The sequence below is a fragment of the Streptomyces sp. NPDC002176 genome, from assembly GCF_044903645.1.
Classification (GTDB): Bacteria; Actinomycetota; Actinomycetes; order Streptomycetales; family Streptomycetaceae; genus Streptomyces.
Map to the genome: position 1 here is coordinate 1,521,824 of NZ_JBJDQW010000001.1, position 115,343 is coordinate 1,637,166.

Here is a 115,343-nt window from a genome sequence, read left to right on the forward strand (position 1 = left end):
CGGCCCTGGAGGAGCTGCTGGTCCGGATGCCGGTCTACCGGCCGTACACCTCCCAGGACGCCGCGGGCATCGTCACCGCGGAGGCCGCGACGGAGGCCCGGCAGGCGTTCGCGGTGGCGGAGGAGGCCGACGCGGTCGACCTGGTGCGCGGGCTGCTGATCGGCCCGGACGACGGAACCGTGCCCGAACTCACCGAGTTCCGCGCCCGGTTCGCGCAGACCGCCTCCGCGCTGCGGGCCAAGTCGGTGGAGGACACGGCGTTCTACCGCTACGTCCCGCTGCTCTCGGCGACCGAGGTGGGCGGCGATCCGGGCCGGATGGGGGTCTCCCCGGCGGAGTTCCACGCTTACTGCGCCCGGCTGGCCCGCTACTGGCCGGACACCGGCACGGTGGTCACCACGCACGACACCAAGCGCAGCGCGGACGTCCGGGCGGCGCTGAACGTGCTCACCGAGTGCCCCGGCCGCTGGGCCAAGCTGCTCGCCGAGGTGAGCCGGGAACCGGAGGTGGTCCCCGACGGCCAACTCGCCTGGGCCGCCTGGCAGACGGTGTTCGGGCTCGGCCCGGCCGAGGAGGAGCGGGTCCGCGAGGCCCTGCTGAAGCACGTCCGCGAGGCGGGCATGTACACGAGCTGGACCGAGCAGGAGCCGCCGTACGAGGACGCGGTGACGGCGTTCATCGCGGCCGGGCCCTGCGGACCGCCCGGTGAGCGGGTGGCCGCCTTCCGCAAGGCGCTGGAGCCGCACATCCGGGCCAACGTGCTGGGCACCGCGCTGGTCCACCTGACGATGCCGGGCGTGCCGGACGTGTACCAGGGCACGGAGAGCGAGTACCGGGCGCTGGTGGACCCCGACAACCGCAGGCCGGTCCCCTTCCCGCCGACCGCGCCGGGTGAGAAGGAGGCGCTGACCAAGGCGGCGCTCCAGCTCCGGGCGCGCCGTCCGGAGGTCTTCGGCACGACGGGGACGTACGCCCCGCTCCTGGCGGAGGGTCCGGCGGCCGAGCATGTGCTGGCGTTCTCCCGCTCCGGGGACGTGATCACGGCGGTGACCCGGCTCTCCGTCCACCTCGACGAGGCGGGCGGCTGGCACGACACCCACCTCGCGCTGCCGCCCGGCCGCTGGCGTGATGTGCTCGCGCCGGACCGCGCGTTCAGCGAGGAGGTGCGCGCGGAGGACCTCTTCTCGGCGCTGCCGGTCGGGCTGCTGGAGCGGGTGGACGAATCGGCCGACGTGGTCTGAGCGAGTGGGGCGGGCCGGGTGGCGAGGGAACGGCCACCCGGCCTCGCGTTCAGCCCTCCAGGGCGAACACGTCACCCGTCTCGGCGCGCAGCTGGCAGGCGTTGCCGAACGTCCGCTCGTAATCGATCTGCTTGCCGTGCCAGAGGCCCTGGGCGCGGGCGCGGACCGGGGCGTAGATCAGCGGGCAGAGCATGTCCGGGTCGCCCAGGCGGCTGAAGTCGCCTTCGGCGGTGGCGAGTTCCGCGCACGCCTCGGCGGCCTTCGGGTGGCCCTGCGGCGGGTCGCAGAGCAGGAGGGCGGCGCGGGTGCCGCCGCCGGTGGTGCCGGGCCGGGTGACGGCGAGGGAGAGCCAGTCACCGGACGCCGCGTGGGCCGTGGGGCCGGGGGCGAGCAGACAGGTGGCCATGAGGGCGGCGGCGAGCGCCGCCGTACGTGCCGGACGGTTCATGTTCAGACGGTTCATGTACGGTGCATCGGCACGACGGCCGAGCCGCGCCAGCCCGACTCACCCGAACGGGCAGCAAGGACGTCGGCCGCAGCACACCAGTTCGGGTCCGGTTCGTCAGTCGGCCGAGAGCCGGTAGGAGACCGTGCCGAAGCCGACGAGGTCCCCCTCGCGCACCGCCACGGCGCCCAGCACCCGGCGCCCGTTGACGGTGGTGCCGTTGGTGGAGCCGAGGTCCCGCAGCACCCACATGCCGCCCTCGTGGCGGAGTTCGGCGTGCACGCGGGAGACGGTCTCGTGGTTCAGGCGCAGCCCGCTGGCGGGGTCGCGGCCGATGCGCAGCGGGTGGCCGTGCGTCGGGTGGGGCAGCAGCAGCTTGGGCAGCCGCTCCGCGTGCCAGGCCCGGCGCAGCCGGACACCGAAGCCCGACACGGCCCCGACGGTGCCGAACAGGGCGCGGCTCAGCCGGTTGCCGTCCCGCAGATCGGCGGTGAGCACGGCGAGTTCGCGGGGACTGCGCGCGGCGAGCGCCAGTTCCATCCGGTGCACGAACGTGTCGTGCGACAGCTTGCCCAGGGCGACGCCGTCCCGCAGTACCCGCAGCGCCTTGTCGCGTTCCGCGTCGGAGACCCGGGCGGGATACACGGGGAATTCGAAGGACGACGTCACATTCGTGATTGTCGGGCAGCGCACCCCGAGGTGTCCAGAAGAGACAACCGCCGCCCGCGACCGCCCACTTCCGCGACACCCGGCCGGAAAGCCCGGATTCGAAAGCGGATTGATCGAATTCGCGGCACGATGGACTGGCTACATCACGGTGAGCAGACGAAGGGGAACCGTCCGTGAAGTTCGAGGTGTGGGCACCACAGGCAGACCGGGTCGCGCTCCATTGCGAGGGCGCCACCCGGGCGATGGAACCCGATCCGCAGCGGACGGGCTGGTGGACGGCGGAGGCGGACGCGGCGGACGGCGCGCGGTACGGCTTCGCGCTGGACGGCGGGCCCGTCCTGCCCGACCCGCGCTCGCGCCGCCTGCCGGACGGCCCGGACGGCCTGAGCGCGGTCGTCGACCAGGACCGGTACGCGTGGCGGGCCGACTGGCCGGGGCGCGGGCTGCCGGGCGCGGTGCTGTACGAGCTGCACGTGGGCACGTACACCCCCGAGGGCACCCTGGACGCGGCCGCCGACCGGCTCGGCCACCTCAGGGAACTGGGCATCACTCACGTCGAGTTGATGCCGCTGTGCTCCTTCCCCGGGCGGCACGGCTGGGGGTACGACGGAGTGGCGCCGTGGGCGGTGCACGAGCCGTACGGCGGGCCGGAGGCGCTGAAGCGGTTCGTGGACCGGGCGCATGAGTTGGGTCTCGGTGTCGTACTGGACGTGGTCCACAACCACCTGGGCCCTTCCGGCAACCAACTCCCGTCTTTCGGACCGTACTTCACGGACACGCACCAGACCCCGTGGGGCGCCGCGGTGAACCTGGACGCGCCCGGCTCGGACGAGGTGCGCGCCTACTTCCGGGGCAGCGCCCTGGCCTGGCTGCGGGACTACCGCCTCGACGGGCTCCGGCTGGACGCGGTGCACGCCCTGTACGACGACCGCGCCCTGCACTTCCTGGAGGAGCTGTCGGCGGCCGTGGACGCCCTGGGCGAGGAGGTGGGCCGCCCGCTGTTCCTGATCGCGGAGTCCGACCTCAACGACCCTCGGATGATCACCCCGCGCACGGAGCACGGCCTCGGTCTGCACGCCCAGTGGAACGACGACTTCCACCACGCCCTGCACACCGCCCTGACCGGCGAGTCCCAGGGCTACTACGCCGACTTCGCCGAGGCTCCGCTCGCCGCGCTCGCCAAGACCCTCACCGGCGGCTACTTCCACGACGGCAGCTACTCCAGCTTCCGGGGCCGGGTCCACGGCCGCCCGCTGGACCGGGCCCGGCTGAGCGGGCACCGGCTGCTCGGCTACAGCCAGACCCACGACCAGATCGGCAACCGCGCCCAGGGCGACCGTCTCGCCGCCACCCTCTCCCCCGGCCTGCTGGCCTGCGCGGCCACACTCACCCTGACCTCGCCGCTCACGCCGATGCTGTTCATGGGCGAGGAGTGGGGGGCGTCCACCCCCTGGCAGTACTTCACCGACCACACCGACCCCGAGCTGGCCGAGGCCGTACGGCGGGGCAGGCGGCGGGAGTTCGCGGCCCACGGCTGGGCCGAGGAGGACGTCCCCGACCCGCAGGACCCGGCCACCCGCGACCGCTCCTGCCTGGACTGGTCCGAGCCCGACCGCGACCCCCACGCCCGCCTCCTCGCCTGGTACCGCCGCCTCATCACCCTCCGCCACGAACGCCCCGACCTCACCGTGCCCGACCTCGCGGACACCAAGGTCGCCCACGACGAGTCCGCCCACTGGCTGGCCTTCCGCCGGGGCGACATCCGCGTCGCGGTCAACCTGGGCAAGGAACCGGCCGCCATCCCCCTGGGCACGGGCCACCTGGAGATCCTGGCCGCGTGGGACGAGTCGGTGGAGCCGCCGGGGCCGGACGGGCTGCTTCAGGTGCCCGGGGAGTCGTGCGTGGTGCTGTCGCAGCCGTAGGACCAGCGCCGGGCTCGGGGCTATTCGTCGTCCTTGAGCTCGGTGACCCGCTCCAGCATGATCGGCTCCCATGCCCTGAGCAAGGCGGACCGCAGCGGCCCCGCGGCCGGGGTGTCGAGGTGTTCGGTCAGGGCGATCACCGTGTCGCAGCGGGCGAGCCAGAGGCCGCGCAGACAGGGGCGGGGGCCGTAGCCCGCGAGGGTCGCGGCGCGGACGGCGGCGGGGGCGCCGACCGAGGTGGCGAGGGCGGCGATGTCCTCCGCCGGGTCGCCCAGGGACGCGCCGGTCCAGTCGAGGACGGCGCGGACCCGGCCGTCGGCGCTGATCAGCACATGGTCGTCGGTGAGCCGGTGGTGGGTGAGGACGGCCGAGCCGGGCTGCGCGGCGAGCTGCGTGGCCCCGGACGGCGTGAGCTGGCGCAGCTGCCCGGCGTCGAACTCGTCGGCGGCGGCGAGCCGTTCGGCCGCGTGCGCGGCGATACGGCGCAGCGCGCCCAGGGACCGGGCCGCCACCTTCGGCACACCGAGCGTCTCGGCCTGCCGCACCGGGACCGCGCGGAGTCCGGTGAGCAGCCCGGCGAGGTCGGCCTCGCCGAGCGCGGACACCTCGTGCCCGCCGCCGAAGTCGCCAGGCAGCCGGGCGTCGAGCGTGCAGGCGAGACCGGGCGTCCAGTCGCCGTACGCCACCCCGGCCGGGACGGCGACGGGCAGGTGCGGCCGCACCAGGTCGCGCAGCCGCGCCTCCCGCCGCAGCCGCACGGACGCCTCGCGGTCGGGCGCGAGCCGCAGCACATGCCGGGAGCCGACCCACCAGGTGTACGGCCGACCTTCCACGACCGGCCGCACCTGGACCCCCTCCGCCGTACCGCTCCTGAGCAGGGAGCGGACCAGTGCGCGCACGGTGTCCGGGGTGGGGGTCGGTGGCCGGGTCATGGGTCGTGTCTCGCCGTTCCGCAGGGTCGTCGGGAATGTCCGCTGGTCAGTCCACCACGACCATCTCACGGGTGGTGTCGTTCAGGCGGCGTCCGCCGTCCTCCGTCACCGTCACGATGTCCTCGATCCGGACCCCGAACCGGCCGGGCAGGTAGATGCCGGGCTCGATCGAGAAGCACATGCCGGGCACGAGCGGCTGCTCCTCGCCCTCGATCATGTACGGCGGCTCGTGCGTGGTGACGCCGATGCCGTGCCCGGTGCGGTGGATGAAGTACGGCCCGTACCCCGCGTCCTCGATCACCGCGCGGGCGGCGCGGTCGACGTCCTGGCAGGTGGCGCCCGGCCGGACGGCCCGGAACCCGGCCTCCTGCGCGGCCCGCACCACGTCGTGGACCCGGCGCTCCTCCTCGGTCGGCTCGCCCACGTGGACCGTGCGCGTGGTGTCGGAGCCGTAGCCGTCCTTGAGGCCGCCGAAGTCGAGGACGACCATGTCGCCGCGCTGGATGACCCGGTCGCCGACCTCGTGGTGCGGGTTGGCGCCGTTGGGCCCGGAGCCGACGATGGTGAAGTCGACCTGGGAGTGCCCGAACCGGCGCAGCAGTTCGGCGAGGTCGCGGCCCACCTCGTCCTCGCGGCGCCCGGCGAAGGGCAGCGTGCGGATCTCCTCGAAGGCGGCGTCGGCCGCGGCCCCGGCGGCGGCCAGGAGCTCCAGCTCGGCCGCGTCCTTCACGGCGCGCAGCATGGGCAGGGCGTCGGTGAGGGCGGCGCAGGTGAGGTCCGGCAGGGCGCGCTGGAGGGCGAGCAGGTGCAGCGCCCACGCGTTGTCGCTGACGCCGACGGTGCCCTTGGGGTCGAGGAGGTCGGCGGTGCGGGCGTGCGGGTCCTCGCCGTCGGTCCACCTGAGCAGGGTGAGCCCGGGGGCGCCCGCGGCCTTCTCGGCGTCGAGCGCCTCCAGCGCGGGCACCACGAGCACGGGCTCGCGGCCGGGCACGAGGACCAGCAGCGTGAGCCGCTCGGTCACCGGGGGCGCGTACCCGGTGAGCCACACCAGATCCGGCCCCGGCGCCACCAGCAGCGCCCCGAGCCCCGCCTCGGCGGCGGCATCGGCCGCGCGCGCCATGCGGGCGCGGTAGTCGTCGGCGGTGAAGAGCGCGGGCGTACTGCCGGTCATCCGGGCCTCCGGGTGTGGTCGTGCTGACGGGGCGTACGGCCATCATGACGCGCGGGGTATACGGCGACCACCGGGTTCCCGGTGGCCGCCGGGGGCGATGGGGGCGCCGTCAGCCGATCAGCTGGAGCCGGGTCGGGCCCTGGCCGGGTACGAAGCCGTGGGCCCGGCTGGCCAGCCACTCGGCCTTGTAGCGGTCGACCTCGCGGTGCCAGTTGAGGATGCCCGCGAGCCAGTTCTGGAGGTCGAGGACATAGTTGCCCATCGCGGCACGCGCCTCCTCGGACAGCTGGAAGTCGTCGTACAGCACGGGCAGTTCATGGGCGGCGACGTGCTCGAACTGCCGCATGCGCTGGGTCATCAGGTCGTGGACGACGGCGAGCGCGGCCGGGTAGTCGATGCCGAAGAAGTTCTGTACGACGAGGATCGCGTTGTGGATCTCACCCTCGTACTCGATCTCCTTCTGGTACGAGAAGACGTCGTTGAGCAGGCAGGCGTAGTCGATGGCCGCGTTCTCCAGGGAGCGCACCGGCCCGCTGCGGTACACCTCGGGCGGGATGGCGGGGCCCTGGCCCATCCGGCACATGCTCAGGGTGAGGTCGGAGCCGAAGGTGGCGCGGCGCATCTCCAGATAGTCGACCGGGTCGGGGACGCGCTGTTGCAGCTGGTTGGACAGCTCCCACACCCAGCTCTCGGTCATCACGTCGACGGCGGCCTTCAGGGTGTGCCGCTGCTCGACGCTCATCGGCGCGGTAGTACGCGTCCACAGGTCGACGAGCCCGCGTTCCATGGCGTTGGCGGGGACCACGGCCGGTTCGCCGTCCACGGACATGCACTGGGAGAGCCGGGCCGTGGTGAGGCGGGCGGCGGCCAGGTCGCGGCGGTGGCCGTAGACGAGGGGGTAGTAGTCGTCGCCGTACGTCCCCCAGGCCAGCCATCGCGCGCTCAGGTCGAGGGCCTCGGGCGTGGCGTCGGGGTCGAGTCCGGCGGAGCACAGCGCGAGGTCGTACGCGGCGAGTTTGTCCTCGTCCCAGACGCCCTCGCTCAGGATGCCCATGTCCTGGCACCAGGTGACGAGGTTCCGGCGGGAGGCGTCGACGTGCGGGCTCAGCGCCAGCGGGAACGGCATGTGGAAGTCGGGCAGGAGCGACGGGCCGACCTTCTGGTACGGCACATGCGTGTACGCGCGCAGCCGTTCGGCGCCCGCCGAGGCCAGCAGGGCGCGGACGTCGGCGGCCGAGGTGCCGGGGCCGCTCGGCACCCGCCAGGGCGTCTCGGAGCGCGCGCCCTGGTTCATGTACCGGCTGGAGCGAAGGTGCCACTCGTGGCCGCCGGACTGCCAGTCCTGGAGCCCCTTGGTGTAGGCGGCCACCGCCGCGACCTCGTCCGGGCGCAGGCCGTTCTCCAGCGCCACGGCGGGTACCTCGGTGAGCGCGGTGTGCTCGAACTGGTGCAGCCGTGAGGTGAGGACGTCGTTGACGGTCTCGGCGGCCTCCTGGGTGGTGCAGCCGAAGAACTTCTCCAGTACCAGCACGCCGTTGCTGTTCTCGCCCTCCTCCTCCACCTCCCGCTGGTAGGAGAACAGGTCGTTGCGCAGATGGACGCCGTCGGAGAAGGTCTCCATCAGCACCCTGAGCGGGCGGGACTCCGCGACTGCGGCGGGCACCTCGGCGGTCGCGTACTCCACGAGCCCCGCCGACCAGGGCGCGCCACCCACCTTGCGGCGCATCTCGATGTACTCGACCGGGTTGGCGATCCGCCCCTCGTTGATGTTGGACAGCTCCCACATCGACTCGTTGAGCAGGTGTTCGGTCGCCACGGCGAACCGGCGCCGCCAGTCCGCGGACATCGCGGGGACCGTACGCGCCCACAGGTCGGCGAGGCCCGCCTCCACCGGGTTCTCCGGCTCGGGGACGGGGGTGGCGGGGTCGAGCGGCATGAACAGGGGCAGCCGGTCCAGATGGGCCTTGCCTGCCGCCCGGTCCTGGGTGCGCTTGAACATGTCGAGGAAGTGGTCGTCGAAGAAGAACACCCACACATACCAGTCGGTGATCAACGAGAGCGCCGGACCGTCACAGTCGGGGTGGGTGTAGGCGCACAGCAGGCCGTAGTCGTGCGCCTCCAGGTCGGCCTGGTCCCAGACCCCGGAGCCTTCCAGCATGCCCATCTCGCGCGCCCACTCGGTGGAGTGGGCACGGGCCTCGTCGAGATGCGGGTTGAGCCGCGCGGGATACGGCATGTAGAAGTGCGGGAGTTCGAACGGCTGCGTCATGGCGGGGGGCTACCCGCCGGGCAAATGGGTCATCCGCCGCGACATGGATGATCACACCATCGCGTGAACCGGCACCGAAACCGGGAACTCGCACCGCTCAGTGTGGCGTTGACCGTCACAGCCACACCTGTGTCCAGGGCCCGTTTTCCGGCCCTGCCGTCGACATCCGGCCAGCCCTCCGCCGGAGGCCGTCACTCCCCTTGCCCGCCCCCCGGGCCGGGGCCACGGTATGGGCCATGATCCCCTCCCCGCCTCCCCGGCACCGATTACCGCACGCCTTGGGCCCGGTGGTCTGGCAGGACGAACCCGGCACGGCGGACCGCCCGCCCGGCCCCGGCTTCTGGGCGGTGACCCGGCACGCCGACGCCCGCCACGTACTCCAGGACCCGGCGACGTACTCCTCCCTCCCCGGACCCGGCGAACTCCCGCTCCTGAGACGGCTGCTGTCCCACCAGGACCCGCCCCAGCACACCCGGCTCAGAGACCACGCGGCCCGCGCCCTCACCCCCGAGCGCGTCGAACGCTTCACCAGAACCGCCCGCGAGCGCGCCCGCACCCTGCTCGCCCACGCCCTGTCCAAGGCCCGCTCCACCGACGGCGTCCTCGACCTCGCCGCCACCGTGTCCGACCCGTACACCTCGCTCAACCTGGCCGACCTGCTGGGCCTCCCGCACGCCGACCGGCGCCGCCTGCCCCGCTGGACCGGGCCGACCGGGCCGCACGCGCTGGAGGACATGACCGGCTACGCCCGCGAGCTCATCGTCCACCGGCGCCGCTACCCCGACGACGACCTCACCACCATGCTCGCCCACAACGCCCGACTCACCTCCGCCGAGCTGGAGATGCTCGTCCCCCTCCTCCTGACCACCGGCCTCGCCCCCATGCGCGACGCGGCGGCGGGCGGCCTGCTGACCCTGGCCGAACACCCCGAGGCGTACCGGAGGCTGCGCGAGGAGGCAGAAGAACTCGACTCCGCTGTAGAGGAGTTGCTCCGTTGGCATCCGCCGATCCTCACGATCCGCCGTACCGCCGCCACGGACACCGAACTCTCCGGCCGACACGTCCGGCGCGATGACAAGGTCGTCGTCTCCCTCGCGGCCGCCAACCACGACGAGCAGGTCTTCGCCGCCCCCGACCGGCTGGACCTGGCCCGCACGCCCAACCCGCACCTCTCGCTCGGCGCGGGCCCGCACCTGTGTCTGGGCGCCGACTTCGCCCGGCTGCAACTGCGCGTCCTCTACGAGGAGGTGCTGCGCGCCCTGCCGATCCTGCGGCTCGCCGGGCCGGTGCCGCCGTCCGGCTCCGGCGTCACCAATGGGGTCGCGTCACTGCCCGTCCGGGCCGTGTGACGGGTTGACCTGGATCAGGGCGTGGGTGCCGCCGGTGAGCCACTTCCGCCCCTCCGCCTCGACCAGCTCGGCTTCGGTGGACGGGGAAAGCCCGGTGATGACCTCGGACTTGAGGGTGCGCAGCGCGGCCACCGGGCCGGGGAAGTAGGCGGTCACCTCGTCGAAGGGCGTGGTGGGCGGCCAGTACCGGTCGCCCACCAGGCGGCGGTAGTTGAGGTCGCCCTTGAACACGGTGAGGGTGGCCGCGGTGAAGTCGGCGCGCAGGTCGTCCGGCATGTCGGTGTAGGGCAGCGGCGAGCAGGAGAAGGGGTGGGCGCGGATGGTGAGGCGGCCGTCGCCCAGGGCCGACCAGAGCGTGTCGCCGTACTCCCCCGCCAGTCCGGTGGCGGAACGCAGGCGGCGCAGCGCGTCGATCACGTCGGCGGTGGTGGCGTCGGAGACGTAGTACGGGTCCGGCTTGACGTGCAGGACCGCCCGGCCGATGCGGGGCTCGGTGAGGAGCGCGGCGATGAGCAGCAGGTCGGGAACGAGTTCGCGGCCTGCGTTGTCCGCGACCAGGCAGAGGGTGCCCGTACCGTCGGGCGGGAGGAGGGACCAGAGGAGGCCGCTGTCGTCGGCGACCAGGCCGGGGGCCGCTTCGCGCCGCTCCCCGCCCTCCGAGGACAGCTGGAAGCTGAGGTCGGCGCGGTTGCCCCACAGGGAGCCGCTCAGCAGGGCCCGGGCGCGGTCCTCGGCGGGGCGGTCCCGCAGTGCGTCGAGTGCGGACAGCTCGGCGTCGGTCTCGGCGGAGTGGAGTTCGCCGGTCTTGGACGGGCGGAACGGGTCGATGCCGCGCCAGGCGCCGGGGCCGAAGTAGCCGACGGCGCCGAGCAGCCGTCGGTAGAAGTAGCTCTCGGACCACAGCCACGGCACGTCGAACCAGGACCGGCCCGCGTAGGTGTCCATGCCCCAGCTCACCCAGCGCGCGCGGTCGGGCGCGTCGGTGGGGAGGGGTTCGATGACGCCCTCGGTGCAGTTCTTCAGCAGGGCGTCCAGCGCGCGCCGCTGCGGGGGCTCGTAGGGGAGGGCGTCGCGGACCTGGCGGATGATCGCGGGGTGGCGTTCGGCGAGCGTGCTGTGCGGGAAGGAGCCCGGTTCGTCGGCGCGGATGACGGGCGCGGTGGGGGCGGCGTCGGACATGCCGTCACCGTACCGCGCTAGTCAGCCGATCCTGGTCTCCCGCTCCAGCTGTGCCGCGAGGGCCAGATAGCGGGGGCGGCGGTGCACCGGGACCAGGCTGCGGAGCATGAGGTACCACATCTCGGCGACCCTGCGGGGCAGTCGCGCGGGCGGTTCCAGGGTGCGTCCGGCGACGCGGGTGCCGACGAAGAAACAGACCAGGGAGTGGGCGACGATCCCGGCGTCCAGATCGGCGTGCACATCGCAGTCCCGGACCGCGCCGTGGAGCTTGCGGGAGGTGAACTCCAGCCACTCGGTGAAGGGGTGCCGCAGCGGTGGCCGCATGGACAGGTTGGTGGTGACCAGGCGGAGTCCGGCGCGGGGCACCGGGTCGTGCACGGCGAGGCGGGCAAGGGCGAACGTGGCCCGCATCAGCGCCTCCAGCGAGGAGCAGCCCCGGCTCTCGACCTCGGCCACCACCTGGCGGGCGGCCGCCGACTGGAGTTCGAGGATGGCGTGGGCCAGATCCTCCTTGGCGGCGAAGTGGAAGTACAGGGCGCCCTTGGTGACGTTCGCATGTCCGACGATGTCACTCAGACTGGTGGATTCATACCCTTGCCGGTCGAACAGGTCGGCTGCGGCCGTGATGATCGTCGTCCGGGTCTGTTCAGCGCGCAACTGCCTCGCCATCGGCCGACCCCTCTCCTGCACGAACGGGACACGCGGTTTGTTTTGAAGCCTCGCATACGATAACTCACCGAGCGGCAACGGGAGTCACGCGGGACGCACCGGGATTCCGCACTCTTCCACACTTCCTCCCCTGCTCCACCGGGGTGAACTGGGCCTTCCGCTTTTATCCGGCTCCGGGGGCTTCCGGGTGCACTGCGTCGCTTACGCGAAGATTCACGGGCGACGGAGGATGCTTCAGAAACAGCCGAAGCGGTCTGTGAATTGACTTCTTCGGCTCACCGGGGGCGTGAACACCCCGGCTCCGTGGCTCGTATTGGGGGTCGCGAACCCCTTGAGCCGAACCCCTTCAGTCGAACCCCTTCACCCGCCCCGCCGAGGAGACGTCCCGGATGACTCGGATGACCGCCCGCCTGAGCACTCTGGCGGCCGCCGCCGCGACCCCGCTCCTGCTGCTGCCGTGGACGGCGGGACCGGCCCAGGCGCACGGCGCCCCGACCGATCCGGTCAGCCGGGTCTACGCCTGTTCGCCCCAGGGCGGCAGCGCCAACCGGTCGGCCGCCTGCCGGGCCGCGATCGCGGCGAACGGCGCCCCCTTCACCGCGTGGGACAACCTCCGGGTGCCGGGCGTCAACGGCCGTGACCGGCAGGTGATTCCGGACGGCAAGCTGTGCAGCGGGAACCTTGCCGCCTACCGCGGTCTCGACCTGGCCCGCACCGACTGGCCCGCCACCCGGCTGACCCCGGGCGCCCGGATGACGCTGACGTACGCCTCCACGATCGCCCACGAGGGCACGTTCCGGCTGTACTTGACCAAGCCCGGCTACGACCCGGCGAAGCCGCTGAAGTGGTCGGACCTGCCGGAGCGCCCGTTCGCGGAGATCAAGAACCCGTCGCTGAGCAACGGGGCGTACCACCTCACGGCGACGCTGCCCGCGGACCGGACGGGACGTCAGATGCTGTACACGATCTGGCAGAACACCAGCACCCCCGACACCTATTACTCGTGCTCCGACGTGGTACTCGCGAAGAAGAGCACGGCTTCGGGCGGCGGTTCGGTCACCACCCGGCCCGCGCCCAACAAGAGGCCGGCCTCGAAGGCGGCGACGCCCTCCGCACATGCCTCGCACCCGGCGTCCGCGTCCCCCTCGGCGGAAGCGTCGACCGCCGAACCGCGCAAGGACCCCTCGTACGCGGCCGTGCCGGACGACGGCAAGCCGGTGGCCGAGGCGACCCGCGCGAAGTCGGGTCCCTCGGCTCCGTTGCTGGCGGGCGGCGCGGCCGCGGTGCTGGTGGTCACCGCGGCCGCCGCCCTCCTCCCGCGCCTGCGTCGGCGCTGAACGAGGTTCGAGAAGCGATCAGTTGACGAAAACCGGGGCGCCCGCGTCGGTGACCGGGGCGTACTTGGCGGTGAAGTAGCCGCTGGCGAAGCACAGCGACGAGCCGGACACCTTCGTGAACTGCTGGTTGGTGAAGGTGATGCTGTTGTCGGCGTTGTCCGCCTTCCCGGTCAGACTCGGCGCCTGATAGACGCAGTTGATCGAGCCGAGCAGGGTGCGCAGCTTGACCGTGGTCTGGATGGTCGAGCCGCTCGCCGGGGCGACGGAGAGGGTGCCGTCGGAGGCGACGGACGCGGTGTAGGGCAGGTGGTCGACGGTGATGCCGCTGACGCCGAGGACGCCGGTGACGTTGCTGGTACAGCTGGAGCTGTCGAAGGTGTGGCCGGTGACCGACTCGGTGGCGGCGCCGGGTGCGTCCGGGTTGCCGGTGACCTCGGCCGTGAACTGGGACGCCGTGCACTTGACTCCGCTGGTGCCGGTCGCGCTGGAGTACAGGGTGGCGGAGGTGCCGGTGGCGAGCGGCGCGGTGAGGGTGTCGCCGACGGCGACGGCGGTGCCGCCGACACCGCCCGTGGTCAGCACGGCGCCGCCGTCGGCGGCGGCGGGGACGGCCGCGGCCAGGGTGAGCGCGGTGACGGTTCCGGCGAGAGCGAGGAGGGTGCGCATGCGGGTGCCTCTCTTCCGAGGTGGGGGACGGAGAGCAGGGTGTGCCGTGATGCGATGCGGGATGCGGTGCGGGTTCGCGCATACGGGACGGCCGCCCGGAGAAGCCGGGAAACGGGCGCGTGCCGTTCGTCGGGCCCGGCGCCACGGTCCCGAGGAGATCAGGCAGAGTTGTAGACCGGATATGGGGTCAACGTCAATACGGAGCAAGGGAGTTGGGGCCGCCGTCGGCCGTTCGCGCGGGGCCGGGACCTGCTTTTCACCACTCCCTTGACCCTCCATGTAACCGGCGGTAACTTCCGAGCAGGCTACCGCCGCGTAACCGGCGGTCGCCCTTGTCCGCGCCAGGACAACGCGCCACCTGAAACCCGCATGGTTCCACCTCCATGGGAGCAGACATGGCCTCGTCCCCGGACCTCTCGTCCACCGACCCCACCCCCTCCCCCGAGCCCGGCCCGGCCGACGGCGAACGGCGCGGACGCGTCCGGTACCGCCGGGCCGCCGTACTGGCGATCCCCGCCACCCTGGTCGCCGCGGGTCTGGCGATCCTGACCGCCGAGGGCGCGCTGGGTGTGCAGTTCGCCATCTCCGGCATGCCGTTCACGGTCACCGCGACCGAGCTGAACGGCACCGGCTTCGAGCAGTTCGGCGGGCTCGACAACATGGCGGACGGCAGCCCGAACGCGGGTGACACCGGCGGGCAGGTCCTTGTCGTCACCTCCGCGATCAAGAGCGCCACCCTCACCAAGCTCTGCCAGAGCGTCGACCTGGGCGGCACCAACCTGCTGATCAAGGCGGGCCAGGGCGAGAAGAAGGTGACGGCGACCGATCTGACCACCGACTCCACCGAGCTGTCGGGTGACGCCTCCTTCGACAACATCGAGATCGGCAACGACGCCAGCACCCTGAACAAGGCCAACGCCAAGGGCCCGATCGGCGTCTTCTCCCAGCAGGCCGACACCGTGCACATCGCCAACCTGCGCCAGACCAACTACGCCACCACGGCGGCCGTGTTCAAGCTGCCCGGTCTGAAGCTGGGCTTCAGCGACTCGGGCTGCTGAGCCGGTGCCGGAGCGTGCGCGCCGGGGTGCGCGGGCGGCCTTCCGTGACTGGCGGGGGCGTCGGCCGTTCTGGGGCGGGCTGCTGCTCGCGCTGGGCGGGGCCGAGATCCTGCTCACCGAGAAGGCGTCGCTGAAGGTCGTCCTGCACATCGGCATGCAGGGGCTGGCGGGCTATCTGCTGCCGACCCTGATGGTGCTGCTGGGACTGCTGATCCTCTTCAACCCGGCCCAGCGGCTGTTCTACTCGCTCGCCGGTGTGCTGATCACCCTGGGCACCTGGCTCACGTCCAACCTGGGCGGCTTCTTCATCGGCCTGCTCCTCGGCGTCGTCGGCAGCTGCCTCACCTTCGGCTGGCTGCCCGACCAGGAGGCACGCGTGTCCCGACGGCAGCGCCGCCGGGAGCGGGTCCGCGCCTGAACAGCGGTTTCCCCGGGACCCGGCGGCACCCTGCCGCCGGGTCCTCCCTCTTTCAGGTGATACGGGAACTTCTCCCCCGGTGTGCCGAGTTCACCGGACAGCGGGGTCGGCCGGTGTGGGGGCGGCGGGAGCGGCACTCTCGTCCTTCATCGCCTTCGCCTCGCTCTTGAGGATGCGCAGGGACCGGCCCAGCGAGCGTGCGGTGTCCGGCAGCTTCTTGGAGCCGAACAGCACGATGAAGACGATCGCCACGACCAGCAGATGCCAGGGTTCCAGTCCGTTGCGGAGCATGGCCGCCCTCCCTTTTCTCACGCGATTCCTGACGGCCAGGGGCTCCCGCGCCTCCGGCCCGTTCAGCGATGATTGCTACATTGCGCAACTGTACAACCCAGGGAGAGGCACAAGAGGGCGGCGGATGAGCATCACGAGCAGCCGGGGAACGGCACCGTCACGGCGACGCGGCGGCGGGCGGGGCACCCCGGAGGGCGAGAGCGGTCCCGGCGACGGGGGCCGCGGCACCCGGTCCGGCGCACGGGACCAGCGGCGCCGCCGTGCGCGCAGAGCACGGGTGGCCCTCCTCGTCTGCCTGTCGCTGGTGGTCCTCGGCGGCGCGGGCGCGGGCTGGGTGTATCTGAAGCTCAACGGCAACATCCAGACCTTCGACGCGGGCGGCCTCTCCGACAACCGCCCGGCGGGCTCGTCCAAGGGTGAGAACGTCCTGCTGATCGGCTCGGACGCGCGCACCGACGGCAACGCGGCGCTGGGCGGCGGCGACAAGGACGGCATCGGCCGCTCCGACACCACGCTGCTGCTGCACATATACGCCGACCACAAGCACGCGCTGGCCGTGTCCATACCGCGCGACACCCTGGTGAACATCCCGCCCTGCAAGCTGCCCACCGGTGGCTGGACCCAGGCCCAGCCCAACACCATGTTCAACGCGGCCTTCTCCGTCGGCGAGACCGACAAGGGCAACCCGGCCTGCACCCAGAACACGGTGGAGCAGCTGACGGGGCTGCGGGTGGACCACACGGTGGTGGTGGACTTCAAGGGCTTCGCCGCGCTCACCCAGGTCGTCGGCGGGGTGAAGGTGTGCCTGCCCAACGACGTCTACCAGAAGGACCTGAACCCCAACCGGGCCACCCAGGGCGCGCTGCTCTTCCGGCAGGGCGAGCAGACGGTCGCGGGACGGCAGGCGCTGGACTACGTCCGCCTCCGGCACGGCATCGGCGACGGCTCCGACATAGGCCGGATCAAGCGGCAGCAGGCGTTCGTGGGCAGCCTGCTGAAGGAGGTCAAGGACAAGGGGTTCACCCCGACCAAGCTGCTGCCCCTGGCCGACGCCGCGACCCGGTCGATGACCGTCGACCCGGGGCTGGGCAGCGCCGACAAGCTGCTGTCGTTCGCCATGTCGCTGAAGGACGTCGACCTGCACAACACCAAGTTCGTCACCGTGCCCTGGCGGTACGCGGGTTCGCGGGTGGCGGTCGTGGAGCCGGACGCCGGTGAGCTGTGGGCCGCGCTGAAGGCGGACCGTACGATCGACGGCGCCGACGCCAGCGGCGGGAAGGGCAAGGCGACGAAGAAGCCGAGCCCGGCCCCGCACTCCCCCGCCCCGGTCTCCGGCAAGGGCATCGCCGTGGCGGTCTACAACGGCACCACGGTGACCGGGCTCGCCGCCAAGGGCTCGGCCACGCTCACCGCGTCCGGCTTCACCGTCACCGGTACGGCCACCGCGCTCTCCCAGAACCACCTGGCGACCGTCGTCCAGTACGGCCCCGGCATGGCGGACCGCGCCCGGACCGTGGCCAAGGTCTTCCCCGGCGCCCAGCTGGAGCAGATCGGCGCGCCCCGGATCAACGTGGTCCTCGGCCAGGCGTACGCGACGGACCCGACGCCGTCCTCGACATCGGCCTCGGTGCCCAGCGAGGTGGCCAACGGGGCGCGTTCGGCGGACGACAACCCCTGCGCGAACCTCACCTACGGCTGACGCCGGTCGTGGCGCACCCGCGCCACGGTCAGCGCGAGCGCGTACGGCACGAGGACGACGGCCAGCAGCAGATAGCGGTCGGCGGGCAGGGCGGTCAGGCCGAGGAGCGCGCCGAGCGGGGTGGCGGGCAGCAGCAGTCCGGCACCGGCCAGCGCGGCCGAGGCCCAGCCGACCGGGCCGGGCCGGGGCCCGGCGAGGTGCCGTCCCGAGCGGAGCAGCAGCATCGCCAGCGCCTGGGTGAGCAGGTTCTCGGTGAACCAGGCCGAGTGGAACAGCGCCTGGTCGGCCAGGACGGCACCGCCGTGCGGGGCGAGCGTGAGCACGGCGAAGGTGGCGAGGTCCGCGACCGCGTTGAGCAGGCCGAAGCCGGTGAGGAAGCGCAGGAAGGCGGGTGGCCGCAGCCGGGTCGGGCGGCGCAGCGCCCCGGGGTCGGGGCGGTCGTCGGCGAAGGCGAGCTGCGAGGCATCGAAGCAGAGGTTCTGCGCGAGCACCTGGACGGGGAGCATCGGCAGGAACGGCAGCAGCAGTCCGGCGGCGAGCATGGCGAGGACGTTGCCGAGGTTGGACGAGAGCGTGACGCGCAGGTAGGAGGCGATGTTGGCGCTGCTGTGCCGTCCGGCGAGCACGGCGTGCCCGAGGGCGCGGAGGTCCTTCTCGCCGAGCACCACGTCCGCGCTCTCACGGGCCACGTCGACGGCACCGCGCGGCGCGACGCCCACGTCGGCGGCGAGCATCGCGGGCACGTCGTTGACACCGTCCCCGAGGAACCCGACCGTGTGCCCGGCCGCCCGTAGTCCGGCCACGACCCGCGCCTTGTCGTCGGCGGTGCACCGGGCCACCACGGTGACACCGCCCGGTGTCCCGGCCGTCTCCGGGGAGGAGCCCGTGCGCACCTCCCCCACCGTCAGCCCCAGGTCCCGGCAGGCGCGTACCGCGGTGGCGGGGTGGTCGCCGGTCAGGACGCGGACCTCGATGCCGAGGCCGGTCAGGGTGCGCAGGGCCTCGGCGGCGCCGGGGGCCAGGTCGTCGCGGAAGGTGAGCAGGCCGTTGAAGGTGAGGCCGCGGGCGTCCTCGGCGCGGTAGGGCCGGGTGCGGGCGGGGAGTTCGGCGGTGGCGACGGCGAGGACGCGCAGCCCGGACCCGGCCTGCCGCGCGGCGAGGGCGAGCAGCCGGTGGCGCTCGGCGTCGGTCAGCTCGCACCGGTCGAGCACGTCCTCGGCGGCGCCCTTGGTGATCAGCACATGTCGCCCGAGGGCGCCGGTGACCACGGCGGTGGCCAGCCGGTGGGCGGGGTCGAAGGGGAGCGCGGCGACCCCGTCGTACTCCTCGCCGACCGGTCCGGCGGCGGTGAGCAGGGCCTCGTCCAGGGCGTCCGGGGCGGGGAGTTCGGACAGGGCGAGGCCCCACCAGGCGGCGACGGCGGCCCAGTGCAGTACCTCGGGGTCGTCCCGGCCGTCCGGCCCGAGCGCGGCCGCGAGGACGGGCCGGTCCCGGGTGAGGGTGCCGGTCTTGTCCAGGCACAGCACGTCGACCGCGCCGAGGTCGTGCAGCGCGGGCAGCCGCCGTACGACGACCCGGTGGGCGTCGGCCAGCCGGGCCGCGCCGCGGGCCAGACAGGTGGTGACGATCACCGGGAGCATCTCGGGGGTGAGCCCGACGGCCACCGCGACGGCGAACGGCAGCGTCTGCAGCATCCGGCCGTGCAGGGCGGCGCTCGCCATGAGGACGAGCGGCGGGGTGAGCAGCGCGAACCGGACCAGCACCCAGGAGATGCCGTGCACGGACCGGTCGAAGGCGCTCGGACCGCGCGTGACGGGGGCTCCCTGGGTGGCGGCGAACCGGGTGCGCGCCCCGGTCGCCACCACCACGGCGGTCGCGCTGCCCGCGACGACATGGCTGCCCTGGAAGCAGAGATGGGACTCGGCGAACCGGCGCGGCGCGTCCACGGCCTCCTTGGCGACGGGCGCGGACTCACCGGTGAGCGTGTCCTGCCGGACGGTCAGCCCCCGGGCGCGCAGCAGCCGTACGTCGGCCGGTACGAGGTCGCCGGGGCCGAGCCGGACGATGTCGCCGGGCACCAGGTCGGCGACCGGGACCTCGCGGGCCCGCGGCTCGTCGGCCCGGTCGGCGCGGCGCAGCACGGTCGCGGTGCCGGTGACCAGGTCGCGCAGCGCGGCCAGGGAGCGGTCGGCGCGGCGTTCCCCGGCGGCGCGCAGCGCGCAGCTGACGGCGACCAGGGTGAGGATCACGGCGGCGGTGCCCCAGGAGGCGACGAACGCGGAGACCAGGCCGAGGGTGAGCAGTACGGCGGTGAACGGGTCGCGCAGGGCCCGCGCGCACCGGCGCGGCCAGGACGGCTCGGGCGGGGTGGCGGCCGGGGTGTTCGCACCGTACTCGGCCGACCGGGCGTCCGCCTCGGTGTCGGTCAGTCCGCGCGGGCCGGTGTCCAGGCGCCGCAGCAGTCGCAGCGAGGTGTCCGGCACTTCGGTCACAGTCCGCGCAGGCGGCGGGCCGGGGCGGCGGGAGTGGTCTGTTCGGTGAGGCGGCCGACGAGGAGGTGGACGACGTCCACGAGCGCGGCCTGTTCGTCGGCGTCGACGAAGTAGACCTGGCGGCGGCCCTCGCGGCGGGAGCGGACCAGTCCGGCGAGTTTGAGCTTGGTGAGGTGCTGGCTGACGGCGGGCAGCGCGCCGCCGACCCGTTCGGCGAGCCCGGTGACATCGCTCTCGCCCTGGGCGAGCGCCCAGACGAGGTGCAGCCGTGCCGGGGAGGCGAGCAGTCCGAAGGCGGCGGCGGCCTCGGTGAGGACCTGCGGGGAGGGGTCGCCGGGCCGTGTCGCCACTGCTCTCCTCCTCGCGCGGTCTCGGCTGTTCGGTCGCTGTCCGACCAGTCAGTCTAGGTGCCGTGCGGGTACACGCGGACCGCCCGGCGACGGGGTTGCGTCGGCCGGGCGGTCCGGGTGGTGCGGTGCGGGTCAGCCGAGGCCGTTGGCCTTCAGCCACTCCTTGGCCACGTCCAGCGGGTCCTTGTGCTGGACCTGCACCTGGGTGTCCAGGTCGAGCAGGGTCTTGGTGTCCAGCTTGGCGGAGACCGCGTTGAGCGCGTCCACACCCTTCTGCGGCACCGCGTCCTTGCGCACGAGGGGCTGCACGTTCTGGAAGCCGAAGAGGTTCTTCGGGTCGCTCAGGACGACGAACTTCTCCTTGGCGATCACCGGGTCGGTGGTGAAGAGGTCCGCGGCCTGCACGGAGTCCTTCTTCAGCGCCGCCTGGGTGAGCGGGCCGCCCGCGTCCAGGGACTTGAAGGACTTGAACTCCAGGCCGTACAGCTCCTTCAGGCCGCTCAGACCCTGGTGGCGGGTCTGGAACTCCGGGGAGCCGCCGATGACCAGGTCCTTGGCGATGCCCTTGAGGTCGCCGATGGAGGACTTGGCGGTCAGATTGTACTTCTTGGCGGTGGCCGCGTTGACCGTGACCGAGTCCTTGTCCTCCGCCGGGGAGGGGTTCAGCAGGGTCAGCTTGGAGTCCAGCTTGGCCTCGATGGCCTTGGTGGTCTCGCCGGTCGACTTCGGCGCCGCCTTCTGGTTGAGGTAGGCCAGCAGCGCGCCGTTGTACTCGGGCAGCAGCGTCACGGAGCCGTTCTTCAGCAGGCCGTAGGTGGTCTCGCGGCTGCCGATGTTGGGCTGGTACTTGACCTCGACGCCCTTGGCCTTGAGGGCCTCGCCGTAGAGGTCGGCGAGCAGGATGCTCTCGGCGAAGTTGTTGGAGCCGACGACGACGGTGTCCCCGCTCGCCCCGCCTCCGGCCAGCGGGTTGTCGGACTTGCCGTCGGAGGAGCCACAGCCCGCAAGCAGCGTCGTCGCCGCCGCGAGGGCGACCAGCGCCGCCCCTCGGTTCCCCCGGATGGACTTGCTGATGCGGTTGTTGTAAGTCACCTGTTGATCCAAGCCAGTTCGTGATTTGTCAGTCAAGGGAAGTGAGGTCACCGATTGGCCTCGATCGCGCCTGTTTGTGTCGGCTGTATGAACGCGCCGGTGAAGGGGTCAGCCACTGCGCCGGACCCCCGGCGACACGGTGAGCTTCGACAGCGCCCAGAACACCAGGAGCGTCACCAGGGCGAGTCCGGCGACCAGCGTGGCGCCGCCGACCACCTTCTCGTAGTCCTTCTGGTAGAGCCCGTCGATGATGTACCGGCCGAGCCCGCCGAAGCTGACGTACGCGGCGATGGTCGCCGTGGAGACGATCTGGACGGCCGCGGTGCGCAGTCCGCCGAGGATCACCGGGAGCGCGACCGGGAGTTCGACCTGGAACAGGATGCGCGGCTCGGTCATGCCCATCCCGCGCGCCGCGTCCACCGGGGACGGGTCGACGGTCTGGATCGCCTCGTAGGTGGTGACGAGGATCGGCGGTACGGCGAGCACGACGAGCGGCACCATCACGGGCAGCGTGCCGAAGCCGAACCAGATGAACAGCAGCACCAGCAGACCGAAACTGGGCAGTGCCCGGCCGGCCGTGGCGACCATCGACAGGGCGTTGCCGCCGCGCCTCAGATGCCCGGCGATCAGGCCCACCGGCAGCGCGATGAGCGCGGCGACGGCGAGGGCCTCCAGGGAGTAACCCACGTGCTCCAGCAGGCGGGTGGGGACACCGTCGTAGCCGCGCCAGCGGGCCGGGTCGGCGAAGAAGGAGTGCGCGAAGTCCAGGACGTTCACCGGGCGGCACCCTTCTTCGGCATCCACGGGGTCAGCAGGGTGCGGGTGAGCACCAGCGCCGCGTCGACGAGGATCGCCAACAGGGCGGTCGTCACCACGGAGTTCACCGCGAGTTCGGGGCGGTGGTAGAGGTTGGCGTCGTTCAGCATGTTGCCGAGCGCGCCCTGGTTGCCGATGAGCATGCCGACGCTGACCAGCGAGATGCTGGACACGGTGGCGACCCTCAGGCCCGCGATGATGGCGGGCACGGCGATGGGCAACTGCACCTGGAGATAACGCCGTACCGCGCCGAGCCCCATCGCCTCGGCGGCGGCCAGGGTCTCCGGGGGCACCGAGCGGACGCCGTCCACGATGGCGGGGACGAGCACGACCAGGCTGTACACGGCGAGCGGGATCATCACCGTCAGCTCGCTCTGCCCGGTGTAGTCGATGAGGATCACGAAGAACGCCAGCGACGGGATCGCGTAGAGCACGGTGGTGACGCCGAGGACCGGCGGGTACAGCCAGCGGAAGCGGGCGCAGAGCTGGGCGATGGGCAGCGACAGCAGGAGTCCGGCGAGCACCGGCAGCAGCGCTTCGCGCAGATGCAGGCCGATCAGGCCGAAGTAGCTGTGCTGGAGGTCGCTGGGGAGGTCGAAGAAGCCGTTCATCCGGCCGCCGTCACCTCCGGACGGTCCTCGGTGTGGGCGGTGCGGATGGCCTCGCCGATGGTCGCCTGCGAGACCACGCCGACCGCGCGTCCCTCACCGTCGACGGCCACGGCCCAGCCGGTCGGTGACAGCACGGCGCCGTCGAGGGCGGTGCGCAGCGAGTCGGTGCCGGGCCGGAACGGCCGCCCGTGCGACAGGAGGCGGGCCGGGTCGATGGCACCGGCCGTGAGTGCGGCGGGTTCGCCCCAGCCGAGCGGGCGGCCGTCGGCGTCGGTGACGAGCAGGTACGGGGCGCTGCCGCGCGGGGTGAGCCGGGTGGCGTCGGCGTCGAGGGGGACGACCGGCTCGGTGTCCAGCTCCAGCCCGTCGGACGGGAAGAAGGACAGGCGGCGGATGCCCCGGTCGGCGCCGAGGAAGTCCTCCACGAAGGGGTCGGCGGGCGCGGTGAGCAGTTCGGAGGGCGGGGCGAACTGGGCGAGCCGTCCGCCGGTGCGCAGCACGGCGACCATGGTTCCCAGCTTCACGGCCTCGTCGATGTCATGGGTGACGAAGACAATGGTCTTGCCCAACTCATCCTGGATGCGCAGCAGTTCGTCCTGGAGTCCCTTGCGGACCACCGGGTCGACGGCGGAGAACGGCTCGTCCATCAGCAGCACCGGCGGGTCGGCGGCGAGCGCCCGCGCCACGCCGACGCGCTGCTGCTGACCGCCGGAGAGCTGGTACGGGTAACGCTTGGCGAGCGAGCTGTCCAGCCCGACCCGCTCCATCAGTTCGGCCGCGCGCTCACGGGCCTTGCCCTTGCTCCAGCCGAGGAGGCGGGGCACGGTGGTGATGTTGTCCAGGATGGTGCGGTGCTGGAAGAGCCCGGCGTTCTGGATGACGTAACCCATGGACCGGCGCAGGGAGTTGACGGGCTGCTGCCGGATGTCGGCGCCGTCGAGGAGGATGCTGCCCTCGCTGGGGTCCACCATCCGGTTGATCATCCTGAGGGTGGTCGTCTTGCCGCAGCCGGAGGGGCCGACGAGGACGGTGATCGCGCGGTCCGGTATGTCCAGCGACAGCCGGTCGACCGCGACCGTGCCGTCCGGGTATCGCTTGGTGACTGAATCTATCCGTATCAAAACGCCGCGCGCCCTTCGGTTGGCAGGAGTGCCTGGACCAGTGCCGGCCGAGTCTAGACGGCACGAGCCACGCCACCCGGAGAGCGCGAAAGGGCGACCGGACCGGGTGCGGGCGCGCGCACCCGTGGTCGTGCCACGGCCGGACGGTCCCATGAATCGGGAGGCTGCTACCCAGTTCCGGGCGCCCCACTCCTCCGATCATGTGACGATGCCCACCTCCCGTTTCCGGCAGGTGGGCATCGGCGGGGTCGGCGTCAGCCCGCTTCGGGCGTGAGGCGCAGCGAGATGCTGTTGATGCAGTACCGCTGGTCGGTGGGCGTCGGATAGCCCTCGCCCTCGAAGACGTGCCCGAGGTGGGAGCCGCAGTTGGAGCAGCGGACCTCGGTGCGGACCATCCCGTGCGAGCGGTCCTCGATCAGCTCGACCGCGTCACTGTCCTTCGGGTCGAAGAACGACGGCCAGCCGCAGTGCGAGGCGAACTTGGTGCCGGAGGTGAACAGGTCGGCGCCACAGGCCCGGCAGGAGTAGACACCCTCGGTCTTGGTGTCCGTGTACTCACCGGTGAAGGCCGGTTCGGTACCCGCCTGGCGCAGCACCGTGTACTCGGCCGGGCTCAGCTCCGCCCGCCACTGCTCGTCCGGCTTCTCGACGTCGTACGCCATGAGGATCAGCCCCTTCTACTTCTGCGACAGGCGGTCCAGGATCAGCGGGCCCAGGTCGGTGACGTCGCCCGCGCCCATGGTGAGAACGAGATCACCGGGCTTGGTCATTCCCGCGACGACCTCGGGGATGTCCGCCTTGTCGTGCACGGCGGTGACATCGGCACCGGCCGCGCGGGCGGCCTCGATGATCAGCGCGCTGGTGATGCCGGGGATCGGGTCCTCGCGGGCCGGGTAGATGTCGAGCACCACGGAGGCGTCGGCGAGGGTGAGCGCCTGGCCCATCTCCTTGCCCAGCTCCTGGGTGCGGGAGAACAGGTGCGGCTGGAAGACGACGAGGATGCGGCGGTCGTCCCCGGCGGCGCCGCGCATGGCCTCCAGGTCGGCGGTCATCTCGGTGGGGTGGTGCGCGTAGGAGTCGATCACCTGCACGCCCGCCTCCTCGCCCTTGAGCTGGAGGCGCCGCTTGACGCCGGTGTACGCGGCGAGGGCGGGGGCCAGCTCGTCGGCGGGGATGCCGAGGGCGGCACCGGCGGCGAGCGCGGCGACGGCGTTGAGGGCGTAGTGGCGGCCGGGCACGGAGACGGCGAAGGTCAGCTCACGGCCGTCCAGCACCACGGTGACCTGGCTCTTGAGCCCCTGGGGCACGATCTTCAGCACCCGTACGTCGGCGTCCTCGGCCTCGCCGTAGGTCACCGTCTTCACCCCGGACACCCGGCGGGTCAGCTCGCGGGCGCCCTCGTGGTCGGCGGAGATCACCAGGGTGCCGCCGGGCACGATCTTCTGGGCGAAGGTCTCGAAGGACTCGTAGATCTCGTCCATCGAGGCGTAGTTGGCGTGGTGGTCCAGCTCGACGTTGAGGACGATGGCGACCTCGGGGGCGTACTTGTGGAAGCTGCGGTCGCTTTCGTCCGCCTCGGCCACGAAGATCTCGCCCTCACCGTGCAGGGCGTTGGAGCCGGGCGCGTCCAGGTCGCCGCCGATGGCGTACGACGGGCGGGCGCCCAGCTCGGTCAACGAGACGGCGAGCATCGAGGTGGTGGTGGTCTTGCCGTGCGTACCGGCGACGGCGATCGGCCGCAGGCCCTCCATCAGGGCGGCGAGCGCGTCGGAGCGGTGCACCACGGGGATGCCCAGCTCGGCGGCGCGGGCCAGCTCGGGGTTGTCCTGCCGGATCGCGGAGGAGACGACGACACAGCTGGCGTCGTCGGCGAGGTGCCCCGCCGCGTGCCCGATGTGCACGGTGGCCCCGTGCGCCCGCAGCGCCTCGGCGGTCGCGGACTCCTTGGCGTCACTGCCCGCCACCCGGGCACCACGCTGGGCGAGGATCTTCGCGATCCCCGACATCCCGGCGCCCCCGATGCCGATGAAGTGCGGTCGGTCCATGGCGGTAGGAAGGCCGGGTGCCATGCGATGTTCTCCCAGATACGAGCGGGCCAGAGGGTATCCACCCTATGCGTTGATCCCGCGCCCCCGGCACTCCGACCGGGGGCGCGCCGGTGGGCGGGCGTACGGGGGCACCGAGTACCCCCGCCGCGTACCCGGTGCCCGATCAGCCGCCGTAGCCCCGCGGGGCTACGCCTTGCTGTGCGAGAACAGCTTCAGGACCGGTACACCCACCTTGTGGCGGGCGCGGGAGGCCCAGTCGCGGTGGAAGAACTCCTCCACGTAGTGCGGGTCGGTCAGCACGATCACCTCGTCGGCGTGCACCTCGGCGACCAGCGCCTTGAGCGCGTCCAGCGGGTGGTTCTCCACGAGCCTGCCCTCGGCCCGGCTCCCGGCGGCGCGCAGGGCCTGCAGGGACACCTCCAGTGCCTTCTCCGCCATGCTCCTGGCGTCCGAACCCTCGGGCGTCTCACCCTCGTGCACGGCCTCGTCCAGTTCGCCGAGCGCGATGTCGTCGATGGCCCGCAGCAGGCGGTCGGCCTGATCGCCGCGCGGCTGCAGCAGCACATAGAAGAAGACCGGCTCGTCGCCGTGCAAGGTCGTGACGAACTCCACGTCGGCCGACGTCAGGGCTTTCTCGATCATCAGAACGCTTGTGAACACCAGCCGCCTCTTCTCCTTCGAGGGCCCTGGTGACCCTCTGTCCCTCCGTTGGCCCGAACAGGCCCTGCGGAAACCATCCTGCCCCGTTACCGCACGGGGAGCCGGGACTAAGTGTGCCCCCCGGAAGCTAAACGGAACGGTAGATTCCGCTGTTTCAGGGACGGCGGTACCGTCCGAACAGAAATCCGTCCTCCTCCAGCAGGGACGCCAGCGCGAACCGGCGCGGCACCGACACACCGGGACCGCCCGCGATGCGCTGCGCGTCACCCGCCGTGAGCATGGGCGACAGCGTCAGGCACAGCTCGTCCAGCACGTCGGCGGCGACCAGTTGACCGAGCAGCCGTGGTCCGCCCTCGGTGAGCTGCCGGGTGTACCCGAGCCCGGTGAGCGCGCGCACGGCGCGTACCGGGTCGACCCGCCGCCCCTCCCCCGCGACGATCACCCGCGCCCCGGCCCGCTCGGCGGCGGCCACCCGGTCGGCGGGCGCGTCCGTACCGGTGAGGACGACCGTCGGGACCAGCGGCGAGGTGTACAGCGGGAGCGAGAAGTCCAGGTCGAGGCTGCCGGAGACGACGGCGACGGCCGGGGCCGGACTTTGCCCGGCGGCCTCCCGTGCCCGCGCGAACTCGGCTCGGGCGCGAGCGGGCCGGTAGCCCTCCTGCCGAACCGTTTCCGCACCGACCAGCACGACATCGGCGAGGGCCCGCAGGGTGCCGAAGACGCGCATGTCGGCGGCGCAGGAGATGGGCTGGGAGCGGCCGTCGTGCTGGGCGGCGCCGTCGAGGGTGGAGACCATGTTGGCCCGCAGCCAGGTGCGGGGTCCGCCGTCGTCGGAGGTGGGGTAGGCGTAGGCGGCGGCCAGTTCGGCGAGACTCCACTCACCGGTCCCGTCCGGTGCCGCGCCCTCCTGGTCAGGGGCCCGAGCTGCTGTTTCGTCGGTCACAGGGAACAGGCGTCGCATTCGTGCAGTGTGACATGGCGATTAGCATGGGTAATCGTGTCCTCCACCGCAGCCTCCGGCTCCAGCCCGCTGACCGAAGCGGGTCCGCTGTCCCTGTGCGCGCGCGAGCCGCATGTCCCGGCCGACCGTCTGGTCGCCGAGATGGTGCCGCCGCCCCGCTTCGACTCGGTGCGCTTCGCCACCTACATCCCGGACCCGAACCAGCCCAGCCAGACCGACGCCGTGGGCGTGCTGGAGGGCTTCGCGGCGGGACTCGGCGGGGCCCGGCCCGGCGAGGCCAAGCGGGGCCTGTTCGGCTTCGGCCGCGCGAAGGCCAAGACCCCGGCCGGTCCGCGCGGTGTCTACCTGGACGGCGGCTACGGCGTCGGCAAGACCCACCTGCTCGCCTCGCTCTGGCACGCCACCCCGGCCGAGCCCTCCCGCAAGGCGTTCGGCACCTTCGTGGAGCTGACCAACCTGGTGGGCGCCCTCGGCTTCCAGCAGACGGTGCGGACCCTGTCCGGCCACGCCCTGCTGTGCATCGACGAGTTCGAGCTGGACGACCCCGGTGACACCGTCCTCGTCTCCAGCCTGCTCGGCAAGCTGGTCGAGGCGGGCGTGGCGCTGGCCGCCACCTCCAACACGCTGCCCGGCAAGCTGGGCGAGGGCCGGTTCGCGGCGGCCGACTTCCTGCGCGAGATCCAGGGCCTGTCCGCACACTTCCGCGCCCTGCGCATCGACGGCGAGGACTACCGCCACCGCGGTCTGCCCGAGGCTCCGGCACCGTACTCCGACGAGCAGGTGACGAAGGCGGCTTACCGCGCCGAGGGCGCCTCGCTGGACGCCTTCCCGCGACTGCTGGAGCACCTGGCCAAGGTGCACCCGAGCCGGTACGGCGCGCTGACCGACGACCTGCGCGCGGTGTGCCTCACCGATGTGCGGCCGGTGCCGGACCAGTCGACGGCGCTGCGACTGGTGGTGCTGGCCGACCGGCTCTACGACCGCGAGGTCCCGGTGCTGGCCTCGGGGCTGCCCTTCGACCAGCTGTTCAGCGAGGAGATGCTGAACGGCGGTTACCGCAAGAAGTACTTCCGCGCGATCTCCCGGCTCACCGCGCTGGCACGCGACGCCAAGGCCCTGGTGACGGAGTAACAGACCGGCCGTCCTGTTTCTAATATCCCATCAACTTATGCGGGTCAAGCGCTGATTTCAGCCACTTGACCCGCTTTTTTCACTCTTCCTGCCGCATGTAACCCCCCGTTAACCCTGCAAAGCAGCTCGCCGGGTTAACGTGTTTCTTGACCATCCATTGACCAATGCTTGGCGTGTACAAGAGACGCGGGTTTCCGCAGGGGGGTGCGCATGTCCCGAGGCAGGACGCTTGGCGCGGTGCTCGCCCTGTTCGCCGTCGCGCTGCTCTCCCTCCAGCTCTTCGCGCCCGCCGGACCCTTCGCCACCGCACATACGCTCGGTGAGGCAGGGGCCAACGACGCGCCGGGGATCACCCTCGTCGCCCCGCGCGCGGGCGAAGGCGCGGACACCGTCCGCGAACCCCGCCGCCCCAAGACACCGCCCGCCGCCGCCCATGCCGACCGGCACCGCCAGCGCGGTACCGCGCCCACCCCGGCGCTGGAGCGCCCCCTCATATCCCGGCGCCCGGCCGAGCCCGCGGCACCCTCGCGTTCCGGCTCCCCCGGCGCCCACGTCACGAGATCCTCCGGAGTCCATTCCCCGGCAGTCCTGCAGGTCTTCCGCTGCTGAGGGGCGGGCTCGCTCCCCCCACCACAGTCGTGCAAGTCCGACGCGCCATCGAGGCGCGCCAGGAGGAATCCAGACATCATGCAGCCCCTCATCGACTACGCCCGCACGTTCGGCCGGCGCCCTGAGGAGTTCGCCCGCCTCGCCGAGGGCCAGTCCCCCCAGGTCCTGTTCATCACCTGCTCCGACTCACGGGTCGTCCCGGCCCTGATCACGGGCGCCCGCCCCGGCGAGCTGTTCGAGCTGCGCACCGCGGGCAACATCGTCCCGCCCCACGACTCCCAGCACCCCACCAGCGAGGCCGCCACCATCGAGTACGCCATCGAGGTGCTCGGCGTCCGCGACATCGTCGTCTGCGGTCACTCGCACTGCGGGGCGGTCGGCGCGCTGGTGCGCGGCGACGACCTCACCGCCGTACCGGCCGTGCGCGACTGGCTGGCCGGAGCCCCGCGTCCGGTCGGGGCCGCGGAGGACCCGGAGGTCGCCGAGGGTGTGCAGTGCCACGCGTTGACCCAGCTGCTGCGCCTGCGCTCGTACCCCTGCGTCGAGCGCAGGACGGCGGAGGGCACGCTCGGCCTGCACGCCTGGTACTACGAGGTGCACACCGGGGCCGTGCGTACGCACCGCTCCGAGACCGACACCTTCGAAGCCCTGTGAGCGCGCCGATGACCAGGCGTGAGCTCATATCCCGCGCGCCGCATCTGCGGCAGGACTTCGCCGCCTCCCTCGTCGTCTTCCTGGTCGCGCTCCCGCTGTGCGTGGGCGTGGCCGTCGCCTCCGGGGTCCCGGCCGAACTCGGGCTCGTCACCGGCATCGTCGGCGGTCTGGTCACCGGGGTGATGCGCGGCAGCAGCCTCCAGGTGTCCGGCCCGGCGGCCGGGATGACCGTGCTCGTCTTCGAGGCGGTCAAGGAGTTCGGGCTGCCGGTGCTGGGCGCGATCGTGCTCGCCACCGGTCTGCTCCAGGTCGCGATGGGCGCGCTGCGGCTCGGGCGGTACTTCCGGGCCATATCGCTGGCGGTCGTGGAGGGGATGCTGGCCGGAATCGGTCTGGTCCTGGTGGCCGGTCAGCTATATCCGGCCATGGCGGCCAAGGCTCCGGACGCCGGGCTGGACAAGATGCTCGGTCTGCCGCGCGGTCTGGCGGGCGCGTTCGGGGACGGCCGGGCGCTCGCCTCGCTGGCGCTGTGCGCGGGCACCATCGCCGTCATGGTGCTGTGGAAGCACCTCCCGGCGAAGGTGCGTACGGTGCCCGGACCGCTGGCCGCGGTGGGGCTCGCCACGCTGGCGGCGCTGGTGTTCGGCATGCCGGTGGCGATGGTGGAGGTGCAGGGGCTGCTGGGTGCCGTCCAGCCGCCGCCGCTGAGCGCGTTCGCCGAGTTCGGCGATCTCGCGGTGCTGGGCACGATCGTCGCGTTCACCCTGATCGCGTCGGCCGAGTCGCTGTTCAGCGCGGCGGCCGTGGACCGGCTGCACAAGGGTCCGCGTACCGAGTACGACCGCGAGCTGACCGCCCAGGGCGTCGGCAACACGGTGTGCGGGCTGCTGGGCGCGCTGCCGCTGACGGCGGTGATCGTGCGCAGCGCGGCCAATGTGCAGGCGGGCGCGCGGACCAAGGCGTCCCGGGTGATGCACGGTGTCTGGCTGCTGCTGTTCGCGGCGCTGCTGCCGGGCGTCCTCGCCTACATCCCGTTGCCGTCGCTGGCGGGCGTCCTGATCTACTCCGGGGCCAAGCTGGTGCCGGTGAAGTCGCTGGCGGGGCTGTGGCGCGAGCAGCGGGGCGAGGCGCTGGTGCTGGCCGTGACGGCGGTGTCCATCGTGGCGGTCGGCATGTTCGAGGGGGTGCTCATCGGGCTGGCGCTGGCGATCGTCAAGACCGCCTGGGAGGCGTCGCACATCAAGGTCACCGTCATAGACAAGGGCGCGGGCCCGGTCGACGCCTATCTCTCGGGCAACGCGACCTTCCTCAGGCTGCCGAAAATACTGGACAGCCTGGAGGCGCTGCCCAAGGACCGTCCGGTCCGGCTGGACCTCTCCGGCCTGCTGCACCTGGACCACGCCTGCCGCACCGCCCTGGAGAACTGGGCCGAGCGGCACAGCTCGGCCGGTACGGAGCCGGTACGGCTGACATCCGGGGCCGGGACGGGCGAACGGGCCGGGACACCGGCGGGCTGACCCACGACGGCCAAGGATGACGGGCCGGGGTGACGGGAGCGATCCCGCCGCCCCGGCCCCTTACTTATCCACAGCCCATGGCTTCCGCCCATATACGGGACGTACTGTTGAGTAAGGGATTAAACGGACCTCTCGGTGAGGGGGGCGACCATGTTGGAAATCGCGATCACGCTCATAGCGGTGTTCGGCGCACTGGGGCTCATCTGTCTGGCCGCCGCCATGCGCGTCGTCAAGCAGTACGAACGAGGCGTGCTGTTCCGGCTGGGACGGATCACGGGTGAGCCGCGGGCGCCCGGACTGACGCTGATCATCCCGTTCGTGGACCGGCTGCACAAAATGAACATGCAGATCGTCACGCTGCCGATCCCGGCCCAGGAGGGCATCACGCGGGACAACGTCACCGTGCGGGTGGACGCGGTGGTGTACTTCCGGGTGGTCGAGCCGACGGACGCGCTGGTGCGGGTGGAGGACTACCGGTTCGCCGTCTCGCAGATGGCACAGACCTCGCTCCGGTCGATCATCGGCAAGAGCGACCTGGACGATCTGCTGTCCAACCGCGAGAAGCTCAACGAGGGCCTGGAGCTGATGATCGACAGCCCGGCCGTCGGCTGGGGCGTCCAGATCGACCGGGTGGAGATCAAGGACGTCTCCCTGCCGGACACCATGAAGCGGTCGATGGCCCGCCAGGCCGAGGCCGACCGGGAGCGCCGGGCCCGGATCATCAACGCGGACGCCGAGTACCAGGCGTCGAAGAAGCTCGCCCAGGCCGCGCAGCAGATGGCGGACACCCCTACGGCCCTCCAACTGCGGCTGCTCCAGACCGTGATGGCGGTATCGGCCGAGAAGAACTCGACCCTGGTCCTGCCGATCCCGGTGGAACTGCTCCACTTCCTGGAACGGGGCGCCCGCGACGGACAGCCCACGGACCGCAAGCCCGAGAGGCCCGAGGAGCCTGCGACGTCCGAGGAGCCCGTACCGGAGATAGCACCGGTGGCGGACCCGGCGTCGTCCTACCTGGACGCCCTGACCCGCCCTCCGGATCTGGGCGCCGTCCTCGACCAGCCCCCGGAGCGGGTCACCCACGCGGAGGGGCGGCCCGAGCAACCGTAACGACCCGAGCAACCGTAAAGAGCGGCAAAAGCGGCTACCGGGCCGGACCGCCGCGCGGGTGACCGTGGCGCCGCGTCGGTGGGGGGATGAACATATGAGCAGCTTGGTGGTCCTATTTTCATACGGTGATTGCACTCGCACGCCGTATCACCGCCGTCTGCGTCCTGGGCGCGGCTCTCGCCGCCTGTGGTACCGCGGACCCCGCCAAGCCCCCGCGCCCGGCGCACGCCGAGCCCCATGCCTCCGCCTCCCCGTCGCCGTCCGGTACGCCCACGATGGCGGCGGGGCCGGGTGGCCTGACCCCCGTGTTCGAGCATGGCCCGCGTGACAGGGGCAAGACCGTCGCGCTGACCTTCGACGCCGACATGACCGCCGACGAGGGGCCCCGCGCCGCCGCCGGTGAGCGCTTCGACAACCCCGGTCTGATCAGCGCCCTGCGCACGCTGAAGGTCCCGGCGACCGTCTTCATGACCGGCCGCTGGGCCGAGGAGTACCCGGACCAGGCCCGCGCCCTCGGGCATGACGCCCAGTTCGAGGTGGCCAACCACTCCTACAGCCACTACGCGTTCACCGGCGACTGCTACGGCCTGCCGACCGTCGCCCCGGACGGCAAGCTGACGGAGGTCCAGCGCACGTACGCCGCCCTGCGCAAGGCGGGCGTACCGAACCCGATGCCGTACTTCCGCTTCCCCGGCGGCTGCTACGACCGGGACGCGCTGCGCGCCATCAGCGGCGCCGGTGTCACGGCCATCCAGTGGGACGTGATCAGCGGCGACGCCTTCGCCACGAACGCCGACGCGGTCGTGCGGCAGGTGCTGGACGGGGTGAAGCCCGGTTCGGTGGTCGTCATGCACTGCACCCGCAGCGCCGCCCCGACGACCGAGAAGGTCGTCCGCTCGGTGGTGCCGGAGCTGCGCAAGCAGGGCTACCGGTTCGTGAAGGTCTCGGAGCTGGTCCGGGAGTCCGGCACCCCGCGCTGACCGGCGCCGGACTGCTCGTAGGGTTGGCTCACGTGACCCATGTGCCAGCCGCCCCCGGCGACAGCCCCTTCCAGACCGAGCCCACCCCGCGCGACGAGGCCCCGCAGTTCGTGCTGCCCCTCGTCGTACGGATCGAGAAGAGCGCGCCGCCCGAGCGTACCGACGCGCTGGAGACCGCCGCACGCGCCGTGCTCGTCCTGCTCGGGGACGAGCGGGCGCGCGGCGACGGCGAGTGGGCCGAGGCGGTACGGGACTGGGAGGACGCCCGTATCCGCAAGGTGGTCCGGCGAGCGCGGGGCGCGGAGTGGCGCCGCGCTGAGGAGCTGCCCGGCATCACGGTGACCGGGACCGCCGCCGAGGTACGGGTCTTCCCGCCGATCCCGCTGGACGGCTGGCCCAAGGAGCTGGCCAAGCTCCAGGTCTCCGGCACCGAACTGGACGACCCCGAACCCCCCGCCGCCCCCGACCGCACCGCCCCCGTGCTCTGGCTCAACCCGGACCTGAAGATGTCGGCAGGCAAGGAGATGGCCCAGGTCGGCCACGGCGCCCAACTGGCCTGGTGGGCCCTGTCCGACGCGGACCGTGCGGCCTGGCGCACCGCGGACTATCCCCTCACCGTCCGCACCGCCACCCCCGCCCACTGGCGGGAACTCACCACCAGCGGGCTCCCGTTGGTCCGTGACGCGGGCTTCACCGAGATCGCCCCCGGTTCCGCCACGGTGGTCGCCGACCATCCGGCGCTCCGCTGACCGGCGAACCTCAAATATTGCTCTGAACCCCCCGCCCCGGCGGTTCACGCGCCCGCGCCGGGGCCATACCCCCGGCAGACGAAGGAGGGGGACGGGGATGCGGCTCGGGACGGGGATCGGGTGGCGGCCGGAGATCGCGGACGCCGTGGCGGACATGCCGGGGATCGACTGGGTGGAGGTCGTGGCGGAGAACGTCTGCCCCGGCCATCTCCCCGAGCCGCTGCTGCGGTTGCGGGAGCGCGGGGTGACGGTGATCCCGCACGGTGTCTCCCTCGGCCTCGGGGGCGCGGACCGGCCGGACGAGGCCCGGCTGCGGGCGCTGGCCGAGCGGGCCGAGGCGCTGGGGGCGCCGCTCGTCACCGAGCACATCGCGTTCGTCCGCGCGGGCGGCCCGCTCACCGCGTCGCCGCCGCTGGAGGCGGGCCATCTGCTGCCCGTACCGCGCACCCGGGACGCCCTCGACGTGCTGTGCGAGAACGTGGCGATCGCGCAGGAGTCGCTGCCGGTGCCGCTGGCGCTGGAGAACATCGCCGCCCTGTTCTCCTGGCCCGGCGAGGAGATGAGCGAGGGCGAGTTCCTGGCCGAGCTGGTCGAGCGGACCGGCGTACGGCTGCTGATCGACGTGGCCAACCTGCACACCAACCACGTCAACCGGGGCGAGGACCCCGCCGAGGCGCTGGACCGGCTCCCGCTGGAGGCGCTGGCCTACGTGCATGTCGCGGGCGGCTTCGAGCGGGACGGCGTCTGGCACGACAGCCACGCGCACCCCGTACCGCCTGTGGTGCTGGACATCCTGACCGACCTGGCGTCCCGCGTCGCACCGCCGGGTGTGCTGCTGGAGCGGGACGAGAACTTCCCCGAACTGGCCGAGTTCGAGCGGGAGTTGGCGGCCATCGGGGAGGCGGTGCGGAAGGGCGGCGGGGCCGCGCGCACCCTCCGGGACCAGGCTGTCCCCGTCCCGCCGGACGCCTCCACCGAGGCACGGCAGCGGGTGGCCGTCGCGCAGACCGCCGTGCTGTCGGCGCTGGTGGCGCGGACGCCGCTGCCCGAGGGGTTCGACCGGGGGCGGATGGGCGTACAGGCGCGGTCGCTCGCGGCGAAGCGGGCGGACGTGGTGGCCAAGGTGGCGCCCGAGCTGCCGTTGATCCTCGGCGCCGGGTACCGGGAGGCGTTCCTCGGCTACGCGCGCACCCGGCCGATGCGCGGCGGCTACCGCCAGGACGCGCTGGAGTTCGCCGCCCAGCTCCTCAAGACGGGCCGTCCGGTGGACGCGCGGGCGCGCAGGCGGCTGCGGGAGTGGTGGCTCGATCGCGCGGGACCGGCACCCCGTACACCGGGCCCGGCCGCCCGGCTGGCCAGGCGGGTACTGCCGGGGCGACGCTGATCCCCCTCCCCGACCTGCGGGAAAGCGGAACGTCACATACCGGCAACGCTCTGTCCGGATACTGAACAAGCCATGGTTTTTCAGGGGCCGTTGGCATAGAAAAACCTCATGTTCTGGGTCCTCCTCCTGCTTCCGGCCTGGGCCTTCGCCGCCATCGCCTGCACCCGGCTCTGCCTGGCCGCCGTCCGCGCGGCCGCCGCGGACCGGGCGGCGCGGGCGCACGGCCAGGACCGTGAACTGACGCTGTACGAGACGGCGTTCCTGTCCGGCGGCCCCTCCCGCGTCGCCGACCTCACCATGGTCCGGATGGCCCGGCAGCGTCGGCTGCTGCTCGCACACACCGGCTGGGCCACCGTGGTGGACCCGCGCGGGCGGGACGAGATGGAGCAGTCCGTCATCGGCGCGATCGGTCCGCGGGGACAGTCCCGGATCGCTCCCGTACGGGCGGCCGCGGCCGGTGCGGAGGCCGTGCAGCGGCTCGCCGACAAGCTGGTGCGCGCCGGGCTCGCGGTCCCCTTCGACACGGGCACCACCGTGGCCGCCGGGGTGCGCCAGGTGCGGGCCGCCGCCGTGGCCGTGCTCGCGCTGGGCACGACCGCGCTGCTCATGCCGGTCCCGGTGAACCTGCCGCGCTTCCAGCTCGCCATGTGGTTCGCGCTGCCCCTCGTCCTCACCTTGAGCTGCCTGGCCATCGCCCGCGTCGAGGTCCACCCGTACCCCCGCTGGGCCTCCCCCACCGGGCAGCGGCTCCTCGGCGAGGTGGCCCGGCGCCCGGCCGGGAAGGAAGGTGACGGCGACGAGGGCTCCTTCCTCACCCGGCTCGCGATGCGGGGCGTGCGCGCCCTGAACGAGCCCGAGCTGCGGGCCGCGTTCACTCACCGCGATGCGCCGGGGGCGCACAGGGAGTACTGACGCCGACACACGCGGCCGGTGCTTGCCTTCCCCGAGGACCCTTCCGAAACATCCTTGTCGTCGCCGCCGGACCATGGCAGCCGTGCCATCGCCGGAGCGCACCGAAGGGATGCCCGATGAGAGCTGCCGCCCTGTACTCGGCCGCCGGTTCCTTGCTGCTGACCGGCCTCGCCGTGACCCCGGCCGACGGCGCCCCCGGCGCGGCGGGCGCGGCCGAGCTGCGCGGCACCGCCGTCGCCGCCGCCCGGGCACGCGCGGCGGGCCTCGACTTCGGCGCCTGCCCCGACGAAGCCCCGGCCGGGATGCGCTGCGCCACCGTCCGCGTCCCCCTGGACTACGCCCACCCCGGCGGCAGGCACATCGAGCTGACCGTCAGCCGGATGCCCGCCACCCAGCGCGACCCGGCCAACAGCAAGCGCAAGGTCCCCCGGCAGGGCGCCCTCGTCTACAACCCCGGCGGCCCCGGCGCCTCCAGCCTGAACTTCCCGATGATCGGCGTGGTCCCCGAGTGGCAGCGGATCGCGTCCGCCTACGACCTCGTCGGCTACGCCCCGCGCGGGGTGACGCCCTCGGCCCCGCTGTCCTGCGAGAAGCCGGAGGAGTTCTTCAAGGCGCCCTCACTCGCCCCGGTCCACCCCACGGAGGCGTACAAGCGGGAGCGGATCGCGCGGGCGAAGGCGTACGCGCGCGGGTGTGCCCAACGGTCGGGCAGCGGGCTGGAGTTCTTCAACTCGCTCAACAACGCCCGTGACCTGGACGTGCTGCGGGCCGCGCTCGGCGAGTCCCGGCTGACCTTCATGGGCGGCTCGTACGGCACCTACGTGGGCGCGCTGTACGCCACCCTCTTCCCCGGCCATGTGCGGCGGATGGTGCTGGACTCGGCGGTGGACCCGGACCCGGCGAAGGTCTGGTACCGCGAGAACCTCGACCAGTCGGCCGCGTTCGAGGACCGCTGGACGGACTTCCGCACCTGGGTGGCCCGCCACGACAGCGTGTACGGCCTCGGCGCGACCCCGGCCGCCGTCCAGCGCTCCTACGACACCGCGAGCGACAGGCTTCAGGCGCACCCGGCGGACGGCAAGGTCGGCCCCGGCCAGCTCCAGAACACGTTCCTCATGGCCGGGTACTACGACGACTACTGGCCGAGCCGGGCCGCCGCCCTCGCCGCCTATCTGAAGGGCGATGCCGAACCGCTGGTCCGGCTGGCCGCGCCGAGCCCGGAGACGGCCGCCGAGGCGGAGAACGGCAGCGCGGTGTACACGGCCGTCGAGTGCAACGACGCGCCCTGGCCGACCGACTTCCGGGTGTGGGACCGCGACAACACCCGCCTCGCCCGCACCGCGCCCTTCGAGACCTGGGACAACGCCTGGATGAACCTGCCCTGCGCCTACTGGTCCGCGCCCCGGCAGCAGCCGCTCGACGTGCGCACCGGCCCCGGCGAGACCCCGCCGGTGCTGATCCTGGCCGCCGAGCGGGACGCGGCCACCCCGTACGACGGGGCGCTGGAGCTGAACCGGCGGCTGGCCGGGTCCACCCTGGTCACCGAGCGGGACGCGGGCACGCACGGCGTCGGCGGCGGCCCCAACAAGTGCGTCAACGCCCACCTGGACGCCTACCTGCTGGAAGGCCGCCTGCCCGGCCGCCGCGCCGCCTGCGCCCCGCGCCCGGAACCACGCCCGGAGCCGCGCCCCACCGAGCCGGCCGGACGCGGCACCCCGGAGCGGGACGCCATGAAGGGCAAGGGCGCCTAGGCGAGCCCCGCCACCAGCTCGGCCACCGACTTGCGGCGGCCGGTGTAGAACGGCACCTCCTCGCGGACGTGCATGCGGGCCTCGGAGGCGCGCAGGTGACGCATGAGGTCGACGATGCGGTACAGCTCGTCGGCCTCGAAGGCGAGCAGCCACTCGTAGTCGCCCAGCGAGAAGGAGGCGACGGTGTTGGCGCGCACGTCCGGGAAGCCGCGCGCCATCTTGCCGTGGTCGGCGAGCATCCGGCGGCGGTCCTCGTCGGCCAGCAGGTACCACTCGTAGGAGCGCACGAAGGGGTAGACGCTCACGTAGTTCCGGGGCGTCTCGTCGGCGAGGAACGCCGGGATGTGCGAGCGGTTGAACTCGGCGGGGCGGTGCAGCGCCATGTTCGACCACACGGGCTCGAGCGCGCGGCCCAGCCTGGTGCGGCGGAAGAGGTTGTACGCCTCCTGGAGCTGGTCGGCGGTCTCGGCGTGCCACCAGATCATCAGGTCGGCGTCGGCGCGGAGGCCGGACACGTCGTAGGTGCCGCGGACGGTGACGTCCTTCGCGGCGAGCTGGTCGAACAGCTCCTGGACCTCGTCGGCGTAGCCCGCGCGGTCCTCCGGCAGCACGTCCTTCAGCTTGAAGACGGACCACAGGGTGTAGCGGATGACCTCGTTGAGGTCCTTGGCCAGCTTGCCCTTGTTGGGGATGCGGCCGGGCTCGGTGGTGGGGGCGTCGTCACTCATGCCCCCTATTCTCCCGCTCCGCCGTGCAGGCTCTGCACCGGGTTGGCCGTCAGCTCGCGCACCCCGGCGAGGTCACCACCCAGCTGGTCGACGGCCGCGTACGCGCTGGCGATGCAGGCGGGGATGCCCACACCGTCGTACTGCGCGCCGCACACCGCGAGGCCGGGGAGCTTGGCGATGTGCTCGCGGACGCGGGTCACGCGCGCGTGGTGGCCGACCGGGTACTGCGGCAGGCCGTCGGTCCAGCGGGTGACGCGGGTGGCGACGGGCTCGGCGTCCAGGCCGGTCGCGGCGCGCAGGTCGTGCCGGGCGACCTGGACGAGGTCGGCGTCGTCGCGCTGGAGGATCTCGGTCTCGTGATGGCGGCCCACCGAGGTGCGCACCACCAGGAGGTCCGGGTCCTCGGCGCCGACCCAGCCCCACTTCTGGGAGGCGAAGGTGGCGGCCTTGATGGTGCGGCCGTCCACCGGCGGCACCAGGAATCCGCTGCCCTCGGGCAGGGCGGTGTCGGCGCGGCGGTAGGCGAGGGTGATGAGGGCCATGGAGGCGTACTCGACGGCGGCCAGTTCGGCGGCGGCCGCCGGGGCCTCGGCGCGCAGCAGCGCCGAAGCGGCGGGGGCGGGTACGGCGACCACGACCGCGTCCGCGTGCAGCGTGCGGTCCCCGGCCGTGACGCGCCAGCCGGTGCCGTCCCGGCGCAGCTCGCTCACCGGGGTGCCGGTGAGGATCTCGCCGCCGCGCGCCCGTACCGCGTCGGCGACGGCGAGCGGGAGGGTGCCGACGCCGCCCTCGATGCCGAGGAAGACCGGGCCGGTCTGCCCGGCCTCGGCGGCCTTGGCCTGGAGCGCCTGGACGGCGGCGGTGAGGGTGCCGTGGGTGCGGGCGGCCTGGTAGAGCTGGGGGACGGCCGAGCGGAGCGAAAGACGGTAGGCGTCGCCCGCGTACACCCCGCCGAGCAGGGGTTCCACCAGCCGGTCGACGACCTCGCGGCCCATCCGGTCGGCGACGTACTCGCCGACCGCCACGTCGTCGCCGACCTCGGTGGGCGGCAGTTCGGCGTCCCGCTCGATGCGGGCCAGTCCCTCGGCGGAGAGCAGGCCGGCGAGGGCGGCGGCGGTGCCGGGTACGCCCATGACATGGCCCTTGGGCATGGGGCGCAGGGCGTCGCGGGTCCAGATCGAGGCGGTCGCGGTGGCCGGGGGCTGGAGGCGGTCGCCGAGGCCCACCTCGCGGGCGAGGCCCACGGCCTCGGGGCGGCGGGCGAGCATCGACTCGGCGCCGAGGTCGACCTTGAGGCCCGCGATCTCGCCGGGCAGCAGTTTGCCGCCGACCCGGCCGGTGGCCTCCAGCACCGTCACCCGCGCGCCGCGCGCGAGCGCCCGGTGGGCGGCGGCCAGTCCGGCGACACCGGCTCCGATGACGACGACATGGCCCGTGTTCGCTGCGCTCATGCCCCCACTCTCTCAGACCGCGCGGGCCGTCCCGGTGGCCGGTACGTCATCTGACCGTGACCGCATCGGGACCGGAAAACGCGGCCGTTCCCGCAGGCCGGGCGTCTAAGGAGGGACAGCATCGCATCTCATCGGGGGGTAACAGACATGCGTACATCGCGTCAGGTCCGGGTCCTGGCCGGGGTCCTGCTCGCCGCCTCGCTCGGGCTCGCCGGGTGCAGCGAGTCGGGCGGCGACTCCAAGTCGTCCTATGCCGACGCCCCGACCGCCGCCCAGGGCGCGGGCGGCGGCGCGGCCGAGGGCGGCAAGTCCGCGCGCCGCTCGCCCCGGCTCGCGCCGAGCGTCATCCGCACCGCCTCCCTGGAGGTCGAGGTCCGGGACGTGCCCGGCGCGCTGGCGAAGGCGCGCCAGGTCACCGAGGACGCGGGCGGCTACGTCGGCGAGGAGAGCACCGACCGGGACGACGACGGCAGCGAGCGCACCCGTGTCGTCCTGCGGGTCCCCTCCGAGCGGTACGAGGAGGTGCTCGGCTCGCTCCAGGGCACCGGCAAGCTGCTGCGGCGCACCGCGCGGGCGCAGGACGTCACCGACCAGGTGGTGGACGTGGACAGCCGGATCAAGTCGCAGCGGGCCAGCGTCGCCCGGGTCCGGGAGCTGATGGACCGGGCGGAGAAGCTGACCGACGTGGTCGCGCTGGAGGGCGAGCTGAGCAGCCGCGAGGCCGACCTGGAGGCGCTGCTGGCCCAGCAGGCGTCGCTGAAAGACCGTACCGGCCTGGCGACGATCACCCTGTCGCTGGCCGGGAAGGGTGCGCACCCGGCCGCCGACGATGACACGCCCGGCTTCCTGGACGCCCTGTCGGGCGGCTGGCACGCCTTCCTGACGATGCTGCGCTGGATCGCGCTGGTGGTGGGCGCGGTGCTGCCGTTCGCTGCGCTGCTCGCGCTGCTGGTGTTCCTGTGGCGCCGGGTGGTCCGGCCCCGGCTCCCGCGCCGCCAGGCTCCCGCCCCGCTTCCCGGCTCGCTGCCGCAGGCGCGTCCGGTGCCGGACAGCGGCGCGCCGGTCCCCGGCGAGCAGAAGTGACCGGACGTCAGCACCACCGGCCCCGTAGCGTGTTCCCATGGACAAGCGTGAGGGGCCCGAGCGGCTGGTCGTGATCGGTGGCGACGCCGCGGGGATGTCCGCGGCGTCGCAGGCGCGCAGGCTGCGGAAACCGGACCAGCTGGAGATCGTGGCGTTCGAACGCACCCACTTCACCTCGTACTCGGCGTGCGGCATCCCCTACTGGGTGGGCGGCGCGGTCGAGGACCGCGATCAGCTGATCGCGCGTACCGCCGAGGAGCACCGGGAGCGGGACATCGACCTCCGGCTGCGCACCGAGGTGACGGAGATCGACGTGGCGGGGAAGCGGGTGCGCGCCCATGACCTGGAGTCCGGCACCGAGTCCTGGACCTCGTACGACAAGCTGGTCATCGCCACCGGGGCACGGCCGATCCGGCCGGACATGCCGGGGGCGGGCGCGGCCGGGGTGCACGGGGTGCAGACCCTGGACGACGGGCAGGCACTGATCGACACGCTGGCCCGTACGGAGGGCCGACGGGCGGTGGTGGTCGGCGCGGGCTACATCGGCGTGGAGATGGCCGAGGCGCTGCTCCGCCGGGGCTTCGAGGTGACGGTGGTCAACCGGGGTGCGGAGCCCATGGCGACGCTCGATCCGGACATGGGCGCCCTGGTGCGGCGGGCCATGGAGGGCATGGGCATCACGATGGTGGACGACACCGAGGTGACCGGCCTGCGGACCGGCGCGGACGGCCGGGTCCGCGCGGTGGTGACACCGGACGCGGAGTACCCGGCCGACGTGGTCGTCATGGGCATCGGGGTGCAGCCCGTGACCGACCTCGCCCGCGCGGCGGGCCTGCCGGTGGGCACCCGCGGCGGACTCCTCACCGACCTCGCCATGCGGGTGCGCGGCCACACCGACATCTGGGCGGGCGGTGACTGCGTGGAGGTGCTGAACCTGGTCTCCGGGCAGGAGCAGTACATCCCGCTCGGCACCCACGCCAACAAGCACGGCCAGGTCATCGGCACCAACGTCGGCGGCGGTTACGCCACCTTCCCCGGCGTCGTCGGCACCGCCGTCAGCAAGGTCTGCGAGCTGGAGATCGCCCGCACCGGCCTGCGCGAACGCGACGCCGACCGGGCCGGGCTGCGGTACGTGTCGGTGGTCATCGAGTCGACCAGCCGCGCGGGCTACTACCCCGGCGCCTCCCCCATGACCGTCAAGATGATCGCCGAACGCGACACCGGCCGCCTGCTCGGCGTCCAGATCGTCGGCGGCGAGGGCGCGGGCAAGCGCGTCGACATCGCGGCCGTGGCCCTGACCGCCGCGATGACGGTGGAACAGATGACGGCCCTCGACCTCGGCTACGCCCCGCCCTTCTCCCCGGTCTGGGACCCGGTCCTGGTGGCGGCGCGCAAGGCGGTGACGAAGGTGCGCGCGAGCCGGTAGCGGCGGCCCCGCGCCGGACTGGCGGGCGCGAACGTGGGCACTGTTCCTGTGTGGTCATACCCGTCCATGACGTCAATCCCGCGCGTCGCACCCCGTATGTGACGTACGCGCTCATCGTCGCCAACGTGCTCGCGTTCCTCCTCACCCCCGGTGCCGCCGGGGCGGTCGGGGAGAGCCATGTGGCGCAGCTGTGTCATCTGCACGCCTTCATGGACCAGTACGCGGCGATCCCGAAGGAGATGATCCACGGCTCGCTGCCCCGGCTGGTGCCCACCGGGGACGTGGGCACGGGACCGGCCGGGCCGGGCTGTGTGATGGGGCCGCCGGACTACGACAAGTCGCCGGTGCTGTCGGTCTTCACGGCGATGTTCCTGCACGGCGGCTGGCTGCATCTGCTGGGCAACATGCTGTTCCTGCTGATCTTCGGCAACAACGTCGAGGACCGCATGGGCCACGTCCGCTTCGCGCTCTTCTACCTCGTCTGCGGCTACGCGGCGAGCTACGGCTTCGCCCTGCTGAACGCCGGGTCCGGCGATCCGCTGATCGGCGCGTCGGGGGCGATCGCGGGGGTGCTCGGGGCCTATCTGGTGCTGTATCCGAAGGCCAGGGTGTGGGTACTCGTCCCGTTCCTGGTCTTCCTGCCGCTCCGGCTGCCCGCCTGGATCGTGCTGGGCTTCTGGTTCGGCCTCCAGGCCGTGTACTCCTCGGGACGCGGCGTCGAGGCCGGGACCGGGACGGTGGCCTACGCGGCGCACGTCGTCGGCTTCGTGGCCGGGATGCTGCTGGCCTGGCCGCTGAAGGCGGGCACCCCGCCCCCGCCGGAGCCGGGCCGCCTGCTGTTCGGCAGGCGGGCGCGGCACCGTCAGGCGTGGTGAGCGGACGAGGTCAGCGGGCGCTCGCCTTATGGACGTAGTCGACCAGGTGGGTCAGCGCGTCCGGCTCGATGTTGGGCATGACGCCGTGGCCGAGGTTGAAGACATGGCCCTCCAGACCGGCGGCCGCGTCCAGCACCTCCTGCGCCTTGACCTCGACCGTCTTGCGGTCGGTGAACAGCACCGTCGGGTCGAGGTTGCCCTGGAGCGCCTTGCCGGGGCCGACCCGGCGCGCGGCCTCGTCCAGCGGGACCCGCCAGTCGACGCCGACGACGTCCGCGCCCGCGTCGCCCATGAGCTTCAGCAGCTCACCGGTGCCGACGCCGAAGTGGATGCGCGGGACGCCGTAGCCCGCGACGGCGTCGAAGACCTTCGCGGAGGCGGGCATCACCGAGGCGCGGTAGTCGGCGGGGGCCAGCGCGCCCGCCCAGGAGTCGAAGAGCTGCACCGCCGAGGCACCGGCCTCGATCTGCACCTTCAGGAACGCGGCCGTGATGTCGGCGAGGCGGTCCAGCAGGTCGGCCCACAGCTCGGGGTCGCCGTACATCATCGCCTTGGCGTTCTCGTACGTGCGCGAGGGGCCGCCCTCGACCAGGTAGCTGGCGAGGGTGAAGGGGGCGCCCGCGAAGCCGATCAGCGGGGTGGAGCCCAGCTCACCGGTGAGCATGCGGACCGCCTCGGTGACGTAGGACACGTCCTCCGGGGTGAGGTCGCGCAGCCGGGCGAGGTCGGCGCGGGTGCGCACCGGCTCGGCGACGACCGGGCCGACGCCGGGCTTGATGTCGAGGTCGACACCGATGGCCTTGAGCGGGACGACGATGTCGCTGTAGAAGACGGCCGCGTCCACGTCGTGACGGCGCACCGGCTGGAGCGTGATCTCGGTGACCAGCTCGGGCCGCGTGCAGGACTCCAGCATCGGGATGCCCTCGCGCACCTTGCGGTACTCCGGCAGGGACCGGCCCGCCTGGCGCATGAACCACACCGGGGCGTGCGGCACGGGCTCACGCCTGCACGCCTTGAGGAAGGCGCTGTCGTACGTCGCTGTGGGCTGCTGGCCCGTGGGGATCGCGTTGGCACTCACGTCGGCAAGTCTCGCACGGCCGGTGGATGAGAAGTGCCGCAGCCCTCGGGGGGTGTCATGCCCTGCGCGAAGGCCCGCTTCCCCTTACTCTTCCCCGCATGGCTGCGGCTCAGGGACGATCGTCGGACGGCGCCGGCGGAATGGACGACGTGAAGGACACGCAGACGGAGGAGAGAGAGGGGGCCGGGGTGCCCGGGGTTCCCCCTGCCTTCAGCAGCGCGGTGGAGGCGCTGCGGAGCGCGCGGCTGCGGCCGCAGGTGGAGGTGGAGCCGACGCCCGCCCCGCAGCGGCTCGCGCCCTACGCGCACGCGCTGGAGGCGGTGGTCCTCGAGGGCGAGCAGGAGCTGGCCGACGGACGGCTGGTGCTGCTGCACGACCCGGCCGGGCACGACGCCTGGCGCGGGACGTTCCGGCTGGTGACGCTGGTACGGGCGGAGCTGGAGGCCGAGATGGCCGCCGATCCGCTGCTGCCGGAGGTGTGCTGGTCCTGGCTGACCGGGGCGCTCCAGTCGCGCGGGCTCACCTACGGGGAGCCGAGCGGCACGGTGACCCGCGCCAGTTCGCACTACTTCGGCGGGCTGTCGGAGCGGCCTGCCGCCTCGCAGATCGAGATCCGCGCCTCGTGGACGCCCCTGGAGGGCCGGGGAGGCGTGCCGGACACCGCCGCGCATCTCGCCTCGTGGTGCGATCTGCTGGCCCAGGTCGGCGGGCTGCCCCCGGCCGGGCCGGGCGACGCGTCGGTGGTGACCCTGCCGCAGCGCAGGGGTCCGCAGTCGCGGTAGTTCCCGGTCACATCGTCAGTTCAGCGCCCCGCCGGATCGGCGGGGCGCTGCTTTTTGATCACTTCTCGCAGGATCACTTTGTCGATACGGCCACTTTCCGCACTCGAATCGCCTCACCCCGGAGCCGATTCGATCTTCGGATGATCGATCGCGTGTCCGAATTGCACAGATTGTGACTCACTAGATCGTGATCATTCTCTAAAGGCGGACGGGTTTGCTGCCGAAGACGACTGTGACCTTGAAAGCACGGTTCCCCCCGGCTTCTTCCCCACAAGCCGGCCCCCGTCCCCCCACCCAGGAGGCCTGGTGTCCGTTCTCCTCGAGCAGCCCGCAAGCCTGGTCGCCTACCGCCCGAACAAGCCGACCGCCATGGTGGTCGTGGCCGACCCCCGCGTCCGTTCCACCGTGACCCGCCATCTGTGGGCGCTCGGTGTGCGCGACGTGATCGAGGCCTCGTCCGTCGCGGAGGCTCGTCCCCGCATCGGCAACCCCCGCGACATCTGTGTCGCGGACGTCCACCTGCCCGACGGCTCCGGTCTCACCCTGCTGTCCGAGACCCGCGCCGCGGGCTGGCCCAACGGGCTGGCCCTGTCCGCCGCCGATGACATCGGCGCCGTCCGCAACGCCCTCGCCGGGGGCGTGAAGGGGTACGTCGTCACCGGCACCCGTACCAACATCGGCCTGCCCACCCGCCCCGGCGCCGCCCCCATCGGCTCCGCCGCGGCCCGAATGGGGCACCGTCGTCCGCCGGGTGCCCCGAGCCACCCCGGCGGCTACCGCGAACTGTCCGGCCGCGAGGTCGAGGTGCTCCGCCTCGTCGCGGAGGGCCAGTCGAACAAGGCGATCGGCGTCTCCATGGGCCTGTCCGCCCTGACCGTCAAGAGCCACCTGGCCCGCATCGCCCGCAAGCTCGGCACGGGCGACCGGGCCGGCATGGTCGCGGTGGCCCTGCGCACCGGCATCATCCACTAACCCTCTTTCCCGTCCCCCACCCCACGCCCTCCTGACCCCCGGTGCCCGTCGGCGGAACGTTCCGCCGACGGGCACCGGCGTGTGCGCCGTGCCGGGTGCGCCGTACGCCGCGCGGTGTGCGCCCGCGTGCGGCGCGTTTTGGCCGGTCAGCGGGGATGTCGGTCGAACGTGCAGGCCAGCGGCGCGGGCATGCGGATACCCTTGGCATGTGACGGACGCCCAAGAGACCGCAGCAGACAGTTCCCGGCGCGACACCGGGGGTACGCCCCCGGACGCGGGACCTGCTGAGGCGGCGGCGCCCACCCCCCTGCTCGAGCCCCGCGAGGGGATTCCGCCGGTCATCGCGGACGCCGCGGCGCTCGCCGAGGCCATCGCCGCGTTCGCCGCGGGCACCGGCCCCGTCGCCGTGGACGCCGAACGCGCTTCCGGTTACCGGTACGGCCAGCGGGCCTATCTGGTGCAGCTGCGCCGCGAGGGCGCGGGCTCCGCCCTGATCGACCCGGTGGCCTGCCCCGACCTCTCCGGCCTCGGCGACGCGCTGTCCGGTGTCGAGTGGGTGCTGCACGCCGCCACCCAGGACCTGCCCTGCCTGCGCGAGATAGGCATGGTGCCCACCAGCCTGTTCGACACCGAGCTGGCCGGGCGGCTCGCCGGATTCCCCCGCGTCGGGCTCGGCGCGATGGTGGAGAACGTGCTCGGCTTCGTGCTGGAGAAGGGCCACTCCGCCGTCGACTGGTCCACCCGCCCGCTGCCCGAGCCGTGGCTGCGGTACGCGGCGCTCGACGTGGAGCTGCTGATCGACCTGCGCGACGCCCTGGAGAAGGAGCTGCAGCGGCAGGGCAAGCTGGAGTGGGCGCTGGAGGAGTTCGCCGCGATCGCGGCCGCGCCGCCCGCCGAGCCCCGCAAGGACCCGTGGCGCCGTACCTCCGGGATGCACAAGGTGCGCAGGCGTCGGCAGCTGGCCGTCGTCAAGGAGCTGTGGGAGGCGCGGGACCGGATCGCACAGCGCCGGGACGTCTCGCCCGGCAAGGTGCTCGGTGACGCGGCGATCGTGGAGGCGGCGCTCGCGGTACCGGCCAATGTGCACGCGCTGGGCGCGCTGAACGGTTTCGGACACCGCACGGCGGGCCGTCGTCAGCTGGAGCAGTGGCAGGCGGCGGTGGACCGGGCGAAGGCGCTGCCGGAGTCGGCGCTGCCGCAGCAGGGCCAGCAGCTGACCGGCCCGCCGCCGCCCCGTGCCTGGTCGGACAAGGACCCGGCCGCCGCGGCCCGGCTGTCGGCCGCCCGTGCCGGGGTGTCGGCGCTGGCGGAGCGGCTCGAGATGCCGCAGGAGAACCTGATCTCCCCCGACACCGTGCGCCGGATCTGCTGGGAGCCCCCGGTCCCCGCCGACGAGCGGACCGTGGCCGCCGCGCTCGCCGGGTTCGGCGCCCGCGCGTGGCAGGTGGAGCAGGTCGCGCCGGTGCTGGTGGCGGTGCTGTCGGCCAAGCCGGAATAAGGGCGCCGGAGTAGGGGCGATTTCGCGCCAAGATCCGTCCGGTCGGCCGGGACCCGGTGTGACGTTCACCGCTCGCCGGGGTGGGACTGTGCAGCTACGTTACTCATAAGTAGCATGGGGCTTAAGCAAGCGCTCAGCGTCCCGCACCCTGGAGGAGAGCCATCGTGCCTCGTACCGTCAAGGACGTCGTCTTCGTCGACGGCGTCCGCACCCCGTTCGGCAAGGCGGGCCCGAAGGGCATCTATCACGAGACCCGCGCCGACGACCTGGTCGTGAAGGCGATCCGGGAGCTGCTGCGCCGCAACCCCGGTCTGGACCCGAAGAAGATCGACGAGGTCGCCATCGCCGCGACCACCCAGATCGGCGACCAGGGCCTGACCCTCGGCCGCACCGCGGGCATCCTCGCGGGCCTGCCGCAGTCGGTGCCCGGTTACTCCATCGACCGCATGTGCGCGGGCGCGCTGACCGCCGTGACCGCGGTCTCCGGCTCGGTCGCCTTCGGCGCGTACGACGTCGCCATCGCGGGCGGTGTCGAGCACATGGGCCGCCACCCGATGGGCGAGGGCGTGGACCCCAACCCGCGCTTCGTCTCCGAGAAGCTGGTCGACGAGTCGGCGCTGTTCATGGGCATGACCGCCGAGAACCTGCACGACCGCTACCCCACGATCACCAAGCAGCGCGCCGACGAGTACGCGGTCCGCTCGCAGGAGAAGGCCGCCAAGGCGTACGCCGACGGCAAGATCCAGCAGGACCTGGTGCCGATCTCGGTGCGCCGCACCGACGAGGCGGCCGGTGAGACGGGCTGGGGCCTGGTCACCGCCGACGAGCCGATGCGCCCCGGCACCACGCTGGAGAACCTCAGCGGTCTCAAGACGCCGTTCCGTGTGCACGGCCGGGTCACCGCGGGCAACGCCGCCGGTCTCAACGACGGTGCCACCGCGTCGATCATCGCGTCCGAGGACTTCGCCCGCGAGAACGACCTGCCGGTCAAGATGCGCCTGGTCTCCTACGCCTTCGCGGGCGTGGAGCCCGAGGTGATGGGCTACGGCCCGATCCCGGCCACCGAGAAGGCGCTCGCCCAGGCCGGTCTGTCGATCTCCGACATCGGCCTGTTCGAGATCAACGAGGCGTTCGCCGTCCAGGTCCTCGCGTTCCTGGAGCACTACGGCATCGCGGACGACGACACCCGCGTCAACCAGTACGGCGGCGCCATCGCGTTCGGCCACCCGCTGGCCTCTTCCGGCGTCCGGCTGATGACCCAGCTGGCCCGCCAGTTCGAGGAGCACCCGGAGGTCCGCTACGGCCTGACGACGATGTGCGTCGGCTTCGGCATGGGCGCGACGGTCATCTGGGAGAACCCGAACTTCGAGGGGGAGAAGTGAGCAACACCACCGAGCTGCTGAAGGGTGCCGCCGAGCTGTTCCCCGGCGAGGTCGTCACCCAGGCCCACGTACGGCACTTCGAACTGCCCTTCAACGCGGGCAAGTTCGCGCTGATCACGCTGGACAACGGCCTGGACCACACCAAGCCGACCACCTTCGGCCCCGCTTCGCTGGCGAACCTCAACGCCGCGATCGACCAGGTGGAGAAGGAGGCCGCGGCCGGTGACCTCGTCGGCGTCGGCATCACCGGCAAGCCGTTCATCTTCGCGGTCGGCGCCGACCTCAAGGGTGTCGAGCTGCTGAAGCGGCACGAGGACGCGCTCGCCATCGGCAAGGGCGGCCACGAGGTCTTCAAGCGCCTCTCCGGCCTCGCGGTCCCGACCTTCGCCTACTACAACGGCGCGGCGATGGGCGGCGGCGTCGAGGTCGGCCTGCACTGCTCCTACCGGACCGTCTCCAAGGCGATTCCCGCGTTCTCGCTGCCCGAGGTCTTCCTCGGCCTGGTGCCCGGCTGGGGCGGCTGCGCGCTGCTGCCGAACCTGATCGGCGCCGAGAAGGCCGTCCAGGTCATCATCGAGAACAGCCTCAACCAGAACCGCCAGCTCAAGGGCAAGCAGGTCTTCGAACTCGGCATCGCCGACGCGCTGTTCGAGGGTGCCGACTTCCTGGAGCAGTCGCTGCTGTGGACCGCCCAGGTCCTCAAGGGCGACATCACCGTGGAGCGTCCGGCGGTCGACCGGGGCGAGGCGTGGGACCAGGCCGTCGCCAAGGGCCGCTTCGTCGCGGACTCCAAGGTGCACGGCGCGGCCCCGGCCGCCTACCGCGCGCTGGAGATCATCGAGGGCGCCAAGGACGGCGACCTGCAGAAGGGCTTCGACGCCGAGGACCAGGCCCTCGCCGACCTGATCATGGGCGGCGAACTGCGGTCCGGCATCTACGCGTTCAACCTGGTGCAGAAGCGCGGCAAGCGTCCGGCGGGCGCCCCGGACAAGGCGCTGGCCCGTCCGGTCACCAAGGTCGGCGTCGTCGGCGCCGGTCTGATGGCCTCACAGCTCGCGCTGCTCTTCCTGCGCCGCCTGGAGGTGCCGGTCGTGCTGACCGACATCGACCAGGAGCGCGTCGACAAGGGTGTTGCTTACGTCCACGCCGAGATCGACAAGCTGCTCGGCAAGGGCCGGGTCAACCAGGACAAGGCCAACCGCCTCAAGGCGCTGGTGACCGGTGTCCTGGACAAGGCCGAGGGCTTCGCGGACGCCGACTTCGTCATCGAGGCCGTGTTCGAGGAGATGGGCGTCAAGCAGAAGGTGTTCGCCGAGGTCGAGGCGGTCGCCCCGGCGCACGCGATCCTCGCCACCAACACCTCCTCGCTGTCGGTGTCGGAGATGGCGTCGAAGCTGAAGCACCCCGAGCGGGTCGTCGGCTTCCACTTCTTCAACCCCGTCGCGATCCTGCCGCTGCTGGAGATCGTGCGCGGCGAGCAGACCGACGACGCCTCGCTGGCGACCGCCTTCGGCGTGGCCAAGAAGCTGAAGAAGACCGCGGTCCTGACGAAGGACGCCCCGGCGTTCGTCGTCAACCGCATCCTGACCCGCTTCATGGGCGAGATCCAGAACGTCATCGACGAGGGCACCCCGGTCGAGGTCGCGGAGAAGGCCGTCGAGCCGCTCGGCCTGCCGATGTCCCCGCTGGTGCTGCTGGAGCTGGTCGGCCCGGCGATCGGCCTGCACGTCTCGGAGACCCTCAACCGGGCCTTCCCGGACCGCTTCACGGTCTCCCCGAACCTGAAGCGGGTCGTCGAGGCGGGCAAGCGCGGCTTCTACGTCTACGACAGCGGCAAGCCGGAGCTGGACCCCGAGGTCGCCGCGCTGCTCAAGCAGGGCGACACCGTCCTCACCGAGGAGCAGGTCCGCGACCGTGTCCTGGACGCGGTGGCCCAGGAGATCGGCCTCATGCTGGACGAGGGCGTCGTCGCCGAGGCCCAGGACATCGACCTGTGCCTGATCACCGGCGCGGGCTGGCCCTTCCACCTGGGCGGCCTCACGCCGTACCTGGACCGTGAGGGTGTCTCCGAGCGGGTGAACGGCAAGCGGTTCCTGGAGCAGGGTGTCGCGAGCGTGCCCGCGTAACCCACCCGGACGAAGGAGGGCCCCCGCGCTTCGGCGCGGGGGCCCTCCTCGTGTGCCGGGGGCGTGGGTCAGCCGAGCCAGGGGCCCATCGGGCTGCCCGGTTCGGGCGACAGCTGGCGCCGGACACGCAGTCGGCCGTCGGTGCCGACGACGGCCACGACCACCGCGCCGGACGCGTCGCGTGCCAGGGCGGGGGCGTGGGTGAACGGCTCGCCGGACTCGTTCCAGTGCGTTCCCGTGACCTTCCGGTCCCGGTCGGGCAGGGAGAGCACCAGTCGTCCGGTGCCGCCCCGGTGGGCCAGGCACGCCTCACGGGCGCCGCGGTCGGCGACCCAGAGCGCGGCGACGGCGCCGGTGCCGCCGTGTCCGCCGAGCCCGGCGCCCGCACCGGGCCAGCTGCCGTCGGCGTGCTGGCGGTAGGCCATGACCTGCTGCGTCTCGGCCTCCCGGTAGTACAGACAGGTGCGTCCGTCACCGGAGTCCACCGCGCTGATCCCGCCCGTCGCGGGCCGCCCGGTGCGCAGGCTCTCGTCGAGCTGGAAGGCGCCGCCCGGCTCGCTCTGGTACCAGCGCCAGACCTTCTGCTTGCCGGGTACGTAGAGTTCCACGGTCCCGCGCCCGGTGGTCAGCGCGGTGCCCGCGTCCTGGAGGAAGCGCCCGCCGAGGGACTGCCAGGGCGTCCACTCGCCGTTGGTCTCGCGGCGGCGCAGGGCGATGCCCTGGGCGAAGTCGCGGAGGAACACGTACAGCCGGCCGTCCTGGTCGGTGGCGATCGACGGCACCCCGGCCTCCCGCTGGCCGCGCGGGTCCGGGTGGGCCTCGTCCGGGTTGCCGAGGCTCTGCCAGCCGTTGAAGCCGCTGCCGTCGGCGTGCTGCACGGTGTGCACCACGTCCACGACGGTCCCCCGCTCCGCGCTCCGACCGCGGCGCAGCGCCACCACCTCGGCCGGGCCGCCGGGCGCTCCACCGACCGCGAGCGTGGGCGCCACCCAGCCGTCGCCGAGGACGTACGGCCCGGCCCACTGCCCGCTCGCCGGGGCGGTCTCGGTCCAGAACGCCAGCCTGCCGCCGAGGACCGCGAAGGCGTTGAGCCTGCCGCCGGGGCCGAGGCGCAGCCAGCTCGTCGCCGGGGAGTAGCGGTAGGCGGTGCTGCGCATGTGCGTGCTGCGGAACGGGTTGGGCCCCAGCTGCCGGTCACCGCAGCGCTCGCACGTGCCCTGCGGGCAGATGTCGGGCGCGTCGATGCCCGCGTAGGCGGCGAGGTAGGCGCCCTTCTCGGTGATCGCCGCCGAGTCGAGGTTCTCGCCCCAGAACCGGTTGGCGTAGGCGCGGTAGTGCTCGACGACCGGGGCGTGGCCCGCCTCGCGGTAGCGCTCCAGGGCCGCGAGCGCGAACTCGGCGGTCACCGTGTGGTCCTCGTGGTCGGAGCAGACGAACTCGGCCTTGCCGCCGTCGTGTTCCGGATCGGGGTCCAGGGTGCGCACGGTCGTCGGGCGGAGGTGGTCGAGCAGGGTGGTCAGCGCGGTGATGACCTGTTCGCGGGTCACCCGCTGTGCCTCGCCCGCCGTGCTGCCGTGCACCGGCAGGGTCGCCTGGGCGGGCAGGCGGCCGTCCCAGAGGTGGGCGATCCGGGTGCGGATGCCCTGGGTCGTGGGCGCGCCCTGGTGGAGCTGGAGGAAGTACAGGGAGACCTGGTCGTGGCCGTCCAGGACGAAGCGTTCGGCGACGAAGTCGGGTGCCAGGCGTACCGCGTGGCGGTGCCAGGGGCGGTCCCGGTCCCCGGTCACCATCAGGGCGTACGCCGAGCGCAGTCCGCAGCCGCGCGCGGTGCTGTAGCCGGTGAAGTCCAACGCCGCCTCCGCCCGCCGGGCGTCGCCGGTGTCGATGTTGACGCCGTCGCCCTCGCCCGCCGTGAGGACCACGGTGGTGACCTGGTCCCCGTTCTCCAGCGAGCGCAGGAGGTCGGGGTTCATGAAGTACAGGTCGTCGTCCTGGTGGGCGATGACGTGGAGTACGGAGCGGGGCTGCTGGCTCATGTGGTGTCCAAGGTGGTCGCGTGTCGTGCGGGCGGGGCGGTGAGGGGACTCACCGGTCCACCACGTTCATCGCCATGGCTCCGGAGGCCGAGCAGTAGGGGCGTATCCAGACCGGCCGGGCCGGGTGGACGACGGCGAAGTCGGAGGGCTCGTCGCCGACCAGGGGCAGGGACGAGTAGGAGAGGGCGGACTTCGCGTCGGGGAAGTCCTCCAGCAGACGGCAGACGCGCACCTTGCGCCGCTCGGCGGGGTCGGGCTGGAGCCACCAGTCCCAGTCCTCCCAGCGGTCCAGCCGGTGGTCCACCACGGCGCGCAGGGGCACGTCCGCCCGGAACTGGCGCGGGCCGCGCGCCTCGACGGCCACGGTGACGTTCTGCGCGTACCGGCCGCGTCGGCTGACGACGAACCGGGCGCCCGGCTCCAGGCGTCCGTCGCCGCACAGCACCCCCTCCACGGTGATGCGTCCGTCGCCGACCCGGACGCGGGTGCATTCGGCGTGCAGGTCGCGGACGACGGTGCGCAGCATCAGCCGTCCGTTGGGCTGGGCGTAGGGCAGGTTCCAGATGACGGGGCGCGCGGGCGGGCGGGTCATGAGGCGGGCGCGGGCGTCGATGAGGGCGCGGGTGTCGCGCAGGCCCGCCTTCATGCGGATGAGCGGGCCCCTGGGCGCTCGCATGGCCACCTGCCAGCGTCCGTCGCCGAGTTCGTCCATGGCCTCGGGGGTGACGACGGCGGTGTAGCGGACGCCGCCGTTGTCCAGCGCGGTGCGCGTGGTGTCCAGGTGCAGGTCGGGGCGGCGGTCGTCGTCGGAGGGCTTGTGCCGCAGGACGAACTGGTGGCGTCGGCGGCCCTCGTCCGGCGCCTCGCAGATCAGGCGCAGCCATCCGGCGTCGGGGGCGGTGACGTCGACGGTGGCGGCGCCGAGGGTGGTGGGCGGCACGGTGAGCGGCGCGGAGCGGTTCTTGCGGGCGGCGGGCGGGCGGTAGCCGCGCTCGGCGTCGGCGCGGCGCCGGGCGGCGTCCTCGAAGATCGCCACGTAGCGGTCGGCGATGGCCGAGGGGTCGTACCGCTCGGCGTTGCGCAGGGCGTTGGTGCCCATGGTGCGGCGGAGCTGCTGGTCGGCCATGAGGCGGCGGAGCGCGGCGGTGACGCCCTGGGCCTCGCCGTTGGGGACGAGGAAGCCGTCCTCGCCGTCGCGGAGGATCTCGCGCGGGCCCACGGGGCAGTCGGTGGAGACCACGGGGAGGCCGCAGCGCATCGCCTCGACCAGGGTCATGCCGAAGGACTCGGCGCTGGAGGTGACGGCGGCGATGGAGCCCTTGGCCCACTCGGACTCGATGGGCGAGAAGCCGCCCATGAGCAACACCTGGCCGTTGAGGCCGAGTTCGGTGACCTGGGCGCGCAGCTTGTTCGCCTCGCCGCCGTCGCCGTAGATGCGCAGCTGCCAGTCGGGGAAGTCGTCGGCGAGCGCGGCGAAGGCGCTGATGAGCAGGTCGTAGCGCTTGACGTGGTGCATGCGTCCGGCGCTGACGACGACCTTGCGGGTGCAGTCGGAGGGGCGGCCGGCCGGGTTGGGCACGCTGTTGGGGACGCCGATGACCGGGATGCCGGGGATCGGGGTGTTCTCCTGGAAGGAGCGGGCGTCGGCGTCGGTGACCGTGGTGATCGCGTCCAGCCGCGGGTAGACGCGGGCCATCTCGGCGCGGACCGCCGGGGGGATGGCCAGGTGGGTCATGTGCTCCTGGGCCACGCGCAGGGCGCCGTCGCGGGTGTGGGCGGCGATGAAGAGGTTGAGGCTGGGCCGGGTGCCGATCACGACGTCCGCCGAGGTCCGGCTCAGTTCCCGGATGATGCGGGCGTCGGTGAACTTGCTGTACTGGGCGTAGAACTCCTCCTGGCGCGGCACCACTTCGCTGGGTTCGTCGCTGCCGGAGGCACCCCGGTCCGGGCTGCCGGGGCGCAGGTCGACCAGGGCGCGCACGGTGACGCGCGGCGAGATCTCGAACTTGGTGGCGGTGGTGCGCCGGAAGACGGAGACGATCTCCACGTCGTGCTGGACGGACAGGGCCTCGGCGAGGTTGATGACGGTGCGGTTGGTGCCGCCGATGCCGTAGATGTTGTTGATGAGGAAGGAGATCTTCATCGGACCTCGCCCTCCTTCCGTTCGAAGGGACTCGGGACCGGGAAGTAGGCGTCCAGGAACGTCCGGAGCATGACCGTCTGCCGGTCGACGTCGAGGCCGTCGGAGAGGGTGTCGTTGATGCAGAACGCCTGCCGGTCGCGGCGGGCCAGCAGGATGCCGAGGCGGCGCTGGATCTCGGGCTTGGCGAGGTCGAGGTAGGCGAACGCGATCTGCGACGGCACCGCCCGCCCGGTCAGATAGGCGTGGTAGTGGTACAGCGACGACGGGATGGAGAGGTCGGCCGCGCTGCGGAACCGGCTGTACGTGGTCTGCCGGTGCTCCGTCGCGTACTCCCGCTCGATCTCCTGGAGCACGCTGCGGCGCAGGGCGTACGGGGCGTGCCGCAGCTTGTGCACGATGGCGGTGCCGAATCGTTCCCGCAGCAGGCGTCGGTTGTTCTTCCCGGCGGCGTCCACCGGGCGGTCCCCGGCCGGGCTCGCCCACTGCGGGACCTGGGACGGGGAGAAGAAGATGCGGCTCATCCCGTTGGAGAGGAAGAAGTCCTGCGGGGTGACGGGGCGGCCGAGGAACATGTCGTCGTTGAAGTACAGGAAGTGCTCGGACAGGCCCTTGATGTGGTGCAGCCTGCTCTCGATGGCGTGCGAGTTGAAGGTGGGCAGCGCGGACGGGTCGTCGAAGATCTCGGAGTGGTCGACGACGGTGATCCGGGGGTGGGTGTCGTCGAGCCAGGCCGGGCGCTGCTGGTCCGTCACCAGGTGGACGCGCCTGATCCAGGGCGCGTTCTGGGCCAGCGCGCGCAGCGAGTAGCGCAGCTCGTCCCGGCTGATGTACCGGGCGGCGTTGGCGGACTCGGCGTGGTAGCCCTTGTCCCCGTGCGCGGCGCGGCGGCGCAGCCAGGCGGGGTCGCTGCCGTCGACCCAGGTGTAGACGGCGTCGATGGGGAACCGCACGTCCTCGGGCAGGCGGTCGGCGCTGGCCGCGAGGGTGCGCACCGGCCGACTGGGGCTGGTGGGCGGCGCGGCGAAGCTGGTGAGCCTGCTGGCGGGCAGGGTGACCAGGGGCTCGCCGAACGCGACCTCCTCGGTGATCCGGTTGGGGCGCGGGGCGACGAGCCGGTCCTCGCCGGGCTGCCAGAACTCCAGGTCGCAGCCGTGCTCCAGGCCGAGCACCAGGGTCTTGGCGGGATGGCTCCAGACGGTGCCGATCCGCACCACGTCCGCCTCCCGCGCCAGCCGCGCCGCCTGCCGCGCGCCGCACAGCACGGGCTGGCCCGCGGCGGACTCGCCCCGGCGGGCCTGCGCGTAGACGGGCCCCTCGGCGCCGAAGCGGCCGAGGAGGGCGGCGACCGGCTCGCGGTCGGCCGCCGACACGGCGACGCAGGAACGGAGGTCGCTGGTGCCGCGGATCACGAAGTGGTCGATGTCCGCCTGTTCCAGCGCGGTCACGACGCGTTCGAGGTTGGCCTCGCGCAGGGCGAGCGGGGACACCGCGGCCCGCACCACGGCGATCCGGTTGCCGGGCACCGCCGCGAGTCCGGGACCCCGTTCGAAGGTACGGAGCTGGGGCCAGCGGCGCCGGGCGCGCAGGGCGCGGAACCGCCGGGTGAGGAAGCCGAGGGCGTGCAGTCGGCGCAGCAGCCGCTTGAGCGCCGCGCGCAGCCCGGTCGGGACCTTGTGCGCGACCCGACGCCTGACCACGTCGGGGACGACGGCACGGTACGCCTGGAGCGGCGCCGACGCCTCGGGATTGGCCGTGCTCACCGCTGTCGGACCGCCTTCCGGGAGGGCACCGCGGGCGCCGAGGGGGCCTCGGGGCCGCGCTCGAAGGGGCTGGGTACGGGGAAGTAGCGGTGCAGGAAGCCGACGACGGCCTCGGTGCCGCCGCCCGCCAGCGCCGCGTTCGTGCCGAGCCCGGTCAGCTGGATCTGCTGGGTGTCCCGGCGGGCCAGCAGCCGCCGCAGCTGGACGGGGAGGCCGGGCAGCGCCGCGTGCAGCGTGACCGACGCCTCGCCGGAGGGGTCCGCGAGGGTGTGGAGCTGGCCGAAGTGGTGGGCGACGCCGTCCAGCGGATGGGTGCCGGGCACGACGGCGGCCCGCTGTCCGTCGGGCGCCTCGGGCATTGGGGTGCCCTTCTCCGCGAGGCGGGCGAGGGTCTCGACGCGGTGCGGCTGGGGGCCGCCCGCGTAGCCGTGCGCGACGGCCCGGCCGGTGGCCGAGAACGCGGCGCGCGCCCAGGGGGCGATGGACTCCTCGGCAGTCCAGCGGCCGCGCCGGGGGCGGGCCGCGCCGCCGGGCATGAAGTAGTCGAAGGGCCGGATCGGGCGGCCGACGACCGCGCCGGGGCGCAGCAGCAGGAAGTGCGGGGCGAGCCCCGGCAGCCGGTGCAGCTGCGCCTCGGCGCCGGGCCGGGCCCGGACCACGTCGATCCCTTCGGCGTCGCTCAGCCAGGCGGGCGGCTCCGTGCGCGCGAGGACGTGGATCACCCGGGTCCAGGGCGCGTACTGGTGGAGGGAGCGCAGCGCGGCGCGCAGCAGTTCCTCGCCCCAGGGGGTGGCGTGCTCGAAGAGGACGACCGCGTCGACGGGGAAGTCCACCTCGTCCAGCCGGACGACGTCGAAGGTGTCCAGGGTGACGGTGGGCTCGAGTTCGGCGTCGGTGTCGCTGTAGCCGCACAGCCGGTCGAAGCCGATCTCGACCCCGGGGGCGTCGCTGGGCACGGCGCGCTGGACGCGGTTGGGGCGGGGGCCGATGAGGCGCTCGGTGGGCAGGTTGGTGTTGCGGGTCCAGAACTCGATCTCGATGCCCTGGTCGTCGCCGGTCCACAGGTTCTCGGTGGGCTCGGTGCGCAGCCAGGCGAGCCGGATGACCCGCGCCTTGGCGTAGTGCTTCCACGCCTTCACATGGCTGCCCGGCTCCCCCGGGTTGTCGGGCTGGGCGGGCGACACGGAGGTGACGTACCCGGTGTGCTCCTCCAGGAGGGCCCGGAGCACGCGGCGCACGGCTCCCTTGTCGCGCTGCTCGACGGCGAGGCAGATACGGCGGTCGTCCAGCGCGGGGACCGCGAACCAGCAGATGCCCGCGGAGTCCAGGGCACGGGTGACCAGGTCGTGGTCGAACCGGCGGGCCAAATCGGCGGTGAGTCCGGTGTGCACATGGCCGACACGGCCGTCCGGCGCTTCGATGCGGCGCTCGGACCGGCCGAGTCCGGCCCGGCGCACCCGGCGCAGCGCGCGCTGGTGCAGTCGTGCCTCGCGGCGGCGCAGGGTCTGGGCGAGGCTCCGCTTCACCGAGCGGCGCATCCCGTCGGGCAGCGTGGTGGCCGCGGCCGCGCGCAGGGGGTCGGGGACGAATCGCTTGTAGACCTGAACCGCTGAGTTCATGGACGTCGGATCGGACACGTCATGAACTCCGCTTCATCGTTGTTCGTAAGGGCTCGGGGTGGGGAAGTAGGCGTTGAGGAATCCGTCCAGCAGTTCCTGCTGGGCCTCGATGTCCTCGGGGGTGGAGAAGGCGTCGTTGAGACAGAAGGAGTCCTTGTCCCGGCCGTCCAGCAGGCGTTGGAGCCGGTCGGCCAGATCGGGCACCGAGAGCTGGAGGTAGGTGAAGGGCATCGAGCCCGGCTGTCCCCGGCCGGTGAGGGCGGCGTAGTAGAGGACGAAGGACGAGGTCGGGGAGATGTCCGTCATGGCGCGGAATCTGCTGCCCGAGGTGCGCGCCCACGCTTCCGGGAAGTCCCGTTCCGCCTCCTCCATCGCCGAGCGGCGCATCGGGTACGGAATGTGCTCCATGGGCTGCGTGATCACTCTGCCGAAACGTTCCTTCAGCAGCGCGCGGTTGTTCTTGCACGCCGCGTCGACCGGGCTGTCCGTGGGGACGACCGGGCCCTGCGGGATGCGGTTGCGCGAGGGGAAGTACCGGGCCAGGCCGGTCGGGGTGTAGAAGGCGTGCGGCGCGACCGGGCGGCCCATGAACATGTCGTCGTTGAAGTACAGGAAGTGCTCGGCCAGGCCCTCGATGCGGTGCAACTGGCTCTCGATGGCGTGCGAGTTGAACACCGGCAGGTCGGACTGGTCACGGAAGATCTCGCGGTGCGTGGCGATCCGGAGTCCGGGCACGTCCGCCAGGTCCTCCCGCAGCCAGGCGGGGGTCTGGTCGTCGGTCACCACGTAGACGTTGCGCACCCAGGGCGCGAACATGTGCAACGAGCGTACCGAGTAACGGAGTTCGTCCCGGCTGATGAAGCGGGCGTCGCTCGCCGACTCGGCGTGGTAGACCTCGCCCTTGGCCGTGGCCTTGCGCTCCTGCCAGGCCGGGTCGTTGCCGTCCACCCAGGTGTAGACCGCGTCCACGGGGAAGTCGATGTCGTCCGCGCACGGGACGAGGAACTCGGGCCGGGTGACCAGCGGGGGCGCGTCCTCGGCGGGGGTCCAGTCGGAGATGAAGCGGCTGAACAGCCGGGCCGCACCGCGCACGCCGGGACCGTCCGCCTGCACGGTCCAGGCGACCCGGTTGGCGCGGGGCGCCACCAGACGGTCGCCCTCACGGCGCCAGAACTCGACGGCGCAGCCGTACTCGTGCCCCAGCGTCAGGTGCCGGTCGGGGTCCGCGCGGGTCCAGCTGACCTGGAGGACCCGGGCGCCGGACACCTCGCGCCAGGCGGCGGGCTCCCGCGTGGAGCGCGGCTTGGCCTGGCGGGGCGCGTCGGGGTCGATCACGCTCAGCACGCCGGGGAACTGTTCGAGGCCGCGCCGCAGCACGTTCAGCACCTGGGGGCGCGCGTCCTCGGCGACGGCGAGCACGGTGCCGTGGTCGTCGTTGCCCCGGACGGCGAAGTGGTCGACACCGACGGTGGAGAGCAGCCGCGACATGGCCGCGCGGTTGGCCTCGCGGGCCGCGAGCGGGGTGATCCGCTGGATGACGTAGACGTCGTCGTGCCGCTCGGTGACCGCCGTCGGCTCGCCGACCGCTGCCGCCGCCTCGACGACGGCCCGCGCGGTGCGCTCCAGGAAGGCCGTCGGTGCGACGGCGCCACGGCGCGGCTGATCGACGGGCATCCGTACGGCGGTGTGTTCGGATACCGCCGTCACGCTTCCGACTCCTTGCAGGCCGAGACCCCCGAGACCACAGCCGACCCCCCTCGTTCACTCCCGGCCCCCGGCCGGGTGAGCGCCTGTGAATGATCAGGCCATACACATGATGCTTTAAGCTTCACGCGCTTTGCGAATCATCACCGCATGTTCACATCACTGTCAAATGAACGGATCGTCAGGCAAACAGGCTGGAGAGCTGGCCGACCAGGTGAAGTTCTGGTGAACGATGGACAGCGGACGCACACAGTACGTGATCTGACATTCGGTCTATAGTTCGGCGGACCACGGCGCGAAGCGCCGTACGGGCCCGAACCTCTCCCCCCACTCGCGCCCAGGCCACTCATGGAACAAGGCGCTGAGCCGACAAGCGAGAGGACCGAGCATGACGCACTCCCCGGTGGGTCCGGGCAACCACGAGACGGGGCCGCGGCAGGCGCCGCCGACCGGACGGCGCCGTCGGCCGCTGCGCTGGATCGCCGGTGGTGTCGTGGTCCTCGCGGTCGCCGCGGCCGGTGTCTCCTACGCGCTGTACAGCCAGCTCGACGGCAACATCAAGGGCGTCGACCTCGACCAGTCCCTCGGCGACGACCGGCCCGCGAAGCTCCCCACCTCCGGGCAGAACGTACTGGTCCTCGGCTCCGACTCGCGCGCGGGCGCCAACGCCACGACCGGGACCGGGCACGTGGCCGGAGCGCGCTCGGACACCGCGCTGGTGATCCACATACCCGAGGGGCGGCAGAAGGCCGTCGCCGTCAGCATCCCGCGCGACACCCTCGTCACCCGCCCCGAGTGCGCCAAGGCCGACGGCACGAAGCTGCCCTCGGCGAACCGCGTGATGTTCAACTCGGTCTACTCGGCCGCCGGTCCGGCCTGTGTGGTCAAGACGGTCGAGAAGATGTCGGGCGTACGGCTCGACCACTTCGTGGAGATCGACTTCGCCGGGTTCCAGGGCCTCGTCGACGCGATCGGCGGCGTGCCCGTCACCGTGGACCGCGACATCCACGACTCCTCCAGCGGGCTCGACCTGGCCGCGGGCACCCACCGGCTCAATGGCACCCAGGCGCTCCAGTTCGTCCGCACCCGGCACGGCATCGGGGACGGCAGCGACCTGGGCCGGATCGGGATGCAGCAGAAGTTCCTGATGGCCCTGCTCGCCGAGATCAAGCGGCAGGACCTGATGGGCAGCCCTACCAAGGCGTACGCCGTGGCGGACGACCTCACCACCGCGCTCACCACCGACTCCGGGCTCGCCTCCCTCACCAAGCTCGCCGAGTTCAGCCGCAGCATGAACGGTGTCGACACCTCCACCATGGAGACGATCATGCTCCCGGTGCGGTACGACACCCAGGACCCCAACCGGGTCGTGGCCGCCGAGCCCCAGGCCAAGCAGCTCTGGGCGGCCCTGCGCACGGACGGGACCATCCCCGACTCCGCCAAGAAGTCGCCCGCGCGCGGCGGCGCTACCCCGTAAGGACGGCGCCCCCCCCCGCGGGCGCGGGGTCAGATCTCCCGCCAGGGCTCCAGCGCGAGCCCCGGCTCGTCCTTGCGACGGGTGAGGACGAGCCGTCCGGTCGACGGGGAGAGCGCGGCCGCGGCCAGTCGGCCGGAGTGGGCGTCGCCCGCGAGGAACACCCGCGCGTCCTCGGGCAGTTCCGGGCCCGACTCGGCCCACCAGGCGCCCGCCGACTCCGCCTGGGTCGGATAGGCGGCGATGACGACCCGGCCGTTCGCCGCGCGCTGCGCGAGCACCGTGCAGTCGTGGCCGTCGAGCAGGCAGCGCGTCGCGCTGACCGGGCCGGGACCGGCCGCGTACAGCAGCGCGACGGGCGCCGAACCGGGGCGCCAGGCGCAGAGCAGGCCCTCGGGGTCGGTGTAGAACACCGTCGTGCTGTGCGCGGAGGTGGCGAGCGCGGACAGGGTGCCGGGCGTGACCCGCGCCTCCAGCGACTCCGTCATGACGGGCTGCTCGCCCGGCTTCTCCTGGGCCCAGTGCAGGATGCCGCCGGGCACCGCCGCGTACACCTCGACCAGGCCGGACTCCCCCGTCAGCGCCGCGAGGCCGTCCTGGACGCGGGAGCCCTTCAGGTCGCGCCAGGGGTCCCAGCCGCCCTTCTCCCGCTGGGCGACCATGCTCAGACCCTGGCCGCCGTTGACCACGAAGACATGGGCCCGGCCCTGGGCGTCCACCGCGACCGCGGGCTCGGAGGTCCGGGGGCCCTTGCGGTTGGGGTGGCCGACCGGGGCCCAGTCCAGGGCGGCGAGGTCGGGCCGGTAGTGGGTGGAGTGCGTCAGGACCGCCTCGCCCTTCGCCGCCGGGCGCCAGGAGACGAGGTGGGCATAGCCGTCGGCGCCCTGGCCCACTCCGAGGCCGGGCCGCAGTTCCTGTTCGCCGCCCACCCTGCGCGGTGCGGTCCAGCCGCCGCCCGGCCGGTGTTCCGCCCGCGAGAGGACTCCGTCGCCCGTGGGGTGGTAGACACCGAGCCGGCCGTCGCGGCCGCGTATGAGCCAGTCGCCGTTCACCGCATCACCATAAGCTGCCTGGTCAAGGCCGCGGACCGCGCCCCCGTGCGGCTCCCGTGGGACCCTGGGCGCATGGACGACGTACGCGGTGTTCCGGATCAGGACGATCCCGTGCTGGCGATCGTGGACTGCGCCAATGTGATGGGCTCCCGGCCCGACGGCTGGTGGAAGGACCGCAAGGGGGCCGCCGAGCGGCTGCGGGACCGGCTGGCCAGTGCCGGTCTGCCGGGCCGGACCGACCCGGCGGAGATCGTGCTGGTGGTGGAGGGCGCGGCGCGTGGTGTCGAGTCCGTGCCGGGGGTGCGGGTGGAGTCCGCGCCGGGCAGCGGGGACGACTGGATCGTGGAGCTGGTCGCCGGGTCCGCCGACCGGGACCGGCTGGTGGTGACCGCCGACCGCGAACTGCGGCGCCGGGTCGGCGAGCTGGGCGCCGACGTCGCCGGTCCGCGTACGGCCCTCGGCTGAGGACACCGCACGCCGGACCGGCTCCGGCTCACTGTGCCTTGGGGGCCTCGGCGGGCGGCTGCTCCCCGCGGGCCAGACGGCTGTGCGTGCGGCCGTAGAGGAAGTAGACGACGAAGCCGATCGCCATCCAGATCGCGAACCGCAGCCAGGTCTCGGCGGGCAGGTTCAGCATCAGCCACAGCGAGGCGCACACCGACACGATCGGCAGCACCGGGACCCACGGGGTGCGGAAGGCGCGGGGCAGGTCGGGGCGGGTCCTGCGCAGGATGATCACGCTGATCGCCACCACGATGAACGCGAACAGGGTGCCGATGTTGACCAGTTCGGCCAGCTCGCTGAGGCTGGTGAAGCCCGCGATGATCGCGATGATCACGCCCAGCAGGATGGTCGGCCGGTGCGGGGTGCGGAAGCGGGGGTGGACGCGGGAGAAGAAGCGGGGCAGCAGTCCGTCGCGGCTCATGGCGAAGAACACCCGCGTCTGCCCGAGCAGCAGGATCATGCACACCGTGGTCAGGCCGACGGCGGCGCCGAAGCTGATGATGCCCGCGTACCAAGGATGTCCGAGTGATTTGAAGGCGTCCGCGAGCGGCGCCTCCACCGACAGCTTCGTGTACTTCTGCATGCCGGTGACGACGAGGGACACCGCCACGTACAGCACCGTGCAGATGAGCAGCGAGCCGAGGATGCCGCGCGGCATGTCCCGCTGCGGGTTACGGGTCTCCTCGGCGGCGGTGGCGACGATGTCGAAGCCGATGAACGCGAAGAACACCACCGAGGCGGCGGTGAAGATGCCCATCACACCGAAGTTGGCCGGTGCCCAGCCGAACATCAGCTGGATCAGCGGCGCCTTGAGGTTCTGGCCCGCCTCCTGCGGCTGGGCCGGGGGGATGAACGGCTTGTAGTTGTCGCCGCTGACGAAGAAGGCACCGGCGACGATCACGATGAGGACGACGACCACCTTGATGGCGACGACCGCCGAGGTGATCCGGGCGGACAGCTTCATGCCGACCACCAGCACGCAGGTCAGCAGCAGCACCAGCGCGGCGGCGAGGATGTCGAAGCCGAACCCCGTCGCGCCGTCCCGGCCGGACAGGTACTCCGGCAGGTGCCAGCCCCAGCTGTCGAACAGCGAGCGGATGTACCCGGACCAGCCGACCGCCACCACCGCCGTGCCGAGCGCGAACTCCAGCACCAGGTCCCAGCCGATGGTCCAGGCGGGCAGCTCACCGAGCGAGGCGTACGAGAAGGTGTACGCCGATCCCGCCACCGGGACCGTCGAGGCGAACTCGGCGTAGCAGAGCGCGGCCAGGCCGCAGACGACACCGGCGACGGCGAAGGAGATGGCCACCGCGGGGCCCGCGCTGTTCTTGGCCACCTGGCCGGTCAGCACGAAGATGCCGGTGCCGATGATGACACCGACACCGAACACGGTGAGGTCCAGGGCGGAGAGGGACTTCTTGAGCGAGTGCTCCGGTTCCTCGGTGTCCCGGATGGACTGCTCGACGTTCTTCGTACGGAAGAGCGTGCTCACGTGCCTACCTCCCACGCTTGTCGTCCTCGACATGGTCGAGAGGGACGGGGTGCGTGTGCCCCGGCAATGGCAGATTCACGCAAGCGGGCCGGTTCCGCCACCTGAGGAGGGTGCGGAACCGGCCCGTGAGCCGTGGCGTTCGGGTGGTCAGTCGCGCGCGGACTCCACCGAGTCCATGGCGTCCGTGTCCTGGCCGAAGCGGCCGTCGATCTTGGCGACCAGACCGGTGACCTGGCGGGCGATGTCGGGGGCGGTCAGCCCGATCTCGGCCATGACCTCGGCGCGCGAGGCGTGGTCGAGGAAGCGGGGCGGGATGCCGAAGTCGCGCAGCGGCATGTCCACGCCCGCGTCGCGCAGCGCCTGGGCGATCGCGGAGCCGACACCGCCGACGCGGCTGTTGTCCTCGACGGTGACGACGACCCGGTGCCGCTCGGCGAGCGGGGCCATCGCCTCGTCGACGGGCTTGACCCAGCGGGGGTCGACCACGGTGGTGGAGATGCCCTGCTTGTCGAGCAGCGTGGCGATCTCCAGGCACATCGGGGCGAGCGCGCCCACGGACACCAGCAGCACGTCGGGACGCTCGGTGCCCGGCTCGCGCAGCACGTCCATGCCGCCGACCCGGCGCACGGCCGGTACGGCGGGGCCTACGGCGCCCTTGGAGAAGCGGACCACGGTCGGCGCGTCGTCGACGGCGACGGCCTCGCGGAGCTGGGCGCGGACCTGGTCGGCGTCGCGCGGCGCGGCCAGGCGCAGGCCCGGCACGACCTGGAGGATGGACATGTCCCACATGCCGTTGTGGGAGGCGCCGTCGGTGCCGGTGATACCGGCCCGGTCCAGGACGAAGGTCACCCCGCACTTGTGCAGGGCGACGTCCATCAGGACCTGGTCGAAGGCGCGGTTGAGGAAGGTGGCGTACACCGCGAAGACGGGGTGCACCCCGCCGTGCGCGAGACCGGCGGCGGAGACGGCGCCGTGCTGCTCGGCGATGCCGACGTCGTAGACCCGCTCGGGGAAGCGCTTGGCGAACTTGTCCAGGCCGACCGGCTGGAGCATGGCCGCGGTGATGGCGACGATGTCCTCGCGCTCCTCGCCGAGCTTCACCATCTCCTCGCCGAACACGGAGGTCCAGTCCGCGCCGGAGGAGGCGATCGGCAGACCGGTGTCGGGGTGGATCTTGCCGACGGCGTGGAAGCGGTCGGCCTCGTCCTGGAGGGCGGGCTGGTAGCCGCGGCCCTTCTCGGTGAGGCAGTGCACGATGACCGGGCCGCCGAACCGCTTGGCGCGCACCAGCGCCGACTCCAGCGCCTCGATGTCGTGGCCGTCGATCGGGCCGACGTACTTCAGGCCGAGGTCCTCGAACATGCCCTGCGGGGCGATGAAGTCCTTCAGGCCCTTCTTGGCGCCGTGCAGGGTGTCGTAGAGCGGGCGGCCGACGACCGGGGTGCGGTCCAGCAGGTCCTTGGTCCGGGCGAGGAAACGCTCGTAGCCGTCGCTGGTGCGCAGGGTGGCCAGGTGGTTGGCCATGCCGCCGATGGTGGGCGCGTAGGAGCGCTCGTTGTCGTTGACGACGATGACCAGCGGGCGGTCCTTGGCCTCGGCGATGTTGTTCAGCGCCTCCCAGGCCATGCCGCCGGTCAGCGCGCCGTCACCGATGACGGCCACGACACGGTCGTCGGACTTCTTCAGCTCGTTGGCCTTGGCGATGCCGTCGGCCCAGCCGAGCACCGTGGAGGCGTGGCTGTTCTCGATGACGTCGTGCTCGGACTCTGCCTGCGCCGGGTAGCCGGAGAGGCCGCCCTTCATCTTCAGGCGGGAGAAGTCCTGGCGCCCGGTGAGGAGCTTGTGCACGTAGGACTGGTGGCCGGTGTCCCACAGGACCTTGTCGGCGGGCGAGTGGAAGACCCGGTGCAGGGCGATGGTCAGCTCCACCACACCGAGGTTCGGGCCGAGGTGACCGCCGGTCTTGGACACGGCGTCCACGAGGAAGGTCCGGACCTCCTCCGCCAGCTGGTTCAGCTCCTCCAGGCTGAGCCGGTCCAGATCGCGCGGTCCCGTGATGCGGGTCAGCAGCGGCACCCGTGCCTCCTTGCAAGTATGAGCTGATCGAGCTGTTGCCGGGCTTGATGAGTCTAATGTTCCGCTCCGGCGGCCGATGGCCGGGCGGTGCCCCCTGGGTTCCCCCACGGGTCATACGAACGGCCGCACCCCCCACGAGCAGGGATGCGACCAGGGAAAACGCAGGAGCCCGGCGCTCCATCGCGCCGGGCTCCGCGAAGCCTGCCGAGCTTACGCGCGGCCGGCCGACTTCTGGGTCTTGCGGGTGACCGCGTCGATGACGACGGTCGCCAGCAGGACACCACCGGTGATCATGTACTGGACCGGCGAGGGGATGCCCTGGAGCGCCAGGCCGTACTGGATCGAGACGATGACCAGCACACCGAGGAGCGCGTTCCAGGTGCGGCCGCGGCCGCCGAAGAGGGACGTGCCGCCGATGACGGCCGCCGCGATGGCGTTCATCAGGAGGTCACCGCCGCCCGCGCCCTGGTTGGCGGAGGCGATCTTGGAGGCGATGAACAGACCGCCCAGCGCCGCGAAGGTGCCGGAGATGGCGAACACCGAGATGCGGACCAGGTCCACGTTGATACCGGCACGGCGGGACGCCTCGACGCTGCCGCCCAGCGCGAACACCTTGCGGCCGTAGGCCGTGCGGCGCAGCACGAAGTCGGTGACGAAGAGGACCGCGACGAAGATCACGACCGCCAGCGGCAGGCCCTTGTACTGGTTGAAGACGATCGCCACGGCGAAGGAGAGGACACCCAGCAGCACGGTGCGCAGGACGATCTCGCTCAGCGGCTTCGACGGCACCCCGGCGGCGTCACGACGCTTGTTGCCGAGGAAGGAGCTGACGAAGAACAGCACCGTCACCACGGCGGCCAGGCCGTAGGCGGCGGCCACGTCGGAGAAGTAGTAGCTGGTCAGGTTGGCGACCAGGCCGTCGCTGTTCAGGTTGATCGTGCCGTTGTCGCCCAGGATCTTGAGCATCAGGCCGTTCCAGAACAGCAGTCCCGCCAGGGTGACGGCGAAGGCCGGCACACCGATCTTGGCGAAGAAGAAGCCCTGGATCGCACCGGCGACGGTGCCCGTAAGGATCGCCAGCACGAAGGCCAGCACCTCGTTCATGCCGTTGGTGATGTTCAGCACCGCGAAGGTCGCGCCCGCCACACCGGAGAGGGAGCCGACCGAGAGGTCGATCTCGCCGAGCAGCAGGACGAACACGATACCGACGGCGATCATGCCCGTGCCGACCATGGCGACGGAGATGTCGGAGAGGTTGCCCGCGGTGAGGAAGTTGGAGTTCAGGCTCTGGAAGATGATCCAGATGACGATGAGTCCGACCACGACGGGCATCGAGCCCAGGTCGCCGGCCTTCATCTTGCGCTTGAACTCGCCCACGTAGCCCGCGAGTCCCTGCTCGCGCACGAGCAGCCGGGGGTCGACGGCGACACCGGCGCCGGGGGCGGCCTCCGGGTTCACCGCGGCGGCGTCGGCGGAGGGCTTGGGGGCGGCGTCCCCCGGAGGCGTGGAGGTCTTCTCGATGCTCACTTCTTGATCTCCCCATTGGTGCGCGCCGCACGACGGGTGACGGCATTGTCCGAGGCGCCGGTGATGGCGGAGATGATCTCTTCCTGCGAGGTCGACTTGACCTCGAAGACGCCGTTGTTGCGGCCCAGGCGCAGCACGGCCACCTTGTCGGCGACCGCCTTGACGTCGGCCATGTTGTGGCTGATGAGGATCACGGCGTGGCCGCGCTCCCGCAGCCGCTCGACCAGGTCGAGGACCTGGGCGGTCTGCTCGACACCGAGCGCGGCGGTGGGCTCGTCGAGGATCACGAGCCGGGGCTCGCCGAGCATCGACCGGGCGATGGCCACGACCTGGCGCTGACCGCCGGAGAGCGAGGCGATCGGGATACGGACACTGGGAATGCGGATCGAGAGCTGGTCCAGCAGCTCACGCGAGCGCCGCTCCATCTCGACCTCGTCCAGGACGCCCGCGCGGCGGATCTCCCGGCCCAGGTAGAGGTTGCCGACGACATCGATGTTGTCGCACAGCGCGAGGTCCTGGTACACCGTGGCGATGCCCAGGTTCTGGGCGTCGTGCGGCTTGTTGACCTGGACGGTTTTGCCGTCCCATTCGATGACACCCTCATCGATGGGGTGCACGCCGGCGATCGTCTTGACCAGCGTGGACTTTCCGGCACCGTTGTCACCCACCAGGGCGACCACCTCACCGGCGTGGATCTCCAGCGTGACATCGGTGAGCGCCTGGACGGCACCGAATCGCTTGGAGACTCCGCGCAACGCCAGCACGGGCGTAGCGGACACGTGAACCATCTCCTTCGCCGCCTGACCCGGCGGGAGGTTGTGCAGAAGTTTGGGGGAATTCCGTCCGGCGCCCCGCGCCGAGCTTGCGGGGCTGTGTAGTGCGCGGGGCGCCGGAGGAGCCTGAGCGGTCCTCACCGCCCCGCCGACGGGAATCCGGTCGGCGGGGTGGGGAAAGGGTCCGTCGGTTAGTTCAGGCCGGCCTTGGCGCAGGCGGCCTTGTACTGGGCGGTGCAGATGTCGGCCACCGTGTAGACGCCGTCCTTGATGACGGTGTCCTTGATGTTGTCCTTGGTCAGCGAGGTGACGGCGACCAGGATCGACGGGACGGCCTTGGTGGTGGGGCTGTCGACCTTGTCCTTGGCGACGGAGTCGAGCGACTTGCCCTGCGCCAGGTTGACGGCCATCTCCGCGGCGGCGTCGGCCTCCGGGGCGTACGGCTTGTAGACGCTCATGTACTGGGCACCGGAGACGATGCGCTGCACACCGGCGAGCTCGGCGTCCTGGCCGGTGACCGGGACGTTGGCGATGCCCGCGGACTTGAGGGCGGTGATGATACCGCCGGCCATGCCGTCGTTGGCGGAGTAGACGCCGATGATGTTCTTCTTGCCCAGGGCCGAGATGGCGCCCTCCATGTTGGAGTTGGCGTTCTCCGGCTTCCACTCCTTGGTGTCGTACTCCTTGCCGACGTTCACCTTGCCGTCGAGGACGTCGTGCGCGCCCTTCTTGAACTGCGCGGCGTTCGGGTCCGTGGAGGAGCCGTTCATCATGACGATCTTGCCGGACTTGGCCTTGGAGCCCAGGGCCTTCAGGAGGGCCTCGCCCTGCGTCTTGCCGACGGTCTCGTTGTCGAACGAGGTGTAGGCGTCGATCGGGCCCTGCGCCAGGCGGTCGTAGGCGACGACCGGGATGCCCTGGTCCTTGGCCTTCTGGACCGAGTTCTTGATCGCCGCGGCGTCCACCGCGTCGATGATCAGGACGTCCACCTTGTTGGTGATCATGGTGTCGACCTGCTGGTTCTGCTGGGTCGCGTCCTGCTTGGCGTTGGCGTAGACGACCTTGCCCTTGCCGTTCGTCAGCTCCGAGACCTTCTTCTCGATCAGCGGACGGTCGAACTTCTCGTAACGCGCGGTCTGGTTCTCCGGCAGGAGCAGGCCGACCGTGATCGCGTCGCCCTTCTTCTTGCTGTCCGCGGACTTGGCGGCACCGCCACCGGACTCCTTGGCACTGCCACAGGCGGCGAGCGAGACGGCCATGGCACCAGCAGCAACGGCGAAGGCCGCACGACGCATACGCGTGTTCACTTCAGAAACCTCCCTGACGAGGCCGCGTCGTTGCGGCCGAGGTGGCTGGAAGTCAACTCGGCCACGCGTTCGGCGTCAAGAAGTAAATTCTTAACGAGATGGCAACGGTGCCATTCGTTATCTAAGTGAAGGCAGGAGCCACCACGGGCAGCGAGGCCGTGGCAGAGCCGTCGAGCAGGGTCGAATCACCCATTTCGCTCAGCGCCAGGGCGAGTGCCCCGAGCACCTCCGCGCGACCCCCAAGTGCCCCTGGAAGCACGGACAGTTGACGTCCCGCGCTGGGGATCGCATAGCGTCCCACGGACTCCCTGATGGGGGCCAGCACCAGTTCCCCGGCCTCGGCGAGATCGCCGCCCAGGACGACCCGGCTGGGGTTCAGCAGATTGCACAGGTTGGCCACGCCGCTGCCGATGTGGCGGCCCACGTCGGCGATCACCCGGCGGCAGCCGGGGTCCCCGTCCCTGGCCAGCCGTACGACGCCCTCCATGGTCAGGGAGGTGCCATGGCTCGGCTGGAGCAGCGGGAGGACGTAGCGCGCGGCCGTGAAGGTCTCCAGGCAGCCCCGGTTGCCGCAGCGGCACACCGGGCCCGCCTCGTCGATGGTGATGTGCCCGATCTCGCCGGCCGTCCCGCCGGGCCCCCGGTAGATCTGCCCGTTGATCACCAGGCCCGCCCCGACCCCGCTGGCCACCTTGATGTAGGCCAGGTCGCGGACGCCCTTGCCGCTGCCCCAGACCAGCTCACCGAGGGCGCCCAGGTTGGCGTCGTTGTCCACGTGGACCGGCACGCCGAGCCGTTCGCGCAGCTCCTCGGCGGGCCGGGTGCCGCCCCAGCCGGGCAGGATCGAGGTGGACCCCAGGGTGCCCGACTCCACGTCGATGGGCCCCGGTACGCCGAGCCCGACCCCGGCCACCTTGCCCCGGTCCACGCCGGTCGCGGCGATCAGCCGGTCGATCAGCTCCTCGGCGCGGTCGAACCCCTGCGTCGAGGAGGCGTCCACGTCCAGCGGCTCGGAGTCCTCGGCGAGCACCTGGTGGGCCAGGTTGCCGATGGCCACCCGCAGGTGGGTGTGGCCGAAGTCGATGCCGATCACTATCCCGGCGTCCCCGCTCAGCGACACGCTGCGGGCCCTGCGGCCACCGGCCGAGGTGGGGGTGACCTCGACGGTTCCACCGTCCTTCAGCTCGCGCACGATGTTGGAGACCGTCGCGGCGGACAGGCCGGTCGTACGGGCGATCTCCGCCTGTGTGAGCGACCCGGCCAGCCGCACCGCCCGTACGACTCTTTCCAGGTTGGCTCGGTGCAGCGACGACTGCGACCCCGGAGTCTCCATCGACCCATCCACTCCCGACATCGGTGGGCGGCCCCATCGCCACCCGTGGCCCAGGTCACATCTGCGGAACCGGGCCACTTACAAGTTATGAACTCCAAGCTCTGCTGAAGGGGTAACCGCAGTCAAGTCCTTGACGGAAATCGCTGTCACTCACCGCCGTCCGCCCTCCCTCCCCCGAGTGGGTTTCATCGCGTGACGGAGCTGTGACCAGGAGTGGCTTCACGGGCTGACGGCGGGGTTCGCGCCGGGTGATCGGTAACGATCGCAAAGTGACCGCCGATGTCCGAATGTGCGTCGGCCCCGGTGGGACACACCGGGGCCGGTCCGGAGCAGTGCCGGGCTACTTCACCGCCCCCGCCGTCAGCCCCGCGACCACCTGCCGCTGGAAGACGACGTACGCCGCAAGCACCGGGAGCATCGCCATCACCAGGCCCGCGAAGAGGCCGGACCAGTCGCCCTTGTAGCCCTGGCTGACGGCGAGTTGGACGAGTCCCTGGGTGAGCACCTTCTTGTCCGGGTCGGTGTTCAGCACCGTCGGCAGCATGTACTGGTTCCACTGGCCGAGGAAGTTGAAGATGCCCACGCTGACCAGGCCGGGCTTGGCCATCGGCAGCATGATCTGGAAGAAGGTCCGGCTGTGCGAGGCACCGTCCACGAAGGCCGCTTCCGCCACCGAAGTGGGCAGAGTGCGGAAGAAAGCGGTCAGGAAGAAGACGGTGAACGGCAGCGAGTAGGCGATGTAGACCAGGATCAGTCCGTGGATCGTGTTCAGCAGCCCCATGTTGTTCACGACGTAGAACAACGGCACCAGCGCGAGCATGATCGGGAAGCTCATGCCGCCGACGAACAGGTAGTAGATGAAGCGGTTGCCCGGGAAGTCGAAGCGGGCCAGCACATAGGCCGCCATCGAGCCGAGCACCAGGGTGCCGATCAGCGAACCCCCCACCACCAGCACGGTGTTGAGGAAGTACTCGCTCATGTGGGCCTGGGACCAGGCGCGGGACCAGTTGTCGAAGTGCAGCTTGTCCGGCAGCGCCCAGGGCGAGCCGAAGATGGAGCTGTCGTCCTTGAACGAGGTCATCACCGCCCACAGCAGCGGCAGCACGACCATGAACGCCCACAGGACCAGCACCCCGTGGGAGAACACGTTGAGGACGGTGCCCTCGGAGCGGCGGCGGGCGCCGGGGCGGGGCGGGACCGCGTCGGTCTTCACGACGGGCGCGGGGCGCGGGGCGGGAGCGTCGGTGGTGGTCATGGGGCTCAGTACTCCAGCCGCTCGCGGCGGCCCAGCCGCATCACGATCGCGGCGAACGCGAGCGTGACGACCAGCAGGGCGACGCCGATGGTGGTGGCGTAGGCGGCCTGACCGTCCCGGAACGCCTTCTGGTACACGTACAGGACCAGCACGGTGGTCGAGTAGTCGGGGCCGCCGGGGCCGGTCGTCATGATCTGGACGACCGCGAACGACTCGGCGCCGAGCGCGAGGATGCCCATGTAGACCCAGCCGGACTGCACGGTGTCCCAGAGCAGCGGCAGGGTGACCCGGAAGAAGGTGGTCGCGCGGCCCGCCCCGTCCAGCAGGGCCGCCTCGTACAGGTCGGCCGGGATCGAGGCCATGCCCGCGGAGAACAGCACCACGAAGAAGCCCGTGGTGGACCACACCAGCACCGCCATCACGCACCACAGGGCGAGGTTCGGATCGCCCAGCCAGAGCGGCTGGAGGCTGTCGAGTCCGATGCCGCGCAGCAGCGAGTTGATCGCGCCGCTGTCCGGGTTGTAGGCGAAGGCGAAGAGCAGGGCCACGATGGCGATCGAGAGCACCTGCGGAAAGAAATAGACGATCTTGTAGAAGCCGGAGCCGCGCACCCCGGTGACGACCGGTCCGCCCTTTCGGTGCCGCCCGCCCACATTGATCATGAAAGCGAAGAACAGGGCCATGCCGAGCGTCACCAGCGGCAGCAGCAGCGCGAAGATCAGGCTGTGTGTCAACGACTTCCAGAAGATGTCGTCGTGCAGCATCCGGGTGTAGTTGTCGGTGCCGACCATGCTGAATTCGGGACTCAGGCCGGTCCAGTCCGTGAACGAGTAGTAGATGGACTGGATGAACGGCCAGATCACAAAGAGTGCGTAGAGCCCGAGCGGGGCCGCGAGGAACCCCGTGATGAACCCGTACTTGCCGTGCTGCATTGCCGGACGACCCCGTTCCTGGACACGTACTGGGACACGTACTGCCGCTGGTGACGAACCCTTGAGAGGGGGCGTTACTTGTGCTTGTAGTGCTTGATGGAGGAGTCCTTGGCGGCGGCGTCGGCGAAGCCCTGGATCTTCTTGACGGTCTCCGCGGGGGTGAGCCGGCCGGCCATCATCTCGCCGAGGCCGCCGACGCCGATCTTCTCCTTCTCCAGCTGGACGTACCAGTCCGGGATGCGCGGGTTCACCACGTTGTCCCCGGCCTTCTTCAGCGCCGCGACGCCCGCCTTCAGACCGGGGGTCAGCTCGATGCCGTCGATGCCGCCGTCGAGCGCGGAGAGCGACTTCACCTTGGAGGTGAAGTTCCGCGAGGACGCCTCGGAGAGCATCACGCGCAGCTGCTCCATGCCGCCCTCGGGGTTGGCCGCCTTGGCCGGGACGACGAAGGGCTCACCGCCGGAGGCCCAGATGGTGCCGAACGGCATCTTGTCGGAGCTGTCCAGCCCGGTGGGAGCGGAGACCGCCAGGTCGAAGTCGGCCGGGATGACGTTGGCCGACTCGTTCTCCACCCAGGAGCCGTTCGGGATGAACAGCGCCTTGCCCTTGGCCCACGCGGTCTGCGACTGGATGTGGTCCAGGCCGGGCGTGCCGCGCAGGATGTAGCCCTTCTGGAACAGCTCGTAGTACGCCTCGAAACACGCCTTGACGGCCGGGTGCTTCCAGGCGTTGGGCTCCAGGTTGTCGATCGCGTCCAGCACCTGGCGGCCGCCGACCTTGGCGATCATCGGGTAGAGCGAGAAGGGCAGGTAGTACGGGTACTTGCCCGCGTAGGTCCAGCCCGCGATGCCCTTCTTCTTGGCCTTGGCGCAGACCGCCAGCATCTCGTCCCAGGTCTCCGGGTACTTCTCGTCCAGCCCGTCCAGCGCCTTCTGCGAGTACCAGACGCCGTAGACGGTGTAGGCGTAGTTCAAGATCCACACCGGGTCGCCGTCGAACTGGCCCATCTCCACGATGCCGGGGCGCAGGGTGTCGCGGACCTTCTTGGACGGGTCGTCGTAGGACGGCGCGTCCAGCAGCGGGGTGAGGTCGGCCAGCTGCTTCTTGCCGACCAGGACGCCCATGTCCATCTGCTCGGCACCGGAGTTGTCGATGAGGTCCGGCGGGGTGCCCTGGTTGAAGCGGGGCTGCAGGGTGGACTGGATCTTCTGGGTCGCGGAGAACTTCACCTCGGCCTCGGGGAAGTCCTTCTTGTACAGCTTGACCGCGTCCTCGGCGTACTCCTTGCCGAAACCGCCGTCGAAGAGGACGAATTCCAGCTTCGCGCTGTCGTTGACGCCCAGCGGGTTCTTCGCGGTCTTCTTGCCCGCCTTCGCCTTGTCCTGTCCGTCGCCGCCACTGCTCGCGCAGGCCGACAGCAGCCCCATTCCGGGGGCGGCCACCAGGCCGAGTGCCGCGGTTCGCTTGATCAGATCACGACGGCCGACACCTTCGCCACCATGCCGTGCTGCGGTAGACCCCATGCTCAAGTCCTCGCCTTCTCCAGGACTCAGGCGGTGAACCGGATCTCCCCCCGGCACCGCGGTCGGGTTGTGCTGGCTCGTGCAGGAAACGCCGACAGGTATAGTCCACTTCCCGCCAAGGGGGCAAGATCGAATGCAAGGTCGGCCGCCGGTCTTTTCCGAGTTGAGACCTGGTGGAAATATCGCCGGACTCCGTACGGCCCGCCGGATGAACCACCGATATGACCCCCTGAATGCCACACTCAACACCCTTGACATCACGCACCACTTGACCACCTACTGGTTCCTGCGCAGCAAGTTGACAACGTTGTCCGCAGTAAGCGCGGGAGGGGAATCCGTAGATGCGACGGAGATCTCGGCACAGATGGACTCCGGCGGTCGTCCTCACGACCGCCTTCGTCATGGGCGTGGGCACGCAGGGGGCGGCGGTCGCCGTGCCGTCCCGGGCCCCGGCCGCCGCCACGGAGTTCGCGTCCTCGTTCGAGTCCGGCGAACCGGCGCCGGACTGGCTGAACACCGTCGAGACCGGACCGGGCGGCGCCAAGCGCTCCTCGGGCGTGGACGGCGGCTACAGCAACGGCATTCCGGGCAATGTCACCGACCATGTCACCGATCTGCGGGCGAGCGGTGAGAACACCGGCGCGGGCGAGGTGAAGGAGAACCTCACCGATGTCGATCCCGGTAGCAAATGGCTGACGTTCGCACCCACCGGCTGGGTGGAGTTCGACCTGGACCAGCCGGTGAAGCTCGCCGCCTACGCGCTCACCTCGGCCAACGACCACGCCGAGCGCGACCCGAAGGACTGGCGGCTCCAGGGCTCGGCCGACGGCAAGGACTGGCAGACCCTCGACACCCGTACCGGCGAGACCTTCCCGGACCGGTTCGGCACCAAGTCGTACCAGCTCGACGAGCCGGCCGAGTACGCGCACTTCCGGCTGGAGGTGACGAAGAACAACGGCGCCTCGGACGCGCTGCAGCTGGCCGATGTGCAGTTCTCCACCGGCGGCGGTGACGGACCGGCCCCGCAGGACATGCTGGCCCTCGTCGACAAGGGCCCCAGCGGCTCCCCCACCGCCAAGGCGCGGGCGGGCTTCACCGGCACCCACGCGCTGCGCTACGCCGGACGGCACACCGCCGACGGCCGGGGCTACTCGTACAACAAGGTGTTCGACGTCGATGTGAAGGTGGCCCGCGACACCCGGCTGTCGTACCGCCTCTTCCCGTCGATGGCCGACGGCGACCGGGACTACGACGCCACCAACGTCAGCGTGGACCTGGCCTTCACCGACGGCACCTACCTCAGCTCGCTCGGCGCGACGGACCAGCACGGCTTCCCGCTGACCCCGCAGGGGCAGGGCGCGGCGAAGGGGCTGTACGTCAACCAGTGGAACGACGTGGCGTCCCGGATCGGCGAGGTGGCCGCGGGCAAGACCGTCGACCGCGTCCTGGTGGCGTACGACTCCCCCAAGGGCCCGGCGAAGTTCCGGGGCTGGGTGGACGACGTGGCGCTGAAGCGGGTGGCGCCCGAGCGGCCCAAGGCGCATCTGTCGGACTACGCGCTGACCACGCGCGGCACCAACTCCAGCGGCAGCTTCTCGCGCGGCAACAACTTCCCGGCCGCCGCGATGCCGCACGGGTTCAACTTCTGGACCCCGGTGACCAACGCGTCCTCGCTGAGCTGGCTGTACGAGTACGCGCGGGCCAACAACGACGACAACCTGCCGACCGTGCAGGCGTTCAGCGCGAGCCATGAGCCGAGCCCGTGGATGGGCGACCGGCAGACGTTCCAGCTGATGCCGTCGGCCGCGACGGGCACCCCGGACACCGGCCGCGAGGCCCGTGAGCTGGCCTTCCGGCACGAGAACGAGACGGCCCGGCCGTACTACTACGGGGTGAAGTTCGAGAACGGTCTCAAGGCCGAGATGGCCCCGACCGACCACGCGGCCGTGCTGCGCTTCAGCTACCCCGGCGACGACGCGAGCGTGCTGTTCGACAACGTCACCGAGCAGGCGGGGCTGACGCTGGACAAGGAGCACGGGATCGTCACCGGCTACTCCGACGTGAAGTCGGGGCTGTCCACGGGCGCGACCCGGCTGTTCGTCTACGGCACCTTCGACAAGCCGGTCACCGAGGGCTCGTCCAGCGGGGTCAAGGGCTATCTGCGGTTCGCCGCGGGCGCCGACCGTACGGTGACCCTGCGCCTGGCGACCTCGCTGATCAGCCTGGACCAGGCGAAGGACAACCTGCGCCAGGAGATCCCGGACGGCACCTCCTTCGACACCGTCAAGGCGCGCGCCCAGCGGGCCTGGGACAAGATCCTCGGCAAGGTCGAGGTGGAGGGCGCCACCCCGGAGCAGCTGACCACGCTGTACTCCAGCATGTACCGGCTGTACCTCTACCCGAACTCGGGCTTCGAGAAGGTCGGGGGCAAGGACCAGTACGCCTCGCCGTTCTCCCCGATGCCGAACCCGGACACCCCGACGCACACCGGCGCCAAGATCGTCGACGGCAAGGTGTACGTCAACAACGGCTTCTGGGACACGTATCGCACCACCTGGCCCGCCTACTCCTTCTTCACGCCCTCCCAGGCGGGCGAGATGGTGGACGGGTTCGTGCAGCAGTACAAGGACGGCGGCTGGACCTCCCGCTGGTCCTCCCCCGGCTACGCCGACCTGATGACCGGCACCTCCTCGGACGTGGCCTTCGCCGACGCCTACGTCAAGGGCGTGAAGTTCGACGCGAAGGCGGCGTACGACGCGGCGGTGAAGAACGCGACCGTGGTGCCGCCGAGTTCGGGTGTCGGCCGCAAGGGCATGACCACCTCGCCCTTCCTCGGCTACACGAGCAGCGACACCCACGAGGGTCTGTCCTGGGCCATGGAGGGCTACGTCAACGACTACGGCATCGCCAAGATGGGCGAGGCGCTGTACAAGAAGACCGGCGAGAAGCGGTACCAGGAGGAGTCGGCCTACTTCCTCAACCGGGCCCGCGACTACGTCAACCTCTTCGACCCGAAGGCCGGTTTCTTCCAGGGCAAGGACGCCCAGGGGAACTGGCGCGTGGACTCCGCCACGTACGACCCGCGCGTGTGGGGTTACGACTACACGGAGACCGACGGCTGGGGCTACGCCTTCACCGCCCCGCAGGACAGCCGGGGCCTGGCCAACCTGTACGGCGGCCGCAAGGCGCTCGGCGACAAGCTGGACGAGTACTTCGCCACCCCGGAGACGGCCTCCCCCGAGTTCACCGGCTCCTACGGCGGTGTCATCCACGAGATGACCGAGGCGCGGGACGTCCGGATGGGCCAGTACGGCCACTCCAACCAGGTCGCCCACCACGTCAACTACATGTACGACGCGGCCGGTGAGCCCTGGAAGGCGCAGAAGAACGTGCGCGAGGTGCTGTCCCGGCTGTACACGGGCAGCGAGATCGGGCAGGGCTACCACGGCGACGAGGACAACGGCGAGCAGTCGGCCTGGTACCTCTTCTCCTCGCTCGGCTTCTACCCGCTGGTCATGGGCAGCGGTGAATACGCCATCGGCTCACCGCAGTTCAAGAAGGCCACCGTCCACCTGGAGAACGGCCGGGACCTGGTGATCAAGGCCCCGAACAACAGCGACCGCAACGTCTACATCCAGGGCGTCCGCTTCAACGGCCGCTCCTGGAACTCCACTTCGCTCCCCCACTCGCTGCTCTCCAAGGGCGGGGTGCTGGACTTCTCGATGGGGTCGAAGCCCTCGTCATGGGGTTCGGGCAAGGACGCCGCCCCGGTGTCGGTCACCGAGGACGACAAGGTGCCGACCCCGCGCGCGGACGTGCTGAAGGGCGACGGCGCGCTGTTCGACAACACCTCGGCGACGAGCGCGGCGGTCACCTCGGTGGATCTGCCGAACGGCGAGGCGACCAAGGCGGTCCAGTACACGCTGACCTCGTCGGCGGACCGTACGAAGGCGCCGACCGGCTGGACCCTCGAGGGCTCCACCGACGGCACGACCTGGCAGACGCTGGACAAGCGTTCCGGTGAGTCCTTCGCCTGGGACCGCCAGACACGGGCGTTCAGCGTGGCCACGCCGGGTGCGTACACCAGGTACCGGCTGGTGCTGGACGCGGAGTCGACCCTGGCGGAGGTGGAACTGCTGTCCTGACGGCTCCGGTTGAGCGATGGAGGGGCGGTCCCTGACGGGCCGCCCCTTCTTCGTGCCGTCTGCTTGGCCGTTCAGGGGGCATTAGCCGGTTGGTCGGGCCCGTGCGGTCCGGCCCGACCGACCGACCCAGCCGAGGAGCAGCAACGATGCCGACCGCCGTACCGGAGAGATCAGCGGGCCTGCCCGAGGACGGGCCCCGCCCCGTCAGGACGACGTCCACCGGGCGCCCTCGTGAGCTGCCGCGCGGTATGGCACGGGCGGCGGCCTCCATCGGGGCGCTGGCGGTGTGCCAGGCCGTCCTGATGATCGGCATCGGCTTCCTGATCACCGGCCCCGCCCGGCACGTGTGGCCGCTGACGGCCGAGGACGGCGTCAACCGGGGCCTGGAGCGGCTGCGTACCTCCACCCTGACCACGCTGTCCTCGATCGGGTCCGAGCTGGGCAACACGGGCACCGTGATCGGGGTGACGCTGGCGGCCTGCCTGGCGTTGATCTTCATACCCAAGCTGCCGATGTGGCGCCAGGTGTCGTTCCTCGCGCTCGGGGTCGCGCTCCAGTCGCTGGTCTTCCTGGTCATCACCATCGCGGTGGACCGCCAGCGCCCCGACGTCCACCGGCTCGACGGCTCCCTGCCGACCTCGAGCTACACCTCCGGCCACACCGGCGCGGCCACCGCGATCTACGGCGGTCTCGCGGTCCTCGTGCTGTCCCGCGTACGGAGCCCCTGGCGGCGCGTGCTGGCGGCGGTGCTGCTCCTGCTGCCGGTCGTCGTGGGTCTCTCCCGGCTGTACCGGGGCATGCACCACCCGACCGACGTGGCGGGCGGCATGATCAACGGCGCGCTGGCCCTGCTGGTCGTCGGGCACGCCCTGCTCCGCGACGGCCGGGTGTCGGCGCCCGCCGCCCTGCCCGAGGTCCCTCAGGCCCCCCGCGCCGAGCTGCTGCCGGGCCGGGTCGCGGTGGTCGTCAACCCCACCACCGTCGACGAGAGCGCCCGTGACGAACTGCGCCGGGTTCTCGCCCAACACGGCCACCGCGAACCGGTGTTCATCGAGACGACCGCGGCCGACCCCGGTGGCGGCCAGGCCGCCCAGGCGCTCGCCGAGGGCGCCGCGCTGGTCGTGGTCTGCGGCGGCGACGGCACCGTACGCGCGGCCGCCGACCGGCTGGCGGGCAGCGGGGTCCCGCTCGCCGTCGTGCCGTTCGGCACCGGCAACCTCCTCGCCCGCAACCTCGACCTCCCGCTCACCCCGGCCGAGGCGCTCGACGCGGCCCTCGGCGGCGCGCCCCGCGTCATCGACGTCGCCCGGGTCGAGGGTGACGGCCTCCCCGCCACCCACTTCGCGGTGATGTCCGGCGTCGGCCTGGACGCCGCGATGATGAAGTACGCGGAGGAGCACGACCGGGCCAAGGCGATGCTGGGCTGGCCCGCGTACGTCCTCGCCGCCCCCAAGGCGATGCGCGGCCCCCGGATGAGCCTGAGCGTCCGCCTGGACGGCGGGCAGCCGCTGCGCCGTACGGCCCGCATGGTGCTCGTCGGCAACACCGGCGAACTCCAGGGCGGCCTGCGCCTGATCCCGGACGCCCGCCCCGACGACGGTGTGCTGGACCTCCTCATCCTCGACCCGCAGGGCCCCGGCGGCTGGCTGCGTACGGTGAGCGCGCTGCTTCGCCGGAAGCGGGACGGCGAGGCGGGCGACGGGCAGCCGGAGTTCCGCACGTTCCGGCGGGCCGAGTTCACCTTCGACGCCCCGGAGCCCCGCGAGATCGACGGCGACCCGGTCGGTACCGGGACGCGGCTCTCCGTGGAGGTCGTGCCGGGCGCGCTGACCGTGCTGGTCCCGAACCGGGAGCACTGACATGGGCAGCGCCGCCAAGGTCCCGGAGACGCGGGACATGAGTGGGGACGAACTCTCCGCCGACGAGGCGTGGTTGACCCTGCGCCGATATGGCAACTTGTCCCTGCTGCGCGACGCGTTCCTCCGCTTCCGGTACGCCGACGGGTTCAGCCACTCCCGCGCGCTCGCCCTCCAGACGGTGCTGTCGGTGATCCCGCTGGCCATCGCCTTCGTCGGCCTCTCCACCAGCCTGCACACCGAGGACATCGGCAGGATGGCCGAGCTGACCATCCACCGCATCGCCGAGGGCCCCAGCGCGGAGGTCGTCGACGACGCGCTCGACCGCAGCCGCCGGAAGGCGGGCGACGGCTCCCAGGTCGCCCTCTGGTTCGGCGCGATCTTCTCGATCGTGAACGTCACCACGGCGATGTGCCAGATAGAGCGCGGCGCCAACCGCATCTACGGCAACGAACGCGACCGGCCCTTCCACCTCAAGTACTCGCGCGGTCTGGTCATGGCGCTGTGCGCCGGGTTCCCGCTCGGCCTGGGTTTCGTCGTGATGGTCGCGGGCGACGACCTGGCCGCGGCCGCGGGATCGGTCTACGGGCTGGGCTCGACCGCCCAGATGACGTGGAACATCGTGCGCTGGCCCTTCGGGCTGCTGCTCGCCCTGATCTCCGCCAGCGCCATATTCCGGCGCTCACCGCGCCGCAAACAGCCGGGCTATACCTGGCTGGCCTTCGGTGCGGCCGTGTACCTGGTGCTCTGGATGACCCTGACCTGGGTGCTCACCCTGTATCTGAACCTGAGCGGCTCCTTCGACACCGTCTACGGCCCGCTCAGCGCCTTCATGTCCCTGCTGCTGTGGGCCTACCTGACCTCGCTCGCCCTGTTCCTGGGGCTGTCCTTCGCGGCCCAGCTGGAGGCGGCGCGCGGGCGGCGGCCCGAACCGATCCAACCCGATCCGGGGGTCTGATGCCCACGAAAACCCTGACCCTGCGCTCCCCCGCCCGCCGCCGCATGGCCGACCGGCGGTTCGGCATCCGGCTGCTGGCCGCCGCCGGTGTCGCCACGGCCGCCGCCGTTCCGTTCGCGCTGCTGCTGGTCCTGGTGGAGGGCAAGTGGCGGCCGCTGCGCGACCTCGACCACGACGCGGCCAACGGCTTGCACCAGGTCGCCGTGGACCATCCGGCCTGGACGAGCACCCTGCGCGTGCTCTCCAACTACGTCTGGGACCCGCTCACCCTGCGCGTGGGCGTGGCGCTGCTGACCGGCTGGCTGCTGTGGCGCGGTGCCCGGCGGCTGGCCGCGTGGGCGGCGGCGACCGCGGTGACCGGAGGGCTGCTCGGGCTCGGGGTCAAGACGCTGGTCGAGCGGGCGCGGCCCGTGCTGGAGGACCCGGTGGCGCACGCGCCGGGCTACTCGTTCCCGTCCGGGCACGCGATGACCGCCACCACCTCGTTCGCGGTGTTCCTGCTGGTCCTGCTGCCCCTGGTGCCGCGTCGCGCCCGTGTCGTGTGCTGGGTGGTGGCGGTGCTGTCGGTGCTCGGGGTCGGCTTCACCCGGGTCGCGCTCGGCGTGCACTGGTTCAGCGACGTGCTCGGCGGATGGCTGCTCGGGCTGGCCGTCGTCGTCCTCACCAGCCGGGCCTTCGAGGCGTGGCGGTCCGACACCGGCCAGCGGCCCACGCATGTCGCGGAGGGGCTGGAGCCCGAGCTGTCCGGCCCGAGCCCCGAGCCGGACACCGCCCCCCGCTAGCCCCCAGCCGGAGGCCGCCCCCGCTGACCCGCGTCACACGCCGGTCAGCCGCCCGATCTCCTGCGGGTCGAGCCCGGTCAGCCGGGCGATGCGCGGGGCCGGGACCCCGGCGGTCAGCGCCCGGTGCACCAGGGTCTCCCAGCCCTGGGTGGCGTCCCGGAAGTCCAGCAGCTCCCGCTCCATGTCGGTGACCGACTGGGGCGCGCACTCCTGCTGGACCCGGACCTCCTCCTCGGCGGTCAGCGGGATCGGCAGCCGCTCGGCCTCCTCGGGGATGAGGATCTCCGACCCGGCGGGCAGAATCCGCAACTGCTCGGAGGACGGGGCGACATCGTGGGCGGAGATCCAGCCCCGCACGGCCGGGGTCTGGTCGCATTCCAACGGGGCGACGGCGGCCATGGCCGCGCCGAGGCTCGGGTGACGGTCGGGGAGCAGGAAGAGGTAAGCCTCGTCGGCCATCGGGCGGTTCCGCCTTGTCGGTGTCGATTTGGGTGCGAAGGCCGATGCTACTGCCGCCGGGCCGCGTCGCATCGCACCGAGAAGGCGGAACCGCCCCGGATCACTTGACGGCGAGCGCGAACACGTGCAGGTCGCCGTCGTCCGGCAGCTTCACGCTCCTGATCTCCTTCCCGTCCGGCGCGTTGACCGGCTTGGTGGCGAACACGTAGGTGGCGACCGGGTCCTGGTCGGCGCCCGCGACATTGCGGTACGCGGCCTTGGCGACGACCTCGTTGCCGTACTGGACGGTGCCGCCCCCGCCGCCGACGGTCCAGTCGGTGAAGGCGAGGTCGACGGCGGAGGTGCTGCCGCCGGTGTACGTCACGGTCGCCTTGGCCGACTGGTTGCCGTTGACGGCGCTGCCGACGAAGGCCAACGCCGTTGTGGCGTCTTTCAGTTCGATGGTCTGCCCGTGGGCGGAGGCGTTGTCCGGGCGGCCTGCGGGCGAGTCGGGCCAGGTGAAGGCGAGGTCGCCGGTGGTGACCCGCTTGCCCGGAGTGAGCCCGGCCGCGCCGAGGGCCTGCTGGGAGTAGCTCCAGCCGCCGCCGTCGTAGTCCGCCTCGTCGTGGTCGCCGGTGTCGTCGGAGACACCGGTGTTGTCGTAGGCGGCCAGCAGGGTGCCGGGGGCGGCGACGGTGAGGGAGACGGGCTGCTCGTAGGAGGTGTCGCCCGAGGTCACCGTGACCTTGGCCGTGTAGAAGCCCTGGGTGGCGTCCTCGGCCGCGGTGAGGGTGATCCGCTGGGCGCCGCCGGTGACCGTGCCCTCGGCGGGGCTGGCCGTGACTCCGGTGGGCGTCTCGACCTTGAAGCGGACCTCGGGACCGGTGCCGCCGTTCAGTGACAACGCCCGTACGTCGATCGCGGTGCTGTCGCCGGGGGCGAGGGTCGCGGTGGTCGGGCCGACGCCGATCTGGTACGGCTGCTCGCCCTGCCGGAAGGAGGGCGGCGGGCTCTGGGCGCCCCAGGCGCGGTTCGGGGTGCTGCGCAGCCGGTAGTCGAGTCGGCCGCCGTCCCGCACGAAGGAGGCGGGCAGCCAAGCGCGGTCACTGGCACGGCCGTTGACCTTCAGGGACTGGACGTACGGCGCGTCGGCGGCCGCGCCCTCGGCCCGGATCGAGATGTCGTTGCCCTGCGGGCGCTTGATCTCCACCCGCTCGAACAGCGGTGAGGCCAGGACCAGTTCGGAGCGCGAGGGCACCTGCGGGTACATGCCCATGGCGGAGAAGACGTACCAGGCCGACATCGCGCCCAGGTCGTCGTTGCCGGGGATGCCGCCCGGCCCCGTGGACCAGAGCTGCCGCATCGCCGCGCGCACGGTGTCCTGCGTCTTGTACGGGGCGCCCGCGTACGTGTACAGGTACGGCACGTTGATCGAGGGTTCGTTGTCCATCTCGGACTTGGCGCCGCCCTGGCCGGTGAAGGCCCACTTGCCGTCGGCGGTGTGGAAGAAGGAGTCCAGCCGGGCCAGCGCCTTGTCGGTGCCGCCCAGCGCGGCGAACAGCCCGGCCGGGTCGTGCTGGACCATCCAGGTGTACTGGGCGGCGCTGCCCTCCACGAACCCGTTGCCGGTGTCCGGGGTGAAGCCGGTGACCCAACTGCCGTCCGCCTTGCGGTTGGCGATGTAACCGCCGGTCGCGTCGGCCGCGATGTTGAAGTTGCTCTGCCACCACTGGGCGCGCTCGCCGAACTGCTTCTGGATCGCCTTCTCCCCTGCCGCCTGGGCGAGTTGGGAGAGGGAGAAGTCGGCGGTGGACATCTCCAGGGTCTCGGCGGCGCCGCCCCAGGCGTTGGAGACGCTGGGCATGTAGTGCAGCTTGAGGTACTTGTCGAGCGAGGGGCGCTGGCCGACGGACAGCACCGGCTTCCCGGCCGCGGAGAGGTCCTGCTCGGTGGGCACGGTGGCCGCCTTGACCAGGGAGTTCAGGGCGCCCTTGAGGTCGAACCCGGTGCCGCCGAAGGCGTGGATACCGGCGAGCGCGCTGGGCGACGGGTCGCCGTTCATGACGTGCGTGCCGCCCGCGTTGTGCAGCCAGCGGTCCCAGACCCCGCCATTCTGCTTGCTCAGCTCGTAGAGCGACTGGGCGATGTCGGAGCCGGTGCGCGGGTCGAGCAGGGTGAGCAGCTGGACCTGGTCGCGGTAGACGTCCCAGCCGGAGAAGGTGCCGTACTGGGCGCGGTGGCCGCGGCCCACCCGGTGCACCTCGCCGTCGCTGCCCCGGTAGCGGCCGTCGGCGTCGCTGATCACGTTGGGGTGGAACAGGGCGTGGTAGAGCGCGGTGTAGAAGGTGGTGCGCTCGTCGTCGGTGCCGCCGCCGACCCGGATCGCGCCGAGCCGCTCCCGCCAGGCGGCGCGGGCGGCGTCCCGTACGGCGTCGAAGGAGCGGCGCGGGCCGTTCTCCGCGCGGAGGTTGGCCTCGGCGGCGTCCTGACTGACGTAGGAGATGCCGACCTTGACGTTCACCGGGCCCTCGCCGGGCGCGAACTCCACATATCCTCCGGCGCCCTTGCCCGCGACGGGGCGGCCGCCGTGCGAGAAGCCGCCGGTGTTGCCGGAGGCGGTGGTGGAGCCGGGGTTCAGCTTGTCGTCCTGCCAGGTGCCGGTGGCCTTGAAAGCACGGTCGAAGTGGGCGGTGAAGTACAGGGTGTAGTAGGAGCGTTGGCCTTCGGGGTCGAGGTAGCCGCAGAAGTTGCCGGAGGTGACGGAGCCCGAGACGGTGCGGCTCTCGGGGTCGATGCTGACCTTCGAATCCTCCGACCCCACCTCGGAGTTGGCGGTGCGCACCAGCAGCGAGGCGGGCTTGTCGGCCGGGTAGGAGAAGCGGGCCGAGCCGGTGCGGGCGGTCGCGGTCAGGTCGGCGGCGACCCCGGAGGCGAGGCCGACCTTGTAGTGGCCGGGCTCGGCGGTCTCGTCAGTGTGCTTGAAGTCCGAGGCGTAGACGGCGTCCTTGGTGTCGCTCGCCGGGGAGGAGGCGACGTCACCGGCGTACGGGAAGAAGGGGATGTCCCCGCTGCCGCCCGCGCAGCCGGTGCCGGACATGTGGGTGAGGCTGAAGCCCCGCACGCGGGTGGCGTCGTAGTGGTAGCCGCCGGGCGCGGTGGTGCGGGTGGCGTCGCCTCTGGTGGTCTCCGGGCTCCAGGAGAGCATCCCGAAGGGCACCACGGCGCCGGGGTAGGTGTCGCCGCCGTTGCTGCTGCCGATCAGCGGATCGACGTACGGGGTCGGGTCGTCGACCAGGCCGGGTGGTGCGGTGCCCGCCGCGAGGGCGGGGGTGGCGCCGCCGACCGCGAGCGCGGCGGCCAGCAGCAGGGACATGGGACGGAAACGCATCACGCGGCCCTTCCTCCTTGCGGACGGGTCGCGCACCACTGGTCGCACAAGCCGCAGGGACAGTAACGCGTGCCCACGGCCGCACGGAAGAGGGCCACCTCAATGGCCCAAGTACCTTGACATCGTTGTCCGTTGGAGCGGTAGAGTCAGCAACGGACCCACTAGACAACGTTGTCGCGCCCCACCGCAGGCCAAGCCGCTCAGCACCGCGCACGACCTCTGTCCGCTCCGGGCGGGCACCCCGTCCCCCCGGCCCCGCCCGGAGCACCCGCGCTCACTTCCCCGAGCACGGCGAAGGGCCGCACCCCCGTCACCGGGAGTGCGGCCCTCGACTGCGTTTCCGGTCCGCTTACTTGCGGATCAGGTTGCGCAGCACGTACTGCATGATGCCGCCGTTGCGGTAGTAGTCGGCCTCGCCGGGGGTGTCGATGCGGACGACCGCGTCGAACTCCACGCCGGTGTCGGTGGTGACCTTGACCGTGCGCGGGGTGGTGCCGTTGTTCAGCTCCTCGACGCCGGTGAAGGAGAAGGTCTCCTCGCCGGTCAGGCCGAGGGAGGACGCGGTGGCGCCCTCCGGGAACTGGAGCGGGAGGACGCCCATGCCGATGAGGTTCGAGCGGTGGATGCGCTCGTAGGACTCGGCGATGACGGCCTTGACGCCGAGCAGCGCGGTGCCCTTGGCGGCCCAGTCGCGGGACGAGCCGGAGCCGTACTCCTTGCCCGCCAGCACGACCAGCGGGATGCCCTGGTCGATGTAGTTGCGCGAGGCGTCGTAGATGAAGGAGACCGGCGCGCCCTCGACGGTGAAGTCGCGGGTGTAGCCGCCCTCGGTGCCCGGCGCGATCTGGTTGCGCAGGCGGATGTTGGCGAAGGTGCCGCGGATCATGACCTCGTGGTTGCCACGGCGGGAGCCGTAGGAGTTGAAGTCACGACGCTCCACACCGTGCTCGGTGAGGTACTTGCCCGCCGGGGTGTCGGCCTTGATGGCACCGGCCGGGGAGATGTGGTCGGTGGTGACCGAGTCGCCCAGCTTGGCCAGCACGCGGGCACCGGAGATGTCGGTGACCGGGGCGGGCTCCATGCCCATGCCCTCGAAGTAGGGGGGCTTGCGGACGTAGGTGGACTCCGCGTCCCACTCGAAGGTGTTGCCGGTCGGGATCGGCAGCGCCTGCCACTGGGCGTCGCCCGCGAAGACGTCCTGGTAGGACTTGTTGAACATGTCCTCGCCGATGGCGTTCGCCACGACGTCGTTGACCTCAGCCTCGGTCGGCCAGACGTCGGCCAGGAAGACCGGCTTGCCGTCCTGGTCGGTGCCGAGCGCGTCCTTGGTGATGTCCACCTTCATGGAACCCGCGAGGGCGTACGCGACGACCAGCGGCGGGGAGGCCAGGTAGTTCATCTTGACGTCGGGGTTGATACGGCCCTCGAAGTTGCGGTTGCCCGAGAGGACCGAGGTGACCGCGAGGTCGTGCTCGTTGACCGCCTGGGAGACCTCGTCCGGCAGCGGGCCGGAGTTGCCGATGCAGGTGGTGCAGCCGTAGCCGACGAGGTTGAAGCCGACCTTGTCCAGGTAGGGGGTCAGGCCCGCCTTGTCGAAGTAGTCGGTGACGACCTTCGAGCCCGGGGCGAGGGTGGTCTTGACCCACGGCTTGCGGGTCAGGCCCTTCTCCACGGCCTTCTTCGCGACGAGCGCGGCGGCGACCATGACGTACGGGTTGGACGTGTTGGTGCAGGAGGTGATGGCCGCGACCGTCACCGCACCGTGGTCCAGCTCGTAGGTCGTGCCGTCGGGGGCGGTCACGGTGACCGGGTTCGACGGGGTGCCGTTGGGGGCGATGGCCGGGGAGTCGGAGGCCGGGAAGGACTCCTTGCCCGCCTCGTCCACGACGTCGACGTAGTTGAGGACGTCCGTCTTGAACTGCTCGGCGGCGTTCGCGAGGACGATGCGGTCCTGCGGGCGCTTCGGGCCGGCGATCGACGGGACGACGGTGGAGAGGTCGAGCTCCAGCTTCTCGGAGAAGTCGGGCTCGGCGGCCGGGTCGAGCCAGAGGCCCTGCTCCTTGGCGTACGACTCGACCAGCGCGACCTGCTGCTCGTCGCGGCCGGTCAGGCGCAGGTACTTCAGGGTCTCGTCGTCGATCGGGAAGATCGCGGCGGTGGAGCCGAACTCCGGCGACATGTTGCCGATGGTGGCGCGGTTGGCCAGCGAGGTGGCGGCGACGCCCTCGCCGTAGAACTCGACGAACTTGCCGACCACACCGTGCTGGCGCAGCATCTCGGTGATGGTGAGCACCAGGTCGGTGGCGGTGGTGCCGGGCTTCAGCTCACCGGTGAGCTTGAAGCCGACGACGCGCGGGATCAGCATGGAGACCGGCTGGCCGAGCATCGCGGCCTCGGCCTCGATGCCGCCGACGCCCCAGCCCAGCACACCGAGGCCGTTGACCATGGTGGTGTGGGAGTCGGTGCCGACCAGGGTGTCGGGGTACGCCTGGCCGTTCCGGACCATGACGGTGCGGGCCAGGTGCTCGATGTTGACCTGGTGGACGATGCCGGTGCCCGGCGGGACGACCTTGAAGTCGTCGAACGCGGTCTGGCCCCAGCGCAGGAACTGGTAGCGCTCCTTGTTGCGGCCGTATTCCAGCTCGACGTTCTGCGCGAAGGCGTCGTTGGTGCCGAACTTGTCGGCGATGACGGAGTGGTCGATGACCAGCTCGGCCGGGGAGAGCGGGTTGACCTTGGCCGGGTCGCCGCCCAGCTCCTTCACGGCCTCACGCATCGTGGCGAGGTCCACGACACAGGGGACGCCGGTGAAGTCCTGCATGATCACGCGGGCCGGGGTGAACTGGATCTCCTGGCTGGGCTGGGCCTGCGAGTCCCAGCCGCCGAGGGCGCGGATGTGGTCGGCGGTGATGTTCGCGCCGTCCTCCGTGCGGAGCAGGTTCTCCAGCAGGACCTTCAGGCTGTACGGCAGGCGGGCCGAGCCCTCGACCTTGTCCAGCCGGAAGATCTCGTACGACTCGTCGCCCACCTGCAGCGTGCTGCGGGCGTCGAAGCTGTTCGCCGACACGACAGTCTCCTTCTTTGATGTGCGCGTTCCACCGCATCCTGCCGCCACGCCGGTCGACCGATCCGCTAAGGTAAGGCTAAGTTAGGTAACCCTTACCGGGGTGGCTGCCGCGGTGCGCCTTCGGCAGATATCTCGATGTCGAGATAACTCTAGTACATGGGGGCTGGATGGTCATGCCCGGATGGTGGGTGTGAGCGGTCCGTCACGCCCGGAATGGGGAGGCGCACAGGGGCGGGCGGCTGGGACGATCACCGGATGAGCCACTTCTCGTACCGCCGGGACTCCGTACCGGACCCGCGCCCCGTCGACCTCGCCGCCCGCCCGGACCTGGCGGCCGCGCTCGACGAGGTCAACCGCGACCTGGCGGCGACCCTGCCGGAGGCCGGGCCGATGCGGCTGACGTGCACGCCGTCGGACGACGAGGACATCCCGGACGCGTACCACGTGGCGCTGCCCGACGGCCGCTGGCACAACTTCGTGACAGAACCCGTCGCCGCCGACATCGCCGACGCGGCCCAGGAGACGGTCCAGGCGGTGCTGTGGCAGGTGTGGCCGGTCTGCCCGGAGCACCGCACCGGGGTGCACGCGGACGTCGTAGCGGACGAGCGGGTGGCGTGGTGGTGCCGGGTCGGCGAGGGCCACGCGCTGTGCGAAGTGGGCGAACTGGCGCAAACCCTCCCCGGGAAGCAGCGGCGGGCGCTGCGCCGGAAAGAGCGCAGGCGAGAGGGGTGACCGGCGGCCATCAGTAAGCCATATGGGGGTATCCGAGTTGAGCGCCCCTCAGAGGCGCCGACAATCGGAGGAGACAGTCATGGGCCTGACGTTCCGCAAGAGCTTCCGCATCCTTCCCGGCGTGCGGCTGAACATCAACCGCCACTCCTGGTCCATCACGACCGGCGGCGGCAAGCACGGTCCCCGCCACACCCACAGCAGCACCGGACGCCGTACGACCTCGATGGACCTGCCGGGCCCGTTCGGCTGGCGCAAGACGACGACCAAGAAGCGCTGACCGCCCCCGGCGGCCGCTGACCCCACGTCACCCGAACGGACCCCCCAGGAGGCGCGATCTCATATCTGAGATAGCCTCAACCTCATGTCAGACGACTACCTCGTACGCATCGGCAAGCTCATCCGTGACGCCCGGCAGCACCGTGGCTGGACTCAGGCGCAGCTCGCGGACGCACTCGGCACCAGCCAGAGCGCGGTCAACCGCATCGAGCGCGGCAACCAGAACATCAGCCTTGAGATGATCGCCCGGATCGGCGAAGCCCTGGACAGCGAGATCGTGTCGCTGGGCTACGCGGGTCCGATGCACCTGCGGGTCGTCGGCGGCCGCCGCCTGTCGGGCGCCATCGACGTCAAGACGAGCAAGAACGCGTGTGTGGCGCTGCTGTGCGCGTCCCTGCTGAACAAGGGCCGCACCGTGCTGCGCCGGGTGGCCCGGATCGAGGAGGTGTACCGCCTGCTGGAGGTCCTGAACTCCATCGGCGTGCGCACCCGCTGGATCAACGACGGCGTCGACCTGGAGCTGGTCCCCCCGACCGAGCTGGAGATGGACGCGATCGACGCGGAGGCGGCCGTCCGCACCCGCTCGATCATCATGTTCCTCGGCCCGCTGCTGCACCGCATGGACCGCTTCATGCTGCCGTACGCGGGCGGCTGCGACCTCGGCACCCGCACCATCGAGCCGCACATGATCGCGCTGCGCCGGTTCGGCCTGGACGTCGCGGCGACCGAGGGCCAGTACCACGCCGTGGTGGACCGCACGGTCCGCCCGGACCGCCCGATCGTGCTGACCGAGCGCGGCGACACCGTGACGGAGAACGCGCTGCTGGCGGCGGCCCGCCACGACGGCGTGACCGTCATCCGCAACGCCTCCTCCAACTACATGGTCCAGGACCTCTGCTTCTTCCTGGAGGCGCTGGGCGTACGGGTCGAGGGCATCGGCACCACCACCCTCACCGTGCACGGCGTCCCGAACATCGACATCGATGTCGACTACTCCCCCTCCGAGGACCCGGTCGAGGCGATGAGCCTGGTCGCGGCCGCCGTGGTGACGGAGTCGGAGCTGACGGTGCGCCGGGTGCCGATCGAGTTCCTGGAGATCGAGCTGGCGGTCCTGGAGGAGATGGGCCTCGACCACGACCGCAGCCGCGAGTACTTCGCCGACAACGGCCGCACCCGCCTGGTCGACCTCACGGTCCGCCCCTCCAAGCTGGAGGCGCCGATCGACAAGATCCACCCGATGCCGTTCCCCGGCCTCAACATCGACAACGTCCCCTTCTTCGCGGCCATCGCGGCCGTCGCCCAGGGCCAGACCCTCATCCACGACTGGGTCTACGACAACCGCGCCATCTACCTCACCGACCTCAACCGCCTCGGCGGCCGCCTCCAACTCCTCGACCCCCACCGCGTATTGGTCGAGGGCCCCACGCGCTGGCGCGCCGCCGAGATGATGTGCCCGCCCGCGCTCCGCCCCGCGGTCGTCGTCCTGCTGGCGATGATGGCCGCCGAGGGCACGTCGGTCCTGCGCAACGTGTACGTCATCAACCGGGGGTACGAGGATCTGGCCGAGCGGCTGAACTCGATCGGGGCGCAGATCGAGATCTTCCGGGACATCTGACCGGCGCGGTGTCGTGCCCTTTGGAGACAAGGGGCACGACTCCTCGACATGCCATCCTTCCGCTCTCGGCTCGAAGCCGGCTGGGCCAGCACTCTCGACACCCAAGGCATCCGCTAGCAGTACGAGCCCGAGCAAATCACCCTGTCATCGGGGGCGCATCACCTGCCGGACTTCTGTCTGCCCGAGATCGGGACATGGCTCGAGATCACGGGACCACCCCCCCGCAGGGAAAGGCCGTCGAGCTGGGCAAGACACGCGCCTGCCACTTCGGCGGCCCCTGCGCCTGCGCGTGGCCTGGCGGCGAGATCGTCCTCCTTGGTTGGGTCGCAGAACGCACTCACGGCGACATCAACGCGGCTCGCAGCCGGTCGGGCTACGCGAGTTGGGCCGCCATTCAGGCCCAGCCCAGCCCCACGACCGAGTGCTGCACTTCGGGAGCGGCTCGTGCTGGTCGCCTGCGGACATGGTGGCCATCCGCAGAAAGATCGCCGATCAGATGGCCGACTCGGAAAACATTCGCTGGGAGGACCTATACGAAGAGTGAGAGTGCGGACGTGTACTGCTCGCTCATTCGCGGGTCAAATTCCACCCTCGCACGGCACCAACTGGGCACCGTGCGGCCGCCACAAGGCGGCGGCCACTTCGACAACTCTCCACGGTGAGTCGGCCGGGGGCGCTGAACCCCACAGGTCTGGAACAGAACCGCGCCCGGCGTTTTCACAATGCCCGAACATTGCGGGGCGCCTCCGCCGAAGGAAACTCATCATCCCCGTCTACCGCCGCCACCGCTACGCCGTCCTAGTCGACGCCGTCACCCTTCTGGCAAGTCTCACGCCATACGCGGTGGCCACACGCTGATGCACAACTGTGCATACGCTTCGACGGCGGCCCAGCTCATCTTTTTCCCGGCGGCGGCCCTCTTGAGTAACGGTCGAAGGCGGCCTCGCCCCTGTGGGCCGGACCGCCTTCGCCGGGCGAAGTGTCACGAGGCTGGGGGTGCGACCTTCGGGGAGCCGAACTGGTCAGCCCCGCCTGCCGTACGCGCGGTCGGCCGGTGCCTCTTCAGCCGCCAACACTAGTTGGGCGACTTCGAGGTGGTGGTCACGATGGCCGACGGCATGGGCTTGTCAATCTCGACCTTCGCGACACCGCCCGAGAGATAGCTGCCGATCGTGATGACCGCCACTGCCGCGGTGAGCGCAAGGACCAGCCGCTCGCCCTTGGTCATACCCACGGGCGGAGCCGTCGGCGAGGTGGGTGCGGTCGGCTCGGACCACTGGTAGACGCCGAATCCGGTGAGAATCGCCATGACCGTCCATACGACGGTGCCGAAGTCGAACGTGATGTGCACTGACACTGGCCCCTTAGTCGAGGGCGCCCGGTACCCGAGCGACCCCTCTGCTCGGGCTCACTGCAAGCCCGGTCCCGCACCCTGCGTGCTGGCACATACATCAGTAGGCCGGGGCACTCCCGTGTTAGGAGGAACCCCGGCCCGATTCAGCGGGGCTTAGTTGTTCCTGTGCGCCACCTCCCGCGTTCCTCGCGAGGGGAACAACGCGATAAGGACGGCCAAGGTCATGACCGAGTGACGCGCCGGTCGCTCCTGCGGCGTCGGCGTGAAGAACAGCAGGACCCGGTCGACCAGGTGCACGACCATGGCCCAGGCGAGGGCCAAGTACGACCCGACCCACAGGGTGAAGCTCGCCCTGGGGCGGCGATTCGTCATTTCCATTTCTCGTTCTCTCCTCCACGAGCGGTGGGTGGAGCAGCCCACCCTCGGTGCGCACGGAACGCTGGCTGGCGGAACGTCCCGTGCACCCGGGGGAACGGTTACTCCGCCAGGGGCGACACCTTGCCGTTCAACGCCCCGCTGATCTCTGTGGAGTTCATGCCTTCGGCCTCGGCGAGCAGGAAGACCGTGTACTGCTGGTCACTGAGCACCTTCCTTAGGAGCGGCAGCTTCTCGTTCAGCGACTCCCGGATCTCCTTCAGCACCACGGCGTCCTCGGCGTTGGCCGAGTCCTCGGTGTCCAAGAGGTAGGTGTTGTCCCCGACGAGGAGCGCGCGCTGCTGCTGCTCCGCGATCTTCTTACGGTGCTGACCCGCCTCGCGCTTGCAGATCGTCTTCATGTAAGCGAGCACACTGCCTTCGACGGGACCGCTGTTCTCCAGCTTCGTGTGTAGGCTCTCCGTGGCCTTCACGAGAACCTCGGTCTCGTGTGCGGCCGTCGCCCACGCGCGGGTGTACCGGCGAAGGGACTTCTCGTTGCGCCTGACTTCCTCCCACTGCTCTCGCGCCAGCGGGGACAGCGAGGGCGAGGGCTTGCCCAGGGTGTGGGAATCCTGGTCGGGCTTTCGCCAGCGCTTGGGTTTGCTCACTGCGGTTGTCCTTCACGGTCGAGACCTCTGCCCGAGGGGCAGAGACACCAGAGCGCCTCTAACGCCAACTTCAGGCGCCTGACCCCTCCGAGTGTTTGCGTGATGCGCGTCACGCTGCTCCACGAGGTGGCCTCGCCCCTCTGTAATCCAATTCCGCAGGGGCTGAAACGGTCGTCTGCCCCCCTGGATCGCAAAGGAACTCGTCCAAGTGGCGGATAGCAGTGCCCAGGACCTGTGACCTGTGCGCATCATGCACGGGCCGCCCGTAAGGAACAACCTCGCGCTGCGCCCGCAGCCCATCCAACTGCGCCACCCGGTCTACCTGTCGATCGAGGCCGAACGCATCGGGTACCCACTGACGGGCGACATGCTGGTGGAGTCGGACCGGGTTTCCGTTGATCGCTGTGCCTGGGGTCGCACGTGACCCGCAAGAAGGTTGCCGCGGACGCGTGGGTGTCCTGGACTGGATCGTCGGCACGCCCCGATGCGGGTGGCGGTGGAGGAGTTCAATTCGATAGCCCTGGGCCTGTCGCGGTCGCGGCTTGGGCAACGGCAAGTCGTGCACGAGGGGCACGTTCCTGGTATACGCCCTCCCCAAGGGTGGAGGGACGAGGATCCGAAGGAGCGATGGGTCGAGCTGACCAACGACCTAGTGCCGCATCAGGCAACGTTCGCCCCCGACAGGCATCGGGACCGGCTGAGGCGCCTCAGAAATGTGTGGCCCAAAAGCGGGAGCATGACTAACGTCGCGGCCGTGGATATCAGAGAACTGGACCACCGTGCCCTCGCCACCTTGGGAGCGGTGATCGCGCAGATTGGCCCGGACCAGCTTCGTCTTGCAACGCCGTGTGCCGACTGGACACTGCACGGCCTCCTCCGCCACCAAGTGAGCGAGAACCTCGGCTTCGCAGCCGCCGCAGCAGGCGTCACCGGTGACATCAGGGCCTGGGACCAGGGCAACCTGGGCGGGGATTTTTACCAGGCGTACCTCGACTCGGCCGACGCCATGACCAAGGCGTTCACCGAGGATGTCCTGGACCATTCGCTCCAGATCAGGGAATTCGGGCTCTTTCGCGGCCGGGTCGCGCTCGGTATGCACGTGCTCGACTGTGTAGTCCACGGTTGGGACGTCGCTCAGACCATCGGTGTTGCCTACGATCCGGACGCCGATCTCGTCCGCTACTCACTCAAGGTCGCGGCGCTGATCCCGACCGGAGCACCGTCCGACGACCGGCCAAGGGCAGCGTTCGCCCCGGCGGTCGAGATCTCCGCAGGCTCTCCTGCCCTGGAGCGGCTGCTCGGACTCGTCGGCCGTCGTCCAGCGGCAAGCTGAGCGATGGCTCACCAACCGGCTGTGCACTGACTTCTGCACCGTGCAAACGCCGTCCGGTGTCGAACTGTTGTCATGCGACGCGCCGCCCGGGTCCTGTTCTGGGCGGGGCGCGGTCGTCAGGCTTTGCGGGTGGCAGAACGAGTCTGTGCACGCGAGATCGACGATGCCGAGGGCAGATGACTGCTGCGGATCGTCCGCCGCGGTACGGGGTCGGTGGTGACCTGGAGACGGGCCCAGATGGTGCTGCTGTCGGCGCAGGGCATGGCGGTGGCGAAGATCGCCGAGGTGACCTTCACCAGCACCGACCGGGTCCGGGACGTGATCCACAACTTCAACACCGACGGCTTCGACTCCCTCTACCGCCACGAGGGCCTGCGCAGCCTGCTCCGCGAGGAAGGCGTCTCCTTTCAACGCATAAAGACCTGGAAGACCTCCCGAAACCCGGACTACGCGGCCAAGAAGGCACGTGTCGAGCACCTCTACGCGATCACCGACGGCGAAGTCATACCCGAGGACGGCGAGCCGGAAGTGACGTTCTGCCTGGACGAGTTCGGCCCGCTGAACCTCCAGCCGCACCCCGGCCGGCAATGGGCCGAGCGCGGCGGCAAACACAAGGACCCCGCCCGCGAGCCCAGGCCCCGGCGCCGGGCGACCTACACCCGCCCGCACGGGGTCCGGCACCTGTTCGCCGCCTACGACCTGGGCAAAAACAAGCTCTACGGTCACATCAAGAAAACCAAGAACCGGTCGAAGTTCCTGGAGTTCTGCCGCTACCTGCGCACCCTCTACCCTCCGACCGTCCGCCTTGTGATTGTCTGCGGCAACTACTCCCCGCACCTGACCACCAAGCGGTGCCGCCGGGTGGCCGACTGGGCCGAGGCCAACAACGTCGAAATCGCCTAAGCCCCGACCAACTCCTCATGGCTGAACCGCATCGAAGCCCAGTTCACCGCCCTGCGCTACTTCACTCTCGACGGCACCGACCATCCCACCCACAAGGCCCAGGGCAGCATGATCCGCCGCTACATCATCTGGCGAAACCGACACGCCAACGACGAACGCCTACGTGCCGTGGTCAACAGGGCGAACGTTGCCTGATGCGGCACTAGCCATCCCCCTGCCACTGGATGCCAACCGCGCAGGGACGGAGGTGGGAGAAGTCCCGCTCAGACACGTCGATGGGAGTTGTGGGACACCTGAGCAACGCCCGCCACTAGGGAACACCTTCTCAAGAATCCCTCCCACCGGAGAGATTCTGCTGCTCCGGGTCAGAGTATGGACATTGATGGTTTATCAATCAAAAACCAGACGGTCGGCTTGCCTCAAGCCTCTAGGAGCAAACAAAAAACGGGAGAGAAAATGCGCAAACTGGCAGTCGGCGTGCTCGCCGGCGGGATCTTCGCCCTAAGCGCTGGAACGGCGATGGCAGCCTCGTGGCACACCATCCCGACGCTCACCACGGGGGGCGCGTCCTTCACGGGGGGCCAGTACACGTTCTGGCCGTCGGGGCAGAACCACGGTGCCTTCGAGTGGAAGGGCAAGCTCAACGACACCGACAGCGGTGACGGGCACAACGTCTACATGCAGGTGCGTGTGGAGGGCTACGACTGGAGCCGCTACAACGGCAAGCAGAAGAGCTCAGTCTCGTTCGACCAACTCAACTGGGACGGTGCCGCGCAGTACACCGACGACGCCTACATACGCGTCTGTCGGGACAAGGGCTCGCTGAACCCTGACAACTGCTCGGCGACCAAGCACTACCAGCGGTAGTCGGACACACCGGCAAGAGTGCGGGCCCAGGGGCCCCTGGGCCCGCGTGCAAGCTTCCTGGGGGAAGTCAACGCATGACAGATCTACTTGTTGCCACGGGAGTTGACCTCTCCTACGGTGACCAGCCAGCCGTTCGTGATGTTCATCTGTCCGTGGCGTCCGGGGAGGTAGTGGCGATCACGGGGCAGAGTGGTTCGGGGAAGTCCTCGTTGCTCTACTGTCTGGCCGGGGTGCTGGGCGCCACGCGGGGACAGGTGCGGTTCGACGGGCGGGTACTCGGGGGGCTTTCCGACGACGAGATCAGTACGTTGCGCCGGGAGCGGTTCGGGTTCGTTTTCCAGTACGGCGAGTTGTTGCCGGAGCTGACCATCGAGGAGAACACCGCCCTGCCTCTGCGCCTGGCCGGCCGACGCAAGGGGCCGGCGCTAGCAGCGGCCAACGAGGTGCTCGTGCGGCTCGGGCTCGGGGAACTGCGAGAGCGGCGGCCGGGGCAAGTGTCCGGTGGACAGAGTCAGCGGGTCGCGGTGGCACGTTCGCTGGTGCACCGGCCGGCCATCGTCTTCGCGGACGAGCCGACCGGGTCGCTGGACAGCGCCAACGCCTCCGCCGTGCTAAAAGAGTTCCTCGATCTGGCGCGGTCGCAGAATACGGCCGTCATCCTGGTCACCCATGACCTCGGCATCGCCGCGCAGGCCAACACGCACTACACGATGACCGACGGCGTGCTGAGTCCGCGAGGTGGGGAGTGAACGAGTTCCGGCTCGGTCTGCGCCTGCTGTTCGGGGCCGGGCGCGGCAACCGTATTCGCTTCCTCCTGATGGCGGTCGGCGGCTCCATCGGCGTGTGCTGCCTCGCCCTGGTCCTCACCGTCCCGGCGATCCTCGACGCCCACGACGGCCGCGCCGCGGCTCGGCAGCCCGTCACCTCGGCCAAGGGGCCGGCCGACGGCACGCTCGTCCTCCAGCGCAACGACACCTACGGTGCCGCGTCGTTCACCAGGTTGCTCATCGCCAAGGGCGTGGGGGGTACGCAGTCCGCTCCGCCCGGACTGGATGAACTCCCGCCTCAGGGAGCGGTTTTCGTCTCTCCTCGCCTGCACGACCTGCTGCGCGAGGCGCCCGCCGTCAAGGCGCTGCTGCCGGGCCGCGAGGCGGGTGTGATCGGCCCGGCCGGGCTCGCCCACCCCGACGAGCTGTACGCGTACATCGGGACCGACCGCGCCCGGATCGCCGACAAGGGGCGGACCCTGAAGGGGTTCGGCTACAGCTACGCCCCCTCTCCGGCCATCGAGCCGTCCACGCTCACCGACGTGCGGTTCGCCCTGGCGACGCTGGTCCTGCTGCCCCTCGGGATCTTCCTCTCCGTCTGCGCCCGGCTCTCCGCCGCAAGCCGGATGCGCCGCCTCGCCGCACTGCGCCTACTGGGCCTGAGTGCCAAGGGCACTCAGCGGGTGAACGCCGCCGAGATCGTCGTCGCGGCGCTGCTCGGCGCGGTACTCGGGCTCGGCGAGTACTGGCTGCTCAACCAGGTCATGTCCCGCGCGGGACTGCCGGGCCTGCGGTGGTACCCGGCCGACGGCTCCCTCTCCGCGACCACCGTCGCCGTCTGCCTGATCGGCTGCCCGGCCCTCGCCTGGTTCATCGGCCGCAGGAGCGCGCGGGACGCGACCGTCAATCCGCTGTCGGTACGACGTACGACGGCGCCGCGACCACCGTCCAGGTGGGGCGTTCTTCCGCTGGTCGCCGGACTGGGCATCGTGTGCGGCTTCTGCGCGACGGGCCTCATGGGCCACCCCGCGTCGAGCGTCGGGCTGAACGCGCTTCTCGTGGTCGCCGGAGTCGTACTGACCGGCGTCGGCATCGTGCTGACGCTGCCCCTGCTCTCCTACGTCTTGGCCGGCCGGGTGGCGAGGTCCACCCAGTCGCTCACGCTCAACCTGGCGATGCGTCGCAACGAGGCGGAGCCTGGCAGCACGATGCGGGTCGTCACCGGTCTGGTGCTCCTCGTCTACGTCGCCTCGCTCGCCCAGGGTGTCCTCATCCAGCTCGAACAGGTCACCAGCCCGTCCGGTCCCGTGCAGAGCTACTCCCTGCCTCTGTCGGGGCTCAGCGCGCGGCAGCAGCGGGATGTCGCCGAGGTTTCCGGTGTCCGTGCGCACGCGGTGATGATGAACTCCTGGGTCGACCTCGACGCGGACCAGGCGTCCCTCGCGTCCTCGGCGTCCGCCCTGGTGGCCACTTGCGCCCAGTTCGAGCGGATGACCCGGCGTGCGGAGGGCTGCGTGGACGGCAAGGTCATGCGGCTGGTCGACCCCAACTCCAGCGTGGGGTCCGATCTGAAGCCCGGCACGCCCTTCAGCTTCCGCTTTCGTACCGACGCGGGCGCGAACAGGAGCCTGAACGTCACGCTCCCGGCCGACCGCATCGTCTACAGCGGATACTCGGGCTCCGCGGCAGGCAGCGCCGTGCTCCTCGTCCCACCGGCCGCGGTACCCGCCGGAGCCAGCCCGCGCGATGCGGAACTGCTCCTCGCCGGCAGCTCGGACCCCGGCGAGGTGCGCGGCGTCCTCAACGGGATCGCCGTCGTCCTGCCGATCGCCGAGGTCGAGCTGGTCGGGCTGAACATCCAGGGGCTCGAGCAGATATCCGTGGTGGAGACGCTGTTGGCGCTGGGCATGGTCATGGGGCTGGTCATCGGGGCGGCGGCGTTCCTCGTGTCCGTCACCGACCGGGCCGTCGAACGCCGTGCACAGGTCACCGCCGTCACCCTGATCGGGGCACGGGCGCGGACGATGAGAGCCGTGCAGTGCGCACAGGTCGTGCTGCCGCTGAGCCTCGGGCTGATCGTCGCCCTGGTCGCGGGCAAACTCGCCGAGTCCAGCTACCTGATCACCGGCGGGGGGACGATCCGCTGGGACCTGGCGGGCGTCCCGCTGCTCGTACTCACTACGGCGGGCGTGGTTGCTCTGGCCGCGACAGGGTCCCTGCCGCTGGTGGGCCGCCGCATCGACCCGGAACTGATCCGCCGGGACTGAAGTCACTGGAGACCTGAAAGAGACGCCTATTTCGGCTTGCCCATTGACAATTCAATACGGGCTGCGTTGCACTGTTCAGCTCTCGTGGCAATTCGTGAAAACACTCCGCCCGAGAACGGTGTGTGAATTAAAGGAGAATACTCCGTGCCCGATGTCAGTCGTCGCAGGTTTCTGCAGATCGCCGCCGGAAGCGCGGCCGCCGCTAATCTGTCCGCCGGAATCGCGCGGGCCGCGTCCATCGCCCCCGCCAAAGGCACCGGCACGCTCGCCGACGTGGAGCATGTCGTCGTGCTGATGCAGGAGAACCGGTCGTTCGACCACTACTTCGGCACGCTGAGGGGGGTGCGGGGGTTCGGGGACGCGCGGTCGGTCGGGCTGCCGTCGGGGAAGAGTGTGTTTCACCAGGTCGACGGGGCGGGGCGCGAGACGTTGCCGTTCCGGCCGGATGCCGACCGGCTCGGGATGCAGTTCATCCAGGATCTCGATCACAGTTGGGCGGGGACGCACGCGGCGTTCAACGGCGGCCTCTACGACAAGTGGATTCCCGCCAAGTCCACGACGACGATGGCTTATCTGACGCGCGCGGACATTCCGTACCATTACGCGCTCGCGGACGCGTTCACCGTGTGCGACGCGTACCACTGCTCGATGCTGAGTTCCACCGACCCGAACCGTTACTACATGTACACCGGCTATTCCGGGAACGACGGCAAGGGCGGCGGGCCGGTGCTCGGGAATGAGGAGGCCGGGTATTCCTGGACCACGTTCCCGGAGATCCTCCAGCAGGCGGGCGTCTCCTGGAAGGTGTACCAGGACACCGGCACCGGGCTGGACGCGGCGGGCGGCTGGGGCTGGACGAGTGACGCGTTCATCGGCAACTACGGTGACAACTCCCTGCTGTTCTTCAACCAGTACCGGAACGCCAAGCCTGGCGACCCCCTCTACGACCGGGCCCGCACCGGCACCAAGGCGGCGAGCGGCGACGGTTACTTCGACCGTCTGCGCGCCGACGTGGCAGCGGGGACCCTCCCCCAGGTCTCCTGGATCGCCGCCCCCGAAGCCTTCAGCGAGCATCCCAACTGGCCCGCGAATTACGGTGCCTGGTACATCTCGCAGGTCCTGGACGCGCTCACCTCCAACCCGGACGTCTGGAGCCGCACCGCCCTGCTGCTGACCTACGACGAGAACGACGGCTTCTTCGACCACGTCGTACCGCCTTTCCCGCCCGCCTCCGCCGCGCGCGGCCTGTCCACCGCCGATGTGACGAAGGAGCTGTACGGCGGCTCGTCCGGGTACGCGGCCGGACCGTACGGGCTAGGTCCGCGCGTGCCGATGCTCGTCATCTCGCCCTGGAGCACCGGGGGTTGGGTGTGTTCGCAGACCTTCGACCACACCTCCATCGTGCAGTTCATCGAGAAGCGGTTCGGGGTGCGCAACCCCCATGTCTCGCCCTGGCGGCGCGCGGTGTGCGGGGACCTCACCTCGGCCTTCGACTTCTCCCGCGGCAACTCCGCCACGCCCGGCCTGCCCGACACCAGCGGCTACCGGCCACCGAACCACTCCAACCCCGGCGACTACGTGCCCACGCCCCCGGCCGCCGGTGCCCTGCCCAAGCAGGAGCGCGGCACCCGGAGCGCGCGGGCCCTGCCGTACGACCTGGCCGTGGACACCAAGGCGGTCGGCGGACGCATGCAGTTCACCTTCGCCGCGCTCGGCACCGCCGGGGCCGCCTTCCATGTCACCTCGGCCACCCGCACCGACGGCCCCTGGCCCTACACCGTGGAGGCCGGGAAGAGCCTCACCGACAGCTGGGCCCTGCCCGGCACCCGCCACGACTTCTCCGTGTACGGCCCGAACGGCTTCCTCCGCCGCCAGGCGGGCACCAACACCGCCGTCGGCCCCGAGGTCACCGCCCGCCACGACAACTCCGCCGGGCAGGTCACCCTCACCTTCACCAACGCGGGCAGCGCGGCCGTCACCTTCACCGCCACCGACGCCTACGCCCCGTCCCAGCACTACACGTACACCGTGGGGCCCGGCGCGTCCCGCGTCGTCAAGGGCTGGGGCGTGGCCGCCGGGAACCGCTGGTACGACGTCACGGTCACCTCGGGCAGCGATCCCGCCTTCGTCCGGCGCTTCGCCGGTCACGTCGAGACGGGCGCCCCGAGCACCGCCACGGCCTGATCACGAGCCGTACGTCATCGAGCCGTACGTCATCGAGCCGACCCCGTGGCGCGCAGCCGTGACTGCCGGAGACCCGTGCGGACTTCGGTCTCCGGCAGTCCGGTCCGTCTTCTCGCGCTCAGCCGCCGGTCGTCGCACCGGTGGTCGTGGCGCCCGTGCCGCCACCGCCGCCACCGGTCGTGGCTCCGGTCGTCGTGGCGCCGGTACCGCCGCCGCCACCGCCGGTCGTCGCACCAGTGGTCGTGGCTCCAGTGCCGCCACCGCCGCCGCCCGTGGTCGCACCGGTCGTCGTGGCTCCGGTACCTCCACCGCCGCCACCGCCGGTCGTCGCGCCCGTGGTCGTGGCGCCGGTACCTCCACCGCCACCGCCGGTCGTCGCGCCGGTCGTCGTGGCGCCCGTGCCTCCGCCGCCGCCGATCGTCGCGCCGGTCGTCGTGGCGCCCGTGCCTCCGCCGCCGCCGGTCGTCGCGCCGGTGGTCGTGGCTCCGGTCGAGCCGCCTGTGGTGGTCGCGCCCGTGGTGGTGGCGCCGGTGGTGCTCGCACCGGTCGTCGTGGTGGTGGCGCCCGTGGTGGTGGCGCCTGTGCTGCCGCCACCGCCTGTGGTCGCGCCGGTCGTGGTGGCTCCGGTGCCTCCGCCGCCGCGGTTGCAGAGCCTCGGGTCCACCCGGATGCCGGTCTTCGCGTCCACCGCGATGAGCTTGCCCTTCCGCACGACGAGCTTGCAGACCACATGGGGTGCGGCCGCCGATGTCGTCGGTGTCTTCGCCGTGTCGGCTGTCGCGCCGACGGCCATGACGCCGCCTGTTCCGACGAGTGCCACGGCCAGGTAGGCCGCGCCGACCGCCTTGGGTATGTGCCTCCACTTGCGCGCCGCCATGATGCCTCCCTCAGGGATGGGGCAGATACCTCTCCAACCTGAGGCATCGGGCATGACCGGGGCGTTGGTCCAGCGTGACGGTGCCGTGACCCGGACGCTGAAGCGCGCCGACGCCCATTCGGCCGAACAGAAAGCCCCTCTCCCCGGCCGTCTCCCTATGCTGATCTCACATGATCGACTGAAGCGGTCGGAGCCCCGGAACGGGGGAGCGTTGTGGAGCGACACGAGGGCGTGGGTGAGGCCGGTGCCCAGGAAACGGCACCCCGGCAGCCCACCGCGAGCGGTGTGCTGCCGCCCAGGCTGAACGGCTCGTGGTCCAGGCCCGCCCGGCTCTGGCTCGCCACGGTGATCGTGGTGACGGCGATGGCGGTCACCATCCATCTGCTGCTGCTCTTCCTCTATCTGGCCCCCGCGAACGCCATCAGCAAGCAGCACCGCGAACTCGTGAACAGCTACGTCTATCCGGAGTTCGACCAGAACTGGAAGCTGTTCGCCCCGAACCCGCTCCAGGGCAACATCTACGTCGACGCCCGCGCCGAAGTACGGCTGCCCGACGGCTCCCTGCGCACCTCGGCCTGGCTGCCCCTCACCGAGCAGGACATCGAGCGCATCCGGGACAACCCCGCCCCCAGCCACGCCGACCAGAACCTGCTGCGCCAGGCGTGGGACTTCTACACCCGGACCCATGACGCCAAGGGCCTGCCCATCGGGCTGCAGGGCCAGCTCGCCGAGGTGTACGTACGCCGGATCGCGGCGAGCCGCCTCGGCCCGGCTCTGCTGGGCGGCCAGGTGGTCAGGGTCCAGCTGCGTTCCACGTACCGCCCGATCGCCCCGCCGAAGTGGAGCGGGGAGAGCGACGACGAGCCGGTCACCTACCAGACGCTGACCTGGTGGCCGGTATCGAAGGAGGACTTCCGGTGACCGCCGACACGGACCGCACCCCGGCGCCCTCCCCTTTCAAGGGCATGAGCGGGCGGATCGACGCCAGGATCATCAGGTGCCTGAACGACATCACGGGCCGGGCGCTCTTCCCGTACCAGGCGGCGATCGTCCGGATCGGCTTCTCGCTGACGTTCCTGCTCTATCTGCTGCGCGAGTTCCCGAACCGGCAGGAGCTGTACGGGTCCGCCAGCCCGTGGACGTTCGATCTCGCGCAGCGGCTGATCGCGTCGAACGGCGCGTTCTCCGTCCTGATGTGGTCGGACAGCGGCTGGTGGTTCGAGGTGGTCTACCTCGTGGCGATCGGCGCGAGCCTGGGGCTGCTGCTGGGGTGGCACACCCGCACGATGTCGCTGCTGTTCATGGTGGGCGTGCTGGCGCTGCTGAACCGCAACGTCCTGCTGGGCGACGGCGGCGACACCCTCATCCACCTCGTCGCCAGCTATCTGGTGCTCACCCGCTGCGGCCAGGTCTGGTCACTGGACGCGAGGCGGCGGCGGCGCGCGGCGGAGGACGGCTCCCCCACGGGCGTACCGACCCGCATCGTGCTCTGGACGGTCCTCGGCCTGTTCCTCGCACTCGCCCAGCTCACCGGATTCGCGGAACTCTCCTGGGGCTGGGCCCTGTTCCTGTGGGGGATGTGGCTCATCCAGGGGCTGTGGTTCCGGGTGGAGCGCGGTGAACACACCGAGTTGCGGGCCGTCATGGACGCCACCGCCAATGTCGTGCACAACGCGGCGCTACTGGTGATCGCCGCCCAGGTCTGCATCCTGTACGCGACGGCCGGGCTGTACAAGATCCAGGGGCCGCGCTGGCAGGACGGCACGGCGGTCCACTACCCCCTGCATCTGGCCTACTTCAGCCCCTGGGGCCCGCTGTCCCGGACCGTCGACGGCAGTGCCGTACTGGTCACCGCCCTCACCTACGGAACGGTGATCCTCCAGGTGGCGTTCCCCTTCACCCTGCTCAACCGCCGGGTGAAGAACGTGCTGCTGCCGATCCTGATGGCCGAGCACGCCTCCATCGCGGTGCTGTGCGGGCTGCCGTTCTTCTCGATGGCGATGGTGTTCGCCGACGCGGTGTTCCTGCCGACGAGCTTCCTGCGCTGGCTCGGCTCCTGGGTGTCGGGCACCGCGCACCGCCTGCTGGAGCGGGTGCGCGGCAGACGGACCGCCGAGGCGTGAGGGTTCACCGGCGCAGGGCCGGGTCCCCTTCCCCGGCCCAGCGCACCCGGGCCACCAGCTGGTGCAGCCGCTGGGTGGGGCACAGGCCCAGCTCGTCGCGCAGCCGCCGTACGTACCGTTCGAAGTGGTGGACGGCCTCGGACGGGTTGCCCTCCGCCAAGTAGGCACGGATCAGGGAGGCTTGGCTGCTCTCGCGGAGCGGGTCGGCCTGTACCGCCGTCTGGGCGGCGGCCACCGCGCCCGCGTACTCGGTGGCGTCGATGAAGGTCTCGGTCAGGGACTCCAGCGCGTGGAGCCGCAACTGCCGCCAGTGATCGGCCTCCAGGAGGGCCCACTCGTCGTACCAGCCGGGCAGCAGGTCGGCGGAGAGCTGGTCGACGGTCGCCGTGCTGAGGTGGAGGGCGACGGGCGGTACACAGGGGTCGAGGAGGTGCTGGGCCAGCTCCCGGGCGTCGCGGAGGTCCACCGTGACATCGGGGGCGAGGCGCACGTCCGTCGGGGAGATGTCGAGCGCGTTGACACCGAGCCCGCGCAGTCGGCACAGCGCCGCCCGCAGATTCGTGTACGCACAGTGCTCGGCGACACCGGGCCAGAGGCTGCCCGCGATCAGGGCGCGGGGGACGGGTGCGCGGTAGTTGAGTGCTACGAACGCCAGGAGTCGTCTGGAGCCCACCGGGGCTGTCACCGGTACGTCGTCGACGGCGAGATCGAAGCCGCCTAGGAGAGAGATGCGCACGGAGGGCTGGATCTGCGTGACTCTGGACGAGATGGCTTGATCACCTGCGGTCATAACTCGCCTCAGCGCGTAGAGGGATCAGCCGCGACACGCGTGCCCCGGCCGTGCGGTCGCTGCTCAGAGGGCTTACGACCCGCAAAACTCGCTGTGGAACCAGCTTGCTGTGACCACTTGGGTTTGTCCAATTGCAGGCGTTCGCCCCTTTTCGCCCGCGCCCCGGCGTACCGTTTTCCGCCCGGAGGAGGGGGGACTCGGCGTCCATGGTGCGAATCGGATACACGATGATGACCGAGCAGGCCGGGCCGCGTGAGCTGGTCGAGCATGTCGTCCGTGCCGAGGAGGCGGGGTTCGACTTCTCCGTCACCTCGGACCACTACTTCCCGTGGCTGCGTTCGCAGGGACACGCCCCGTACGCGTGGAGTGTCCTCGGCGCGGCCGCGCAGGCCACGTCCCGGATGCCGCTGATGACGTACGTGACCTGCCCGACCTTCCGCTATCACCCGGTGGTGGTGGCGCAGAAGGCGGCGACCCTGCAACTGCTGTCCGAGGACCGCTTCCGGCTGGGGCTGGGCTCCGGGGAGAACCTCAACGAGCATGTGGTGGGCCAGGGCTGGCCCGCGGTGGACGTGCGGCACGAGATGCTGGAGGAGGCGGTGGAGATCATCCACGCGCTGTTCGAGGGCGGCCACGTCACCTACCACGGCAAGCACTACGACGTGGAGTCGGCCAAGCTGTGGGACCTGCCCGAACGGCGGCCGCCGCTGGGCATCGCCGTCTCGGGCGAGCAGTCCTGCGCGCTGGCGGGGCATCTCGCCGACCTGGTCATCGCCACCGAGCCGAAGAAGGAGCTGCTGGAGGCGTTCGACCGGCACGGCGGCACCGGCAGGCCCAGTGTGGGCCAGCTCCCGGTCAGCTTCGACACCGACCGGGACGCCGCGATCCGGCGCGCGCACGACCAGTTCCGCTGGTTCGGCCTGGGCTGGAAGGTCAACGCCGAGCTGCCGGGCCCGGATTCCTTCGACCAGGCGACCCGGTTCGTCACCGAGGACGACGTGGCCTCCGCCATCCCGTGCGGCGACGACCCGGAAGCCTTCGTGGCAGCCGTACGGCCCTATGTGGACGCCGGGTTCACCGAGGTGGCCCTGGTCCAGATCGGCGGCCCGACCCAGCCGGCCTTCATCGACTGGTCGGAGAAGACCCTGCTGCCCGCGCTGCGCGACGCCTTCCACTGAGCGGCGGCTCGATCCGTACGGCCGCCAACCCCTCGGCTTCGTGGGGCAGTTTGCCGTCATCGTCCGCTGAGCAGTAACAGACAGCGGGCGGTGACGGCAGCCTTTGGGGGGCGCATGGCGTACGTGATCGTGGTGCTGCTGGCGGCGGCGCTGGCCGGGTGGGGAGTGGGGGTCCGGGCGCGCAAGTTCCCGGGCAGCCTCGCCCGCGCGGTGCTGCCCCGACACGCCGAGGACCGGCGCCCGCTGACCGAGGCGCGGGCGAACGTGCGGACGCTGGAGGACACCGGCCGCTGGGAGGAGTCGGCCGCGCAGACCGAGCTGACGGAGGCGGAGCAGCGCCGGAAGCGGGACCTGCGGGCGGCCGACCAGCGGGTCACGCGTCTGGAGAAGCCGGGCCGCGGCAGGCAGCTCAGCAAGCTGGGCGAACTGACCCTGTACGAGCACACGTTGGTGAAGCAGCCCCCGACGGGAGCCGTGCGCACCCTGCAACTCGCCGATCTCCGGGTCAGGTTCGAGTCCGGCGACAGCTGCTACTACCTCTACGTGCTCAAGGCCGACGGCACCCCCGACCGCACCAACTACCCCCGCCGCACCGGCGAGGGCGAGGAGGCGAAGGGGTACACCGAGGACCGGGTGCGGGACTTCTGCGACGCGGTGCAGAGCGCGGTGGCCCGGGAGAACGACTTCCGCGCGACCCTGCCGGAACAGCTCAAGCAGGCCCAGCGGGACCGTGACCTGCTGGAACGGGACACCGAGGCCGTGGACCGGGCGCGGCAGCGGCACGCCGAGATCCGGGCCCGCAACAAGGACAACCCCCGCCTGGCCGAGGCCCGCGCCGAGCTGGAGACCGCCCGGCAGGAATGGCGGCGGCACACCGGACGGATTCCCCCGCCCTAGGGGTACCGCCGCCCTTCCTTGACGGGGTTCAGCTCCGGACGAGGGTGATGTCCCGCTCCTGGGTGGCGTGGAACACGGGCAGCGGGACGAGCCCGCTGGGCCGCAGCTCCATCACGTTGGCCTGGACGTGCGCGGCGCCCGCCCGGAGCTTCTCGGAGGAGACCTTCCCGGAGTTCACCCAGCGGTGCTCGGCGCCGTCGCAGCGGGCGGCGCCGCCGCCGATGCCGTGCCGGACGCGCGGGTCGGCCTGGCTGATCGAGGAGCTGACGAAGACGGGTCCGGTGCCGGGCAGACAGCGGTAGGTGCCGGACAGGGTGACGGTGCCGTCGGCCGCGAGGCGGGCGGTGGAGTCCACGGTGACGCTCTCGCCGGGGGCGGCGGCCGCCGGGGTGGCGAGGGCGCACAGCAGGGCGGCGCCGCCGAGTGCGGTGGCGAGGACGGGACGTACGGGCATCGGATGCCTCCCGGAGTGGGGGTGTGGGGGCTTCAACAGGTACCGGCGGGGCCCGGGACGGCACGCGACCTTCACCCCATCGGTGGCGCGTCAATGGGCCGTGCGCAGTCGTCCCCGTGTCCTGCCGAAAGCCTCCGCACCGATGGTGACCAGCAGGTATGCCGAAGACCTAAAATGATCAACGTGTCCGAGCAGCACGCCCCCAGGTCCCTCATCGTCACGCTCTACGGGGCGTACGGCCGTTCCGTACCGGGCCCGGTGCCCGTCGCCGAGCTGATCCGGCTGCTGGCCGCGGTCGGGGTGGACGCGCCCTCGGTGCGCTCCTCGGTGTCGCGGCTGAAGCGGCGCGGTCTGCTGCTGCCCGCCCGCACCGCCGGAGGCGCGGCGGGGTACGAGCTGTCGGCGGAGGCGCACCGGTCGCTGACCGCGGACGACCGCCGCCTCCACGCGACGGGACCGGCCGAGGAGGCGGGCTGGGTGCTCGCGGTGTTCTCGGTGCCGGAGTCGGAGCGGCAGAAGCGGCATCTGCTGCGCTCGCGGCTGGCCGCGCTGGGCTTCGGCGCGGCGGCCCCCGGGGTGTGGATAGCCCCGGCCCGGCTGCACGAGGAGGCCCGGCACGCCCTGGCGCTGCTGGGTCTCGACCGCTACGTGGATCTCTTCCGGGGCGATCATCTGGGGTTCGCGCCCACGGCCGAGGCGGTCGGCCGCTGGTGGGACCTCCCGGCCATCGCCGGGGAGCACGAGCGGTTCCTCGCGGCGCACGCGCCGGTGCTGCGCGCCTGGGAGGAGCGGGCGGACACCCCGGCCGAGGACGCGTACCGGGACTATCTGCTGGCCCTGGACTCCTGGCGGAGGCTGCCCGGCGCCGACCCCGGCCTGCCCGCCCGGCTGCTGCCCGCCGACTGGCCGGGGGCGCGCTCGGCGCGGGTGTTCCGGGCGCTGCACGAGCGGCTGCGGGACGCGGGCGCGGCGTTCGTCGGGGTGTGAGCGCGCCACCCGGTGACCGGCCGCTCGCTCGCCGGAACCGCGGGGACGGAACGGACACCGCCGTCCTGTGACTGTGGTCACTCGAAGAGGGTTGCCACCCCGCACGCGCGACCGTCCCGTCACCGGTGTCACCGGTGATCGACAGGGACGTAACAGCAGCTACGGGAGGGGGTGGTGGGGCGTTCGACGAGGAGCGCGTACGGGTATCGGGACCCATGGCCGGGGCGGGTGCCCGCCGACGGTTTCGATGGCCGGACCCGTACCATTTCCTACAGTCGAAGGCAGGACAGCCTGCTCCATGAACGGACTCGCCTTGCACGAACGCCCCACCGAATCGGCCTCCTGGCGCATCGCGCTGCCGCACACCGCCGCGGCGGTGCCGGTCGCGCGCGCCCTGGTGCGTTCGGCTCTCGCCGAGGTGGGGCACATCGCCGACTGCGACACGGCGGAGCTGCTGACCGCCGAGCTGGTGGCGAACGCGGTGGAGCACACCGCGGGCAGTGGTCCGATCGAGCTGGTGGTGGAGCTGCGGCCGACCGGCTGCCAGGTCGAGGTGCATGACCCGGACCCGGCGCCGCCCGGCCATCTCACCCGTCCGGTGATCGAGGAGCCCGACCCCTGGCAGGAGGGAGGGCGCGGCCTGTTGCTGATCCGCGCCCTCAGTTCGTCCTGTGGTCACCGCCCCACCTCGTCGGGCAAGGCGGTGTGGTTCAGACTGCCTGTCGTTCCCGCTCAGCGTTCGGCGTGACCCCGGCCGCCTGGGCGCGGCCCAGCGTGGAGTGCCCGCGCCCGTAGGCGTAGTACACGCCGAGGCCCACCGCGAGGAACACCGCGAACTGGACCCAGGTCCGCCAGCCCGTCTCGTACATCAGGTAGAGGCAGAAGGCGACGCCGAGCAGCGGGGCGACGGGGTACAGCGGCACCCGGAAGCCGCGCTGGAGGCCGGGCTCGCGGCGGCGCAGCGCGATCACCACGATGTTGACGACGGCCATGATGGCGAGCGTGCCGATGGTGCACAGGTTGACCACGGCGTCGAGCGAGGCGAAGGCCGCGGGGACCGCGAAGACGGCCGCGACGATGAAGGTGCCCGCCACCGGGGTGGAGGTCTTCGGGGACACCTTCTCGAAGACGCGCGGGATCAGTCCGTCGCGGGACATCGACAGCAGGATGCGGGTCTGGCCGTACATCACCGCGAGGACCACCGAGGCGATGGCGACGACCGCGCCGAAGGCGATCACGCCGCCGCCGATGCTGGAGCCGGTGACCATGTTGACGACGTAGGACAGCGCGGCGGGGCGGCCGCCGACCTGCGGGGCGCCGATGGCGCCGATCGCGGCGAGCGCGACGGCGCAGTACAGCAGGGTGACCAGGCCCATGCAGACGAGGATCGCCACCGGGATGTCCCGGCGCGGGTTCTTCGCCTCCTCACCGGCCGTGGTGATCGCGTCGAAGCCGATGTACGAGAAGAAGGCCGCGGTGGTGCCCGCGCCGATGCCGCCCAGGCCCGCCGGGGAGAACGGGGTGAGGTTGCCGTCCTTGAACGCGCTGTAGCCGACGGCGCAGAACGCGAGCAGGATGACGAGCTTCACGGCGGCCATGGCGGCGGTGGCCCGCGCGCTCTCGCGCACACCGCGCATCAGCAGTACGGCGGCCATGGCGATGACGATGACGGCGGGCAGGTTGACCACACCGCCGTCGCCCGGTCCGGCGGACAGCGCGGCGGGCAGCTGCCAGCCGGTGAGGCTGTGCAGGAGTTCGTTGACGTACTGGCTCCAGCCGACCGCGACGGCCGAGATGGAGATGCCGTACTCCAGCAGCAGGCACCAGCCGACCAGGAAGGCGGTGGACTCGCCGAGACCGGCGTAGGCGAAGGAGTACGAGGAACCGGAGACCGGTATCGCGCCGCCCAGCTCCGCGAAGGAGAGGGCGGTGAAGACGCAGGTGATCGCGGCGAGGACGAAGGAGACGACCACGGCCGGTCCGGCCTGCGCGACGGAGCCGGAGAGACCGACGAAGATTCCGGTACCGACGATGGCGCCGACACCGAAGCAGATGAGCTGGAAGAGGCCCATGGTGCGCTTCAGACCATGGCCCTCGCGGTCGGCGCCGGACTCGGCGACGAGCAGTTGCGGGGACTTGATGCGGGGAGCGGGCATGCGGGTGGTGCTCGTTTCTGGTGGTGCGGACGGCCCGGGTACGGCCGCTGCGTCGGCGCGGCACGGGGGTGGGGTGGGGCCAGGCCGTCGGTCAGGATAAGGCCAGGTGAGGTGGGTCACGCAAGGGTTTGTGACGTATCGCCCTCGGTGGCCGCGAGGGTGGCGACGAGCACGGCCTTGATCGTGTGCATGCGGTTCTCCGCCTCGTCGAAGACCACCGAGTGCTCAGACTCGAAGACCTCGTCGCTGACCTCCAGCTCGGTCAGTCCGTACCGTTCGTGGATCTCGCGGCCGACGGCGGTGCCGAGGTCGTGGAAGGCGGGCAGGCAGTGCAGGAAGCGCACGTCGGGGTTGCCGGTGGCGCGCAGCACGTCCATGGTCACGGCGTAGGGGCCGAGCAGGGCGATGCGCTCGTCCCAGACCTGCTTGGGCTCCCCCATCGACACCCAGACGTCGGTGGCGACGAAGTCGGCGCCGCGTACGCCGTCCTTCACGTCCTCGGTGAGGGTGACGCGGGCGCCGGAGACCTCGGCGAGGCGGCGGGCCAGCGCGACGATGGTCTCGTCGGGCCAGAGCAGCCGGGGCGCGACGATACGCACGTCCATGCCGAGCAGGGCGCCGGTGACCAGGTAGGAGTTGCCCATGTTGTACCGGGCGTCGCCGAGATAGGCGAAGGCGATGTCCTCCAGCGGCTTGTCGCTGTGCTCGGTCATGGTGAGCAGGTCGGCGAGCATCTGGGTGGGGTGCCACTCGTCGGTGAGCCCGTTGTAGACGGGGACCCCCGCGTGCGCGGCCAGCTCCTCCACGACACCCTGGCCGTGCCCCCGGTACTCGATCGCGTCGTACATCCGGCCCAGCACGCGTGCGGTGTCCTTGACGGACTCCTTGTGCCCGATCTGGGAACCGGCCGGGTCGAGGTAGGTGGTGCGGGCGCCCTGGTCGGCGGCGGCGACCTCGAAGGCGCAGCGGGTGCGCGTGGAGGTCTTCTCGAAGATCAGGGCGATGTTGCGCCCGTTCAGATACCGCGTCTCGGCCCTGGCCCGCTTGGCCGCCTTCAACTCGGCGGCCAACGCGAGCAGCCCGCGGAACTCCTCGGCCGTGAAGTCCAGCTCCTTGAGGAAGTGGCGGCCGTTGAGGGCGGTCGGGACTGTCGCCATGGGGGCGCTCCAGGGGTACGCGGTGCACTGACTTCGGTAATTCTATACGAGCCTCGGCATTTCTATTCAGACAGCAGCATGATTATGCGGAGACTCACACGGAGTCCCGCTCCACCGGGCAGCTCATGCAGCGCGGCCCGCCCCTGCCGCGGCCCAGTTCGCTGCCGGGGATCTCGATCACTTCGATGCCCTGTTTGCGCAGGTGGGTGTTGGTGGTGGCGTTGCGTTCGTAGGCGACGACGACGCCGGGTTCGACGGCGAGGACGTTGCAGCCGTCGTCCCACTGCTCGCGCTCGGCGGCGTGCACGTCCTGGGTGGCGGTGAGCACTCGGATCTCGCCGAGGCCGAGGGCGGCGGCGATGGCGCGGTGCATGTGCTCCGGGGGATGGTCGGTGACCTTGAGTTCACGCTCGCCGACGCCGGGCTCGATGGTGTACGAGCGCAGCATGCCGAGCCCGGCGTACTGGGTGAAGGTGTCGCCGTCGACCATGGTCATCACGGTGTCGAGGTGCATGAAGGCGCGCCGCTTGGGCATGTCGAGCGCCACGATGGTCTGCGCGGAGCCCGCCTCGAACAGCTTGTGCGCGAGCATC

Annotated in this window: 95 protein-coding genes and 1 pseudogene (2 of these 96 running past the window's edge); 47 read left to right on the plus strand and 49 right to left on the minus strand. The window is 71.3% G+C overall.

Annotation, left to right across the window (positions count from 1 at the left end; translation table 11 throughout):
- On the plus strand, window positions 1-1,241 hold the 3' portion of the coding sequence (gene treY, locus ACI2LY_RS06835; RefSeq protein ID WP_404706210.1) for a malto-oligosyltrehalose synthase. 1,129 nt of this gene lie to the left of the window's left edge; the window shows 1,241 of its 2,370 coding nt (coding positions 1,130-2,370); its start codon lies beyond the left edge, outside the window; its stop codon occupies window positions 1,239-1,241.
- Between the two features lie 49 nt (window positions 1,242-1,290).
- Here treY and ACI2LY_RS06840 read toward each other — a convergent pair whose 3' ends face one another.
- Together ACI2LY_RS06840 and ACI2LY_RS06845 are read right to left on the minus strand one after the other, a co-directional pair.
- Window positions 1,291-1,689: an SSI family serine proteinase inhibitor gene (locus ACI2LY_RS06840; protein ID WP_404706211.1), complete on the minus strand. Its 399-nt coding sequence runs from the start codon at window positions 1,687-1,689 to the stop codon at window positions 1,291-1,293.
- Window positions 1,690-1,803: 114 nt separating this feature from the next.
- Window positions 1,804-2,355, minus strand: coding sequence for an FHA domain-containing protein (locus tag ACI2LY_RS06845; protein WP_389002583.1), 552 nt, complete (start codon window positions 2,353-2,355; stop codon window positions 1,804-1,806).
- Window positions 2,356-2,528: 173 nt separating this feature from the next.
- On the opposite strand from ACI2LY_RS06845, the gene treZ reads away from it, so the two are divergent.
- Complete coding sequence (gene treZ, locus ACI2LY_RS06850) at window positions 2,529-4,277, plus strand: malto-oligosyltrehalose trehalohydrolase (RefSeq protein WP_404706212.1); 1,749 nt, start codon at window positions 2,529-2,531, stop codon at window positions 4,275-4,277.
- Between the two features lie 20 nt (window positions 4,278-4,297).
- Here treZ and ACI2LY_RS06855 read toward each other — a convergent pair whose 3' ends face one another.
- The 3 genes from ACI2LY_RS06855 to cyc2 form a co-directional block, all read right to left on the minus strand.
- Entirely contained in the window at window positions 4,298-5,209 is a 912-nt protein-coding gene (locus tag ACI2LY_RS06855; RefSeq protein WP_404706213.1) for a phosphotransferase family protein, read from the minus strand.
- A gap of 46 nt (window positions 5,210-5,255) precedes the next feature.
- Window positions 5,256-6,380: an aminopeptidase P family protein gene (locus ACI2LY_RS06860; protein ID WP_404706214.1), complete on the minus strand. Its 1,125-nt coding sequence runs from the start codon at window positions 6,378-6,380 to the stop codon at window positions 5,256-5,258.
- 109 nt (window positions 6,381-6,489) lie between these two features.
- Window positions 6,490-8,649 (minus strand): germacradienol/geosmin synthase Cyc2, encoded by a 2,160-nt coding sequence (cyc2, locus tag ACI2LY_RS06865; RefSeq protein ID WP_404706215.1) that lies wholly within the window; start codon window positions 8,647-8,649, stop codon window positions 6,490-6,492.
- A gap of 236 nt (window positions 8,650-8,885) precedes the next feature.
- Between cyc2 and ACI2LY_RS06870 the strand changes: the two genes are divergently transcribed.
- The gene (locus ACI2LY_RS06870; protein WP_404706216.1) at window positions 8,886-9,998 is read left to right on the plus strand and encodes a cytochrome P450; all 1,113 of its coding nucleotides are present in this window, start codon (window positions 8,886-8,888) and stop codon (window positions 9,996-9,998) included.
- Here ACI2LY_RS06870 and ACI2LY_RS06875 read toward each other — a convergent pair.
- Both ACI2LY_RS06875 and ACI2LY_RS06880 read right to left on the minus strand, forming a co-directional pair.
- Complete coding sequence (locus ACI2LY_RS06875) at window positions 9,975-11,177, minus strand: damage-control phosphatase ARMT1 family protein (RefSeq protein WP_404706217.1); 1,203 nt, start codon at window positions 11,175-11,177, stop codon at window positions 9,975-9,977. The two genes, ACI2LY_RS06870 and ACI2LY_RS06875, sit on opposite strands and share 24 nt — an antisense overlap.
- 21 nt (window positions 11,178-11,198) lie before the next feature.
- Window positions 11,199-11,846 (minus strand): ScbR family autoregulator-binding transcription factor, encoded by a 648-nt coding sequence (locus tag ACI2LY_RS06880; protein ID WP_404706218.1) that lies wholly within the window; start codon window positions 11,844-11,846, stop codon window positions 11,199-11,201.
- 389 nt (window positions 11,847-12,235) lie between these two features.
- Between ACI2LY_RS06880 and ACI2LY_RS06885 the strand changes: the two genes are divergently transcribed.
- Window positions 12,236-13,183 (plus strand): lytic polysaccharide monooxygenase, encoded by a 948-nt coding sequence (locus ACI2LY_RS06885; protein WP_404706219.1) that lies wholly within the window; start codon window positions 12,236-12,238, stop codon window positions 13,181-13,183.
- 18 nt (window positions 13,184-13,201) lie between these two features.
- Here ACI2LY_RS06885 and ACI2LY_RS06890 read toward each other — a convergent pair whose 3' ends face one another.
- On the minus strand, window positions 13,202-13,849 hold the full coding sequence (locus ACI2LY_RS06890) for a Tat pathway signal sequence domain protein (protein WP_404706220.1): 648 nt from the start codon (window positions 13,847-13,849) through the stop codon (window positions 13,202-13,204).
- Window positions 13,850-14,244: 395 nt separating this feature from the next.
- On the opposite strand from ACI2LY_RS06890, the gene ACI2LY_RS06895 reads away from it, so the two are divergent.
- Both ACI2LY_RS06895 and ACI2LY_RS06900 read left to right on the plus strand, forming a co-directional pair.
- Complete coding sequence (locus ACI2LY_RS06895) at window positions 14,245-14,907, plus strand: DUF6230 family protein (RefSeq protein ID WP_404706221.1); 663 nt, start codon at window positions 14,245-14,247, stop codon at window positions 14,905-14,907.
- 4 nt (window positions 14,908-14,911) lie between these two features.
- Entirely contained in the window at window positions 14,912-15,325 is a 414-nt protein-coding gene (locus ACI2LY_RS06900; RefSeq protein WP_404706222.1) for a DUF6114 domain-containing protein, read from the plus strand.
- Between the two features lie 90 nt (window positions 15,326-15,415).
- On the opposite strand, the gene tatA is transcribed toward ACI2LY_RS06900, so the two are convergent.
- Window positions 15,416-15,616: a Sec-independent protein translocase subunit TatA gene (gene tatA / locus ACI2LY_RS06905; RefSeq protein WP_135792364.1), complete on the minus strand. Its 201-nt coding sequence runs from the start codon at window positions 15,614-15,616 to the stop codon at window positions 15,416-15,418.
- 124 nt (window positions 15,617-15,740) lie between these two features.
- On the opposite strand from tatA, the gene ACI2LY_RS06910 reads away from it, so the two are divergent.
- The gene (locus ACI2LY_RS06910) at window positions 15,741-17,315 is read left to right on the plus strand and encodes an LCP family protein (protein ID WP_404706223.1); all 1,575 of its coding nucleotides are present in this window, start codon (window positions 15,741-15,743) and stop codon (window positions 17,313-17,315) included.
- Here ACI2LY_RS06910 and mgtA read toward each other — a convergent pair.
- From mgtA to ACI2LY_RS06960, 10 genes are all read right to left on the minus strand, one after another.
- Entirely contained in the window at window positions 17,306-19,798 is a 2,493-nt protein-coding gene (gene mgtA / locus ACI2LY_RS06915; protein WP_404706224.1) for a magnesium-translocating P-type ATPase, read from the minus strand. The two genes, ACI2LY_RS06910 and mgtA, sit on opposite strands and share 10 nt — an antisense overlap.
- Before the next feature lie 5 nt (window positions 19,799-19,803).
- Complete coding sequence (locus ACI2LY_RS06920; RefSeq protein ID WP_389002640.1) at window positions 19,804-20,157, minus strand: ArsR/SmtB family transcription factor; 354 nt, start codon at window positions 20,155-20,157, stop codon at window positions 19,804-19,806.
- Window positions 20,158-20,289: 132 nt separating this feature from the next.
- On the minus strand, window positions 20,290-21,249 hold the full coding sequence (locus ACI2LY_RS06925; protein WP_404706225.1) for an ABC transporter substrate-binding protein: 960 nt from the start codon (window positions 21,247-21,249) through the stop codon (window positions 20,290-20,292).
- A gap of 108 nt (window positions 21,250-21,357) precedes the next feature.
- On the minus strand, window positions 21,358-22,026 hold the full coding sequence (locus ACI2LY_RS06930) for an ABC transporter permease (RefSeq protein WP_404706226.1): 669 nt from the start codon (window positions 22,024-22,026) through the stop codon (window positions 21,358-21,360).
- Window positions 22,023-22,676 (minus strand): ABC transporter permease, encoded by a 654-nt coding sequence (locus ACI2LY_RS06935; protein ID WP_404706227.1) that lies wholly within the window; start codon window positions 22,674-22,676, stop codon window positions 22,023-22,025. The genes ACI2LY_RS06930 and ACI2LY_RS06935 overlap by 4 nt, the downstream gene beginning before the upstream one ends.
- A complete protein-coding gene (locus tag ACI2LY_RS06940; RefSeq protein WP_404706228.1) occupies window positions 22,673-23,797 on the minus strand; it encodes an ABC transporter ATP-binding protein in 1,125 nt (374 codons plus the stop codon). Before ACI2LY_RS06940 ends, ACI2LY_RS06935 begins: the two co-directional genes overlap by 4 nt.
- Window positions 23,798-24,051: 254 nt before the next feature.
- The gene (gene msrB / locus ACI2LY_RS06945) at window positions 24,052-24,459 is read right to left on the minus strand and encodes a peptide-methionine (R)-S-oxide reductase MsrB (RefSeq protein WP_389002655.1); all 408 of its coding nucleotides are present in this window, start codon (window positions 24,457-24,459) and stop codon (window positions 24,052-24,054) included.
- A 15-nt stretch (window positions 24,460-24,474) separates the two neighbouring features.
- Window positions 24,475-25,866 (minus strand): UDP-N-acetylmuramate--L-alanine ligase, encoded by a 1,392-nt coding sequence (gene murC, locus ACI2LY_RS06950; RefSeq protein ID WP_404706229.1) that lies wholly within the window; start codon window positions 25,864-25,866, stop codon window positions 24,475-24,477.
- A gap of 165 nt (window positions 25,867-26,031) precedes the next feature.
- Window positions 26,032-26,505 (minus strand): indole-3-glycerol phosphate synthase, encoded by a 474-nt coding sequence (locus tag ACI2LY_RS06955; protein WP_404706230.1) that lies wholly within the window; start codon window positions 26,503-26,505, stop codon window positions 26,032-26,034.
- Between the two features lie 154 nt (window positions 26,506-26,659).
- Entirely contained in the window at window positions 26,660-27,466 is an 807-nt protein-coding gene (locus ACI2LY_RS06960; protein ID WP_404706231.1) for a pyrimidine reductase family protein, read from the minus strand.
- 33 nt (window positions 27,467-27,499) lie between these two features.
- On the opposite strand from ACI2LY_RS06960, the gene zapE reads away from it, so the two are divergent.
- From zapE to ACI2LY_RS07010, 10 genes are all read left to right on the plus strand, one after another.
- Complete coding sequence (gene zapE / locus ACI2LY_RS06965; protein ID WP_404706494.1) at window positions 27,500-28,597, plus strand: cell division protein ZapE; 1,098 nt, start codon at window positions 27,500-27,502, stop codon at window positions 28,595-28,597.
- Window positions 28,598-28,807: 210 nt separating this feature from the next.
- Window positions 28,808-29,206, plus strand: a complete 399-nt coding sequence (locus ACI2LY_RS06970; RefSeq protein WP_404706232.1) for a hypothetical protein — start codon at window positions 28,808-28,810, stop codon at window positions 29,204-29,206.
- Window positions 29,207-29,284: 78 nt separating this feature from the next.
- Window positions 29,285-29,860 carry a carbonic anhydrase gene (locus ACI2LY_RS06975; RefSeq protein ID WP_404706233.1) on the plus strand — a complete coding sequence of 192 codons (576 nt, stop codon included), beginning with the start codon at window positions 29,285-29,287 and terminating at the stop codon, window positions 29,858-29,860.
- An 8-nt stretch (window positions 29,861-29,868) separates the two neighbouring features.
- On the plus strand, window positions 29,869-31,377 hold the full coding sequence (locus tag ACI2LY_RS06980; protein WP_404706234.1) for a SulP family inorganic anion transporter: 1,509 nt from the start codon (window positions 29,869-29,871) through the stop codon (window positions 31,375-31,377).
- Window positions 31,378-31,527: 150 nt separating this feature from the next.
- Complete coding sequence (locus tag ACI2LY_RS06985) at window positions 31,528-32,487, plus strand: slipin family protein (RefSeq protein ID WP_404706235.1); 960 nt, start codon at window positions 31,528-31,530, stop codon at window positions 32,485-32,487.
- Window positions 32,488-32,612: 125 nt separating this feature from the next.
- Window positions 32,613-33,467: a polysaccharide deacetylase family protein gene (locus ACI2LY_RS06990; RefSeq protein WP_404706236.1), complete on the plus strand. Its 855-nt coding sequence runs from the start codon at window positions 32,613-32,615 to the stop codon at window positions 33,465-33,467.
- Window positions 33,468-33,499: 32 nt separating this feature from the next.
- Entirely contained in the window at window positions 33,500-34,216 is a 717-nt protein-coding gene (locus tag ACI2LY_RS06995; RefSeq protein ID WP_404706237.1) for a peptidyl-tRNA hydrolase, read from the plus strand.
- 97 nt (window positions 34,217-34,313) lie between these two features.
- Complete coding sequence (locus ACI2LY_RS07000; protein ID WP_404706238.1) at window positions 34,314-35,600, plus strand: DUF692 domain-containing protein; 1,287 nt, start codon at window positions 34,314-34,316, stop codon at window positions 35,598-35,600.
- Between the two features lie 108 nt (window positions 35,601-35,708).
- Window positions 35,709-36,512: a TIGR04222 domain-containing membrane protein gene (locus tag ACI2LY_RS07005; protein WP_404706239.1), complete on the plus strand. Its 804-nt coding sequence runs from the start codon at window positions 35,709-35,711 to the stop codon at window positions 36,510-36,512.
- A gap of 116 nt (window positions 36,513-36,628) precedes the next feature.
- Window positions 36,629-38,263 carry an alpha/beta hydrolase gene (locus tag ACI2LY_RS07010; RefSeq protein WP_404706240.1) on the plus strand — a complete coding sequence of 545 codons (1,635 nt, stop codon included), beginning with the start codon at window positions 36,629-36,631 and terminating at the stop codon, window positions 38,261-38,263.
- On the opposite strand, the gene hemQ is transcribed toward ACI2LY_RS07010, so the two are convergent.
- Complete coding sequence (gene hemQ / locus ACI2LY_RS07015) at window positions 38,260-38,991, minus strand: hydrogen peroxide-dependent heme synthase (RefSeq protein WP_401636562.1); 732 nt, start codon at window positions 38,989-38,991, stop codon at window positions 38,260-38,262. The two genes, ACI2LY_RS07010 and hemQ, sit on opposite strands and share 4 nt — an antisense overlap.
- Before the next feature lie 5 nt (window positions 38,992-38,996).
- Complete coding sequence (gene hemG, locus ACI2LY_RS07020) at window positions 38,997-40,442, minus strand: protoporphyrinogen oxidase (RefSeq protein ID WP_404706241.1); 1,446 nt, start codon at window positions 40,440-40,442, stop codon at window positions 38,997-38,999.
- 147 nt (window positions 40,443-40,589) lie between these two features.
- Here hemG and ACI2LY_RS07025 point away from each other — a divergent pair, with 147 nt between their 5' ends.
- From ACI2LY_RS07025 to ACI2LY_RS07035, 3 genes are read left to right on the plus strand one after another with little or no spacing between them, the layout of a single operon-like run.
- The gene (locus ACI2LY_RS07025) at window positions 40,590-41,525 is read left to right on the plus strand and encodes a DUF4349 domain-containing protein (RefSeq protein WP_404706242.1); all 936 of its coding nucleotides are present in this window, start codon (window positions 40,590-40,592) and stop codon (window positions 41,523-41,525) included.
- Between the two features lie 37 nt (window positions 41,526-41,562).
- Window positions 41,563-42,951: an FAD-dependent oxidoreductase gene (locus ACI2LY_RS07030; RefSeq protein WP_404706243.1), complete on the plus strand. Its 1,389-nt coding sequence runs from the start codon at window positions 41,563-41,565 to the stop codon at window positions 42,949-42,951.
- 50 nt (window positions 42,952-43,001) lie between these two features.
- Window positions 43,002-43,826 carry a rhomboid family intramembrane serine protease gene (locus ACI2LY_RS07035; protein ID WP_404706244.1) on the plus strand — a complete coding sequence of 275 codons (825 nt, stop codon included), beginning with the start codon at window positions 43,002-43,004 and terminating at the stop codon, window positions 43,824-43,826.
- Between the two features lie 10 nt (window positions 43,827-43,836).
- Here the strand turns inward: ACI2LY_RS07035 and hemE are convergent, their stop codons facing one another.
- Complete coding sequence (gene hemE, locus ACI2LY_RS07040) at window positions 43,837-44,904, minus strand: uroporphyrinogen decarboxylase (protein ID WP_404706245.1); 1,068 nt, start codon at window positions 44,902-44,904, stop codon at window positions 43,837-43,839.
- Between the two features lie 98 nt (window positions 44,905-45,002).
- Between hemE and ACI2LY_RS07045 the strand changes: the two genes are divergently transcribed.
- The 5 genes from ACI2LY_RS07045 to ACI2LY_RS07065 all read left to right on the plus strand — a co-directional run bounded on the left by ACI2LY_RS07045 (window position 45,003) and on the right by ACI2LY_RS07065 (window position 51,664).
- Complete coding sequence (locus tag ACI2LY_RS07045) at window positions 45,003-45,686, plus strand: DUF3000 domain-containing protein (RefSeq protein WP_404706246.1); 684 nt, start codon at window positions 45,003-45,005, stop codon at window positions 45,684-45,686.
- A 306-nt stretch (window positions 45,687-45,992) separates the two neighbouring features.
- The gene (locus tag ACI2LY_RS07050; RefSeq protein ID WP_031181634.1) at window positions 45,993-46,658 is read left to right on the plus strand and encodes a response regulator transcription factor; all 666 of its coding nucleotides are present in this window, start codon (window positions 45,993-45,995) and stop codon (window positions 46,656-46,658) included.
- Window positions 46,659-46,866: 208 nt separating this feature from the next.
- Complete coding sequence (locus ACI2LY_RS07055) at window positions 46,867-48,156, plus strand: HRDC domain-containing protein (RefSeq protein WP_404706247.1); 1,290 nt, start codon at window positions 46,867-46,869, stop codon at window positions 48,154-48,156.
- A 164-nt stretch (window positions 48,157-48,320) separates the two neighbouring features.
- On the plus strand, window positions 48,321-49,538 hold the full coding sequence (locus ACI2LY_RS07060) for a thiolase family protein (RefSeq protein ID WP_404706248.1): 1,218 nt from the start codon (window positions 48,321-48,323) through the stop codon (window positions 49,536-49,538).
- Window positions 49,535-51,664, plus strand: a complete 2,130-nt coding sequence (locus ACI2LY_RS07065) for a 3-hydroxyacyl-CoA dehydrogenase NAD-binding domain-containing protein (RefSeq protein ID WP_404706249.1) — start codon at window positions 49,535-49,537, stop codon at window positions 51,662-51,664. Before ACI2LY_RS07060 ends, ACI2LY_RS07065 begins: the two co-directional genes overlap by 4 nt.
- Window positions 51,665-51,732: 68 nt before the next feature.
- Here ACI2LY_RS07065 and ACI2LY_RS07070 read toward each other — a convergent pair whose 3' ends face one another.
- The 5 genes from ACI2LY_RS07070 to ACI2LY_RS07090 are packed head-to-tail and all read right to left on the minus strand — an operon-like array spanning window position 51,733 to window position 60,710.
- On the minus strand, window positions 51,733-53,700 hold the full coding sequence (locus tag ACI2LY_RS07070) for a PIG-L family deacetylase (protein WP_404706250.1): 1,968 nt from the start codon (window positions 53,698-53,700) through the stop codon (window positions 51,733-51,735).
- Between the two features lie 49 nt (window positions 53,701-53,749).
- A complete protein-coding gene (locus ACI2LY_RS07075; protein ID WP_404706251.1) occupies window positions 53,750-55,843 on the minus strand; it encodes a glycosyltransferase family 4 protein in 2,094 nt (697 codons plus the stop codon).
- On the minus strand, window positions 55,840-57,603 hold the full coding sequence (locus ACI2LY_RS07080) for a stealth family protein (RefSeq protein ID WP_404706252.1): 1,764 nt from the start codon (window positions 57,601-57,603) through the stop codon (window positions 55,840-55,842). Before ACI2LY_RS07080 ends, ACI2LY_RS07075 begins: the two co-directional genes overlap by 4 nt.
- Complete coding sequence (locus ACI2LY_RS07085) at window positions 57,600-59,240, minus strand: sugar phosphotransferase (protein WP_404706253.1); 1,641 nt, start codon at window positions 59,238-59,240, stop codon at window positions 57,600-57,602. The genes ACI2LY_RS07080 and ACI2LY_RS07085 overlap by 4 nt, the downstream gene beginning before the upstream one ends.
- 15 nt (window positions 59,241-59,255) lie before the next feature.
- Window positions 59,256-60,710 (minus strand): stealth family protein, encoded by a 1,455-nt coding sequence (locus ACI2LY_RS07090; protein WP_404706495.1) that lies wholly within the window; start codon window positions 60,708-60,710, stop codon window positions 59,256-59,258.
- A 604-nt stretch (window positions 60,711-61,314) separates the two neighbouring features.
- Between ACI2LY_RS07090 and ACI2LY_RS07095 the strand changes: the two genes are divergently transcribed.
- Complete coding sequence (locus tag ACI2LY_RS07095) at window positions 61,315-62,403, plus strand: LCP family protein (RefSeq protein WP_404706254.1); 1,089 nt, start codon at window positions 61,315-61,317, stop codon at window positions 62,401-62,403.
- A 29-nt stretch (window positions 62,404-62,432) separates the two neighbouring features.
- On the opposite strand, the gene ACI2LY_RS07100 is transcribed toward ACI2LY_RS07095, so the two are convergent.
- Window positions 62,433-63,452: a hypothetical protein gene (locus tag ACI2LY_RS07100; protein WP_404706255.1), complete on the minus strand. Its 1,020-nt coding sequence runs from the start codon at window positions 63,450-63,452 to the stop codon at window positions 62,433-62,435.
- A gap of 72 nt (window positions 63,453-63,524) precedes the next feature.
- On the opposite strand from ACI2LY_RS07100, the gene ACI2LY_RS07105 reads away from it, so the two are divergent.
- On the plus strand, window positions 63,525-63,917 hold the full coding sequence (locus ACI2LY_RS07105; RefSeq protein WP_393911799.1) for an NTP pyrophosphohydrolase: 393 nt from the start codon (window positions 63,525-63,527) through the stop codon (window positions 63,915-63,917).
- Window positions 63,918-63,945: 28 nt separating this feature from the next.
- On the opposite strand, the gene ACI2LY_RS07110 is transcribed toward ACI2LY_RS07105, so the two are convergent.
- The 9 genes from ACI2LY_RS07110 to ngcE form a co-directional block, all read right to left on the minus strand.
- Window positions 63,946-65,448 carry an amino acid permease gene (locus ACI2LY_RS07110; protein ID WP_404706256.1) on the minus strand — a complete coding sequence of 501 codons (1,503 nt, stop codon included), beginning with the start codon at window positions 65,446-65,448 and terminating at the stop codon, window positions 63,946-63,948.
- 147 nt (window positions 65,449-65,595) lie between these two features.
- Window positions 65,596-67,524, minus strand: a complete 1,929-nt coding sequence (dxs, locus tag ACI2LY_RS07115) for a 1-deoxy-D-xylulose-5-phosphate synthase (RefSeq protein WP_404706257.1) — start codon at window positions 67,522-67,524, stop codon at window positions 65,596-65,598.
- A gap of 210 nt (window positions 67,525-67,734) precedes the next feature.
- On the minus strand, window positions 67,735-69,051 hold the full coding sequence (locus ACI2LY_RS07120) for a sugar ABC transporter permease (RefSeq protein WP_404706258.1): 1,317 nt from the start codon (window positions 69,049-69,051) through the stop codon (window positions 67,735-67,737).
- Complete coding sequence (locus ACI2LY_RS07125; RefSeq protein WP_217463311.1) at window positions 69,048-69,839, minus strand: ATP-binding cassette domain-containing protein; 792 nt, start codon at window positions 69,837-69,839, stop codon at window positions 69,048-69,050. The genes ACI2LY_RS07120 and ACI2LY_RS07125 overlap by 4 nt, the downstream gene beginning before the upstream one ends.
- A 176-nt stretch (window positions 69,840-70,015) precedes the next feature.
- Window positions 70,016-71,119 (minus strand): sugar ABC transporter substrate-binding protein, encoded by a 1,104-nt coding sequence (locus tag ACI2LY_RS07130; RefSeq protein WP_404706496.1) that lies wholly within the window; start codon window positions 71,117-71,119, stop codon window positions 70,016-70,018.
- Window positions 71,120-71,252: 133 nt separating this feature from the next.
- Window positions 71,253-72,464: an ROK family protein gene (locus ACI2LY_RS07135; RefSeq protein WP_393592268.1), complete on the minus strand. Its 1,212-nt coding sequence runs from the start codon at window positions 72,462-72,464 to the stop codon at window positions 71,253-71,255.
- 340 nt (window positions 72,465-72,804) lie between these two features.
- Entirely contained in the window at window positions 72,805-73,719 is a 915-nt protein-coding gene (locus ACI2LY_RS07140; protein ID WP_404706259.1) for a carbohydrate ABC transporter permease, read from the minus strand.
- Between the two features lie 5 nt (window positions 73,720-73,724).
- Entirely contained in the window at window positions 73,725-74,651 is a 927-nt protein-coding gene (locus ACI2LY_RS07145) for a carbohydrate ABC transporter permease (protein WP_404706260.1), read from the minus strand.
- 74 nt (window positions 74,652-74,725) lie between these two features.
- Window positions 74,726-76,174 carry an N-acetylglucosamine/diacetylchitobiose ABC transporter substrate-binding protein gene (ngcE, locus tag ACI2LY_RS07150; protein ID WP_404706261.1) on the minus strand — a complete coding sequence of 483 codons (1,449 nt, stop codon included), beginning with the start codon at window positions 76,172-76,174 and terminating at the stop codon, window positions 74,726-74,728.
- A gap of 341 nt (window positions 76,175-76,515) precedes the next feature.
- On the opposite strand from ngcE, the gene ACI2LY_RS07155 reads away from it, so the two are divergent.
- The 4 genes from ACI2LY_RS07155 to ACI2LY_RS07170 all read left to right on the plus strand — a co-directional run bounded on the left by ACI2LY_RS07155 (window position 76,516) and on the right by ACI2LY_RS07170 (window position 83,915).
- Complete coding sequence (locus ACI2LY_RS07155) at window positions 76,516-80,319, plus strand: GH92 family glycosyl hydrolase (RefSeq protein WP_404706262.1); 3,804 nt, start codon at window positions 76,516-76,518, stop codon at window positions 80,317-80,319.
- A 146-nt stretch (window positions 80,320-80,465) separates the two neighbouring features.
- Entirely contained in the window at window positions 80,466-82,178 is a 1,713-nt protein-coding gene (locus ACI2LY_RS07160; protein ID WP_404706263.1) for a diacylglycerol kinase family protein, read from the plus strand.
- 1 nt (window position 82,179) lies between these two features.
- Window positions 82,180-83,133 carry a YihY/virulence factor BrkB family protein gene (locus ACI2LY_RS07165; protein ID WP_404706264.1) on the plus strand — a complete coding sequence of 318 codons (954 nt, stop codon included), beginning with the start codon at window positions 82,180-82,182 and terminating at the stop codon, window positions 83,131-83,133.
- Window positions 83,133-83,915 carry a phosphatase PAP2 family protein gene (locus ACI2LY_RS07170; RefSeq protein ID WP_404706265.1) on the plus strand — a complete coding sequence of 261 codons (783 nt, stop codon included), beginning with the start codon at window positions 83,133-83,135 and terminating at the stop codon, window positions 83,913-83,915. The genes ACI2LY_RS07165 and ACI2LY_RS07170 overlap by 1 nt, the downstream gene beginning before the upstream one ends.
- Window positions 83,916-83,948: 33 nt before the next feature.
- On the opposite strand, the gene ACI2LY_RS07175 is transcribed toward ACI2LY_RS07170, so the two are convergent.
- The 3 genes from ACI2LY_RS07175 to acnA form a co-directional block, all read right to left on the minus strand.
- Entirely contained in the window at window positions 83,949-84,374 is a 426-nt protein-coding gene (locus tag ACI2LY_RS07175; RefSeq protein WP_161188648.1) for a DUF6003 family protein, read from the minus strand.
- 100 nt (window positions 84,375-84,474) lie between these two features.
- Window positions 84,475-87,741: a GH92 family glycosyl hydrolase gene (locus ACI2LY_RS07180; RefSeq protein WP_404706266.1), complete on the minus strand. Its 3,267-nt coding sequence runs from the start codon at window positions 87,739-87,741 to the stop codon at window positions 84,475-84,477.
- Window positions 87,742-88,090: 349 nt separating this feature from the next.
- Window positions 88,091-90,808 carry an aconitate hydratase AcnA gene (gene acnA / locus ACI2LY_RS07185; protein ID WP_404706267.1) on the minus strand — a complete coding sequence of 906 codons (2,718 nt, stop codon included), beginning with the start codon at window positions 90,806-90,808 and terminating at the stop codon, window positions 88,091-88,093.
- Window positions 90,809-91,063: 255 nt separating this feature from the next.
- Between acnA and ACI2LY_RS07190 the strand changes: the two genes are divergently transcribed.
- The 3 genes from ACI2LY_RS07190 to ACI2LY_RS07200 all read left to right on the plus strand — a co-directional run bounded on the left by ACI2LY_RS07190 (window position 91,064) and on the right by ACI2LY_RS07200 (window position 93,431).
- Window positions 91,064-91,540: a hypothetical protein gene (locus ACI2LY_RS07190; RefSeq protein WP_404706268.1), complete on the plus strand. Its 477-nt coding sequence runs from the start codon at window positions 91,064-91,066 to the stop codon at window positions 91,538-91,540.
- Between the two features lie 79 nt (window positions 91,541-91,619).
- Window positions 91,620-91,817 carry a DUF4236 domain-containing protein gene (locus ACI2LY_RS07195; protein ID WP_031181605.1) on the plus strand — a complete coding sequence of 66 codons (198 nt, stop codon included), beginning with the start codon at window positions 91,620-91,622 and terminating at the stop codon, window positions 91,815-91,817.
- An 84-nt stretch (window positions 91,818-91,901) separates the two neighbouring features.
- On the plus strand, window positions 91,902-93,431 hold the full coding sequence (locus tag ACI2LY_RS07200; protein WP_404706269.1) for a helix-turn-helix domain-containing protein: 1,530 nt from the start codon (window positions 91,902-91,904) through the stop codon (window positions 93,429-93,431).
- A 1,075-nt stretch (window positions 93,432-94,506) separates the two neighbouring features.
- Here the strand turns inward: ACI2LY_RS07200 and ACI2LY_RS07205 are convergent.
- The 3 genes from ACI2LY_RS07205 to ACI2LY_RS07215 all read right to left on the minus strand — a co-directional run bounded on the left by ACI2LY_RS07205 (window position 94,507) and on the right by ACI2LY_RS07215 (window position 95,810).
- A complete protein-coding gene (locus tag ACI2LY_RS07205; protein WP_404706270.1) occupies window positions 94,507-94,782 on the minus strand; it encodes a hypothetical protein in 276 nt (91 codons plus the stop codon).
- A gap of 156 nt (window positions 94,783-94,938) precedes the next feature.
- Entirely contained in the window at window positions 94,939-95,163 is a 225-nt protein-coding gene (locus ACI2LY_RS07210; protein WP_404706271.1) for a hypothetical protein, read from the minus strand.
- 98 nt (window positions 95,164-95,261) lie between these two features.
- Window positions 95,262-95,810: an RNA polymerase sigma factor gene (locus ACI2LY_RS07215; RefSeq protein ID WP_404706272.1), complete on the minus strand. Its 549-nt coding sequence runs from the start codon at window positions 95,808-95,810 to the stop codon at window positions 95,262-95,264.
- A 241-nt stretch (window positions 95,811-96,051) separates the two neighbouring features.
- Between ACI2LY_RS07215 and ACI2LY_RS07220 the strand changes: the two genes are divergently transcribed.
- The 7 genes and pseudogenes from ACI2LY_RS07220 to ACI2LY_RS07250 all read left to right on the plus strand — a co-directional run bounded on the left by ACI2LY_RS07220 (window position 96,052) and on the right by ACI2LY_RS07250 (window position 104,131).
- On the plus strand, window positions 96,052-96,234 hold the full coding sequence (locus tag ACI2LY_RS07220; RefSeq protein WP_404706273.1) for a hypothetical protein: 183 nt from the start codon (window positions 96,052-96,054) through the stop codon (window positions 96,232-96,234).
- Window positions 96,235-96,546: 312 nt separating this feature from the next.
- Entirely contained in the window at window positions 96,547-97,143 is a 597-nt protein-coding gene (locus ACI2LY_RS07225; RefSeq protein ID WP_404706274.1) for a TIGR03086 family metal-binding protein, read from the plus strand.
- Window positions 97,144-97,323: 180 nt separating this feature from the next.
- Window positions 97,324-98,241 (plus strand): annotated as a pseudogene (locus tag ACI2LY_RS07230) (transposase).
- Window positions 98,242-98,565: 324 nt separating this feature from the next.
- Entirely contained in the window at window positions 98,566-98,913 is a 348-nt protein-coding gene (locus tag ACI2LY_RS07235) for a hypothetical protein (protein WP_404706275.1), read from the plus strand.
- A 74-nt stretch (window positions 98,914-98,987) separates the two neighbouring features.
- Window positions 98,988-99,662 carry an ABC transporter ATP-binding protein gene (locus tag ACI2LY_RS07240; protein WP_404706276.1) on the plus strand — a complete coding sequence of 225 codons (675 nt, stop codon included), beginning with the start codon at window positions 98,988-98,990 and terminating at the stop codon, window positions 99,660-99,662.
- Window positions 99,659-101,947 carry an ABC transporter permease gene (locus ACI2LY_RS07245; protein ID WP_404706277.1) on the plus strand — a complete coding sequence of 763 codons (2,289 nt, stop codon included), beginning with the start codon at window positions 99,659-99,661 and terminating at the stop codon, window positions 101,945-101,947. Before ACI2LY_RS07240 ends, ACI2LY_RS07245 begins: the two co-directional genes overlap by 4 nt.
- A gap of 144 nt (window positions 101,948-102,091) precedes the next feature.
- On the plus strand, window positions 102,092-104,131 hold the full coding sequence (locus ACI2LY_RS07250) for a phosphocholine-specific phospholipase C (protein WP_404706278.1): 2,040 nt from the start codon (window positions 102,092-102,094) through the stop codon (window positions 104,129-104,131).
- A 118-nt stretch (window positions 104,132-104,249) separates the two neighbouring features.
- Here ACI2LY_RS07250 and ACI2LY_RS07255 read toward each other — a convergent pair whose 3' ends face one another.
- Window positions 104,250-105,008: a hypothetical protein gene (locus tag ACI2LY_RS07255; RefSeq protein ID WP_404706279.1), complete on the minus strand. Its 759-nt coding sequence runs from the start codon at window positions 105,006-105,008 to the stop codon at window positions 104,250-104,252.
- A gap of 213 nt (window positions 105,009-105,221) precedes the next feature.
- On the opposite strand from ACI2LY_RS07255, the gene ACI2LY_RS07260 reads away from it, so the two are divergent.
- Both ACI2LY_RS07260 and ACI2LY_RS07265 read left to right on the plus strand, forming a co-directional pair.
- A complete protein-coding gene (locus ACI2LY_RS07260) occupies window positions 105,222-105,929 on the plus strand; it encodes a DUF5819 family protein (RefSeq protein WP_404706280.1) in 708 nt (235 codons plus the stop codon).
- Window positions 105,926-107,131 carry an HTTM domain-containing protein gene (locus ACI2LY_RS07265; protein ID WP_404706281.1) on the plus strand — a complete coding sequence of 402 codons (1,206 nt, stop codon included), beginning with the start codon at window positions 105,926-105,928 and terminating at the stop codon, window positions 107,129-107,131. The genes ACI2LY_RS07260 and ACI2LY_RS07265 overlap by 4 nt, the downstream gene beginning before the upstream one ends.
- 4 nt (window positions 107,132-107,135) lie before the next feature.
- Here ACI2LY_RS07265 and ACI2LY_RS07270 read toward each other — a convergent pair whose 3' ends face one another.
- Entirely contained in the window at window positions 107,136-107,867 is a 732-nt protein-coding gene (locus ACI2LY_RS07270; protein WP_404706282.1) for a BTAD domain-containing putative transcriptional regulator, read from the minus strand.
- A 260-nt stretch (window positions 107,868-108,127) separates the two neighbouring features.
- Here ACI2LY_RS07270 and ACI2LY_RS07275 point away from each other — a divergent pair, with 260 nt between their 5' ends.
- Window positions 108,128-109,099: an LLM class F420-dependent oxidoreductase gene (locus tag ACI2LY_RS07275; protein WP_404706283.1), complete on the plus strand. Its 972-nt coding sequence runs from the start codon at window positions 108,128-108,130 to the stop codon at window positions 109,097-109,099.
- Between the two features lie 114 nt (window positions 109,100-109,213).
- Complete coding sequence (locus tag ACI2LY_RS07280) at window positions 109,214-109,996, plus strand: hypothetical protein (protein ID WP_404706284.1); 783 nt, start codon at window positions 109,214-109,216, stop codon at window positions 109,994-109,996.
- Window positions 109,997-110,024: 28 nt separating this feature from the next.
- Here the strand turns inward: ACI2LY_RS07280 and ACI2LY_RS07285 are convergent, their stop codons facing one another.
- Window positions 110,025-110,450, minus strand: a complete 426-nt coding sequence (locus tag ACI2LY_RS07285) for a DUF6299 family protein (RefSeq protein ID WP_404706285.1) — start codon at window positions 110,448-110,450, stop codon at window positions 110,025-110,027.
- Window positions 110,451-110,624: 174 nt separating this feature from the next.
- Between ACI2LY_RS07285 and ACI2LY_RS07290 the strand changes: the two genes are divergently transcribed.
- Complete coding sequence (locus ACI2LY_RS07290; RefSeq protein WP_404706286.1) at window positions 110,625-111,437, plus strand: PaaX family transcriptional regulator C-terminal domain-containing protein; 813 nt, start codon at window positions 110,625-110,627, stop codon at window positions 111,435-111,437.
- A 298-nt stretch (window positions 111,438-111,735) separates the two neighbouring features.
- A complete protein-coding gene (locus ACI2LY_RS07295; RefSeq protein ID WP_389002840.1) occupies window positions 111,736-112,185 on the plus strand; it encodes an ATP-binding protein in 450 nt (149 codons plus the stop codon).
- On the opposite strand, the gene ACI2LY_RS07300 is transcribed toward ACI2LY_RS07295, so the two are convergent.
- The 3 genes from ACI2LY_RS07300 to ACI2LY_RS07310 all read right to left on the minus strand — a co-directional run.
- Window positions 112,148-113,593, minus strand: coding sequence for an amino acid permease (locus ACI2LY_RS07300; protein WP_404706287.1), 1,446 nt, complete (start codon window positions 113,591-113,593; stop codon window positions 112,148-112,150). The two genes, ACI2LY_RS07295 and ACI2LY_RS07300, sit on opposite strands and share 38 nt — an antisense overlap.
- Before the next feature lie 116 nt (window positions 113,594-113,709).
- Window positions 113,710-114,750, minus strand: a complete 1,041-nt coding sequence (argF, locus tag ACI2LY_RS07305) for an ornithine carbamoyltransferase (protein ID WP_404706288.1) — start codon at window positions 114,748-114,750, stop codon at window positions 113,710-113,712.
- 94 nt (window positions 114,751-114,844) lie between these two features.
- Window positions 114,845-115,343 carry the final stretch of an arginine deiminase gene (locus ACI2LY_RS07310; RefSeq protein ID WP_404706289.1) on the minus strand. Its footprint extends 725 nt past the window's final position, so the window shows 499 of its 1,224 coding nt (coding positions 726-1,224); its start codon lies off the right edge, out of view; its stop codon occupies window positions 114,845-114,847.

What these genes read in the sequence shown, in the direction of transcription:
- ACI2LY_RS06840 (WP_404706211.1), bottom strand. Translation starts at nt 1,689, where the DNA reads ATGAACCGTCCGGCACGTACGGCGGCGCTCGCCGCCGCCCTCATGGCC.
- ACI2LY_RS06855 (WP_404706213.1), bottom strand. Translation starts at nt 5,209, where the DNA reads ATGACCCGGCCACCGACCCCCACCCCGGACACCGTGCGCGCACTGGTC.
- ACI2LY_RS06860 (WP_404706214.1), bottom strand. Translation starts at nt 6,380, where the DNA reads ATGACCGGCAGTACGCCCGCGCTCTTCACCGCCGACGACTACCGCGCC.
- cyc2 (WP_404706215.1), bottom strand. Translation starts at nt 8,649, where the DNA reads ATGACGCAGCCGTTCGAACTCCCGCACTTCTACATGCCGTATCCCGCG.
- ACI2LY_RS06870 (WP_404706216.1), top strand. Translation starts at nt 8,886, where the DNA reads ATGATCCCCTCCCCGCCTCCCCGGCACCGATTACCGCACGCCTTGGGC.
- ACI2LY_RS06875 (WP_404706217.1), bottom strand. Translation starts at nt 11,177, where the DNA reads ATGTCCGACGCCGCCCCCACCGCGCCCGTCATCCGCGCCGACGAACCG.
- ACI2LY_RS06880 (WP_404706218.1), bottom strand. Translation starts at nt 11,846, where the DNA reads ATGGCGAGGCAGTTGCGCGCTGAACAGACCCGGACGACGATCATCACG.
- ACI2LY_RS06885 (WP_404706219.1), top strand. Translation starts at nt 12,236, where the DNA reads ATGACTCGGATGACCGCCCGCCTGAGCACTCTGGCGGCCGCCGCCGCG.
- ACI2LY_RS06890 (WP_404706220.1), bottom strand. Translation starts at nt 13,849, where the DNA reads ATGCGCACCCTCCTCGCTCTCGCCGGAACCGTCACCGCGCTCACCCTG.
- ACI2LY_RS06895 (WP_404706221.1), top strand. Translation starts at nt 14,245, where the DNA reads ATGGCCTCGTCCCCGGACCTCTCGTCCACCGACCCCACCCCCTCCCCC.
- tatA (WP_135792364.1), bottom strand. Translation starts at nt 15,616, where the DNA reads ATGCTCCGCAACGGACTGGAACCCTGGCATCTGCTGGTCGTGGCGATC.
- ACI2LY_RS06910 (WP_404706223.1), top strand. Translation starts at nt 15,741, where the DNA reads ATGAGCATCACGAGCAGCCGGGGAACGGCACCGTCACGGCGACGCGGC.
- ACI2LY_RS06935 (WP_404706227.1), bottom strand. Translation starts at nt 22,676, where the DNA reads ATGAACGGCTTCTTCGACCTCCCCAGCGACCTCCAGCACAGCTACTTC.
- msrB (WP_389002655.1), bottom strand. Translation starts at nt 24,459, where the DNA reads ATGGCGTACGACGTCGAGAAGCCGGACGAGCAGTGGCGGGCGGAGCTG.
- murC (WP_404706229.1), bottom strand. Translation starts at nt 25,866, where the DNA reads ATGGCACCCGGCCTTCCTACCGCCATGGACCGACCGCACTTCATCGGC.
- ACI2LY_RS06960 (WP_404706231.1), bottom strand. Translation starts at nt 27,466, where the DNA reads ATGCGACGCCTGTTCCCTGTGACCGACGAAACAGCAGCTCGGGCCCCT.
- ACI2LY_RS06970 (WP_404706232.1), top strand. Translation starts at nt 28,808, where the DNA reads ATGTCCCGAGGCAGGACGCTTGGCGCGGTGCTCGCCCTGTTCGCCGTC.
- ACI2LY_RS06975 (WP_404706233.1), top strand. Translation starts at nt 29,285, where the DNA reads ATGCAGCCCCTCATCGACTACGCCCGCACGTTCGGCCGGCGCCCTGAG.
- ACI2LY_RS06980 (WP_404706234.1), top strand. Translation starts at nt 29,869, where the DNA reads ATGACCAGGCGTGAGCTCATATCCCGCGCGCCGCATCTGCGGCAGGAC.
- ACI2LY_RS06985 (WP_404706235.1), top strand. Translation starts at nt 31,528, where the DNA reads ATGTTGGAAATCGCGATCACGCTCATAGCGGTGTTCGGCGCACTGGGG.
- ACI2LY_RS07000 (WP_404706238.1), top strand. Translation starts at nt 34,314, where the DNA reads ATGCGGCTCGGGACGGGGATCGGGTGGCGGCCGGAGATCGCGGACGCC.
- ACI2LY_RS07005 (WP_404706239.1), top strand. Translation starts at nt 35,709, where the DNA reads ATGTTCTGGGTCCTCCTCCTGCTTCCGGCCTGGGCCTTCGCCGCCATC.
- ACI2LY_RS07010 (WP_404706240.1), top strand. Translation starts at nt 36,629, where the DNA reads ATGAGAGCTGCCGCCCTGTACTCGGCCGCCGGTTCCTTGCTGCTGACC.
- hemQ (WP_401636562.1), bottom strand. Translation starts at nt 38,991, where the DNA reads ATGAGTGACGACGCCCCCACCACCGAGCCCGGCCGCATCCCCAACAAG.
- hemG (WP_404706241.1), bottom strand. Translation starts at nt 40,442, where the DNA reads ATGAGCGCAGCGAACACGGGCCATGTCGTCGTCATCGGAGCCGGTGTC.
- ACI2LY_RS07025 (WP_404706242.1), top strand. Translation starts at nt 40,590, where the DNA reads ATGCGTACATCGCGTCAGGTCCGGGTCCTGGCCGGGGTCCTGCTCGCC.
- ACI2LY_RS07030 (WP_404706243.1), top strand. Translation starts at nt 41,563, where the DNA reads ATGGACAAGCGTGAGGGGCCCGAGCGGCTGGTCGTGATCGGTGGCGAC.
- ACI2LY_RS07045 (WP_404706246.1), top strand. Translation starts at nt 45,003, where the DNA reads ATGGCTGCGGCTCAGGGACGATCGTCGGACGGCGCCGGCGGAATGGAC.
- ACI2LY_RS07070 (WP_404706250.1), bottom strand. Translation starts at nt 53,700, where the DNA reads ATGAGCCAGCAGCCCCGCTCCGTACTCCACGTCATCGCCCACCAGGAC.
- ACI2LY_RS07075 (WP_404706251.1), bottom strand. Translation starts at nt 55,843, where the DNA reads ATGAAGATCTCCTTCCTCATCAACAACATCTACGGCATCGGCGGCACC.
- ACI2LY_RS07090 (WP_404706495.1), bottom strand. Translation starts at nt 60,710, where the DNA reads ATGTCGCGGCTGCTCTCCACCGTCGGTGTCGACCACTTCGCCGTCCGG.
- ACI2LY_RS07095 (WP_404706254.1), top strand. Translation starts at nt 61,315, where the DNA reads ATGACGCACTCCCCGGTGGGTCCGGGCAACCACGAGACGGGGCCGCGG.
- ACI2LY_RS07105 (WP_393911799.1), top strand. Translation starts at nt 63,525, where the DNA reads ATGGACGACGTACGCGGTGTTCCGGATCAGGACGATCCCGTGCTGGCG.
- ACI2LY_RS07125 (WP_217463311.1), bottom strand. Translation starts at nt 69,839, where the DNA reads ATGGTTCACGTGTCCGCTACGCCCGTGCTGGCGTTGCGCGGAGTCTCC.
- ACI2LY_RS07130 (WP_404706496.1), bottom strand. Translation starts at nt 71,119, where the DNA reads ATGCGTCGTGCGGCCTTCGCCGTTGCTGCTGGTGCCATGGCCGTCTCG.
- ACI2LY_RS07135 (WP_393592268.1), bottom strand. Translation starts at nt 72,464, where the DNA reads ATGGAGACTCCGGGGTCGCAGTCGTCGCTGCACCGAGCCAACCTGGAA.
- ACI2LY_RS07140 (WP_404706259.1), bottom strand. Translation starts at nt 73,719, where the DNA reads ATGACCACCACCGACGCTCCCGCCCCGCGCCCCGCGCCCGTCGTGAAG.
- ACI2LY_RS07145 (WP_404706260.1), bottom strand. Translation starts at nt 74,651, where the DNA reads ATGCAGCACGGCAAGTACGGGTTCATCACGGGGTTCCTCGCGGCCCCG.
- ngcE (WP_404706261.1), bottom strand. Translation starts at nt 76,174, where the DNA reads ATGGGGTCTACCGCAGCACGGCATGGTGGCGAAGGTGTCGGCCGTCGT.
- ACI2LY_RS07155 (WP_404706262.1), top strand. Translation starts at nt 76,516, where the DNA reads ATGCGACGGAGATCTCGGCACAGATGGACTCCGGCGGTCGTCCTCACG.
- ACI2LY_RS07160 (WP_404706263.1), top strand. Translation starts at nt 80,466, where the DNA reads ATGCCGACCGCCGTACCGGAGAGATCAGCGGGCCTGCCCGAGGACGGG.
- ACI2LY_RS07165 (WP_404706264.1), top strand. Translation starts at nt 82,180, where the DNA reads ATGGGCAGCGCCGCCAAGGTCCCGGAGACGCGGGACATGAGTGGGGAC.
- ACI2LY_RS07170 (WP_404706265.1), top strand. Translation starts at nt 83,133, where the DNA reads ATGCCCACGAAAACCCTGACCCTGCGCTCCCCCGCCCGCCGCCGCATG.
- ACI2LY_RS07175 (WP_161188648.1), bottom strand. Translation starts at nt 84,374, where the DNA reads ATGGCCGACGAGGCTTACCTCTTCCTGCTCCCCGACCGTCACCCGAGC.
- ACI2LY_RS07180 (WP_404706266.1), bottom strand. Translation starts at nt 87,741, where the DNA reads ATGCGTTTCCGTCCCATGTCCCTGCTGCTGGCCGCCGCGCTCGCGGTC.
- ACI2LY_RS07190 (WP_404706268.1), top strand. Translation starts at nt 91,064, where the DNA reads ATGAGCCACTTCTCGTACCGCCGGGACTCCGTACCGGACCCGCGCCCC.
- ACI2LY_RS07195 (WP_031181605.1), top strand. Translation starts at nt 91,620, where the DNA reads ATGGGCCTGACGTTCCGCAAGAGCTTCCGCATCCTTCCCGGCGTGCGG.
- ACI2LY_RS07200 (WP_404706269.1), top strand. Translation starts at nt 91,902, where the DNA reads ATGTCAGACGACTACCTCGTACGCATCGGCAAGCTCATCCGTGACGCC.
- ACI2LY_RS07210 (WP_404706271.1), bottom strand. Translation starts at nt 95,163, where the DNA reads ATGGAAATGACGAATCGCCGCCCCAGGGCGAGCTTCACCCTGTGGGTC.
- ACI2LY_RS07225 (WP_404706274.1), top strand. Translation starts at nt 96,547, where the DNA reads ATGACTAACGTCGCGGCCGTGGATATCAGAGAACTGGACCACCGTGCC.
- ACI2LY_RS07235 (WP_404706275.1), top strand. Translation starts at nt 98,566, where the DNA reads ATGGCAGCCTCGTGGCACACCATCCCGACGCTCACCACGGGGGGCGCG.
- ACI2LY_RS07240 (WP_404706276.1), top strand. Translation starts at nt 98,988, where the DNA reads ATGACAGATCTACTTGTTGCCACGGGAGTTGACCTCTCCTACGGTGAC.
- ACI2LY_RS07255 (WP_404706279.1), bottom strand. Translation starts at nt 105,008, where the DNA reads ATGGCGGCGCGCAAGTGGAGGCACATACCCAAGGCGGTCGGCGCGGCC.
- ACI2LY_RS07275 (WP_404706283.1), top strand. Translation starts at nt 108,128, where the DNA reads ATGGTGCGAATCGGATACACGATGATGACCGAGCAGGCCGGGCCGCGT.
- ACI2LY_RS07280 (WP_404706284.1), top strand. Translation starts at nt 109,214, where the DNA reads ATGGCGTACGTGATCGTGGTGCTGCTGGCGGCGGCGCTGGCCGGGTGG.
- ACI2LY_RS07285 (WP_404706285.1), bottom strand. Translation starts at nt 110,450, where the DNA reads ATGCCCGTACGTCCCGTCCTCGCCACCGCACTCGGCGGCGCCGCCCTG.
- ACI2LY_RS07290 (WP_404706286.1), top strand. Translation starts at nt 110,625, where the DNA reads ATGATCAACGTGTCCGAGCAGCACGCCCCCAGGTCCCTCATCGTCACG.
- ACI2LY_RS07295 (WP_389002840.1), top strand. Translation starts at nt 111,736, where the DNA reads ATGAACGGACTCGCCTTGCACGAACGCCCCACCGAATCGGCCTCCTGG.
- ACI2LY_RS07300 (WP_404706287.1), bottom strand. Translation starts at nt 113,593, where the DNA reads ATGCCCGCTCCCCGCATCAAGTCCCCGCAACTGCTCGTCGCCGAGTCC.
- argF (WP_404706288.1), bottom strand. Translation starts at nt 114,750, where the DNA reads ATGGCGACAGTCCCGACCGCCCTCAACGGCCGCCACTTCCTCAAGGAG.